The sequence below is a fragment of the Enterobacter cancerogenus genome, from assembly GCF_019047785.1.
GTDB classification, from domain to species: domain Bacteria; phylum Pseudomonadota; class Gammaproteobacteria; order Enterobacterales; family Enterobacteriaceae; genus Enterobacter; species Enterobacter cancerogenus.
In genome coordinates this window covers 2,516,656-2,629,138 of record NZ_CP077290.1, presented here as the reverse complement: position 1 = coordinate 2,629,138, position 112,483 = coordinate 2,516,656, and the positions used below count along the sequence as shown (strand labels likewise).

112 protein-coding genes and 1 tRNA gene (2 of these 113 running past the window's edge) are annotated in these 112,483 nt (G+C 55.3%); 45 read left to right on the top strand and 68 right to left on the bottom strand.

Features of this window, described 5'->3' with window-relative positions; translation table 11 throughout:
* The 4 genes from I6L58_RS12380 to I6L58_RS12365 all read right to left on the bottom strand — a co-directional run.
* A protein-coding gene (locus I6L58_RS12380; protein ID WP_088208954.1) for an efflux transporter outer membrane subunit crosses the window boundary here: on the bottom strand, positions 1-640 show its 5' portion. Its footprint begins 725 nt before the window's first position; 640 of the gene's 1,365 nt are visible here — the first part of the coding sequence; its start codon is at positions 638-640; its stop codon lies beyond the left edge, outside the window.
* Positions 640-3,750 carry an efflux RND transporter permease subunit gene (locus I6L58_RS12375; RefSeq protein ID WP_088208955.1) on the bottom strand — a complete coding sequence of 1,037 codons (3,111 nt, stop codon included), beginning with the start codon at positions 3,748-3,750 and terminating at the stop codon, positions 640-642. Before I6L58_RS12375 ends, I6L58_RS12380 begins: the two co-directional genes overlap by 1 nt.
* The gene (locus I6L58_RS12370; RefSeq protein WP_088208956.1) at positions 3,750-4,871 is read right to left on the bottom strand and encodes an efflux RND transporter periplasmic adaptor subunit; all 1,122 of its coding nucleotides are present in this window, start codon (positions 4,869-4,871) and stop codon (positions 3,750-3,752) included. The genes I6L58_RS12375 and I6L58_RS12370 overlap by 1 nt, the downstream gene beginning before the upstream one ends.
* A 147-nt stretch (positions 4,872-5,018) precedes the next feature.
* Entirely contained in the window at positions 5,019-5,588 is a 570-nt protein-coding gene (locus I6L58_RS12365) for a TetR/AcrR family transcriptional regulator (protein WP_088208957.1), read from the bottom strand.
* A gap of 182 nt (positions 5,589-5,770) precedes the next feature.
* Between I6L58_RS12365 and I6L58_RS12360 the strand changes: the two genes are divergently transcribed.
* Positions 5,771-6,190 (top strand): GNAT family N-acetyltransferase, encoded by a 420-nt coding sequence (locus I6L58_RS12360; protein ID WP_088208958.1) that lies wholly within the window; start codon positions 5,771-5,773, stop codon positions 6,188-6,190.
* Here the strand turns inward: I6L58_RS12360 and I6L58_RS12355 are convergent.
* Entirely contained in the window at positions 6,187-6,834 is a 648-nt protein-coding gene (locus I6L58_RS12355) for a TetR/AcrR family transcriptional regulator (RefSeq protein WP_088208959.1), read from the bottom strand. The two genes, I6L58_RS12360 and I6L58_RS12355, sit on opposite strands and share 4 nt — an antisense overlap.
* 93 nt (positions 6,835-6,927) lie before the next feature.
* Between I6L58_RS12355 and I6L58_RS12350 the strand changes: the two genes are divergently transcribed.
* The 4 genes from I6L58_RS12350 (at position 6,928) to nlpA (ending at position 10,129) form a co-directional block, all read left to right on the top strand.
* The gene (locus I6L58_RS12350) at positions 6,928-8,421 is read left to right on the top strand and encodes an MDR family MFS transporter (protein WP_088208960.1); all 1,494 of its coding nucleotides are present in this window, start codon (positions 6,928-6,930) and stop codon (positions 8,419-8,421) included.
* A 111-nt stretch (positions 8,422-8,532) separates the two neighbouring features.
* The gene (locus I6L58_RS12345; RefSeq protein WP_088208961.1) at positions 8,533-8,799 is read left to right on the top strand and encodes an antitoxin; all 267 of its coding nucleotides are present in this window, start codon (positions 8,533-8,535) and stop codon (positions 8,797-8,799) included.
* A complete protein-coding gene (locus I6L58_RS12340) occupies positions 8,796-9,194 on the top strand; it encodes a type II toxin-antitoxin system VapC family toxin (protein ID WP_006177650.1) in 399 nt (132 codons plus the stop codon). Before I6L58_RS12345 ends, I6L58_RS12340 begins: the two co-directional genes overlap by 4 nt.
* 134 nt (positions 9,195-9,328) lie before the next feature.
* Positions 9,329-10,129 (top strand): lipoprotein NlpA, encoded by an 801-nt coding sequence (gene nlpA, locus I6L58_RS12335; protein ID WP_088208962.1) that lies wholly within the window; start codon positions 9,329-9,331, stop codon positions 10,127-10,129.
* A 5-nt stretch (positions 10,130-10,134) separates the two neighbouring features.
* Here the strand turns inward: nlpA and I6L58_RS12330 are convergent, their stop codons facing one another.
* Together I6L58_RS12330 and I6L58_RS12325 are read right to left on the bottom strand one after the other, a co-directional pair.
* Positions 10,135-10,815 carry an EAL domain-containing protein gene (locus tag I6L58_RS12330; RefSeq protein ID WP_088208963.1) on the bottom strand — a complete coding sequence of 227 codons (681 nt, stop codon included), beginning with the start codon at positions 10,813-10,815 and terminating at the stop codon, positions 10,135-10,137.
* A 75-nt stretch (positions 10,816-10,890) separates the two neighbouring features.
* Entirely contained in the window at positions 10,891-11,511 is a 621-nt protein-coding gene (locus tag I6L58_RS12325) for a LuxR C-terminal-related transcriptional regulator (protein WP_042321296.1), read from the bottom strand.
* 662 nt (positions 11,512-12,173) lie between these two features.
* On the opposite strand from I6L58_RS12325, the gene I6L58_RS12320 reads away from it, so the two are divergent.
* Positions 12,174-12,719, top strand: coding sequence for a LuxR C-terminal-related transcriptional regulator (locus tag I6L58_RS12320; protein WP_241493789.1), 546 nt, complete (start codon positions 12,174-12,176; stop codon positions 12,717-12,719).
* 40 nt (positions 12,720-12,759) lie between these two features.
* Here the strand turns inward: I6L58_RS12320 and I6L58_RS12315 are convergent, their stop codons facing one another.
* Genes I6L58_RS12315 through I6L58_RS12300 form a run of 4 tightly spaced genes read right to left on the bottom strand, consistent with a single transcriptional unit; the run spans position 12,760 to position 17,678 of the window.
* Positions 12,760-13,824, bottom strand: coding sequence for a fimbrial protein (locus I6L58_RS12315; protein WP_006177656.1), 1,065 nt, complete (start codon positions 13,822-13,824; stop codon positions 12,760-12,762).
* 15 nt (positions 13,825-13,839) lie between these two features.
* The gene (locus tag I6L58_RS12310; RefSeq protein WP_006177657.1) at positions 13,840-16,332 is read right to left on the bottom strand and encodes a fimbria/pilus outer membrane usher protein; all 2,493 of its coding nucleotides are present in this window, start codon (positions 16,330-16,332) and stop codon (positions 13,840-13,842) included.
* A 15-nt stretch (positions 16,333-16,347) separates the two neighbouring features.
* A complete protein-coding gene (locus I6L58_RS12305; RefSeq protein WP_088208965.1) occupies positions 16,348-17,040 on the bottom strand; it encodes a fimbrial biogenesis chaperone in 693 nt (230 codons plus the stop codon).
* Positions 17,041-17,093: 53 nt separating this feature from the next.
* The gene (locus tag I6L58_RS12300) at positions 17,094-17,678 is read right to left on the bottom strand and encodes a fimbrial protein (protein ID WP_042321476.1); all 585 of its coding nucleotides are present in this window, start codon (positions 17,676-17,678) and stop codon (positions 17,094-17,096) included.
* Positions 17,679-18,050: 372 nt separating this feature from the next.
* On the opposite strand from I6L58_RS12300, the gene I6L58_RS12295 reads away from it, so the two are divergent.
* The 15 genes from I6L58_RS12295 (at position 18,051) to I6L58_RS12225 (ending at position 32,997) form a co-directional block, all read left to right on the top strand.
* Positions 18,051-18,863: a transcriptional regulator gene (locus tag I6L58_RS12295; RefSeq protein ID WP_088208966.1), complete on the top strand. Its 813-nt coding sequence runs from the start codon at positions 18,051-18,053 to the stop codon at positions 18,861-18,863.
* Between the two features lie 3 nt (positions 18,864-18,866).
* Positions 18,867-19,352, top strand: coding sequence for a hypothetical protein (locus tag I6L58_RS12290; protein ID WP_006177661.1), 486 nt, complete (start codon positions 18,867-18,869; stop codon positions 19,350-19,352).
* Between the two features lie 228 nt (positions 19,353-19,580).
* On the top strand, positions 19,581-20,204 hold the full coding sequence (locus I6L58_RS12285) for a common pilus major fimbrillin subunit EcpA (protein ID WP_006177662.1): 624 nt from the start codon (positions 19,581-19,583) through the stop codon (positions 20,202-20,204).
* 45 nt (positions 20,205-20,249) lie between these two features.
* Positions 20,250-20,927 (top strand): EcpB family pilus assembly chaperone, encoded by a 678-nt coding sequence (locus I6L58_RS12280; protein ID WP_006177663.1) that lies wholly within the window; start codon positions 20,250-20,252, stop codon positions 20,925-20,927.
* Positions 20,928-20,933: 6 nt separating this feature from the next.
* Positions 20,934-23,528, top strand: coding sequence for a CS1-pili formation C-terminal domain-containing protein (locus tag I6L58_RS12275; protein ID WP_006177664.1), 2,595 nt, complete (start codon positions 20,934-20,936; stop codon positions 23,526-23,528).
* Positions 23,506-25,104 (top strand): receptor, encoded by a 1,599-nt coding sequence (locus I6L58_RS12270; protein WP_088208967.1) that lies wholly within the window; start codon positions 23,506-23,508, stop codon positions 25,102-25,104. Before I6L58_RS12275 ends, I6L58_RS12270 begins: the two co-directional genes overlap by 23 nt.
* A 6-nt stretch (positions 25,105-25,110) precedes the next feature.
* Entirely contained in the window at positions 25,111-25,764 is a 654-nt protein-coding gene (locus I6L58_RS12265) for a hypothetical protein (protein WP_006177666.1), read from the top strand.
* A 73-nt stretch (positions 25,765-25,837) separates the two neighbouring features.
* Positions 25,838-26,032, top strand: a complete 195-nt coding sequence (locus I6L58_RS12260; RefSeq protein ID WP_006177667.1) for a hypothetical protein — start codon at positions 25,838-25,840, stop codon at positions 26,030-26,032.
* A 23-nt stretch (positions 26,033-26,055) separates the two neighbouring features.
* Positions 26,056-26,241, top strand: coding sequence for a hypothetical protein (locus I6L58_RS12255; protein ID WP_001196016.1), 186 nt, complete (start codon positions 26,056-26,058; stop codon positions 26,239-26,241).
* A 66-nt stretch (positions 26,242-26,307) separates the two neighbouring features.
* A complete protein-coding gene (locus I6L58_RS12250; RefSeq protein ID WP_058609933.1) occupies positions 26,308-28,404 on the top strand; it encodes a peptidase domain-containing ABC transporter in 2,097 nt (698 codons plus the stop codon).
* On the top strand, positions 28,401-29,150 hold the full coding sequence (locus I6L58_RS12245; protein ID WP_006177669.1) for a hypothetical protein: 750 nt from the start codon (positions 28,401-28,403) through the stop codon (positions 29,148-29,150). The genes I6L58_RS12250 and I6L58_RS12245 overlap by 4 nt, the downstream gene beginning before the upstream one ends.
* Before the next feature lie 6 nt (positions 29,151-29,156).
* Positions 29,157-30,407, top strand: coding sequence for an HlyD family secretion protein (locus I6L58_RS12240; protein ID WP_088208968.1), 1,251 nt, complete (start codon positions 29,157-29,159; stop codon positions 30,405-30,407).
* A gap of 419 nt (positions 30,408-30,826) precedes the next feature.
* Positions 30,827-31,099: a hypothetical protein gene (locus tag I6L58_RS12235; RefSeq protein ID WP_088208970.1), complete on the top strand. Its 273-nt coding sequence runs from the start codon at positions 30,827-30,829 to the stop codon at positions 31,097-31,099.
* Positions 31,100-31,238: 139 nt separating this feature from the next.
* Complete coding sequence (locus I6L58_RS12230) at positions 31,239-32,018, top strand: MBL fold metallo-hydrolase (RefSeq protein WP_088208971.1); 780 nt, start codon at positions 31,239-31,241, stop codon at positions 32,016-32,018.
* A 25-nt stretch (positions 32,019-32,043) separates the two neighbouring features.
* Positions 32,044-32,997 carry a GlxA family transcriptional regulator gene (locus I6L58_RS12225; RefSeq protein ID WP_088208972.1) on the top strand — a complete coding sequence of 318 codons (954 nt, stop codon included), beginning with the start codon at positions 32,044-32,046 and terminating at the stop codon, positions 32,995-32,997.
* 4 nt (positions 32,998-33,001) lie between these two features.
* On the opposite strand, the gene I6L58_RS12220 is transcribed toward I6L58_RS12225, so the two are convergent.
* From I6L58_RS12220 to I6L58_RS12205, 4 genes are all read right to left on the bottom strand, one after another.
* Positions 33,002-34,090 (bottom strand): AAA family ATPase, encoded by a 1,089-nt coding sequence (locus I6L58_RS12220; RefSeq protein ID WP_006177673.1) that lies wholly within the window; start codon positions 34,088-34,090, stop codon positions 33,002-33,004.
* A gap of 145 nt (positions 34,091-34,235) precedes the next feature.
* Positions 34,236-35,195, bottom strand: coding sequence for a YbgA family protein (locus I6L58_RS12215; protein ID WP_006177674.1), 960 nt, complete (start codon positions 35,193-35,195; stop codon positions 34,236-34,238).
* Between the two features lie 103 nt (positions 35,196-35,298).
* Positions 35,299-35,709 carry a hydroxyisourate hydrolase gene (gene uraH, locus I6L58_RS12210; RefSeq protein WP_088208973.1) on the bottom strand — a complete coding sequence of 137 codons (411 nt, stop codon included), beginning with the start codon at positions 35,707-35,709 and terminating at the stop codon, positions 35,299-35,301.
* Positions 35,710-35,810: 101 nt separating this feature from the next.
* Entirely contained in the window at positions 35,811-36,536 is a 726-nt protein-coding gene (locus I6L58_RS12205; RefSeq protein WP_006177676.1) for a MerR family transcriptional regulator, read from the bottom strand.
* Positions 36,537-36,654: 118 nt separating this feature from the next.
* On the opposite strand from I6L58_RS12205, the gene I6L58_RS12200 reads away from it, so the two are divergent.
* Positions 36,655-37,179 carry a lipocalin family protein gene (locus tag I6L58_RS12200; RefSeq protein WP_042321307.1) on the top strand — a complete coding sequence of 175 codons (525 nt, stop codon included), beginning with the start codon at positions 36,655-36,657 and terminating at the stop codon, positions 37,177-37,179.
* 3 nt (positions 37,180-37,182) lie between these two features.
* On the opposite strand, the gene I6L58_RS12195 is transcribed toward I6L58_RS12200, so the two are convergent.
* From I6L58_RS12195 to I6L58_RS12170, 6 genes are read right to left on the bottom strand one after another with little or no spacing between them, the layout of a single operon-like run.
* Positions 37,183-38,193, bottom strand: a complete 1,011-nt coding sequence (locus I6L58_RS12195) for a fimbrial protein (RefSeq protein ID WP_058609941.1) — start codon at positions 38,191-38,193, stop codon at positions 37,183-37,185.
* Complete coding sequence (locus I6L58_RS12190) at positions 38,193-38,711, bottom strand: fimbrial protein (protein ID WP_088208974.1); 519 nt, start codon at positions 38,709-38,711, stop codon at positions 38,193-38,195. The genes I6L58_RS12195 and I6L58_RS12190 overlap by 1 nt, the downstream gene beginning before the upstream one ends.
* Entirely contained in the window at positions 38,702-41,227 is a 2,526-nt protein-coding gene (locus I6L58_RS12185) for a fimbria/pilus outer membrane usher protein (RefSeq protein ID WP_088208975.1), read from the bottom strand. Before I6L58_RS12185 ends, I6L58_RS12190 begins: the two co-directional genes overlap by 10 nt.
* Positions 41,228-41,251: 24 nt before the next feature.
* A complete protein-coding gene (locus I6L58_RS12180; RefSeq protein ID WP_042321313.1) occupies positions 41,252-41,929 on the bottom strand; it encodes a fimbrial biogenesis chaperone in 678 nt (225 codons plus the stop codon).
* Between the two features lie 53 nt (positions 41,930-41,982).
* A complete protein-coding gene (locus tag I6L58_RS12175; RefSeq protein WP_088208976.1) occupies positions 41,983-42,567 on the bottom strand; it encodes a fimbrial protein in 585 nt (194 codons plus the stop codon).
* 53 nt (positions 42,568-42,620) lie between these two features.
* On the bottom strand, positions 42,621-43,223 hold the full coding sequence (locus tag I6L58_RS12170) for a LuxR C-terminal-related transcriptional regulator (RefSeq protein WP_088208977.1): 603 nt from the start codon (positions 43,221-43,223) through the stop codon (positions 42,621-42,623).
* An 845-nt stretch (positions 43,224-44,068) separates the two neighbouring features.
* On the opposite strand from I6L58_RS12170, the gene I6L58_RS12165 reads away from it, so the two are divergent.
* The 3 genes from I6L58_RS12165 to I6L58_RS12155 all read left to right on the top strand — a co-directional run bounded on the left by I6L58_RS12165 (position 44,069) and on the right by I6L58_RS12155 (position 46,491).
* Positions 44,069-44,878 (top strand): winged helix-turn-helix domain-containing protein, encoded by an 810-nt coding sequence (locus I6L58_RS12165; protein WP_058609945.1) that lies wholly within the window; start codon positions 44,069-44,071, stop codon positions 44,876-44,878.
* Position 44,879: 1 nt separating this feature from the next.
* Positions 44,880-45,359: a hypothetical protein gene (locus I6L58_RS12160; RefSeq protein ID WP_088208978.1), complete on the top strand. Its 480-nt coding sequence runs from the start codon at positions 44,880-44,882 to the stop codon at positions 45,357-45,359.
* A gap of 130 nt (positions 45,360-45,489) precedes the next feature.
* Positions 45,490-46,491 (top strand): GlxA family transcriptional regulator, encoded by a 1,002-nt coding sequence (locus I6L58_RS12155; protein WP_088208979.1) that lies wholly within the window; start codon positions 45,490-45,492, stop codon positions 46,489-46,491.
* Here the strand turns inward: I6L58_RS12155 and I6L58_RS12150 are convergent.
* A complete protein-coding gene (locus I6L58_RS12150) occupies positions 46,476-46,913 on the bottom strand; it encodes a hypothetical protein (RefSeq protein ID WP_088208980.1) in 438 nt (145 codons plus the stop codon). The two genes, I6L58_RS12155 and I6L58_RS12150, sit on opposite strands and share 16 nt — an antisense overlap.
* A 108-nt stretch (positions 46,914-47,021) precedes the next feature.
* Between I6L58_RS12150 and I6L58_RS12145 the strand changes: the two genes are divergently transcribed.
* Positions 47,022-47,465 carry a GNAT family N-acetyltransferase gene (locus tag I6L58_RS12145; protein WP_088208981.1) on the top strand — a complete coding sequence of 148 codons (444 nt, stop codon included), beginning with the start codon at positions 47,022-47,024 and terminating at the stop codon, positions 47,463-47,465.
* A 33-nt stretch (positions 47,466-47,498) separates the two neighbouring features.
* On the opposite strand, the gene I6L58_RS12140 is transcribed toward I6L58_RS12145, so the two are convergent.
* The 4 genes from I6L58_RS12140 to I6L58_RS12125 form a co-directional block, all read right to left on the bottom strand.
* Positions 47,499-48,074 carry a hypothetical protein gene (locus I6L58_RS12140; RefSeq protein WP_254082117.1) on the bottom strand — a complete coding sequence of 192 codons (576 nt, stop codon included), beginning with the start codon at positions 48,072-48,074 and terminating at the stop codon, positions 47,499-47,501.
* Entirely contained in the window at positions 48,071-48,340 is a 270-nt protein-coding gene (locus tag I6L58_RS22925) for a hypothetical protein (RefSeq protein ID WP_233500303.1), read from the bottom strand. Before I6L58_RS22925 ends, I6L58_RS12140 begins: the two co-directional genes overlap by 4 nt.
* Positions 48,341-48,602: 262 nt before the next feature.
* On the bottom strand, positions 48,603-49,640 hold the full coding sequence (locus I6L58_RS12130) for a virulence RhuM family protein (protein ID WP_088208982.1): 1,038 nt from the start codon (positions 49,638-49,640) through the stop codon (positions 48,603-48,605).
* Between the two features lie 60 nt (positions 49,641-49,700).
* Positions 49,701-50,042, bottom strand: coding sequence for a SymE family type I addiction module toxin (locus I6L58_RS12125; RefSeq protein WP_006177695.1), 342 nt, complete (start codon positions 50,040-50,042; stop codon positions 49,701-49,703).
* Positions 50,043-50,167: 125 nt separating this feature from the next.
* Here I6L58_RS12125 and I6L58_RS12120 point away from each other — a divergent pair, with 125 nt between their 5' ends.
* Positions 50,168-50,359, top strand: a complete 192-nt coding sequence (locus tag I6L58_RS12120; protein ID WP_088208983.1) for a toxin-antitoxin system HicB family antitoxin — start codon at positions 50,168-50,170, stop codon at positions 50,357-50,359.
* Between the two features lie 13 nt (positions 50,360-50,372).
* Here the strand turns inward: I6L58_RS12120 and I6L58_RS12115 are convergent, their stop codons facing one another.
* From I6L58_RS12115 to I6L58_RS12105, 3 genes are all read right to left on the bottom strand, one after another.
* The gene (locus tag I6L58_RS12115; RefSeq protein ID WP_088208984.1) at positions 50,373-51,209 is read right to left on the bottom strand and encodes a macro domain-containing protein; all 837 of its coding nucleotides are present in this window, start codon (positions 51,207-51,209) and stop codon (positions 50,373-50,375) included.
* A gap of 51 nt (positions 51,210-51,260) precedes the next feature.
* Positions 51,261-51,821 carry a TIR domain-containing protein gene (locus tag I6L58_RS12110; RefSeq protein WP_088208985.1) on the bottom strand — a complete coding sequence of 187 codons (561 nt, stop codon included), beginning with the start codon at positions 51,819-51,821 and terminating at the stop codon, positions 51,261-51,263.
* Positions 51,822-52,069: 248 nt separating this feature from the next.
* A tRNA-Sec gene (locus tag I6L58_RS12105) sits at positions 52,070-52,164 on the bottom strand.
* Positions 52,165-52,454: 290 nt separating this feature from the next.
* On the opposite strand from I6L58_RS12105, the gene I6L58_RS12100 reads away from it, so the two are divergent.
* Both I6L58_RS12100 and yicI read left to right on the top strand, forming a co-directional pair.
* Positions 52,455-53,846 (top strand): glycoside-pentoside-hexuronide family transporter, encoded by a 1,392-nt coding sequence (locus I6L58_RS12100; RefSeq protein ID WP_058610858.1) that lies wholly within the window; start codon positions 52,455-52,457, stop codon positions 53,844-53,846.
* A gap of 12 nt (positions 53,847-53,858) precedes the next feature.
* Positions 53,859-56,177, top strand: coding sequence for an alpha-xylosidase (gene yicI / locus I6L58_RS12095; protein WP_088208986.1), 2,319 nt, complete (start codon positions 53,859-53,861; stop codon positions 56,175-56,177).
* A 333-nt stretch (positions 56,178-56,510) separates the two neighbouring features.
* Here the strand turns inward: yicI and I6L58_RS12090 are convergent, their stop codons facing one another.
* The 7 genes from I6L58_RS12090 to gmk form a co-directional block, all read right to left on the bottom strand.
* Positions 56,511-58,199, bottom strand: a complete 1,689-nt coding sequence (locus tag I6L58_RS12090; RefSeq protein WP_088208987.1) for an AsmA family protein — start codon at positions 58,197-58,199, stop codon at positions 56,511-56,513.
* 119 nt (positions 58,200-58,318) lie between these two features.
* Positions 58,319-59,710: a nucleobase:cation symporter-2 family protein gene (locus tag I6L58_RS12085; protein WP_006177706.1), complete on the bottom strand. Its 1,392-nt coding sequence runs from the start codon at positions 59,708-59,710 to the stop codon at positions 58,319-58,321.
* Between the two features lie 103 nt (positions 59,711-59,813).
* The gene (gene recG / locus I6L58_RS12080) at positions 59,814-61,895 is read right to left on the bottom strand and encodes an ATP-dependent DNA helicase RecG (protein ID WP_088208988.1); all 2,082 of its coding nucleotides are present in this window, start codon (positions 61,893-61,895) and stop codon (positions 59,814-59,816) included.
* Positions 61,896-61,898: 3 nt separating this feature from the next.
* Positions 61,899-62,588: a tRNA (guanosine(18)-2'-O)-methyltransferase TrmH gene (gene trmH / locus I6L58_RS12075; RefSeq protein ID WP_058610855.1), complete on the bottom strand. Its 690-nt coding sequence runs from the start codon at positions 62,586-62,588 to the stop codon at positions 61,899-61,901.
* A 4-nt stretch (positions 62,589-62,592) separates the two neighbouring features.
* Positions 62,593-64,710 (bottom strand): bifunctional GTP diphosphokinase/guanosine-3',5'-bis pyrophosphate 3'-pyrophosphohydrolase, encoded by a 2,118-nt coding sequence (gene spoT, locus I6L58_RS12070; protein WP_006177709.1) that lies wholly within the window; start codon positions 64,708-64,710, stop codon positions 62,593-62,595.
* 19 nt (positions 64,711-64,729) lie between these two features.
* Positions 64,730-65,005 (bottom strand): DNA-directed RNA polymerase subunit omega, encoded by a 276-nt coding sequence (gene rpoZ / locus I6L58_RS12065; protein WP_000135058.1) that lies wholly within the window; start codon positions 65,003-65,005, stop codon positions 64,730-64,732.
* Between the two features lie 54 nt (positions 65,006-65,059).
* Positions 65,060-65,683 carry a guanylate kinase gene (gene gmk / locus I6L58_RS12060; RefSeq protein ID WP_006177710.1) on the bottom strand — a complete coding sequence of 208 codons (624 nt, stop codon included), beginning with the start codon at positions 65,681-65,683 and terminating at the stop codon, positions 65,060-65,062.
* A gap of 251 nt (positions 65,684-65,934) precedes the next feature.
* Between gmk and ligB the strand changes: the two genes are divergently transcribed.
* Positions 65,935-67,605, top strand: a complete 1,671-nt coding sequence (ligB, locus tag I6L58_RS12055; RefSeq protein WP_088208989.1) for an NAD-dependent DNA ligase LigB — start codon at positions 65,935-65,937, stop codon at positions 67,603-67,605.
* Between the two features lie 2 nt (positions 67,606-67,607).
* On the opposite strand, the gene I6L58_RS12050 is transcribed toward ligB, so the two are convergent.
* Together I6L58_RS12050 and I6L58_RS12045 are read right to left on the bottom strand one after the other, a co-directional pair.
* Positions 67,608-68,225, bottom strand: a complete 618-nt coding sequence (locus I6L58_RS12050; protein ID WP_058610853.1) for a trimeric intracellular cation channel family protein — start codon at positions 68,223-68,225, stop codon at positions 67,608-67,610.
* Between the two features lie 205 nt (positions 68,226-68,430).
* On the bottom strand, positions 68,431-69,294 hold the full coding sequence (locus I6L58_RS12045) for a YicC/YloC family endoribonuclease (RefSeq protein WP_042321337.1): 864 nt from the start codon (positions 69,292-69,294) through the stop codon (positions 68,431-68,433).
* Positions 69,295-69,419: 125 nt separating this feature from the next.
* Here I6L58_RS12045 and rph point away from each other — a divergent pair, with 125 nt between their 5' ends.
* Both rph and pyrE read left to right on the top strand, forming a co-directional pair.
* The gene (rph, locus tag I6L58_RS12040; RefSeq protein ID WP_006177715.1) at positions 69,420-70,136 is read left to right on the top strand and encodes a ribonuclease PH; all 717 of its coding nucleotides are present in this window, start codon (positions 69,420-69,422) and stop codon (positions 70,134-70,136) included.
* Between the two features lie 65 nt (positions 70,137-70,201).
* Positions 70,202-70,843, top strand: a complete 642-nt coding sequence (pyrE, locus tag I6L58_RS12035; RefSeq protein WP_006177716.1) for an orotate phosphoribosyltransferase — start codon at positions 70,202-70,204, stop codon at positions 70,841-70,843.
* Between the two features lie 58 nt (positions 70,844-70,901).
* Here the strand turns inward: pyrE and slmA are convergent, their stop codons facing one another.
* The 3 genes from slmA to coaBC form a co-directional block, all read right to left on the bottom strand.
* Positions 70,902-71,498: a nucleoid occlusion factor SlmA gene (gene slmA, locus I6L58_RS12030; protein WP_006177717.1), complete on the bottom strand. Its 597-nt coding sequence runs from the start codon at positions 71,496-71,498 to the stop codon at positions 70,902-70,904.
* Between the two features lie 120 nt (positions 71,499-71,618).
* Entirely contained in the window at positions 71,619-72,077 is a 459-nt protein-coding gene (gene dut, locus I6L58_RS12025) for a dUTP diphosphatase (RefSeq protein ID WP_006177718.1), read from the bottom strand.
* Positions 72,055-73,266, bottom strand: a complete 1,212-nt coding sequence (gene coaBC / locus I6L58_RS12020) for a bifunctional phosphopantothenoylcysteine decarboxylase/phosphopantothenate--cysteine ligase CoaBC (RefSeq protein WP_088209054.1) — start codon at positions 73,264-73,266, stop codon at positions 72,055-72,057. The genes dut and coaBC overlap by 23 nt, the downstream gene beginning before the upstream one ends.
* Before the next feature lie 173 nt (positions 73,267-73,439).
* Here coaBC and radC point away from each other — a divergent pair, with 173 nt between their 5' ends.
* The 4 genes from radC to mutM all read left to right on the top strand — a co-directional run bounded on the left by radC (position 73,440) and on the right by mutM (position 75,631).
* A complete protein-coding gene (gene radC / locus I6L58_RS12015) occupies positions 73,440-74,105 on the top strand; it encodes a RadC family protein (RefSeq protein ID WP_006177720.1) in 666 nt (221 codons plus the stop codon).
* Between the two features lie 218 nt (positions 74,106-74,323).
* On the top strand, positions 74,324-74,560 hold the full coding sequence (rpmB, locus tag I6L58_RS12010) for a 50S ribosomal protein L28 (protein WP_002436699.1): 237 nt from the start codon (positions 74,324-74,326) through the stop codon (positions 74,558-74,560).
* Positions 74,561-74,582: 22 nt separating this feature from the next.
* A complete protein-coding gene (gene rpmG, locus I6L58_RS12005) occupies positions 74,583-74,750 on the top strand; it encodes a 50S ribosomal protein L33 (RefSeq protein WP_003024094.1) in 168 nt (55 codons plus the stop codon).
* Positions 74,751-74,821: 71 nt separating this feature from the next.
* Positions 74,822-75,631 carry a bifunctional DNA-formamidopyrimidine glycosylase/DNA-(apurinic or apyrimidinic site) lyase gene (gene mutM / locus I6L58_RS12000; protein ID WP_088208991.1) on the top strand — a complete coding sequence of 270 codons (810 nt, stop codon included), beginning with the start codon at positions 74,822-74,824 and terminating at the stop codon, positions 75,629-75,631.
* A 42-nt stretch (positions 75,632-75,673) separates the two neighbouring features.
* On the opposite strand, the gene coaD is transcribed toward mutM, so the two are convergent.
* The 7 genes from coaD to rfaQ all read right to left on the bottom strand — a co-directional run bounded on the left by coaD (position 75,674) and on the right by rfaQ (position 82,566).
* Positions 75,674-76,153: a pantetheine-phosphate adenylyltransferase gene (gene coaD / locus I6L58_RS11995; protein ID WP_088208992.1), complete on the bottom strand. Its 480-nt coding sequence runs from the start codon at positions 76,151-76,153 to the stop codon at positions 75,674-75,676.
* A gap of 3 nt (positions 76,154-76,156) precedes the next feature.
* Complete coding sequence (locus I6L58_RS11990; RefSeq protein WP_088208993.1) at positions 76,157-76,927, bottom strand: glycosyltransferase family 2 protein; 771 nt, start codon at positions 76,925-76,927, stop codon at positions 76,157-76,159.
* Positions 76,927-78,201, bottom strand: a complete 1,275-nt coding sequence (waaA, locus tag I6L58_RS11985) for a lipid IV(A) 3-deoxy-D-manno-octulosonic acid transferase (RefSeq protein ID WP_088209055.1) — start codon at positions 78,199-78,201, stop codon at positions 76,927-76,929. Before waaA ends, I6L58_RS11990 begins: the two co-directional genes overlap by 1 nt.
* A 66-nt stretch (positions 78,202-78,267) precedes the next feature.
* Positions 78,268-79,257: a glycosyltransferase gene (locus tag I6L58_RS11980; RefSeq protein WP_088208994.1), complete on the bottom strand. Its 990-nt coding sequence runs from the start codon at positions 79,255-79,257 to the stop codon at positions 78,268-78,270.
* 14 nt (positions 79,258-79,271) lie between these two features.
* Positions 79,272-80,369, bottom strand: a complete 1,098-nt coding sequence (locus tag I6L58_RS11975) for a glycosyltransferase (protein ID WP_088208995.1) — start codon at positions 80,367-80,369, stop codon at positions 79,272-79,274.
* 2 nt (positions 80,370-80,371) lie between these two features.
* Positions 80,372-81,499 carry a glycosyltransferase family 4 protein gene (locus I6L58_RS11970; protein ID WP_088208996.1) on the bottom strand — a complete coding sequence of 376 codons (1,128 nt, stop codon included), beginning with the start codon at positions 81,497-81,499 and terminating at the stop codon, positions 80,372-80,374.
* On the bottom strand, positions 81,499-82,566 hold the full coding sequence (gene rfaQ, locus I6L58_RS11965) for a putative lipopolysaccharide heptosyltransferase III (RefSeq protein WP_088208997.1): 1,068 nt from the start codon (positions 82,564-82,566) through the stop codon (positions 81,499-81,501). Before rfaQ ends, I6L58_RS11970 begins: the two co-directional genes overlap by 1 nt.
* Positions 82,567-82,716: 150 nt before the next feature.
* Between rfaQ and I6L58_RS11960 the strand changes: the two genes are divergently transcribed.
* Positions 82,717-83,673: a polysaccharide deacetylase family protein gene (locus I6L58_RS11960; RefSeq protein ID WP_088208998.1), complete on the top strand. Its 957-nt coding sequence runs from the start codon at positions 82,717-82,719 to the stop codon at positions 83,671-83,673.
* A 23-nt stretch (positions 83,674-83,696) separates the two neighbouring features.
* Here the strand turns inward: I6L58_RS11960 and I6L58_RS11955 are convergent, their stop codons facing one another.
* From I6L58_RS11955 to rfaD, 6 genes are read right to left on the bottom strand one after another with little or no spacing between them, the layout of a single operon-like run.
* On the bottom strand, positions 83,697-84,908 hold the full coding sequence (locus I6L58_RS11955; protein WP_088208999.1) for an O-antigen ligase family protein: 1,212 nt from the start codon (positions 84,906-84,908) through the stop codon (positions 83,697-83,699).
* A complete protein-coding gene (locus tag I6L58_RS11950) occupies positions 84,896-85,804 on the bottom strand; it encodes a glycosyltransferase family 2 protein (RefSeq protein WP_088209000.1) in 909 nt (302 codons plus the stop codon). Before I6L58_RS11950 ends, I6L58_RS11955 begins: the two co-directional genes overlap by 13 nt.
* 5 nt (positions 85,805-85,809) lie before the next feature.
* On the bottom strand, positions 85,810-86,919 hold the full coding sequence (locus tag I6L58_RS11945; RefSeq protein WP_088209001.1) for a glycosyltransferase family 9 protein: 1,110 nt from the start codon (positions 86,917-86,919) through the stop codon (positions 85,810-85,812).
* Positions 86,920-86,922: 3 nt separating this feature from the next.
* Positions 86,923-87,906 (bottom strand): lipopolysaccharide heptosyltransferase RfaC, encoded by a 984-nt coding sequence (rfaC, locus tag I6L58_RS11940; RefSeq protein WP_088209002.1) that lies wholly within the window; start codon positions 87,904-87,906, stop codon positions 86,923-86,925.
* Between the two features lie 3 nt (positions 87,907-87,909).
* On the bottom strand, positions 87,910-88,956 hold the full coding sequence (gene rfaF / locus I6L58_RS11935; RefSeq protein WP_088209003.1) for an ADP-heptose--LPS heptosyltransferase RfaF: 1,047 nt from the start codon (positions 88,954-88,956) through the stop codon (positions 87,910-87,912).
* A gap of 9 nt (positions 88,957-88,965) precedes the next feature.
* Complete coding sequence (rfaD, locus tag I6L58_RS11930) at positions 88,966-89,898, bottom strand: ADP-glyceromanno-heptose 6-epimerase (RefSeq protein ID WP_006177736.1); 933 nt, start codon at positions 89,896-89,898, stop codon at positions 88,966-88,968.
* A 215-nt stretch (positions 89,899-90,113) separates the two neighbouring features.
* Here rfaD and kbl point away from each other — a divergent pair, with 215 nt between their 5' ends.
* Both kbl and tdh read left to right on the top strand, forming a co-directional pair.
* On the top strand, positions 90,114-91,310 hold the full coding sequence (gene kbl, locus I6L58_RS11925) for a glycine C-acetyltransferase (protein WP_058610498.1): 1,197 nt from the start codon (positions 90,114-90,116) through the stop codon (positions 91,308-91,310).
* Between the two features lie 9 nt (positions 91,311-91,319).
* Positions 91,320-92,348 carry an L-threonine 3-dehydrogenase gene (tdh, locus tag I6L58_RS11920; protein ID WP_006177738.1) on the top strand — a complete coding sequence of 343 codons (1,029 nt, stop codon included), beginning with the start codon at positions 91,320-91,322 and terminating at the stop codon, positions 92,346-92,348.
* Positions 92,349-92,374: 26 nt separating this feature from the next.
* On the opposite strand, the gene I6L58_RS11915 is transcribed toward tdh, so the two are convergent.
* The 5 genes from I6L58_RS11915 to gpmM are packed head-to-tail and all read right to left on the bottom strand — an operon-like array spanning position 92,375 to position 98,308.
* Positions 92,375-93,289, bottom strand: coding sequence for a hypothetical protein (locus I6L58_RS11915; protein ID WP_088209004.1), 915 nt, complete (start codon positions 93,287-93,289; stop codon positions 92,375-92,377).
* A 15-nt stretch (positions 93,290-93,304) separates the two neighbouring features.
* Positions 93,305-94,510, bottom strand: a complete 1,206-nt coding sequence (locus I6L58_RS11910) for a glycosyltransferase (protein WP_088209005.1) — start codon at positions 94,508-94,510, stop codon at positions 93,305-93,307.
* 9 nt (positions 94,511-94,519) lie between these two features.
* On the bottom strand, positions 94,520-95,467 hold the full coding sequence (locus I6L58_RS11905; RefSeq protein WP_088209006.1) for a divergent polysaccharide deacetylase family protein: 948 nt from the start codon (positions 95,465-95,467) through the stop codon (positions 94,520-94,522).
* A gap of 3 nt (positions 95,468-95,470) precedes the next feature.
* Entirely contained in the window at positions 95,471-96,730 is a 1,260-nt protein-coding gene (gene envC / locus I6L58_RS11900) for a murein hydrolase activator EnvC (RefSeq protein WP_233500347.1), read from the bottom strand.
* Between the two features lie 33 nt (positions 96,731-96,763).
* Positions 96,764-98,308 (bottom strand): 2,3-bisphosphoglycerate-independent phosphoglycerate mutase, encoded by a 1,545-nt coding sequence (gene gpmM, locus I6L58_RS11895; protein WP_088209007.1) that lies wholly within the window; start codon positions 98,306-98,308, stop codon positions 96,764-96,766.
* Positions 98,309-98,555: 247 nt separating this feature from the next.
* On the opposite strand from gpmM, the gene I6L58_RS11890 reads away from it, so the two are divergent.
* From I6L58_RS11890 to cysE, 5 genes are all read left to right on the top strand, one after another.
* A complete protein-coding gene (locus I6L58_RS11890; protein WP_006177745.1) occupies positions 98,556-98,987 on the top strand; it encodes a rhodanese-like domain-containing protein in 432 nt (143 codons plus the stop codon).
* 11 nt (positions 98,988-98,998) lie between these two features.
* Positions 98,999-99,250, top strand: a complete 252-nt coding sequence (gene grxC / locus I6L58_RS11885) for a glutaredoxin 3 (protein ID WP_058610502.1) — start codon at positions 98,999-99,001, stop codon at positions 99,248-99,250.
* Between the two features lie 32 nt (positions 99,251-99,282).
* Positions 99,283-99,750, top strand: a complete 468-nt coding sequence (gene secB / locus I6L58_RS11880; protein WP_088209008.1) for a protein-export chaperone SecB — start codon at positions 99,283-99,285, stop codon at positions 99,748-99,750.
* A complete protein-coding gene (gpsA, locus tag I6L58_RS11875) occupies positions 99,750-100,769 on the top strand; it encodes an NAD(P)H-dependent glycerol-3-phosphate dehydrogenase (RefSeq protein WP_006177748.1) in 1,020 nt (339 codons plus the stop codon). The genes secB and gpsA overlap by 1 nt, the downstream gene beginning before the upstream one ends.
* Positions 100,770-100,845: 76 nt before the next feature.
* Complete coding sequence (cysE, locus tag I6L58_RS11870; protein ID WP_006177749.1) at positions 100,846-101,667, top strand: serine O-acetyltransferase; 822 nt, start codon at positions 100,846-100,848, stop codon at positions 101,665-101,667.
* A 23-nt stretch (positions 101,668-101,690) separates the two neighbouring features.
* Here cysE and trmL read toward each other — a convergent pair whose 3' ends face one another.
* The 9 genes from trmL to I6L58_RS11825 all read right to left on the bottom strand — a co-directional run bounded on the left by trmL (position 101,691) and on the right by I6L58_RS11825 (position 111,844).
* A complete protein-coding gene (gene trmL, locus I6L58_RS11865; RefSeq protein ID WP_006177750.1) occupies positions 101,691-102,170 on the bottom strand; it encodes a tRNA (uridine(34)/cytosine(34)/5-carboxymethylaminomethyluridine(34)-2'-O)-methyltransferase TrmL in 480 nt (159 codons plus the stop codon).
* A gap of 45 nt (positions 102,171-102,215) precedes the next feature.
* The gene (locus I6L58_RS11860) at positions 102,216-103,556 is read right to left on the bottom strand and encodes an MFS transporter (protein WP_088209009.1); all 1,341 of its coding nucleotides are present in this window, start codon (positions 103,554-103,556) and stop codon (positions 102,216-102,218) included.
* Between the two features lie 178 nt (positions 103,557-103,734).
* Complete coding sequence (gene lldD, locus I6L58_RS11855) at positions 103,735-104,922, bottom strand: FMN-dependent L-lactate dehydrogenase LldD (protein WP_006177753.1); 1,188 nt, start codon at positions 104,920-104,922, stop codon at positions 103,735-103,737.
* On the bottom strand, positions 104,919-105,692 hold the full coding sequence (gene lldR / locus I6L58_RS11850) for a transcriptional regulator LldR (RefSeq protein ID WP_006177754.1): 774 nt from the start codon (positions 105,690-105,692) through the stop codon (positions 104,919-104,921). The genes lldD and lldR overlap by 4 nt, the downstream gene beginning before the upstream one ends.
* Positions 105,689-107,344, bottom strand: a complete 1,656-nt coding sequence (lldP, locus tag I6L58_RS11845; protein ID WP_088209010.1) for an L-lactate permease — start codon at positions 107,342-107,344, stop codon at positions 105,689-105,691. Before lldP ends, lldR begins: the two co-directional genes overlap by 4 nt.
* Positions 107,345-107,678: 334 nt before the next feature.
* Positions 107,679-108,041, bottom strand: coding sequence for a YibL family ribosome-associated protein (locus tag I6L58_RS11840; RefSeq protein ID WP_088209011.1), 363 nt, complete (start codon positions 108,039-108,041; stop codon positions 107,679-107,681).
* A gap of 57 nt (positions 108,042-108,098) precedes the next feature.
* Positions 108,099-108,689, bottom strand: coding sequence for a mannitol operon repressor MtlR (gene mtlR, locus I6L58_RS11835; RefSeq protein WP_006177759.1), 591 nt, complete (start codon positions 108,687-108,689; stop codon positions 108,099-108,101).
* A complete protein-coding gene (mtlD, locus tag I6L58_RS11830) occupies positions 108,686-109,834 on the bottom strand; it encodes a mannitol-1-phosphate 5-dehydrogenase (protein WP_042321357.1) in 1,149 nt (382 codons plus the stop codon). Before mtlD ends, mtlR begins: the two co-directional genes overlap by 4 nt.
* A gap of 102 nt (positions 109,835-109,936) precedes the next feature.
* Positions 109,937-111,844 (bottom strand): PTS mannitol transporter subunit IICBA, encoded by a 1,908-nt coding sequence (locus I6L58_RS11825; RefSeq protein WP_006177761.1) that lies wholly within the window; start codon positions 111,842-111,844, stop codon positions 109,937-109,939.
* 455 nt (positions 111,845-112,299) lie between these two features.
* On the opposite strand from I6L58_RS11825, the gene I6L58_RS11820 reads away from it, so the two are divergent.
* Positions 112,300-112,483 carry the 5' end (the start) of a glutathione S-transferase gene (locus tag I6L58_RS11820; protein WP_088209012.1) on the top strand. The gene runs 425 nt beyond the window's last position, so 184 of the gene's 609 nt are visible here — the first part of the coding sequence; its start codon is at positions 112,300-112,302; its stop codon lies off the right edge, out of view.

Genomic DNA, 112,483 nt, shown 5'->3' with positions numbered 1-112,483 from the left:
AAACCGCCATCGCTTCACTGACGTCCGTGGCCGCCGCGACGCCAACGTCCTGCTGGCGCTTCACAATCCGCAGCGAATTCGCAGCGCTTTCCAGGGTGGATTTCGCCAGGGCCAGATTGCTGTTATCCGCCGCCAGCGTCACCCAGGCCGTGGTCAGCTCGCTGACCATCGTCAGGCGCGTGTTCTGCGCGGTGAATTCACTGGCGAGCCAGGTTTCACGCGCGGCGCGGGAGAGACTCTGATTGCGGCCAAACAGGTCCAGTTCAAAGCTGGACACCGCGCCATTGGCTTCATCGCTTGTCGCGACGCCGCTTGCCAGCGTGCGGCTGCGGGTATGGCTCAGCTCTGCATCCACCGTTGGGAACAGGGACGCGCGCGTTTCGCCGTACAAGGCGCGGGCGGCGTCGATATCCGCAATCGCTTTTTGTACGTCGCGGTTGCTGTTGAGCGCCATCGTCACGACGCCTTTCAGGCGCGCATCGTTCATGACCTGCTGCCACTGACTCACCACGGCGTTAGCCTCGCCGTGCGCGCCGGGCAGCGTGGCCGGGACCGGAGCGTCCGGACGCTGATACGTTGGGTCTAACGACACACAGCCTGCGCTCATCAGGACTACGACTAAAAGAGAGAGACGAAACATTATGACCTCCGGTTTGCGTGCTTACCGGAGAACAGTCGTTTCACCAGTACGAAGAATAAGGGAACGAAGAAGATGGCCAGTAGCGTCGCGGCCAGCGTCCCGCCGATAATGCCGGTACCGATCGCCACGCGGCTGTTGGCACCTGCCCCGGTTGCCACGGCCAGCGGCGTCACGCCTGCGATGAATGCCAGCGAGGTCATGATGATCGGACGCAGACGCGTCTGGGCGGCACGCAGGGCGGCGCGTGTCAGGGAGTAGCCTTCGGCAACTTTAGCTTCGGCAAACTCCACAATCAGAATGGCATTCTTCGACGACAGACCGATGGTGGTCAGTAGCGCCACCTGGAAATAGACGTCGTTGTTCAGGCCGCGCAGGGAGGCGGCAACGGCCGCGCCCAGCACCCCAAGCGGGATCACGAGGATGACCGAAATCGGCACAGACCAGCTCTCGTACAGCGCCGCCAGACACAGGAAGACCACCAGGATGGAGAGGGCGTACAGGCTCATTGCCTGGCCGCTCGCCAGCTTTTCCTGCAACGACAAACCGCTCCACGCCCAGGTGCTGCCGGACGGCAGGCTGTTCGCCAGTTGCTCCATTTTGTTCATCGCCGTGCCTGAACTGGCGCCGCTGGCGTTTTCGCCCTGGATTTCATACGCCGCCGAGCCGTTGTAGCGCACCAGACTTTCCGGGCCATACTCCCAGCGGGTGGTGGCGAAGGCGGAGAACGGGGTCATGGTGCTGTCGCTGCCACGCACATACCACTTGTTGAGATCCGATGGCACGGCGCGATAGTCGCTGTCGCCCTGGATGTAGACCTTTTTCACGCGACCGCGATCGATAAAGTCGTTCACGTAGGTCCCGCCCCAGGCGCTGGAGAGGGTGTCGGTGACGTCGCTCAGGGACAGCCCCAGCGAGACGGCTTTGTTATTATCAATATCCACCTGAAGCTGCGGCATCTGCGGCAGATCGTTGGCGCGCACGGCGTGCAGCGAGCTGTCCTGGTTGGCTTGACCAATCAACTGGTTACGCATTTTCAGGAGCGCGTCGCGGTCGGTGCCGCCGCTGGCCATCAGCTCAAAGGTAAAGCCGTTGCTCTGGCCGAGGCCGTCAACCGCCGGGGGCGTCATGGCAAAGATGGTCGCATCGCGGATGGTGCTCAGCTCCTGCGTGGCGCGCAGGGCTATGGCCTGAGCGGTATTCTCATCGCCTTTACGCTCTGACCAGTTTTTCAGTGAGACGAACGCCATACCGGCATTCTGGCCGCTACCGCTAAAGCTGAAGCCTTCAATCGTAAAAATCACATCGGTATTGGCTTTTTCTTTGGTGAGGAACCACTCTCGTACCTGGCGGCTGATCTCTGCGGTACGCACCGCGGTTGCGCCTGCAGGCAAGGTGTACTGCACCATGATTTCACCCTGATCTTCGGTCGGCAGGAAGCTGCCAGGCAGTTTCAGCATGGCGAACCCCATCGCGCCGCAGAGCAGAGCGTAAACGGCCAGCATGCTGCCGGAGCGGCGCAGGGCGCGCAGGACCTTATTTTGATAGCCGTGTTCGGTTTTGCTGTAGAAGCGGTTGAACGCGCCGAAGAAGCCTTTTTTATGCGCAGCGGTGTGGCTCAGAATCGAGCCGCAGAGTGCCGGGGTCAACGTCAATGCCACTACCACGGAGAGGAACATCGCCGAAATGATGGTGACCGAGAACTGACGGTAAATTACGCCGGTGGAGCCGCCGAAGAAGGCCATCGGCAGAAATACCGCAGAGAGCACCAGCGCAATCGCGATTAACGCGCCGGAGATTTCTCCCATCGATTTTTCGGTGGCTTCCCGGGCGGGCAGCCCTTCGTCGCGCATAATACGTTCGACGTTTTCTACCACCACGATGGCGTCATCCACCAGCAGACCGATGGCCAGCACCATCGCAAACAGCGTCAGGGTGTTGATGGAGTAACCGAACAGCGCCAGCACGCCGAAGGTGCCCAGCAGAACGACCGGCACCGCCAGCGCCGGGATCAACGTGGCGCGGATGTTCTGCAGGAAGAGATACATCACGACTACCACGAGGATAATGGCTTCAAACAGGGTCTGAATAACGTCCTCAACGGAGATCTTAATGAACTCAGTGCTGTCTTTCGGGTAGGCCACGTCATAGCCTTCCGGCATCGACTTTTTGAACTCTGCGATTTTATCTTTCACCGCCGTGGCGGTGTTCAGCGCGTTCGCGCCCGGCGAGAGCATGACCGCCATACCCGCAGCCGGATGGCCGTTTAGCTTCGCGGTGGCGGTGTAATCTTCGCTACCCATCTCCACGCGGGCGACGTCGCTAATGTGCACCACCGCACCGTTAGACTGACTCTTCACGATGATCTTTTTAAACTGATCGACCGTCTGCAGACGCGACTGGGCACGAACGGTAGCGGTCAGCTGCTGAGCGTTCGACGAAGGCAGCGCACCAATTTTACCGGCGGAGACCTGTACGTTCTGGGCTTCAATCGCGCTCTGCACGTCGGACGGCATCAGCGAGTACGACGCCAGTTTCGCCGGGTCGAGCCAGATGCGCATCGCGTATTCGGCACCGAACACCTGCAGGCTACCGACGCCGTCCACGCGCGCCAGCGGATCCTGCATATTACTCACCAGCCAGTCGGCGATATCCGAGCTGCTGGCGGCGTCGGTTTTGTCGTATACGCCCATGATCAGCAGGAAGTTGCTCTGGGATTTTTCAACGGTGATCCCGGACTGCTGTACCTCGGTCGGCAGGCGCGATTCCGCCTGCTGGACTTTGTTCTGTACCTGCACCTGAGCGGTGTCAGGATCGGTTCCCTGCTCGAAAGTGACATTAATGCTTACCGACCCGTCCGAGCTGCTGGTGGAGGTGAAGTAGAGCAGGTTATCCAGCCCGGTCAGCTGTTGCTCTATCACCTGCGTCACGCTGTTTTCCAGCGTTTGCGCAGACGCACCGGTATAGGTAGCGGATATTTTAATCGACGGCGGGGCCACGTCCGGATACTGCGCCACCGGCAGCGTACGGATGGCGAGCATCCCGGCGAGCATGATGAGAATGGCGATAACCCAGGCAAAAACCGGGCGACGCACAAAGAAACGGGAAAACATCAGGCGTTTCCTCCGGTGGCTTTCATCTCTTCGGCTTTCACTTCCTGACCGGCGGTGACTTTGTCGGTGCCTTCCACAATCAGCTTGTCGCCAGCTTTCAGACCGCTCAGTACCAGCCATTTATCGCCGTAAGTGTCACCGGTTTCCAGTTGACGCTGTTCAACCTTGTTGCTTGCGTTCACCACCAGCGCGGTGGCGGTGCCTTTGGCGTCGCGGGTGACGCCCTGCTGTGGCGCGAGGATCGCATCGCTCATGATGCCTTCATCCACTCTGGCGCGGACAAACATCCCCGGCAGAAGCTGATGCTGCGGGTTCGGGAAGACGGCGCGCAGGGTGACTGAGCCGGTAGATTCATCCACTGCCACTTCGGTCAACGCAAGACGGCCTTTTTCGCTGTAGGTGCTGCCATCTTCAAGAATCAACGACACGCTCAGCGTATCGCGATTGGTGGTGAGGGTTTGCTTACGCAATCGCAGCAGATCGGCACTGGAGCGGGTCAAATCAACGTACATGCTATCCAGCCCGCGAATGGTGGCCAGCGCAGTATCCTGCTGGGCAGTCACCAGTGCGCCGGGGGTGACAGAAGAGATACCGATGCGTCCGGCAATCGGCGCGGTGATGGTGGTCCAGTTAAGGTTGATGCGGGCGCTCTCCTGCGCGGCCTTTTTTGACTCGACGCTCGCTTTGTCCTGCGCGCAGGTCGCTTTCGCGTCTTCCGCATCCTGACGCGACACACCATCGTCTTTTACCAGTTGCGCATAGCGTTGGGCTTTCTGACAGTCGGCCTGCACCAGGGCTTGCGCCTGCTTCAGCGCTGCGGCTGCTTCATCATAAGCCGCGCGGTAGCTGGAAGGATCGATCTGATACAGCGCCTGCCCGGCCTTTACTGTGTCACCTTCGATGAAGAGTCGTTTTTGAATAATGCCGCCCACCTGCGGGCGCACTTCGGCGCTCATCGCGGCGGTGGTGCGGCCAGTCAGTTCGCTGACAACGGAGACCGGTTGGCTCATGAGTGTCACAATTCCCACTTCCGGAAGAGGATGCTGGGGAGCAGATGTTTGCGCATTATCACACCCTGTCAGGAGGAGTAATGCCGCGATGGAGGTTGTTATGGTTTTCATAATCTTTTTCCAGGGTGAACGAAGCCTGCCCTGTAAATCGCTTAACAGGGAGGAGGGTTATTTAGAGCACAGCGATACCGCATCTCTGGCAGTGCCAGAAATGTAAAAATGGGGAATTACCTGTTCCCGCTAATTATTCACATGCGACTATTTCGCAGAGAAAAGCATATTTAAAATATTTTGATAAAGGGTCTCTAAATCTTCTGACGGTACTTTTAAGGGTGTGAGTCGACGGTAAATTGTTCCTTCGATCATCACGGCGGTAATCTCCACGCAGCAGCGAATATGCTCATCGCTCAGGTGGGGGAATTGCTTTTTCAGATGCTCACAGGCGTTAGCAAACATGCGGGCTTCGGCTTCGATCATCATGTTTGCCACCAGCGGATTGCGCGTGGCCTCTGCCGACATTTCGAGCATCAACGCGTCATCGTCTTCGTTAAGCGTCTGCCGCCAGGCAAGCGCCTGCGGCATCCCTTCAACCAGCGTTTTGCCCTGCATCTCCGCGATTCGTGAATCGATGATGCGACGGATCATCTCTTCAATAATCGCGTCTTTGTTACTGAAATAGCGGTAAATTTGCCCGACGCTGAGCTTCGCCTCGCTGGCGATCTGCGACATGCTGGCAGCATGAAATCCGCTGGCGCGAAAGCATCTGCGCGCGGCGGTGATGATCTCGTCCTGACGCAGTTTTTGTCGTTCTTCCAGCTTTGTACTCATCGTCGGCTACCTAAAAGTGAGAATGATCGTTCTCATTATACGATTTTGAAGTCTTCTGGGAAGACTTTTTTTATTTACATATTGAATGAATATTTCCTGGAATAAACAATGTAGAAAATAAGGAGTTTTTATGAAGGTTACGCTGTGAGATATTCAGACTGCGCGGAAAATAAGGAGAAACTATGCATCTGAGCATTAGAGATAACGTCACGGCCGAAGAAAAAGAAGAATTATTAACAGGGCTTCGCACCTATAACGGGCAATTTTTAGATCTCTCGACCTTTAGCGGCGATATTGGCGTTTATGTGCGAGACGACAAAGGCGTGATGCTGGGCGGCTTAATTGGCGTGCGCAAAGGCGACTGGCTGAACATTGAATACCTGTGGGTCAGCGACGCCGTGCGGGGCTCGGGCGTCGGCAGCCAGCTTATCAAAACGGCAGAGGACGAAGCCCGACGCAAAGGCTGCACCCACGCGCTGGTGGATACGGTCAGCTTCCAGGCGCGCCCGTTTTATGAAAAACAGGGTTATCAGCTGCAACTGTCTTTGCAGGATTATCCTTATCCGGGAATGCAGAGACACTATCTGACGAAAGCCCTTTAACCGCCGATCCCGCTACCCATCACGGCCAGCGCATGGCGCACAATACTCTCCGGCGAGAGGTCGCTTAGCCTCTCGTCGTTGCGCATTCTGGAGAAGGGCACCAGCACCAGGCTGAGCAGCGTGGTGAACAGCAGTTCAGGGGCCAGCGCCCGATTCAGTTTCCCTTCCGCCTGCCAGCGTTTAACGGTGGCGAGCGTCGCCTGATAATGCTCGTCGCCAAACCGCGCCTGCAGATGGGTGCGCAGTACCGGCATTTCGCCAATGACCTCCTGCATCCACAGTGGCGCAAACCAGCGATGCTGTTCCGCCAGTTCGGCGAGAACCTTGACCATCTCCGTGAGGGCGTTGACCGGTGAGTCTGCGTTTTCGACGAACAGCGCGCCGATCCTGCTGCGTAACGGCAGGAAACGCTCCTCTATCATCGCATCCAGTAACTGCTCCCTGGAGTTGAAGTAGTAGTGCAGCATCGCGGGTGTAACGCCGGCGTCTTTCGCAATCGCATTGAGCGAGGTGTTGGCAATCCCCTGCCGGGAAAACAGGTTCAGGGCGATATCCAGCAGCTGTTCGCGGCTGGCCGCTGCGCGTTTGCCGCCGCGCGGACGACCGGGGCGGCGCGGTTCGGAATTGTCCTTTTGTGCTGGCATGGTCTGAGGATCTCTTGATCTTATTCATCACTTACATGAATATTAATTATCTCATTAATTAATTTCAAGCGATCTCTTAGGGAGTCCGACGTAATGACTCAACCTGCGCAAAACGCGCCGTCGATAAAGCTGCTGTTCAGCGCGCTGCTGCTGGTGATGCTGCTTTCCGCGCTGGATCAGACCATCGTTTCCACGGCGCTGCCGACCATCGTTGGCGAACTGGGCGGGCTGGATAAGCTCTCCTGGGTGGTAACGGCCTATATTCTGAGCTCCACCATCGTGGTCCCGTTATACGGGAAATTTGGCGATCTGTTTGGCCGTAAAATCGTGCTGCAAATCGCGATCGTGCTGTTCCTTGCGGGGTCCGTACTCTGCGGGCTGGCGCAAAACATGACCCAGCTGGTGCTGATGCGTGCCCTGCAGGGGCTGGGCAGCGGCGGGCTGATGGTGATCAGCATGGCCGCCGTGGCGGACGTTATCCCGCCTGCGGAACGTGGCCGCTATCAGGGGCTGTTTGGCGGCGTGTTTGGCCTGGCGACGGTCATCGGGCCGCTGATCGGCGGGTTTATCGTCCAGCACGCGTCGTGGCGCTGGATTTTCTACATCAACCTGCCGCTCGGCCTGTTTGCGCTGCTGGTGATTGGCGCCGTTTTTCAGGGCAGCGCCAGGCGCAATAAGCACGAAATTGATTATCTGGGGGCGATTTACCTCAGCATGGCGCTGCTGTGCATCATCCTGTTCACCACCGAAGGCGGGACGATACGCCCGTGGAGCGATCCGCAGCTGTGGTGCATCCTGGCCTTTGGCCTGACGGGTATCGCCGGGTTTATCTATGAAGAACGTCTGGCGTGGGAGCCGATTATTCCGCTGTCGCTGTTCCGCGACCGCAGCTTCCTGCTCTGCAGCCTGATCGGCTTTATCATCGGGATGTCGCTGTTTGGCTCGGTCACCTTCCTGCCGCTCTACCTGCAGGTGGTGAAAGATGCCACCCCAACGCAGGCCGGGCTTCAGCTGATCCCGCTGATGGGCGGTCTGCTGCTGACCTCGATTATCAGCGGTCGCATCATCAGCCGCACCGGGAAATACCGGCTATTCCCGATCCTCGGCACGCTGCTGGGCGTGGTGGGGATGTGCCTGCTGACGCGCATTTCGATTCACTCTCCGACCTGGCAGCTGTACCTGTTTACCGGCGTGCTGGGTATGGGGCTTGGGCTGGTCATGCAGGTGCTGGTGCTGGCGGTGCAGAACAGTGTCTCTGTGGATCAATATGGCGTGGCAACCTCCGGGGTGACCCTGTTCCGCTCAATCGGCGGCGCGATAGGCGTTGCGCTGTTTGGCGCGGTGTTTACCCACGTTCTGCAGTCCGGCCTGGCAGAGCGTCTGCCGGAAGGGGCGGAGATGCCGCGCGAGCTTAACCCGACGGCGATCCATCATCTGCCGGATGCGCTCAGGCTGGGTTATCTTGATGCCTTCGGCTCCGCCATCCACGCGGTGTTCCTGCTGGCGGCCGCGATTATGGTGCTGGCGTTTGCGCTGTCGTGGTTTTTACGCGAGGCACCGCTACGACGCGGCCAGGCGCAAGGTTAAGGGTTCGGTTATTTATTGCGAGTCGCTTTCCTAATTTGACGCGTCACGCTTGTCTTGCCCTCTGGCGATGACGCATGCTTTGGCCTGGTCAATAAACCGACAGAGGTTGCCATGGAACGCAAAGCAAAACTGTTTAAAAGAGGGCGAAGCCAGGCGGTAATGCTGCCTGCTGAATTCACCTTTGATGCGGAGAGTGTTTATATCCGGCGGGATGACGACGGGAATGTGGTGCTGTCGGAGAAGTCCGCCAGCACCAGGAGCTGGGATAATTTTTTCAGACTGCTGGAAAACACATCTGTACCTGAAAACTTTTTGAGTAAGGAGGAGAGAAACCAGAGCATAACCAGAAGAGACCCGCTGGATGGAGTTCAGGGATGAGGCATATGCTGGATACGAATATTGTGAGTCATCTGTTTAAAAGGCACCCAGGCGTAATAAACAGAATGGCTTGCCTGACACCGGACGACGTTTGCATATCCAGTATTACAGAAGCAGAGCTGCTCTACGGTGCCGATAAAAAACAAAGCGAGAGGCTGAAAAAAACAATCCAGGCGTTTCTGAGCACCATCACCGTCTGCGACTGGGACAGCGAGGCCGCAGCCACCTACGGCGCGCTCCGTGCAGCGATGGAAAAGAGAGGCAACGTCATGGGCGATCTCGACCAGCTGATCGCTGCGCATGCCATCAGCCAGGGCACCACCATTGTCACGAACGATCGTGCTTTTCTGATGGTGCAGGAGTTAAGCGTGGAAGACTGGACGCACGCTGCCTGATGCTCTCCCCCTCTCCTGCAGGAGAGGGAAAATCCGCATATAACCTATCCTTCTTACTGATGCCTTTTCGTTTTTTAGCCAGCCGTCTCGTTGTCGATATAGTCACTGAAACGTTTATCAAAAGGATATGTCTGGTGAAACTTCGATTGGGTGCGCTGGTTCTGGCGGGGCTGCTGTTGGCAGGATGCGATCGGGAAGGCAGCGATGCCAAACACATTAAGGTCGGCGTGATTAACGGCGCCGAGCAGGACGTGGCGGAAGTCGCGAAAAAGGTGGCGAAAGAGAAGTACGGCCTCGACGTAGAGCTGGTGGGCTTTAGCGGCTCGCTGCTGCCAAACGATGCCACCAACAGCGGCGAACTGGATGCCAACGTCTTCCAGCATCGCCCGTTCCTCGCGGAAGATAACAAAGCGCACGGCTATAAGCTGGTCGCGGTTGCGAATACCTTCGTTTTCCCGATGGCCGGTTACTCCCGCAAAATAAAAGTGGTGGATGACCTTAAGGATGGCGCAACCATTGCCATTCCAAACGATCCAACCAACCTCGGTCGCGCACTGCTGTTGCTGCAAAAAGAGAAGCTGATTACGCTCAGGCCGGACGTTGGCCTGCTGCCGACGGCGCTGGATATCACCGCCAACCCGAAAAAGCTCAACATCATGGAGCTGGAAGGGGCGCAGCTCCCGCGCGTGCTGGACGATCCGAAAGTCGATGTCGCCATTATCAGCACCACCTACCTCCAGCAAACCGGGCTGTCACCGGTTCACGACAGCGTCTTTGTCGAAGATAAAAATTCGCCCTATGTGAACATTGTGGTGACGCGTGAAGACAACAAAGACGCAGAGAAGGTGAAGGAATTTATCCAGTCGTACCAGTCGCCTGAGGTGGCGAAGGCGGCGGAAAAAATCTTTAACGGCGGTGCTGTTCCGGGCTGGTAAGCCTCTTATACCGGCACGCGGGCATTAACGCGGCTCTCTGGCCAGAGAAAACCCTGGCCAAACTGCGCGCCCGTCGCACAGGCGCGCGCCAGATCCTGAGAGGTTTCAATGCCCTCAATAACGACCGCTTTTGCTATCCCGGCCCTGACGGACTGCACCAGGGCGGCAGGGCCCTCCTGCGCGTGGAGCGCGGAGCGATCGATTTTCACACCGTCCAACGGCAGCGCGAGGCGAACGTACTCCTCTGCCAGATCCCAGGTCAGGTCGTCCAGCCAGATTTTCCAGCCCGCCTGTTTGAGCTGGTTCAGCGCGTCATGGAAACGCCGTTGTTCAGCATCGTTCATCCGGGTAAGGGTGAAGGGGTCCTGAATCTCAATCGTCAGCCGCTGCTGATGGCGTAACCTCAGCAGTAGCCCAATCGCCCGCGCGTCCAGGAAATGTTCCGCCAGCAGGTTGAGCCAGTAGTGACCGGCCCCGGGCATCTGCAAAAGCGTGTTGGCCTGCCAGAAAAAAATCTGCAGCGCACAGCGGGAGGGCAAGGTGGCAAAGAATGCCTCCAGATTGACGTTCAGGATCTCCACGAGAACTTCATGCGCCACCACCTGACCAGAACGTAAGTCGACCAGCGGCTGAAACCGCAGCCCGGAGATGCGCTGAAACACGGGGGAGGGAAGAACGGTATACATGACGGCCCTTCAAAAGACGAAAAAAAAGTTCCCGCGGACACGGGAACAAAAGGCAAACGACACACGGTCAAATGCTTAATTCAGTATCCAGCGAATGCTTTGGTAGAACGACGGGCCACGCACGGCCTTAAGTTTGTGCATCGCATTGTTCTTGTAGAAGTAAACCAGCCTGACGTTACAGCCCAACTGGCGGGCGATTTGCTTGGTTTTAAGGTTGCAGGAATAGCCGCGCAGCACGCTGGCCTCTTCGCTGGAAAGCCTCGCCGGGGCGCGTTGCCGGGCAGTCATGCTCACGTTATACAGGCCGGAATCCGCCGGGGTCTGGCTCATCAGGATCTGCCACAGCGCTTTGATATCCCCCAGGGAGACCCTTTTACTGATCACGCCATCCACATGTTTATATTTTAAATAGCCGACGGACAGGGAATAAATATAGATTTTGGCCCCAGGTTGTTTCTCTTTCAGGCTTAAAATATCGTCATTGGTTGACACTTTGAAATCAAGCGTATTCAGCGGATCGTAAATAATAATGTCAAAGCGGCACTCGCTAAGCGCAAAATCGTCTATTTGGCTGAAGCCATGGAAAACGACCTCTTGCTGGGCATCCGGCTCGCGGTTTACCAGCCATTGCAGACCAATCAGGGTGAATTCACAGCTATCAATGACGGCCACATGAATTGTTTTTTTCTTTGGCATTGGCATTCTCCTTTTGCTGAAAGAATCAGTCCATATACAGAGAAGGTGACTGCTTCGCCGTATCGTAAAGAATAGCGAATCTCTTTTTAATATTTAAAGTCGATGGGGCTAAATGTAATTCACTGGAAATGACTGAGTAAAGAGAATGCTAATTATTAGGGGAAGATAAAATTGAAAAATCGTTTTAATGGGAAATATAATCTCTTTAATCTTTTATTAATCTGGTGCGCAGGTTTTTATCCTGTTAAATGCCGTTAAGCCAGGATTCGGTTGGTGTAAAGCAGTGCTAATCCACGGTTTTAATGGGGGTTTTAAGCGGTTTTCTTCAGAAAACCTCACGGGCGGAATACGGTTGTAAGGCGATTTTGTCTTAATGCTAAAAAGCCTGTTAAGGATAAAATAGAAGAAATTCTATTATTCTAATAAAGTTGTTCAGATTTTTAGCATTCTGAAGGATAAAATCCTGGCGCGTAAGAGGTTGTGAGCGAGGGGGGCATAAACTATCATCGGTTTTTTCTTCACCACAATAACTCTGAAATGACATGATAAATAGTGAAAACCCCGTCAGGGTGATAGTGTTCTATAAAATAAATATCTTTCAGGAAATAATATATTGTTCGCTTCAGAATATGCTTTCTGATTACTCGCTACATGTCACGCTCGTGGAAACTGCGGATAAGTTGCTGGAAGCGCTTGCTGAAAATGAAGTGGATCTTGTTTTTACTGAATTTAATTATCTGCTTAATCACAAGGAGTGGAGTACGGAAACCAGCAGCCGGTTAAATATGTTGTGCAAGACCCGAAACGTCAGGCGCGTTCTTTTTGTGCCGGAGCTGCACTATGGGCTGTTGAAGAAAGTGCTGGAAATGAAGTTTGAATTGACCATTAGCCTGCAGGATGACATGGCGGAGCTGAAAAAAGAATTACAGACGCTGATGCAAACCCAGGAGCAAAAACCGGTCGTCTCAACCTGGCTTAAGGGGGCCATGCGCGCCGGCGCGCGCTCGCGTTCGGTGCTGTCTGCCAGAGAATGGGAGGTGATCCACCTTATCGTCGAAGGCTATACGATCACCGAAATCGCCAGTTATCGAAATCGTTCCGTAAGCACTATTGCTACGCAGAAACATAACGCGATGAAAAAGCTCAACATTTCGAGCCACAGCGAACTGATTAAGTATCTGAACACCGTGGGGAAGATGGGAAGCTAACCTGGTGAGCCGGAACGCACATCATTCCGGCCAGGTCAGATCAGGGATAGATGATGTTCAACGTCGCGGAGGTGTTGATCTTGCCCTGCGTCACTTTCGCGGGAGCCCAGGCGTAGTAGTACGCCGCCATCGGTATCGTGAAACGTTCGCTCAGCGCCGCCCCTGCTGCCACATTGAAAATCAGGGTGGCATTTCCACGGCTGGTGGTGGATGTCGAGAAAGTCACGGGCGTCTGGGGCGTATCCTGCTTGATGAGCCGTAGCCCGATGCCCTGCGCAGCGCTACTGCTGCTGTCGACCAGCACCGAATTGTCCGTGGATGACAGCTGTGTGCTGGAGAAAAACATCTCAATTGCCCGGTCTGAATTGCCGTTCACGCCCACGTTCTGACAGCTCATGTTCAGCGTAAAAGGCGTCAGCCCCGGCTGGGCGGAGGCGCTGAGCTGGGGAATACCCAGCGTCGGCAGGTTTACGGTCAACCCGGCGTTATCAAAAGAGCAGGTTGTCAGCTTAGGCGCATATTTGATGGTCATCGGCTGGCCAAACATATCGCGGTTATCGTAGGGCCACTGAAAACCGTTGAACAGCCACTGCACGATTTTCACCATCTGATTGATCGGCCAGGTGATGATCTCCCAGAAGGACATGCCGCTCATATCGCTGACGAACATGACGTCGCTCATGTTGGCCGTGTCGCCCGTGAGGGTGGTGCCGCTTTGATTCACCAGCGTGAAGCGGACCGTAAAAGGGGTGTTCAGCTCGGCCGCGGTGTGGCTCCCGCCAGCCGCCAGCGTTTTATTGGCCTGGGTGCTGGTGATTTCCGCCCGCACCATGTACTTGTTATTGCTGAACCCCAGGATCGTGGCATATTTGCTGTCGGTAGAAAGAATCGGCGTATAGGAGAACTCGCTGTTGCCGGTTGTACAGTTAAAGGTACCGCTGTACTGCGTGGTAAAGCTCCCCGTCCAGGTTGGCGTCGCCGGGCTGAGCTTGTCCGATAAATCCACGCTGATCGGCGTGCCATAGACAATGCTGCCCCCGGAGCAGGTGGCGTAGCTGGCGGTACTCAGGCAGGCCAGCAGCAGAAAGGTGAAGAACCGTATCATAGTGATATTCCGTGATTAATGGCAAACAGAGGGCGGGCTGTTCAACCCCCACGCTGGCGAGGAAATTTCACACTTCCCGCCACGAAGATGAACGTTAAGCGTCTGCGGTGGCTGCTCGGCACGAATATAGAGAATGCTTGCCTGGCCGACGTATCCCACCGACTCACCGCGTTCATCCAGCACTTCGGTACCAAAAGGCAGCGGCTTGCCGTCCTGGCGCGTGGCCTGAAGTACCCAGGACTGACGTTTGTCGGTCTCAAAGCGGACGTAATTCACCGCGCCGTCATACGGGGCGACGTTTGCGATATTGCCGAGCACCTCTGCGCCCGTGCTGCCCGGCGTTTCGGACAAGGTGATAGAGTTTTTGCGATAAGGCGTGGCGTAGGGGACCAGCGCCACGCCGTCGTGGTTGGTCACGATACTTTCGTCGCCGTTGACCATCAGCCCTTCCGCCTGCGGCGCATCCACAATGGTCATGGTGGTGCCGGTTTCGTTGGAGGCAAGAACATGCCACGGGAACGCCACCAGGCTGCCGCGTCCGCTCAGCCCCGTTTGACGGTAGTCGGAAGATTCACTGTACGAGCCGCCGAGCGTCGCGAAGTTGGAGCGGTACGCCGTGTTAACGCTCGCGGTGTTATTTCCTCCCCGGGCGTTGCTGCCGGAAAGGGTGTAGCTCAGGCGGTTTGATTCCAGCGCGTTGCCGCTCATGCTGATGTTGCTCTGCTCATAGTGGGAATCGCTGGCCGTCACGCTGGAGGTGATCCACGCGTTATTGTCGAAGAGCGAGAACGGCAGGCTCAGGGAGAGGTAAAACCGCGTCTCCTCTTCGCTCTCACTGTTACGCACCCGGCTGGCCGACAGGGTATAGCTGGCGCGGCCAATGGCGTTGGAGTACCCCGCCTGATATTCGCGCGTGGTCTGCTGCGAGTTCCAGTAGTCGCGCTGTGTGCCGGAGATAAATACCGTGCCCCAGTTGTCAGCCAGGCGCTGGTTGAGGTTGAGCGTTAAGGTATTTTTAGGCTGGGCGGCGCGCAGGGCATCCCAGGTGCCCAGCGACATCTCCGGTGCAACGCCAAACTGGTCTTTGTAATCGTCGTACTGTTCTTTCAGACGTCGGTAGCCTTCGCGCGAATAGAGCGCATCGCTGAAGCTGTAATAGCCTTTGGTGGAGTAGCGGTAGGCCGCCAGCGTGAAGTTGGTGGCGGTGGTATCAATAAATTTGCTGTACGACACGCGAAAGCTCTGGCCGCTGTCGGTGCGATCCTGCAGCGTGGTTTTCGCGTGGGTGACATCAACGGAAACGGCGCCAAAGGGCAGGTTCCAGCCCGTGCCGATCAGCCCGGCCTGATAGTTATCGCTGAGTATCGTGCCGGTGTAGCCGGTAATAAGGTTATTAAAGCCGTAGCGCAGGGTCGCCTGCAGGAAAGCGGGTTCGGCATCAAGCGTATTTTGATGAACTTTACCCGCCACCACGCTGTACTGGCTCACTCCCTGTTTTAACATACCGGGCACGGCGGAAAACGGAACCGTGAAGGATTGCTGTGAGCCGTCGGCCTCACGCACCACAACCAGCAGATCCCCGGCTGAACCGGTGGGCTGGATGCTGTCGAGCGTGAACTGGCCGGGCGGGACGTTTTCCTGATAGATCACGTTACCGTTCTGGATCACCTTGACCAGCGCATTGGTGCGCGCCACGCCATGCACCACCGGTGAAAAGCCCTGCTGCGAGTTGGGCCGCATTTTCATGTCTGACGCCAGCGAAACGCCGCGCACACGAAGGGAATCAAACAGATCGCCGGGGATATAAAAGTCGCCCATCGTCAGGTTTGATTTGATCCCGGCAAGCGGGCGGCGCAGGTAGCGGGTGTTGTTTTGCCAGCTGCTGTCGCCGCTGGCTGCCCTGCGCCAGGTGCTGCTGTCGCGAAACTGCCAGCCGAGCAGGTTCGCACCGGAATCCAGCCCGGCATAAAAATCATCGTTGGTCTCTTTCGCCGACCCTTTTGCCCGGGTGTTGTACCAGGTGGTGTTCCACGAGAGCATCAGCGCCGGGATCCCTTCGTCCCAGAACTGCGGCGCAATGTACCCCTCTTCGGTGCGTAATATCGCCGCCTGCGGAACGGTAAGCGCCAGGCTCAGGGTACCGGGATCGGTTTTAACTTCACCGCCCTGCACCAGGTCGTGCAGCTGCACCTGACCCTGGGGGATGGCGGGCGCGGGCAGGGATTTTGTGTTAATCCCCAGCGTTTGGGCATCCTTCCAGGCAAGCCGGATGTCATCGCGCTGCTCACCGTAGGTCACGTTATAACGCCCCTTCCAGCTCCCGTTGACGTAGATATCCATCTCCTGCTTACCCGCGGGCATGGCGTTGTTTTCGTAAAAACGTGACAAATCAGACTCACCGGATGCGCCAGCAAGCAGGGAAGGGTCAAACGACACCGCACCTGATTTATGCGAAAGCAGAAGCGAGCAGACTGCCAGAAGATAGAGCCTGTTTTGTTTCAATGTCATGGTGAGTCTTTCCGGTCACTGGCTGGTGAAGGTCCGTGTTTTGTAGGCACCCAGATCGTCTACGTACATCAGCTGGACGCTCTGGCCGCGTTTAACCTCGTTTTTTGTCGCTACGGTCAGCTGCCCAAAAGGCGAAACCATCGGCGATTCCTCGAGAAGCTTATTTTTGCCCCGGGAAATATTGGCGACCGTAATAAAGAACGGGCTGTTATTGCTGATGCGGAATTCATGCCCGTTGGCGACCAGCGTCAATTTTCCCACGGCGTCATCAAGCGTGCCCGTCAGCGATGTCGGACGATAAAAAAGCTTGATACGGGACTTAATCGCCAGCTGAACGGTATTTTGGTTTTGCAGGTTTTCAGGTCTGGGTGGAATATCCAGAACGTTCAGGAAAAAGACCGATTCACGATCCGCAGGTAACGTTGCCGGCAGTTTTTTAATGCGAAGCTGTTGACCGTTATGTTCGTTGACCTTAATGACCGGCGGAGATAACAGGAAGGGAACCTTTGCCGTTTCCGGGGTTGAATTAATATCGCCGTCATCAATCCAGGATTGCACCAGGGAAGGCGCATCGCCGGTATTGATTAACTGAACAATCACCTCTTTATTCTTTTCAGGATAAATAATTCGGGTGCCGTTAATGACAATATTGGCCCATGAGTGACCCGTGCTCAACAGCAGCATTGCCAGCAAAATAGCCTTACGCATGATTAAAACCTTTACAACAGGCTCTGCCAGAACAGAGCCTGAATAATGTGATATTACAGATAGGAAATGGTGTAGGTAACGTTAGAGCTTAAATCACCAACCGTCGCCGCGGTGGCGTTGGTTTTATAGTAATAAACATCCAGGGTTAGGGTTTCTGAATCTGGTGCTTTGGCCGTTCCCATAATATCGGTAGTGTAAGGTTGGTTCAGTGAAATAGGGGTAGAAGAACCCGGTTCCACTAATGCAAAACCAACGTTACGGGCAACGCTGGCATCGCTTTCATTGACGCTGTTATTCAGCAGGTATTTTCCGTCGGTGGAGATATTATCCGCGCTTGAGAAGTACACTTTCAGCGGTGTACCGGTGGTGCCCGCCGCAGGTGAACAACCGGAGAAGGTCAGAGCGATGGATTTCTTATTTTTCGTAATCAGACCCACTGCGGTGCCAGCGTCTTTAACCGAAATTGGAGCGAGCGCAACGGTAAAATCAGCGCTTTTGCCGCCGTTAATGGTACAGGTGGTATCGGTAATGGCCCCGGTAAAGTTAATTACGCCACCCGCTGAGTTATCGGCGGCAACCGCGCTGGTAGAGGCAATGGCTGCGGCCAGCATTGAAACGGTCATGATCGATTTGAACATGATAAACTCCATAATGTTTGTTTTGTATAAGATGAATGTTATTTGCAGCGCAGCACGCGGTGACCGGGCCAGGCGCATAGCGACTTGAGATACAAGCCTTGACGAGATTATGTTGCATCAAAATGACACATAACAAAACATTATTCCGAAGAAACGGAGTAATCGAGATTATAATCTTGCTGTAAGGTTTTTTTTAAGATCATAACCCAAATGTTATCTTCCAAAGATTTTAATTAATGATTTAATAATCGTTAATTAATGAAGTTTTCTATATCCCCCCTCCAAATAATATTACATGACTTGACCCTACCCGCTTTAGACTTATTATTGCCAGGGAAATACAAAAACTTATAACAGTGGCGAAATAACATTATGAAGTATCTCATTGATCTTGCAATGCTTTATGAAGTGGACACCGGTATGATCATGGTTAATGGAGAAGAGGAATCTTCCATTAAGTTATCTAACCAGGCCGCACGTTTACTTTACGAACTTATCATCAATAATGGTAAAACTCTCGACAGAGATGACCTGATAAAAAAGGTCTGGGAGGAGCACGGCTTCTCGGGTTCTTCCGTCAGTCTTAATGTTGCCATAAGTGAAATTAGAAAAGCGTTTCGTATTTTGGGGCGCGATCCGATGCTGATTAAAACGATTCGTGGGAAAGGATTTAGCCTGGCGGCGCATATTGAACACCATACGGTAAGGCCGCCGGTGACGTCGCCCGTGCCCGAACTCCCTAAGGCTGAAGAGACGGATTTGCTTATTCCGCAGCGCGATCCCGATCCCCCTAAACGATTTCAACATTTCCACACCCTGTTTATAACGCTATGTGTGGTGATGCTGATCGTCATTGCCGGAATAGCGGGCTTTCTGATTTATCAAACCTCCTCCTCGGCGGACAGCCTGAAAGAATCTGACATTCATCTGCTCGGCAAAGTGGATCGCTGTACGGTATACCTGGTCGATAAGAACATGTTCGAGCCGCGACAATACTATTTTAACCGCGTGAAAGAGGTCATCGCGAGCCGGCACATCGACTGCGAGCATCAAACGGCTGATGCGTACTATTCAAATTTCAAAAAATCGCAGATGGAAAACTATTTCCTTGCGGTTTGTTACCAGCAGGATAGCGTCGATGACTATAAGAATTGCCTTTCTTACAGAAGCCTGACCGGGAGTTAAAATATGTCAAGGACCAAGCTTAGTGTGTTATTGGGCGTCGTACTGCTGCTGTCAATCATTGCTTTAGCGTTGTTTTACTTTATGAGACCTCAGGAGACGGGATTTGGCTGTCAGTCAGATACGGTTTCCTGGAAAACGTATTCTACGGGCGACTCTACCGATATGTCGTTAACCACGCTATTTATGTTCAACAGCACCGATGCGATAACAGTTATCCATAAAGGTGTGCTGAGAAAGGATGGCAAAAGTTATCTGATCGACAGAAATTACCTTCTCAGCGTCGAGAAAATTGACGGGAGTAATATCTACTATATTACCGATAAAAAGCTGAACAAATCTGAAGATGATGCGGCACCCGATGGTGTCGTCAACGAAATGTTGCTCGACAATATTAACTTCTTTTATATCACCAGTGTAAAAAGACACGCATGGCTAATTAAGGGGCTGGTTTTGCCTGTAATGATGTGTGTTGCTGTCCCCACGTCCTGATAATTTCTCATCAGATAAGAATCGATGAATATCTATTATCCACCCGGTGGAATATTTATTCATTATGTAACAACAAGATACCAGGGGTGTATTTTTATATTCATCTTTTCACGCAGGTGAGTGAATTTTTCTGTATTGCCTCGCTATTTTCGGGCTGACTATACTCCGCCTCGAAAAAGGGGCACCCCCTTTTTATACATGTGGATTCTTTTTTGAAGGACTAAATAAATGAACAAACTGAACGCTATCGTTCTGGGCTCACTGCTGTCTGTTTCTGCCCTGAGCGCGGTTAACGCTGCTGAAACCACGGCCTCTGCAACCTGGCAGGCCTCTGCGACGAAAGACAGCGAATCCGATCTGGTGGTTACCCCGACGCGTGCTCTGAACTTTGCCTACAGCGCAAATACCAAATCATTCAACACCGATACCGGTCTGTTTGATGTGGCCATTCGCGGCGATCACTCTTCTGCCACGACGTTCAAACTCGAAGCCATCCTCGACGATTCAAACAACACCCTGTACAGCGTTGGCGGTGAAGCGACCAAGCTGAAAGTGGGTGCTCGTTGGGGCGGAAACGACCTGGGCTCCGTAGGCGGTACCGTAGGGGCGAAATCTACCGCGTGGACCACGCTGGTTGATTCTTCTTCTAACACCGGCGTCTCTTCCGGCCTGTGGAACCTGACCACCAGCGCTGGCGCGGCGGCAGATACTGAAATCACCGGCCAGGACAAATTTGTCTTCTACGTTGATTCCGCTCAGGACAGCGCTGGTGCGAAGAAAGAGTTCAAAGACCTGACCAACAGCCTGTGGGAAGGTACCGTGTCCGTTGCGTTCCGCGCAACCTGGGGCTAAGGCCTGACAGATCCAGGGGCGCAAGCCCCTGTTTAGGGAAATATCATGTTTAGCCTCAAATCTGCCATTTTCTTCTTACTGTTCGTCTCCTCTTCCGCGCTGGCGATTAACGTCGGCAAAATCACCACCATTATTCCTGCCGACGCGGATTCCACGTCGAAGGAATTAAAAAACGAAGCGGACAGCGTACGTATTGTCTCCATTAGCGCGCAGCGTATCAGCAGCCCGATGGATGAAGGCGTGGTGATTAACCCCGAGAAAGTGGACGAGCTCTTGCTCACCCCCACGCGCATGGTGATGCCCGCTGGCACCAGCAATATCGTCAAATTTTACTACCACGGTAACGCCGACAATAAAGAGCGCTACTACCGCATCACCTTTGTCGATGAAGGGGTGAGCGAAGAGCTGGACAACGCTGCGCAAAAGAACGGTAAAGGGATGACCCGCGCCGTGGTGAGCACCATCCTCGTGGTTCAGCCCCGCGACAAAAAAGTCGATTTCGTATACGTGGCGGGAAAGATCACTAACAAGGGCAACACGTCGTTTCGCGTCAACGCAACGGGGACCTGCCTGAAGCCGAACCCGGAATCCCCGACCACGCCGTGTACTAAAAACTTCTACCTGATGCCCAATACCTCGCGTGCTATCGAGGATATCAACGTGACGGACAACCATTTTCATCTCGGAATTTGGGACCTGAAACAGTTCATTCCTGTTAAGTAAGGATGCATGGTGAAAAATAAATTAGTGTTGCCGGTGCTGATGGCTTGCGCATCCGGCACGCTGCCCGCGCTCGCGTCTGCCGCTCCAGGCTCCGTGGTTATCGCTAATTACCGTTTTCCCGACGCGCTTTATGGATTACTGGAGCAGGGGATCAAAATCCCCGTCTATTTAGTCAATACGCGATCAGAGGCAGCAACGCAGGGAAGCGACGGCAGCAATACGCATGAATACGTGCGCATCGGTGATGTGACCCTTTTCGCGAAAGATCTCAAGCTCGGGCTGCGTGACGTGCAGGTCCAGGAGTCTGATAACGGCATTCGTCTCTCGAAAGAGATGCGCAAACTGCTGAAAAGCATCAATAACAAGCAGTTTGACGACCAGATGCGGATCCCCGTCAGCGCGGGATCGTCGTTTACGCTCGATCAAAAGAAGATGCGCCTGCTGCTGAACCTGTCGAAGAACGACTATGGGGTGAATATTCGTCCACGCGAGGTGGATATCGACGCCCCCGAGTCGGACGACCTGAGCGGCACCTTCTCTTATAACCTCGGGGCTTACCACACCGAGAGCGGTTACGGCGACGGCTGGTCCTCAGGATATCTGAATGCGAAAAGCTGGATCTCGATGGGGGTCGATCACCTGCTCATCGACGGCTCAGGCTATGTGAACGAGAACAGCAGCGATACCCAGATGAATGCGGCCATGTGGGAGCGCGACTACCAGGGCATGCGCTACGCCGCAGGGATGCTCAACGGCTGGGCGATGCAGTCTCTCGCCAGCGTGAGCGGCATCGCCGGGGGGGAAGTGTACGGCGTGTCGGTGGGCAACCAGGCCAACTCGCGCAAGCGTGACAATACGCTCTCCCTGACGCCGGTGGTGGTGTACTTCCCCACGGCGGGTGAGGCGCGCATTCGCCGCGACGGCCAGCTGATCGGCATTCAGCGCTTTGACGTCGGCAACCATGAGATTGACACCAGCAGCCTGCCCTACGGAATCTACAACGTTGAGGTGGAAGTGGTCAGCGGCAGCCGCACCGTGTCGCGCAGCATGTACTCCATCAATAAACCCTTCTCCAGCAACGTGTCGGAAACGCTGCGCTGGCAGATGTGGGGCGGCCTCTACAGCCGCGATAAATCCGTCGTTAACTATAAAAAATACGCTAAGCGCAAAAACGAGCAGGACAACACCTGGTACTACGATTACAACACTAAACATAAAGACACCATGTCGCTGGTCGGGGCGTCGTTCAGCAAGCGCAGCGGGATGGTCGACTGGAATGCCTCGGCGTACATGATGCGCGAGCACGCGGTCAGCGAACTGTGGGCCTCGCTTAACCTGACGAACATGCTCTCGGTCAATACCCAGACGATGGCGGCCACCGATGGCACCTACCGTGCGAACTATGGCGTGAACCTCAGCCTGCCGTGGCAGATTGGTTCGGTCTGGTACTCCCACGAGCAGCTCTCCAGCGGCAAGTTCCTCGATATCTATGAAAGCAAGGGCAACACCTGGGGGGCGTCGTTGAGCTTGCCCTCCTTCGGATTACCTTCTGCGGGCAACCTGAGCGTGATGCGCCAGGAAGATAAAATGTATCGCTATAAACGCGATCAGCTGGATTATTCCCAGGGGCTGTATGCCGGGCGATACGGTACCGCGCGCCTGCGCGTCGGATTGTCGCGCAACAAATACGAAGGGTATTACGAAGAGAAAGATCGCTACGTGATGCTCGACTTCTCTATTCCTCTCGGAAATAGCGTGTCGGTGGGCGTTTCCCATAACCGCGACACCGGCACGGCGCTCAACGTGAGCGCCAGCCGCCAGTTCGACGGCGATTACCTGAAATCGGCCACCGCCAACGTCTCGAAGGCGTTTAACAGCACCTACGATCGCAGCGTGAGCGGCGGCGGCAGCGTGAACTTTGATACGCCGTGGAACAGCAACATCCTCAGCGTGCAGAGCGGCATGAGCAAAGGCTGGAACTCCACCCTGACCAGCGACGGCAGCGTGGGCTGGTCGAAAGAGGCCATCGCTGCCGGGAAAGGGACCGACAGCGCGGGGGTGATCGTCAGCACCGGTCTTAAATCCGACGAAGCGCTCACCCTGAAGCTCAATGGCCGGGCGGAGCGGATCAAAGGGGATAAAACCTGGCTGTCACTGCCTGCCTATCAGGCTTACGACCTCGAAGTGATGAACAGTGAAACCGGCACCGAAAGCTATGAGATTGGCGCGAACGCGCGTCGCCACATCACGGTTTACCCGGGTAACACGGTGGTGATGAAGCCGCAGGTGAAGAAAATCGTCACGCTGTTTGGCCGGCTGGTGGACGCCAACGGCTCCCCGATTGGTGAGACGCAAATCAAAAACCATGTCGGCCTGACCCGCACGGAAAACGACGGGCGCTTTGTGATTGATGTGGATAAAAACAATCCGATTCTGAGCATTGCCACGCCGGACGACAGCGTCTGTGAGGTGCGCCTGGACATCGAGTCCAACCGCGGCGCGCTGTGGCTGGGGGACATCTCCTGCGATAAGGGCAATTACGTCTGGCAGGAAGCAAAAGGAACACGGGAACGTGACGATGAAAAAGATATTCGCTCTTAATTTGCTCCTGATGAGCGCGGCGGCTCAGGCGCAGCAGTTGCCCTATTTCGCCATTAATAATCCCGACAACAACGGGACGGGTAATACCGCAGGGCTGTTTAGCCTGAACAGCACCTCGACCGCCTTTTTACACGGTTCGCGGGAGTGGCCTGCGTTGAGCGCAAAGGCCAACAACGGGGTCGCCACCTACATCCCGGATAACAGCTATAGCGGGCCTGCGGGCAGTGCGTTGACGATTAACTTTTCCGTCACCGGCTCCAGCGCCTCGCCGTTTTTTAAAGGGACGTCGTGCTCATCGAGCTGCGGTACCGCCGGCTACACCCCGACTACCAGCTACAGCGACACGTCGATGGTGGTGAAGCCGCCGGTGATGGAGCCGGGGACCTCCTATGGCCGCTGGGTGTTGGGCGATCCGTTCTTTAACGCGCTGCTCAACGCCGCGCCGGGTGACGAGGTGACCATTACCTCCACGCCGCAAACGTCGTCCATCAACAAAGTGACGACCACCAACACGCTGCACAAGGTGGGGACGATGACGATGACCAACTCCCGGGAGTTGGACCTGGGAATTGACCCGATCAGCGGCGAGGTCACGATTGTTGACGGGTCAACGGGGGCCGCCTGCACCAAATACACCCGAAATACAATATCGGGGGTGCTGTGCGACCTGATGGAATACACCTTTATCGGCGAGGATGTTACCGGCTACAGCCCCGGACTGGCGCTCACCTCATCACGCGTGAACAGCGTGCTGCAGTCGCACATGAGCGGCGGCACTGGCCTGGCCGCCGAGCTGACGTTTGATGAGAGCAACTGGTACAGCATCTCCGGCGGTATCCAGAGCGATACCCGCGTGCTGGCACAAACCTTCCTCGCAGCGCCGCAAAAAAACGGCGGCAAAGCCTACCTCAAAATCTTTTTGCCAAAGGCGCTGATTTTGAGCGTGGCGCAGGCGGGTGACGGCACCGGCATTGGCAATATCGTTAGCCTGTGCCTGACGCCGGGCAACAGCTCGCTGGCGGCGGACTTCTGCTTCCAGCCGGGCGGCGGCGTGGTGATCAACCCGATCGAGCCGGGGCTGGAGATTGTGCCGGATAACCCTGACTATACGCTCGACCCGAACGGTCTGGGCGGGTCCGGCACGGGGATCATTGGCGAAACGCCCATTGAGATCCCCTACACCATTACCTACAGCGGCGCACAAAGCGATGCTGCCGTGGCGGTAACGGTCAAAGTGACCGGGCCAACGCGGAGCCTGAACGGGGTGGATTACTGTGCCTTCAGCGGCAACGGTTTTACCGTCCCGATCCCGGGCAACGTGCTGGTGGGCAAAAGCCAGACGCTGCTGGCGCATAACTGCAAAGGCGAGGCCCTCCAGGTACCAGCACCTGCCACCCACGCGTCCGAGTGGGACAAAATGAGCTCCGGGGTCACGGACCTGTGGCTGTGGAAAACGCCGCTGGTACTGCAGTTTGTGATGGATAACCCTGTATCGAAAACAACCTATGACGGGAATGACTGGTTTGGCGAAGTAACCGCGCAAGGGAAAATAGACGTCAGTGCATCCTGGAATTAAACGAATATGACTGCAAAAATCCTGGCTATTTTCGCAATAAATTGCTTCATTTCTTTCGGGGCAAATGCTTTAATTATCGAAAGTCTGAATATTGATTTTTTGCCAGAAAAGGAAGTTGTTTTTCAGCCTATAAAAAACGATACCAGTGAAAGGCAGAATTATACTGTCTCACTTATCCAGGTAGACGTCCCTAAACAAAAAGGGAAAGAGACTGAAATAAAAGATGGCGAGCTGATGTTCTCGCCAAAACAATTGACGCTGGGGAGCGGCGAGCGCGCCGGGTTTAAGTTTTACTATACCGGCCCGCACGACGATAAAGAGCGTTATTATCGCGTAAAATTCACCGAGACGCCGCTACAGGCGCGGGTTGTAATGAGTAAAGGCCAACGCATTCAGTCGGATGTGGTGGTTTCGCTTGAGGCGATTTTGATTGTCCGTCCGTGGACAAGACATTTTGATTATGCGTTTAGCAACGGGGTGGTAAGTAATACGGGGAATACCTATTTTAAATATGTTTCCTCGGTCGGGTGCAGCACGCAATATAACAACTCAAAATATCTTCCACCGGGACAACGGCTGGAAATAGATAATGCCGGGCAGCCAGCAAGGCGGATGATTATTTATGGAAATAAAATCATTCCGCTTTCTACCTGCCCGTAGCAACCGCTTTCCTTCATAAAAGGAAATTAACCTTTGGTCTAAAGCCAAAGATCTCAATCAACAGGAGAATAAAATGAAAGCGATTTCATTCACAGAAGCGAAAGACATTATCGGTGGCGCGCTGAACCCGTTCGCGGGTCTGGTTAAAGGTGCACAGCTGGGTTACGACACTGGCGCAGGCATCATGGGTATGGTGGGCGGCGTTGTTGGCGGGATCCTGGGTGGCGCAATGGGCTTCCTTGGCGCGCTGGTTGGCAGCTACAACTAATTCACGATTACAGGAACAGAAACATGCAAGTTATCGATTTTAAGAAAGCACAGGCCATCATCGGTGGTTGGGATCCGTTTGCCGCTGCAATTCAGGGCGCAAGCGCGGGCTATAACGCAGGCAGCCAGATGTTAGGCGCGCTGGGCGGCACCATCGGCGGCGTGTTCGGTCTGGTGGGCGGCTTCATCGGCGGCTTCTTCAGCGCATAAGTTTTCGACCTATGCTCCTATGGCCCGCCTTGCCGGGCCATTTTTTTATTTCAGCCACGGATCATTATGTTTTCGCTTTTTCAGTATAAGAAGCAGGGTAAAACCCCTGTTATTCGTCAGCATGAATTTACCGAATGTGGTCTGGCCTGCCTGGCGATGGTGATGGGGCATTACGAGCACCATGTCTCTGTAAGCCAGCTACGCCGGGAGATCTCGGTGTCTGCCGACGCGGGCACCTCAATGGCGGAATTGATGACCCTTGCCAGCGATAAAAATATGACGGGCCGGGTGTTAAAAGGCGAAATCACTGAAATAGAAACCTCGGAGCTGCCGCTTATCGCCTTCTGGCGCGGGAACCATTTTGTGGTCATCGTGAAGGTCGACAGCCGCAGCGTTACCGTCCACGACCCTGCGAGCGGCGTACGTCGTTATCGCCTTAAGGAAGCGGAAAAACTCTTCTCCGGCTATGTGCTGGAGCTAAAACCCACCCCGCGTTTTGAAAAGAAAACGCCGGACGACACGCTGACCCTCGGGCGGCTGGCGAATAAATCCCCGAGCCTGTTCCAGCGCCAGCTGCTGCTGTTCGTGCTCTCTATTTTTACCCTTATCACCATGCTGGCCAGCCCCACCTACGTGCAGCTGATTATGGATGAGGCGATTGCCCGCAGCGACAGTGACCTGGTGATCCTGCTCACCGCCATCTTTGCGATCGTCTTTATTTTTGAAGTGATAGGCAAATTCCTCAAGCAGCTGCTTGAGATCCTGATGCGCAACATCGCCTATGACGACCTGAGCCAGTCCGTGCGCCACTACATGCTGCGCACCCAAACCAGCTGGTTCCGCTCGCGTCCGCCGGGCATCGTGCTGGCGATTGAGAAATCGCTCCACGCCTGCGCGGAGTTCATCAGCAATGGCTATGTACAAATCCTTTTTTCCTGCCTGATCGCCTTCACCAGCCTGCTGTTTATGCTGCTGTATAACGTGAAGATTGCGGTGCTGACCCTGCTGCTGATGGGCGTCTTCTTCCTGATCCGCTTTTCACTGATTGGCCCCTATCAGCGCGCCGTGGATGATTCCATTGAACGCACCGCGCAGTATGAATCCCTGCTGGTGGAGACCCAGAAAGGCATCATTACGCTTAAAGCAAACAATATGGAGCAGGCGCGGGATGCGGTGATGGATAAATCCCAGCGCGAGCATATCGCCGGCCTGATGCGCAAAGAGCGGCTGCTGGCCCGCTTTGACGTGGCCTCGCTGCTGGTGATCAATGCCGAACAGCTGCTGGTGGTCTGCTTTGGCGCGTGGCTGATTCTGGAAGGGCAGATGAGCATCGGGATGCTGTACGCCTACATCAGCTATAAACGCTATTTTTCCGACGCGATGGTGCAGGTGGCGCAAAAGCTGCTGGACAAAAACGCCCTTAAGGGGCCGCTGGATCGCGTGGGCGACCTGCTGTTTGCCCCCTCGGAAGCCAGCCAGTTCGGCAAACGCATCGTCACCTCGCCGGTGAGCCTGGCGTTTGAGGACGTTTCGTTTGCTTATCCAGGACGCGAGGCCACGCTTAAACACATCAACATGACCCTGAAGCAGGGCGAAGAGGCGGTGATTGTCGGCCAGAGCGGTTCCGGCAAAACCACACTGCTGCGGCTGATCTCCGGCATGCTGCTGGCGACGTCGGGTTCGTTGCGGATCAATGCGATCCCCATTCACGAGTGCGATCTCTCCTCGCTGCGCCAGCAGATCCGCATCGTCCATGCGGACGATATTCTCTTTACCGGATCGATTCTGGACAACATTGCCTGCTTTGACAGCGCCCCGGATAAAGAGCGGGTTATCGAGGCCTGCCGGCTGGCGGAAGTCGATAGCGTGGTGGCACGTCTGCCGCACGGCTATGAAACGCAGCTGCTGCCGGGGAATACCTTTTTCTCCGCGGGAGAGATGCAGCGTCTGGTACTGGCGCGCGCGCTGTACAGCCAGCCGAAGCTGCTGCTGTGCGATGAAGTGACCGCCAATCTCGATAAAACCACCGCGCAGAAGGTGCTGGCAAACCTGCGAAGCCTGGGGATCGGGCTGGTGTTTGTCACCCACTCGCCTGACGTGGTCGGCTGCGAGGGGCGGTGCTACACCATGGAAAACGGCACCCTGCGGGAGAGTGAGCCATGATGTTGCTTCCGCGGATCTACGCCCATCTTTGTGCCCGTCAGGTCGGGCGCACGCCGCTGGGAAGCCGGATTACGCAAAACTACAGCCAGTTTATGCGCTGCGCAGAGAGCGATGTCCCGGCCGAATTCCTGCGCGAGAACGCCCGCGAGCTGAGCGGATTCGGCTTCGTGGAGCAGGTTTTCCCGCCCGCGCTCTGGCGGCGTAACGTGCGCTTCGATCTGCATCCGCGCGTGGCGGCGTTTACCCGTGAGCAGGACTTCTACGCCTCACAACGCACGCTGCTGCTGGGGATGCGCTGGGCGGGGTTTGGGCTGGTGATGGACGCGCTGTTATCCACCGCGCCGGACGATGTGCGCTTTCAGTGCATCAGCCACTATCCCGCGCTGCACAAGCTGATGGCCGCGCATGAGGCGCGTCGCGCAGGGTCCTTCTTTGCCCGCCAGCGTCTGGTAACGGTGCTGATGATGGACGAGCGCCTGCCGGGCGCGCCGCTGTTTATGGCCCGGGCGGGCGATCAGGCTGCGTGGCTTACGGATGTCTCAACGCGGTTTCTGACGCGATACGGCTACAGCATTCGTACCTTGCTGCCCACGGGGTCGCTCCATTCCCCGGCGTTTGGACTGGAGAGCCAGCGCTATGCGCCAGCGGATTACCGCCAGGCCGCGACCGCCACGCTGAATGCGCTGCATAGCACCCCCACGCTCTGGAGTGCGTGGGACGATCTTTCAGTGATTTATCATGGATGACATGTTGTGAAATTAAAAAACCGTAGCCGACAGCGTCGGGCGCTGATCCCGAACCACTTTTCAAAGAGTTACCAGATTAACGCCCCCCGGCTAAAGGCCGTGCTGGCGCTGTTTATCTCCTTTTTTCTCTGCTTGCTGATTTTTTCCGTGGTGTTTAATTTTTCCGAAACCACGCTGGCGCGCGGGGTGCTGATCCCCGCGCAGGGCGATGTCGAAGTGCGGGCCAGAGAGTCCGGCACCATCGTCGATTTCGCGGTGCGTCCGGGCGATTACGTGAAGGAAAACGACCCGCTGTTTACGGTATCGCAGGACTATGGCGGCAAGCAGGGGTCGGTGGTGCAGTTCGACCGCCAGCAGATGGAGGCCGAGAAAAAGCGCAGCGAACAGCGTATTCAGGCCATTGATGACTCTATCGCCTCATACCGTAAGAATCTGGCGCAGCAGCTGAATATCACCGACCGGCAGATCGCCGTGTCGCGGGACAAGGTCAAGAAGCTGCGCGCGCTGCTGAAAAACAGCACGGATACCTACAACGCGTGGAAAGCCATCTCCGGGAAGGGGTATGTGTCGAAGGTTGACCTCGATAAAAGCCATAACGATGTGCTCAACGCCCAGCTGAACCTGACGCTGGAGGAGAGCACCATTCTCGATCTGGAGGCGCGGAAAACCAGCCTGTCGGACAGCACGCAGTCGCAAATCGACTCCCTGAGCGAAGAGCAGCTGTACGTGAAAAACCGCATCAGTGAAATTGACCGCAATCTCTCCAGCCGGGGCAGTTCGACCATGTCGATGCTGGCTCCCGCCGAGGGGTACGTTGTGGCCATCAATTTCCCGCCCGGACGCGCTATTACACAAAACAGCGAGGTGGTGGTGGTGATCCGCAAAAACACCACCGCGACGATGGAGGGGTATCTCTACGTCCCGGCTACGGGCGTTGGCCGGGTGGCGAAAGGGGACAAGGTCAAACTGCGCTTCGACTCCTGGCCGGTGGATAAATATGGCTCGGTTGACGCCACGCTGTCCGATTTCTATGAGGTCAATATCGACGCCCATTCGGCGCTGATCCCGCTCCAGGAAGGGCAGAACTACTATCTCGCGAAGGTGCGCGTTCCTTCGTGGTTTAGCGACCCGGACAAGAAAAAACGGCTGCTGATGGGCGGAATGACCGTGAACGCGGATATCGTTATCGACCGCAAGCCGCTTATTAATTTACTTATCGCCCCGCTTGAAAGGGTGAGGAAGCGGTTTATTGATTGACGTGTGAATGGCGTATAGCGTTGTGTTATACGCCTTAATAAATAAGCCATGTGAATTAAACGTAAGCGTAAAAACAAAAATAAATTTGCTAACTCTGTGCTAAAAAGTGATTGCGATAGATATTTTCATTTAAAGATTAACGGAAAGCATTTAACGCTTACGTGATCCAGATAAAGGAGTGTATGAAAGGGCCATAATCAACCTATTGAAAGGAAAGGCAAATGGCTGTTCCCGTTTACATCCTCCCCGGCCCGACGGTTCAGGCATCAGTGAGGGATGCATCACTTTTTTCCTGCCTCAGGATTTCTACAGAGTGCGTGCTGCGCTGTTAAAAGCACACCGCCATCGTATTTTACAGGGTGACCAGTTCTGGGCTTACGGTGAGATTACGGTGATTGGTCATACGCAGGAGGATTGCCGTGTCACGCCCGATTAAATGGACTTCTCGCGTCGTGGCGTTTTTAGCTATCGCATTTGTGCTGATGCTATTAGGCGTATTTGATCCGCTGGCTGAAAGCCTGAAATATACCCTCACTAACGCGTTGAACGCCCTTCCGACGGATAACCCAGAACCTTACCCCGACCGCGTAGAGAACAGCTATTTTACGGTGTACGTAGCGTTAAATATGCTCGCAGCCTCGGTTGCTGTTTTTGTCTGTGAGAAATTAATTGGGTTGGCTCGCAGCAGTTAACCCACTGATTTCCGGTGTTGAACGAGCCGCAATGGTCTCAGACAGATTGACCCGATTTCATCGATCATTGCCCCATAACCCACATCGTTACGCGCGGCATCTGGCTATCCTCCTTATCACACACACCGGAGGATAGCCCATGAACATTACCCACATTCGCAATGCCACCCAGATGATTACCTACGCCGGGAAACGCTTTTTAATCGATCCGATGCTGGCACCTAAAGGCGCTTACCCGGGCTTTCCGGGGACCGCCCGCGCGGAACTGCGCAACCCGATGGTAGAACTTCCCGTGGACGTGAAGACGCTGCTGGAGGCCGACGCGGTGATCGTGACCCATACGCATGACGATCACTGGGATCGGGAGGCTATTGCGCTGATCCCCAAAGATAAACCCATCTTTGTTCAGAACGAGCACGACGCCGCGCTGTTGCGCTCGCAGGGATTCACCCACCTGACGGTGATGACCGATGAGACGGCTTTTGGTGATATCCGCATCGCCAAAACCCACGGCGGCCAGCACGGTACCGATCGCGCTTACGCCGTGCCCGAGCTGGCTGAGCGGCTGGGAGAAGCCTGTGGCGTAGTGTTCCGCCATGCTGATGAAAAAACGCTTTATCTCGCCGGGGATACGATATGGCGCGAAGACGTGGCGGCGGATCTGCTGCACCATCAGCCGGATGTGGTGATACTTAACGCCGGGTATGCGCACGTGATTGGTTTTGGACCGATTATTATGGGCGAGCAGGATGTGCTGAACGTGCATTTCCTGCTCCCGCAGGCGAAGCTTATGGCAGTCCACATGGAAGCGGTTAATCACTGCCTGCTGACCCGCCGCGCGCTGCGGGAATATGCCGAAGCCAACCAGTTTAGCGATGCGCTGAGCATTCCACAGGACGGCGAAACCGTTATATTCTGAGCCTCACTGAGGATAGGAGAGACAGATGCCGCTTACACACGTCGCGATTGTTGCAGTGGACGGGTTTAGCCCGTTCCACTACGCCGTTCCCTGCATTCTGTTTGGCGATACGGTCTCGGGTGAAACGCGTTTTAAGGTCACGATATGCGCCGAAAAGCCGGGCTTATTGACCTCGAAGGACGGTTTCGCGCTGAATGCGACGCAGGATTTTTCAGCCATTGGGCAAGCCGATATCGTCGTTGTGCCCTACTGGCAGCATGTTCTGGAGCGCCCGCCTCAGGCCTTGCTCGATAGCCTGGTGCAGGCAAAAAAGAGGGGCGCGGCGATTGTCGGCCTGTGTCTGGGGGCATTTGTGCTGGGCTATGCTGGGATCCTCGACGGCAAACGCGCCGCCACGCACTGGGAATTTGAACGCCAGTTCCAGTCGTTATTCCCGAAGGTGCAGCTGGATATCAACGCGCTTTATGTTGATGACGACCGCATCATTACCTCGGCGGGTACCGCCGCGGCGCTGGACTGCTGCCTGTATATTATCCGCCAGCGCTTTGGCAGCGTGGTCGCTAACCAGATTGCGCGACGGATGATTGTGCCACCGCACCGCGAAGGCGGGCAGGCGCAATTTATTGCCCAGCCTGTGCCCAAAGATACCCGCGACGCGCGGATTAACTGCCTGATCGACTATCTTCAGCAGCACATCGCGCAACCGCATAATCTAGATTCTCTGGCGGCGATCGTCTCTATGAGCCGTCGCACCCTGACCCGCCATTTCACCCACGCAACGGGCATGAGCGTCGCCGACTGGCTCAGCGCCGAGCGCCTGCGGCGCAGCCAGATTTTACTGGAATCGGGCAATCTGCCGATTGAGAGCGTGGCTGCGGAGGTTGGGTTTGCGTCGGCGGTCACCTATCGCCAGCAGTTTAAGGCGCGCTTTGGCGTCAGCCCCATGGAGTGGCGCAAAACGTTCCGCACGCGTGCGTAACGCGCTATCCCAGCCGTTCCATCCTCGTTTCACCGTCCGCCATTGACAGCTGATACAGCGAAAACGAGCGCTGTTTTTCAATCAGGTTCGCCAGCTCCGGCGAGTGGCTGGTCAGCCAGATCTGCGAGTAGCGGCTGGCCTCGGCAATCAGGCTCGCCAGCGCGGGCAGCATCTGCGGATGCAGGCTGTTTTCCGGTTCGTTGAGAACGATAAATGCGGGCGGGCGCGGGCTTAACAGCGCCACGGCCAGACAGAGAAAACGCAGCGTGCCGTCGGAAAACTCGGTCGGCTCCAGCGGCCTGCTTAAGCCCTCACGCTGCATCATCATGCGGAAACGGCCATCCGTGTTATCGCTGTAAAACACGCAGCCGGGGAAGGCCTGATCGAGGATGCGCATCAGGAGCAGTTCATCGCCAATCTCCACGATGGTCTGGAACGCGGCGGCCAGGTTTGCCCCGTCGCTGGCCAGCACCGGCGAGCGGAAACCGACCTGCGGGGCGCGGATGGCCGAGCCGGACGAGACCGAAAATTCATGGTAAAAGCGCCAGTTGCGCAGGGATTCACGCATCTGTGACACTTCCGGGTACAGGTGCGGCTCACCGAGCTGGCCAAAGACCGATTCGTTCTCGTACAGCGTACCGCTGTGGGTCACTTTCTCGTGATGCACGTTGTTCAGAAACACCGTCTGGTTTTTGCGCTGCATCAGCCGCGCCGATGGGCGGCGATGCTGATCGCTCAGCCAGATTGTCTCTTCTTTGATAACCGGATCGAGCTGGAACTGCGAGGGGTAAGGCAGCCGCTCAACAAAACCGACCTGAAGTTCATACTCATAGGTTTCAGTTTCTACCGCCAGGTTCATCCGCCGCAGCTGGTCGGTGCGGGTTTTGCCCGCCCAGAACACCTTCAGAATGCCCCCTTCGTTCGCCAGCGCCTGCGAGAACTGCCCTTGCGCCGCGCTGTGCATCAGGTGGATCGCCTTATAGATGTTTGACTTGCCGGTGCCATTCGGCCCGAAAACGATGTTGAGCTGTTCAAGCTCCAGCGACATCCGGCGAATGGAGCGATAGTTTTCGATATGCAGCGTTTTGATCATCTGGCAGTCCCGATTTGCGGATAAAGACCTGTATATAATGCCAGTATTTTTACGTGAAATGCAAAAAAAGACGACAGTGAGGTGTCGTCTAAACGGGGTACTGCTTTGGGCCTCTATGGGTCAATTTGGGCCCTTGCATACTGCCTTAGGTCACGGCGAGACGGAGACCCAGATCGTCCGGATAGGGGTCAAAATAGTTTTGCGTTTGCAGATAGCGGTCCGGGTATTCCGCCATATAGTGCTTCAGCAGCGTAAGCGGGGCGAGGATAGGCAACAGCCCGTCGCGGTAGTGGAGGATCACGTCGCGTAACTCCCCGCGCTGGCGGCTGTTGAGCTGGTTGCGGAAATAGCCCTGAATATGCATCAGCACGTTGGTATGGTTTTTCCGCGAGGCCGGCTTCTTCAGAATGGCCATCAGCTTGCTGCGGTATTCGACGAAGAACGCCTCAAGATCGTCCCACTGATGCAGCGACGCCACGAACGGCCCGATTTCGCGATAGCCTGCCTGATGGTGCGCCAGCAGCTGGAGCTTATAGCGGCTGTGAAAATCAAGCAGCGCCCGGCGCGTCAGGCCGTTGGCCCGCAGGGTGTTCAGTTCGTGAAGGGCAAACAGGCGCTCGACAAAGTTTTCCCGCAGAACGGGATCGTGCAGGCGGCCATCTTCTTCGACCGGCAGCCACGGGTAGGTTTCAAGGAGGGCGGCGGTGAACAGCCCGACGCCCTCCTTGCGGCCCCGATTGCCGTTTTCATCATACAGGCGCACGCGCTCCATACCGCAGCTTGGCGATTTGGCGCAGACGATAAACCCGGCGAGATCGCCGATTTTTGGCAGATATTGTGCCGTAAAGTCGGCCATTTTCTGCGTAACATCTTCATGCGGTGCTTTACTGAAACGCATTTGCGTCTCGCCTGCGGGGGTTATCGTCAGGCGCAAGGCCGGGCGAGGCGTCGGCAGGCCGATGCCCATTTCAGGACATACCGGCCTGAAATTCACCCACTGGGCCAGCTCATCCATGACAAAGCCCATACGCTTATGCCCGCCGTCGAAACGCACGGCGGAACCGGTCAAGCATCCGCTAATTCCCAGTACAGGTTTTGTCGTCATGGTGTAAGCCTCCAGAATCTCTTCTTTAAAACTTACACAACATGACTGATTTGTCCAAGTATTGGCACGATTATTTTTACTAATCGTTGTAAATCAACGCGGTTTAGCTGCCCTTGTAAGTGGAGTAACCGTACTGGCTAAGCAACAGCGGGATGTGCAGCTTTTCGTTCGTGCGGGTCACGGTAAACAGCACCGGAATTTCCGGGAAGAAGGTGTCCAGCTTTTTGCCCTGGAAATAGTCCGCGGTTTTGAACGTCACTTTGTAGACGCCAGGCTGCATGTCCTGATCCTGCGGATAGAGTGATTTGATGCGGCCATCCTGGTCGGTTTTACCGCTGGCAAGCGGGGTCCATTTATCCTGCTGCTGTTTTTCGAGCGTGACGGTGACACCCGGCGGTGGGGTGCCGGTTTGCTGGTCGAGCACGTGCACGCTCAGGGTGCCCATCGGGGCGCTAAAGGCAACGGGCGCAAAGGCCAGCGAGGCGAGGATCAGCAGCGGGGTTGTTTTTTTCATCACGTTTTCCTGTTGTTGTGGTTAGGTCACAGGAAAACGTTAGCACTCCAGAGGCGGGAAAATATTCAACTTTTCGTGACAATTCCCACCGCAGAAAATGTTTAGAGGATAATCACCTCAAGGGAAACCTGCTGCTGCCACTGCTCAAGCTGCTTTTTGCGGGCAGCGTTGAGCTTTCCGCTGGTGACCAGAAGCCATTTGCGGTCCGGGAAAATCTCCGGCGCCAGCGCAGCAGGTGGAAAGGGCAGGACGTCGATGCGGTGGCCTTGCCCAGTGCGGGCTAAGGCTTCGAGCCAGACTTCGCACGGATCGTTGAGGTGCCAGCCGCTGAGCAGGAAATTATCGCCGGGCGCTTTTTTATCGCCCTCCAGGCAAAACGAGGTGTAGGCGATGATAATGCCGTCGAGGATTTCACGCAGGGTCATGGCCGCAGGCACGTTGGCCGACATCTGGCTGCGCAGCGGGCGTAAGACGTTGGCAACCAGGTCGGGCCGGGGATATTCCCGACCGGCGTCGTAAATCGCCTGGCGCAGGGATTCGATTTTTCCCGCTTTCAGGCGCTCCAGCAGGGTTTGCTGCAGCGTTTGCCAGTTGTTGGTACGACGTGGGGCGGGGCGCTCCAGCAGGGATTTCACCTGGCCGATAGGAACGCCTTTTTTGACCCAGTCGAGGATGATTAACGCCTGCCGGACATCGTCTTCGCTGTACAGGCGATGCCCGCCCTCGGTGCGCTGCGGCTTGAGTAAACCATAGCGGCGCTGCCACGCGCGAAGCGTAGTGGCGGTGATCCCGCTGAGTCTGGCGAATTCGCCGATGGAGTAAGCCATGTCCGTGCCCGCAGAGAAAGAATATTCCCAATATACTACGAATTCTTCCCGATGGGATGAAGCGCCCGAGCGGTGCACTACACTTTAACTTCCAACCGCGCAAATGAAAGGAATTCTCATGAAGCTATGGCCTGTTGTAACCGGTGTCGCCATTGCCCTGACTCTGGTTGCCTGTAAATCCCCAACGCCGCCGAAAGGCGTGCAGCCAATTTCCGGCTTTGATGCCAGCCGTTATCTGGGCAAGTGGTACGAAGTGGCCCGCCTGGAAAACCGCTTTGAGCGCGGGCTGGAGCAGGTAACTGCCACGTACGGCGAACGCAGCGACGGCGGCATTAGCGTGCTAAACCGCGGCTACGATCCGGTGAAGAAAAAATGGAATGAGAGCGAAGGTAAAGCCTACTTTACCGGCGAGCCGACCACGGCCGCGCTCAAGGTCTCGTTCTTCGGCCCGTTCTACGGCGGGTATAACGTCATCAAGCTGGACGACAAGTACCAGTACGCGCTGGTCAGCGGCCCGAACCGCGACTACCTGTGGCTCCTGTCCCGCACGCCAACCATTCCGGATGCGGTGAAACAGGATTACCTGAACACCGCACGTGGTCTGGGCTTTAACGTCGACCGGCTGGTCTGGGTGAAGCACTAACCGTTACTGGTACGAAAACGTGATGCTCGCCAGCGCATTTGCGGTGCCGGGCACCAGTTCGCCCGTGCGGATGTAGTGCGCCTGAAACGGCAGCGACAGCGTTTGTGCCGAGGTGAGCGTCTGGACAGCGAACTGGTTAGTGGTGCCCGCGCCGGAGCTGTCCGGCCCCATCATCAGCGGCCCGGTGCCGTTGTAGAAGAACTGCACGCCCACGCCTGAGGCCGTGGAGTCACCGGTTAAGGTGACAACGGACGAGGTGTTTGAGGGCGTGGTCTGATCGGTCATCACCGCGTGAACCGCCACGTTTGCATCGCAGGTCAGGCCAATGTTAAAGGTGCCTGACGGCGACGTGCTGCCTACGGTGGGCAGCGTGCGGATATCAATCGTCCCCAGATTGACGTTCGCGCTTTTGGTTTCTACCGTGCAGCCGCTGGCAGTAACTGTGATGGTGGTGGGGCTGATAATCACCTGCGCGGTTTTGGTTTCGTTGTTGTAGGCGGTCAGGACCGCGGCGTTGATGGTCGGGATTTGATATACGCCGGATTTCAGCGCCGTGCCGGTTTTGATAAAGGTGACTTTTGCCGACCAGCCTAAATCAGCGGCGTAGCCGTTGGTGCCATCTGCAGGATAGCTTTGGGTGATCCCGGTTTGCAGCGGGACGTAACTGGAGCCGTTAAAATCTTTCAGCCCGATGATATAGCCCACGCCGGGCACGCCGGTTTCGAAAATGGTGTAGTTCACCCCATCGACGTTGACCGTCATGCCGCTTGAGATGGCGCTGCTGCTTGGCTCCAGGGTGCCTTTCGAACAGGTAAATACCCACCCGCACCAGAAAACCTGCTGAACGTCTGCGGTCGCGCTCCAGGTTGAGCCGATAATATTCCCCGGTACCACCGAATCTGCGGGGCCGCTGTAGGTCATCGGCTGGGGAGAGAGCGTGATATCCGATTTCCATTCCATCGCGAGAACAGGGGTGCAGGTCAGTAACCAGCCGATCAGCACAAAAATACGCATTATTGATACTCCGTAGTCCAGGTCGCCACTGCCGACACCTCGCCGGCACTGACGGGCGCGCCGGTGGCCGCCAGCCGCGCATAAAAGGTCATGTTGACGCTGTCATCACCCGCCGCGCCGTAGGCGGTTGTTTGGGTGTTCAGCGGGATCAGGGCGCTCTCGTTATCGAGAATTTGTACCGCCACACCGGTAGCACCGCCCTGCGCAATTTTGATGAGCTGGGGGTCGTCATCGTCCGGCGTTCCGCTGAAGCGAATTTTCACCCCCGCAAAGGTAGGGCCGCACTCTTCAAGCGTCAGCGTGAAGGGTGCTTTGATATTGCTGACCGCGCCCGCTTTACTGAACTGCTTGATGCCAATAGTGCCCAGCGGCACGTTTTTCTCGAGTGAATCCGCCGCGACAACGCAGGTGTTGCCGATCAAATTCCCGGTGACGGAAACCAGCACGTCGTAACCGCGAACGGGAACCGTAAACGCCATCAGCAGGGCGAAGCTGGCAAGACGAAAGGCTACTGGCATACCACCTCCTGTGAATAAAGGCCGGTGCGCGCGTTGTAATTCTGCGCGTCTAACCGGTAATGGATGGTGCAACGCTGGCCGCTGCCGCGCCCCCATTCCGCCCGTAAGGTACCCTCTGGCGTCAGCCCGGAGAGATAAAGGCTGCCGCCATCCCCGACGATGCCGCTGACGTTTTCATCGTCCAGCGATACCAGCGTGCCGAAAGGCAGCACGTCATTGCGGTGGCGCACGATGAGCATCGCTTTTGCCCCCCGGCGGGTGGTGAGGGTTGCGCGCACCAGCGCGCCGTCGGTGGGGGTTTTATTGACGATGGCGTTTTCCAGCTCCACGTCATTGCCCACGGTGGTGACGTCCAGCGCCACCTGATTCACCCGATACGGCGTGGCGTAGGGGATCACCGCGTAGCCCCGGCTGTCGGTTTTGATGCCTTTGTGGTTAAGTACGGCGACATCGCTGGCACCGGGCGCTTTCACCAGAATGTTGGTGTTGCCCAGCGGCTGGCTTAGCGTCAGACCATCTTCATGCAACACTGCGCCACCGCTCATGCCGTAGCTGAGGTTGCGCGAATTTTTCGCGTAGGCGTAGCCGAGGTGGTAATCCCCCCGTTGGCCTTCGTACTGGAGCGCCGCATCGCCGCCGTATTTCTGCTGCGTGCCGTAGCGCTGGTTCACGCTGTAAAACAGGTTTTCCTGACCCGGCATATAACCGCTGACGCCCGTGCTGGTGGTGGTGCCGCCAGACCCCGCCTGCGTGGTGGTGACGCGGGCGCGGGTCGCCAGCGTCGGATTACCAAACGGCAGGGACAGGGACACCGCCATCAGCGTGTCTTTTTGATTGTCATACAGGCTGGTACTGCGCTGCAGGCTCACGCCGAGCGAGACGTTGCGAAACGTGGCGTTCCACGCCAGCTGCAGGCTCTGCGTCGTTTTCGGCGTGTTCCAGTACGTCTGCTGATCCCACGATAGCGACAGCGCGCCGTACTCTCCCATCGGCTGCGACAGCAGCAGCTGGTTCTTCGCTTTGCGTGACATATGCAGGTTGTAGACGGTGTCATAGTGGGTGGTTAGGGTGCCGTCATCTTCCACGACCTGCCGGGCAGTGCCGCCCGCCATACCTTTGTAGGTGGTATCGCTCAGGGTATAGAACCCCTGCGTCGAGTAGCGCAGCGAGAAGAAGTTGATGCGCGTGCCCATCTCATTCAGCAGCTTGCTGTAGCGCAGGCGCACCGAATCGCCGGTGTAGGTTTTGTTGTCAGCCAGCTGGCTGCGGGCATGCGTAATATCGGCGGACCAGGCCCCAAAACGGCCAAGGTTCTGCCCGGCCCCGAGCGCCAGGCCGGTGTAACGATCGGAAAACTGCGCGCCGCCGTAGAAGGTCAGCCCGTACTGCCAGCCGTAGAACAGCTCGCCCTGCGCAAAGGTCGGCGCATCCTGATTGCCGGTCGGGCGATATTTTCCCGCGCCGAAGGCATATTTCATCTGCCCGTTGCGCACCAGGTTTGGCACGCTGGCAAAGGGCAGGGTGTACTGCGTTATGCTCCCGTCGCTCTCCTGAACGGTGACCGCCAGATCGCCGCCCGACGAGGTGGGATAGAGGTCTTTCAGCACAAACGCTCCCGGCGTGACGGACGTTTGATAAATGATGTTGCCGTTCTGGCGCACCGTGACGGTGGCGTTGCTGCGGGCGATACCGCGCACTTCGGGCGCGTAGCCGCTCAGGCTGGCGGGCAGCATATTGTCGTCGGTTTTCAGGGCAATACCGCGAACGCCCACGGAATCAAACACCTGCGCCGACGTGTAGGTTTCGCCCGCATAAAACTGGGCGCGCAGGGCGGGAATATCCCGCTGCAGCCAGGTTTGTACGTGGGTCAGCTCGTTAGCGTCTTTGGTCCAGGTGGTGAAATCACGCAGCCGCCACGCGCCAAGGTTGACGCCGCTGTTGAGGCTGACGAAAAGCTGGCTGTCGCGTGTGCGCGTCTCGCCCTGATACTCATTGTTTGAGCCATTCAGCACGTAGTTCAGCCATGCGGCAGTGATCCCCGGCTCCCAGCTTTCCGGGCTGACGTAGCCGCGCGGCAGGTTGCGCATCATGCTCTGCGGTACGGTAAAGCTCAGGGTCAGCGTCTTCTGATCGTAGTCAACGTGGCTGCCCGGAAAAACGCTCTGCAAAACAATGCAGCGCTGGGCGAGCGGCAATGCGCCGCCCTTCGCCTGATGAGGATCGATACCCAGGGCATCAATTTGCTGCGGCGTGACGCAGGGCTGCGCATCGCCGGCCCCTTGTTCATCCGCACGGAAGGCCACGTCGCCGGTGAAGGCGTAGGCATTATTGATGTAGACGTTAAGGTTGTACTCCCCCGGCGGCAGCGCGCTCCCGGCGTTGACCCAGGCGAGATCGGCGCTGTTCGCGCTCTCGCCGTTGAGAAACGCGGGGTTAAATTGCAGCTCACTTTCGACAGCCATGGCTTGCCGAATGACCAGGGACATCGCCATGGCGCACAAGGTTTTTATTTTCACGTGGTCACGCCCTCGGGATGCTGATTAAGGGGATAACGACGAGCGGGTCACGGGCGTCCATGCTCCGTAATCGTTAATGGTCTGGTAGCTCACGCTGTTTGCATGGCTAAAGCTTTCCGCCAGCGTCACGCTCCCCTTCGGAGGCAGCATGACCGGCTTAACCGGCTTGCCGTCGACCTTCACGTTGATGGTGGTGAGGTAGTACGGCGTAGGGTTCGTCAGGGTGACCTGGCCCGCGCGGAAACTGCCGCGGAGGGATTTCCACGCTTCGCCCGCACCTTCCCTAAGCCCGTCCGGGCGGTAGAAAATTTTGATGCGGTTGGCCGAGGCAAACTGCAGGGAGTTGCCCGAGCTGTTTTTCATCTGCTGCGGGATCGCTTTTACCGTTATCCAGTAGAGCGTTTCGCGATCCTGAGGCAGGGATTTGCCGTTAAACATGATTTTCACCACGCTCTCGCTGGCCGGTTTTAACACGTACAGCGGTGGCGTAATGACGAAGTCATGGCTGCGTTCGCCGTTTTCACTTTCTATCCAGGACTGGATCAGGAAGGTGGCATCGGGATGGGTGTTTCTCACCTGCAGCATGGACTGTGTGGTGGAGCTGGAGTAGACCATTCGCGTTGCGCCAAGCCCGACGCCGCCTGCATAGGCGGCCGTTGCACATAACGAACCTGCCAGACAAATCCATGGTAATACGCGCATAGTGTTTCTCCTTAAAACGGTGTCAGGCCCGGCCCGCAGACCGGGCCTGATGATTACGAATAGGTCACGGTGTAGGTTGCCGTTGCGCTGGCATCGCCCGCGGTGGCATGACCTTCCGGGGAGATGTACTTCGCGCTGAAGTTCAGGACGTTAGGGCCGGCACGCAGGGGCACCGCGGCGGCTGCCTCACCCAGATGCACGATGTTGCCCTTTTCGTCATACAGACGGATCGCAACGTTCTGAGCCGAGTTAGCGCTGCCGTTTGACCCGACCGCCAGACTGTGGACATCGGCGCTGTCCGGCGTGCCGGTAAAGGTCACGGCGATGGTGGTTGCGGCAATCGGGTTCGTCTCCGTTGAAGCAGAGGTATCCGCGATTTCGCAATCTTCCAGGGTGATGGAGAAGGCTTTTGCCGTGCTGGCCTCGCTGCCCGCCGCCGCCAGGGTTGCGGTACGGACTTCACCCATGTCGACGTCAATGTTGGCGCTACCCGCGCTGATGGCGCAGGCGGAGGTCACGACGCTACCGTTAAAGTTAACCGTACCGCCGCTGGTGCCAGCGGCCAGGGCATTGCCCGCTGGCAGTAAGGCCATAGCAGCGATTGCCAGCACTGTTTTTTTTGTGAATTGAGCTTTCATTGTCTTGATTCCATTGTGTTGTTATTACGAGATTTGCTCTGAAGTTGGCAGGTCTAACTGGTTAAAAAGACCAGCAAATCTGTCTTGTTCCTGAGCCCAAGTTTTTTTATCGCTGAGCTTTTTAACGCGCTGACACGACGGTAAGAAAGCTTCTCCATTTCGGCGATGTAGCGCATATCCAGACCTTTACGCAGCTCCTTCAATACCCTCCATTCACCCGGCGTCAGCGATAACGCCGTTGATCTCTGTTTTGGCCGATAGCGGTTATCGACCAACCGCATTAAATTAGTTCGCCAGTGATAAAGCGGATCCTGAAGCGACATATAGGCGTCTATATCTCCTCTGACCCACAGCATGGAGTTCGCGGGGGCGGAATAAAGACAAATCACTGTTTCCGGATGCTCGGCTTTAATTCTTTTCAAATAGCGTAAGTAATCGTATCCCGTATGGTATTTATCAGCCCCGGACATAAAGAGAATATCTATGCGGGTTGTGGCTAACATCGCGTTAAGCTGCTGATAATCTTCCGTCGATATTTTTACCTGCACCTTTGGGTTAACCTTCATTAATAACGCGGTAATGCCCTGGCGTGCATAATGATCGCCACCCATCAACGCAATATGAATCGGTCTTTTTATATAGGGTTCATTCGCCATGTTATTCCCTCGATTTATAATTGTAATGAGGCGAACCAGTATGTTGATATCGGCCTGTACTTTCGAAGCAATCACGTTGTGCTGTGTAGGGCTAGTATAAGTCGGCCAAAAAAGAGGTAACCTGAATTAATCTAAATTTATATTAATCTTTAAGATTGATAATGGTAACGCCGTTTTCCTCTTGCTGGTTCTGTGCTGCGTGTTGTTTCAATTAATCATACCTGCGCTTTTTCATGCTACTTACGCTTTGATAAATGTTTTGTAAGCCTTTTGTTTACTAATGTAAGAGCAGGCGGCAACGTGCTGACAATGAATAACAAATGGCGGGAATTTATCCTGTTGTAGATGAATGCTCTGGCAGGGTGATTGCGATATTTATACTTCTAACTTATTGATATTGCGACTAGTTCACAAAATATCAGACGTGTCTCTGTTGAATGATTCAGACACGCATGTCCATTGCGTACAATTAGGTTGTTTGTCTATTTTTGTCAATGTCAAGATGGCGTGTTAACGCTATTTCAACGCGGCCGTGCTCGCCTGGCGAAAGGCGGTTTGTGAGAAGTTTCTGAGGCATTAACGCCACTTCACAAAAAATGAGAGAGAATCCATAAAGGCCCCGGGAAGCCCGTCAGCAGGCGCTTTAACGCAAATGGCGAACTTCTCTCGCTTCAGTGAAGTTAAAGAGAAAATAAGAAATTAAGAATTTTCGCTACTTGCTAAGATATACAGCGTTAATTTTATCAGTCACATTGATTTGGACGTGAAGGGAGACCTTTTTTCTTTATGTAAACAAGAAAACGATAACATCATGAGAGTGTTTCAGGAGGACCGTCGCTGACACTATGCATAAGCATTACATAATAAATAATATTGTTGAGTTTCATCCTGCAGCCAGCACGCTTCGCGATATCAACAATCCGGATCGTGTTGTCGTGCTGAATTCGCCTGCGGGCCGTTGTCTGTTGTTATTAATTGAAAGAGCGGGGTCGATTGTCACCCAGCAGGATTTTCTCGATATTGTGTGGCAACGCCGCGGTATGCTGGTTTCGCCGAATACCTATTACCAAAATATCTCGATTCTGCGCAAAGGGCTGAAAAAAATTGGTTTTGACGTCGATCCTATCGTCACCATCCCCCGCATCGGCTTAACGCTGGCAAGCGACACGCAGATTGTGATTAAAGAGCCGGCCACGCCCGCGCCTGAAATGGCGGTGCCGGAAACGGCGGTGCAGCAGGATACCGCCGACTTGCGCCTTAATGAGGAGCCTGGCGAGAACGCACTGCCCGAACGGGACAGCCGCCTTGCTCGTGCTCGCTGGCTGGCAGGGATGTTAATGATCCTGCTGGTTTTGCTGATGAGTGTGGGCATCATCGGCCACAGCAACGCGCGGGAAAACCGCTTCATCGAGGATTATCGTTTTGCCACCACCATAGGGGCCTGCCACGTGTGGCTGGCAAAGGGCATCCAGACGCAGAGTGAACGTGCCAAAGCGCTGGCCTATGTCGATCAGTTTAAAGCGGAATGTGCAGACTACCCGTGGATCTATATCAGCTGGTATGAATTGTTACCGCGCGCTTCCGTTATTCGCTGTGACAAGTCAATGAAAGAGCCTAACCGCTGCATCTCTGATTATTTTATTGAGGACCGCTAGCATGACCCGTCATCGTCAAATGCTCTCCCTGCTGGCACTCTTATTTATCGCCGCCGCCGTGGTGCTGGGCTATTTTTTGTGGCAGCGATATGCCATAAAACCCTTTTCCTGTCAGGCTAACCTGGTGCAGCACCATAAGGACGAGAAGGTGTCGCTCTGGCTGAATTACCGGTTTGACGGCAAAAGCGGCACGCTCAGCATGAACGGCAGACTGCAGAGCAAACCTGACTCGATTATCGACCGGAAAATATCCTTCCGCGTGGCGCGGAAAGACAATGTCTGGTTACTAACATCTGAAAATAATTTGACGTTCCCGGGAGATAACGTCGCGGATCGCCTGCTGGAGAAATACGAACCGCAATTTTTTGTTTATCCCGGGAAAAGTATTTATATCCGCATTAATGAACAACAGAATGATAACTATATTTTTACCTTAGGAACATTACCGACATATGTATGTCGAAATACCAAAAATGAATAATTTTGAAAAGATTATGCGATAAAATCCTTTATTCTCATTTATGCTTTATTTAGTATCTAAGAATTACCTTAGAAAAATAAAAACAACCGTTGTGTTGCAATAATGTAATTACTCTAAATTTGGCAAGTTAATGAAAATGATAATTGAACCGTCCGGGGGCAGTATCGCTGCGCCCACTACACGGCTGCATATCGGGTTGCTGCTGTGGCCCCGGTTTTCGCTGCTGGCGTTATCCGGGTTGATGGAGGCGCTGCGGAATGCGGCAAAGCGTGAGAAGACACGTGCTTTTGACATTACGCTCATCAGCGAGCACCCCGATATCCCGCTGTGCAGCAATGTGGGGGTGAGCATCAGACCCGATGCAGCACATGCCCCGCCTGAGCATTTTAATTATGTCGCGGTGATTGGAGGGGGCCTGAAGTATCTGGCGCAAGGATACCCGGGAGACAGAGAGTATCTTGCGCATGCGCATCACATGAACGTTCCGCTGATTGGCATCGGCACCGGCAGTTTTGTGCTGGCGCAGGAAGGGCTACTGAACGAGCGGCGAGCGTCCATTCATCCTTTCCACCTTGAGATATTCCAACACGCTTTTCCGCAGGTATATGCGGAGCAGGGTTATGATTTTATTAATGAAGGGGATGTCCTGACCTGCCCGGGCGGTATTTCGACCATTACCCTGGCCACTGAGCTGATTCGGCTTCATGCCGGTAATGACACGGCGAAGACCGCCGCTCAGCAGCTCTCCCTTGCCCCGCTTGAGAATGTCACTCCCCGACCAGCCAGCCTTGCCCTCATTCCTGATTCGCGTTTGCGTCGCGTGGTGCTGCTCATTGAACAGTATCTCACCCGGCCGCTCACCCCTGCGGGGCTTGCCAGCGAGGTGGCGCTTAGCGAGCGGCAGCTCAATCGCCTGTTTCATGCCGAGTTTGGTAAAACGACTCGAGAGTTCATCCGCAGTGCCCGTCTTCGTTATGCCTGCTGGCTGCTAAAAAATTCGCAGCAGAGCGTAACGGACATTGGCCTGCGGATGGGCTTTAGCGACTGCGCGCACTTTATCCGCCATTTTCAGACGGAGTATGGCTGCACGCCGGGCGTCTGGCGCACGTCGCAGGGTTATGAGCACATGTAGTTGAACGGACCTGGCGGGCAGGGACGCAGTACGCCGTCAACGGTGTCGTTTTTGAAGGTGTACATCCCGCCGAAGAACGGATCGACAATCAGCCAGCCGGGCACGCCCAGGAATATCACGTTCCCCAGGGTGTACCAGTGGCTCAGGCGGGTATCCAGCGGCACGATAAGCGAGTAGTAGCCGTCCTGTTTGAGCGTGAGCGTGTACTCGCGTTTGCCAAAGTAGCTGCCGTTCGACTTCGTAAGGGTGACGGTCTGCGGCGTGGTGCCGGTTTTGACTATCGCACCGCGTTGATCGGCGATGATAAAGAACGCGTTCGTCGGCTGGCTGTTGATGGTCACGGTTTCTTCGTTATCGCCGACAATGGCGGCACAGCCGCTCAGCAAAAGCGGGAGAAGCAGCAGCAGGGTAAGTTTTTTCATTGATATCGCTCCGGTGTCTTATCCGAGCAAAGCGACACCGTGCGGGTGAAAGTTAAACGCGTGAAGGATGCACTTGAAATAACGGGGCTATCCAAACAGAATCCCGTCATGAAAATAGAAACCGCCGTCCCTTCACAATTTGAACGTCTCACCGCGATCTGGGAATCCGCCGTTCGCGCCACTCACCATTTCTTACAGGAAAGCGATATTGCGGCACTGCGGCCGTTATTGCTCAACACCTATCTGCCTGGCCTGACGGTTGTCATCGCGCGTGATGACGCGGGCATAATTCACGGCTTTTTAGGCGTCGATGAAAACCGGATTGAAATGCTGTTTGTCGACGACGCCAGCCGGGGAAAAGGCGTGGGGAAATTATTGTTGAAATACGCCATCGCAGAATTTGGCGTAAACGAAGTGGACGTGAATGAGCAAAACCCGCAGGGCGTGGCGTTTTACCGGCATATGGGTTTTGAGCAGGTGGGGCGTTCAGAACTGGACGGGCAGGGCAATGCGTTTCCGTTGCTGCATATGCGGCTGGGTGCGCAGGCTTAACTCCCTCTCCCACGGGAGAAGGGAGTCTGCGAACTAATTACTGGTAATTTGCCCGATGATGACGCCACGCACTTTTTCGCCGTTAAAGTAGTAAGAGACAGTATTACTCTTGATGAAGCCTTCCTGTACAGGCGTCTCCTGATAGAAAAGCATCGCTTTCTTTTTGGCGATCTCTTTCATGCCGGACAATTTGACCAGATCCTCATGCGTTGCATTCAACAATGGAACATTAGCGACTGAAACGCTGACATGTTCCGTTGTTTTCGCACACTCTTTATGAATGCCATCCTGAGCTATGGCCAGAGCAGTGAGTAGACCTGCACCCATTTCGTTATCAGAAATGAACCAGTAATTAGTGCCACTGTCGTCATGAAGGCAAACCCAGCGCGCGGAATCGTCTTTGTTGACGGGTGTACTGGAGATGTCTGTCAGATGCGTAACCTCCATCTTCATGGTTTTCTTACCGACAGTGATGGTAGGGGTGAGGGGGAATTTGCTTGAAATTTCCGTCAGTGAGTCGTCTTCGTTGTAATACTGGGTCGCGAAGCCAGTCATTTCAGATGCTGAAACGTGCGAACTGATTGCAACAAGTAATAATAAGCGCTTCATTTGACAACCAATACCGCATCGTTGCTTTTCCAGATACTCCTTCTGGCACTCAGAGGAGCAATGATACAGCCCTCTGAAGAGTCGTCAGGGTGCAAACTGCTTTTACCATTAGCTGTGATTTTCTCAGGGAACTTATCTATAAATTGTTCGAACGAGTGCATAAATTCAATCACTTTTCTTGAGTCTTTTCGATCTTTTATATCATCAGGACCATTAATCCTCCGGCCTGAATCATCCTCAATCCTTAAGTATACAGGTATAGCCATCTCAACCCCCTTTTATAGACTGAGTGAAACTACTCTTCATTATTAGTTTAAATTGTGACTTACATTTCAAAATCGGAATGCTTAAAAACGTTGGCTAGTTAAATAGATGGCCATCGTGGTGAGATATATGTTGCGTGAATTGATCTCAAAGGATTATCAGATTTCTTTATGGCTGCTCTTCCATCGAAAGAGGAATGATGACTAAAAATAGCGTCACGTCTTGAAAAGATGAATGTCATTAAATCCCGAACCTGTAACGGGATTATCGCTTATCCTGCTTATCCCATTTTAATAATCCGACGATATCTTTCTCTCCTTCGGCTTCTTTCAGCAGGCGCTGCTTTTTTTCAAACTCAATGTATTCTGAGCACGCCTTTTCATCAGCCGCTTTCTTGCTGATTTTACCTGCTCCTTCCAATACGTCCCGATCGTTGAATTGCAGGAACTGATCGAGTTTGGTTTGCCAGTCTTGTAAAAATACCTGCTTGCGGCGTTTGGCCTGATCTTCGGCAAAATCCAACCACATATTCACGACGCGATTAAGTTCGCTCACCTCATCCTGAGACAGATAATTTTTTGCGGTGGTGACATCGCTTTTGCGGACGTCTTCGCCTTTATAGCTGGTCAGCCCCATATGCGGTTGGCTGGCATCTGCGCGGTGGTGAATCAACTCAGCTGCGGTGTAGCCCGTGCAGGCAAAATGCAGTTTATTCTGGATGGTCTGAAAGAATTGCGTGGTTTCTTTGAGCGACGGCTGATAGTCAGCGGCTAGCGCAAAAATCTCCCTTACGCGAAGATAGACCCGGCGTTCGCTGGCCCGTATATCGCGAATGCGTTCCAGCATTTCTTCGAAATAGTCAGGTACGGCGGATGATCCGACAGGCGGATTTTTCAGGCGCTCGTCGTCCATAACGAAGCCTTTAACCAGGTATTCCTGAAGCGTTTGGGTGGCCCACTGGCGGAACTGTGTACCTCGCGTGGAGCGGACGCGGTAACCGATTGCGAGGATGACGGGCAGGCTATAGTGAAGCGTGTTCCGATTGACCTTCCGCTGGCCTTCTTGCTGAACTTGTAAGTAAGCCTTACAAGTTGCTTTTTGTTCAAGCTCACCTTCTTCGTAAATAGCTTTAATATGCTGAGTAATGGCTTGAGGAGTGACTTGATAAAGAGCTGCTATGGCTGCTTGCGATAGCCAGAGCGTTTCATTCTCAAAGCGACATGTGATGCGAACCGTACCGTCCTCACTAGCAAACATAACAAATTCACCCGCCGGGGATTGGATTACGTTTTTATCTGCCATGTCGCTTCCTTCTTTTTTATCGATTAAGCCTACCCGCCAGTAGTATGCCAGAAACGACCGCTAAGCCAGGTGGTTTGTATTTGGTTTTGCGAGGTGCTTTCCAGGAAGCTGGGTTTGAATCGCAGCGAGCGCGTCCTCTATTTCACTGAGCTTCGCCTTCGTCCGTTTATAATCATCCTGCAACCTCTGCTCCTGCTCGTTATACGCCACCAGAACGATGCATCCCTTCATCACCTTGACCGTGACCTGCTGTCCGGTATCAAACCCCGCCGCGCGCAGCCATTTGCCGGAAAGAATGATTTTCGGCGTGGATTTGTCTAATACATTCGGGCGGTATCCCACAATTAGCGAGTGCTCGGTTCCGGATTGGTCGGTGTCTGGGGTAGAATGCGTATCAGCCATAATCAACTCCTTGATAGTTGGTGAGGTTAGACGCTCCGGTTGTGTTCCCGCACATCGGAGCGTTGCTAATGCAGGAGGTATAGGTGGCCTCCTATGTATGTCAGAGTAGATGAATAGGTGGCCTCATGTCAATCATATCGCGCGAAAAAAAGCCAAAAGGTGGTGGGCAATCTCCGCAGTTTAAAATGCGTATTGATCCGGCATTGAAGGAACAGTTGGATGCGGTGGCGGCTGAGGAAGGGGTGAGTCTCGCCAGCTGGTTGAAGGAACTGGCGAGACAAGCGCTAGTCGCCAGAGGTATCAAACCAAAGGGGTGATATTGAGCTGTGATTAAATTCCATTTCGTGCAGATTTGATATCTAATAAATTGATGGTTTTAATCTTTTCATGATTAATAATAATTGAAAGTTTTGCAGGATATTTGAATCTCATCTCACTTATTCTAAATGTCCAAAGCATAATCTTCAATAGTTCTTCATCGCTAATGTTTTTATGTTCTTTTATTCGCGTGATTCCTGAACCAAAGATAGGAACAGATACATTCCTTTGAGCATACACTTTATTTACTTTATCCCAAAAGGTTATTAAAAATGATAAATAATCTGGCATAGAAAGATATGCTTTATTGTTTTTGTCAAAATGACTAAAGGCAGTAAGCAAATAATCATCAATAACGCAAGTCGTTCCGAGAGAGTACTTTACCTTTTTTCCTGCTCTTCTTTCATCATTAACTTCTATTTTTTCTTCTTCTTCAAATTCATAATTAGCTATTATTTTGTCTAGTTCATTAACCGAGTTTGCAAACTTCTTATTAATATACTGACCATTTAAAGATGTTGATGATATGATTTTTTCGTCAACCTGAGTGTCAAAATACTCGTTAAATGCTATACATTTCAAACCAGTTTGTAAAAATAAGTCTCCAGTCTTAATCATTACTTTACTACCTTCAACATCTAATTCAATTTCTCGAAGGTTATTAAAGTGCCACCATATTTTGCAGTAAAGTAAAGAAAGACACACCAAAAAAACAGCAAATAAAATAATTTTTTTGTCTTCCGGTATATTAAAGAAAATTAATAAAACAGAGGCTACAGTACTTATTGTTGAGATATATTTAGAAAAATTGTCTCTCACTCTGCTATCGAAAAACTGTATTTTTTTCATGATAAAAATCCTAATGAACCGCATTACATAAATATATAATGCGGTAATTTATCAGCTATAGTAATATCCAATATTTTGAGCATTGCCCCCTAAATAGAAGTCTTTATCTTTTAACGCTAATTTGACAAGTTCTTTTTTTAAAGGCATATGCATTACTGGAACTTTATTTTTAGAATCACGAAAAATTGGAAGCAGATCCCAAAGATCAGTTATTTTCTTCGTGAAGCCATTGGCATTGTGTATATCCTCTTTATTTTCAAACTCTGGATATATTACAATCACGGGTAATGATAGAGTATTTATTGCGTAATCAACTTCTTCTCTTATCGCTCTTGAATTGATGGTGGATGAACTTAAAAATAGAATGATGTTTTTCGAATTTTTGAGTCTTTGATGCAATCTCGGTTTAAGAGTTTTTTCCCAATCACTTCCATCCCGAACACTATAAGTTGAGCTATGAGAATCAATAAATGGAAATGAGGGATCTGCGCCTTTCCATGATCTTAGTAAATTATAATATACAAAATCTTTAGTTGCATGTGCCCCTAATGAACTCTGATTAAAAGGTTCAGAAACATAAAAAGCACAATAATTTCCTTTTTCTTGATACATATTCCACCTAAATGTAAAAAATGTTATTAGATTGTTTTAGATACTACGGATACTGTTCAGTTGGCCGATCAAATATATTAATAATCCTTTATGAATAAAATTTCAAAGGTTATTTTATTTTGTATTCTGGTGTTAAAAAAAAGAGCACGAATCGTGCATTTTTAGAAAATATAGGAAATATTAAACTCAATTAAAATGAGAATAAAAATAGTACGAAATTAATAAATATAGAAAAGTAGCGGCATTTTTGGCGGAAGATCACAGGAGTCGAACCTGCCCGGGAACGCTGGCGTCCCCAACTGGATTTGAAGTCCAGCCACCTCACCGGAGATGACGATCTTCCGCGCCTCGATTGCTACATGGAGGCGGGGCGCATTATAGCTACTTTCAGGCATTTACCACATCCCCCCACACGCTTTTTTCACTGCTCTTTTGACCTTAACCCACCTGTTTCAGTTAATTCCTAAGAAAATCCTCAGGTTAGCTTTTCGTGCTCGTCAACTTTTATCGCGATCACAAAAAACAAGAAACATAACTTGCTAACCAGAAATCAGAATACCCGTCTTCGAAACAATGGTTTAAAAACACGGTAACCGGTCTCAGCGCCCCCTACAGCGTGAAGGATATAAAAATATGAGCGAAGTACTGTCTGTAAAAGAGAAGATTGGCTACGGCATGGGCGATGCCGCCAGCCATATCATTTTTGATAACGTTATGTTGTATATGATGTTTTTCTACACCGATATCTTTGGTATCCCCGCCGGGTTTGTCGGCACCATGTTCCTGCTGGCGCGCGCCCTGGATGCCATCTCCGACCCGTGCATGGGGCTGATCGCCGACCGCACCCGCAGCCGCTGGGGCAAGTTCCGTCCGTGGATACTGTTCGGCGCGATCCCGTTTGGCATCGTCTGCGTGCTGGCCTACACCACGCCAGACCTCAGCCTGAACGGCAAAATGATTTACGCCGCCGTTACCTATACTCTGCTGACCCTGCTCTATACCGTGGTGAATATTCCTTACTGCGCGCTGGGCGGGGTGATCACCAACGACCCGACGCAGCGTATCTCCCTGCAGTCCTGGCGCTTTGTGCTGGCGACGGCGGGAGGGATGCTCTCCACGGTGCTGATGATGCCGCTGGTGAAGTTGATTGGCGGGGAAGACAAGGCCTTTGGTTTCCAGGGCGGGATCGCCGTGCTGTCGGTGGTCGCGTTCCTGATGCTGGCGTTCTGCTTCTTCACCACCAAAGAGCGCATCCAGGTGCCGCCGAGCACCACCTCCATGCGTGAAGACCTGCGCGACATCTGGCACAACGACCAGTGGCGCATCGTGGGCGTGCTCACCATCCTCAACATTCTCGCCGTCTGCGTGCGCGGCGGCGCGATGATGTACTACTGCACCTGGATCATGGGCTCGCCAGAAGTGTTCGTCGCGTTCCTCACCACCTACTGCGTCGGCAACCTGATTGGCTCCGCACTGGCGAAACCGCTCACCGACTGGAAATGCAAGGTCAGCATCTTCTGGTGGACCAACGCCGCGCTGGCGGTGGTGAGCGTGGCGATGTTCTTCGTGCCGATGCATGCCACCGTCCTGATGTTCGCCTTCATCTTCGTCATTGGCGTGCTGCACCAGCTGGTGACGCCAATCCAGTGGGTGATGATGTCCGATACCGTCGACTACGGCGAATGGACTAACGGCAAACGCCTGACCGGCATCAGCTTCGCGGGTACCTTGTTCGTGCTCAAGCTTGGCCTGGCGCTGGGCGGGGCATTGATCGGCTGGATGCTGGCAGGCGGCGGGTATGACGCGGCGGCCAAAACCCAGAACAGCGCGACCATCAGCATCATTGTTGGCCTGTTTACCCTGGTTCCGGCCATCTGCTACGTGCTGAGCGCCATTATCGCCAAACGCTATTACACGCTGAAAACGCCGTTCCTGATCAAAATCATGGGCGAGCTGGCGCAGGGCGCGCGCCGCAATCAGCAGGAATTTGAGAACCTGCCGGTCAGCAAAGAATTACAGAACTAAGAGGACGAGAAGATGAAAATCAGTGATGGAAACTGGCTTATTCAACCGGGCCTGAACGTGACGTATCCGGTTCAGGTGTTCGATGTGGAGCAGCAGGGCAACGACCTGGTGGTGTACGTGGCACCGCGCGACGTGCGCGAACGCACCTGGCAACTCGATACATTGATGTTCACCGTTCGCCTGTTTGCCCCGCAGGAGGGGATTGTCGGGGTGCGCATCGAGCATTTCCAGGGCGCGCTGGATAACGGCCCGCACTATCCGCTGAACGTTCTCAACGACGTGAAGGTCGAGATTGAAAACAACGCGGAGTTTGCCGAGCTGAAAAGCGGCAGCATCAGCGTGCGCGTGACCAAAGGGGAATTCTGGGCGCTGGACTTCTTGCGCAACGGACAGCGGATTACCGGCAGCCAGCTGAAAAATAACGGCTACGTGCAGGACGGTAACACCGATCACAACTACATGTTCGAGCGCCTGGACCTGGGGGTAGGGGAAACGGTCTACGGCCTGGGCGAGCGTTTTACCGCGCTGGTGCGCAACGGCCAGACGGTAGAAACCTGGAACCGCGATGGCGGTACCAGCACCGAGCAATCCTACAAAAACATCCCGTTCTACCTCACCAACCGCGGCTACGGCGTGCTGGTGAACCATCCGGAAAACGTGTCGTTTGAGATCGGCTCAGAGAAAGTCTCTAAGGTGCAGTTCAGCGTTGAAGGCGAATATCTGGAATATTTCGTGATCGACGGCCCGACGCCGAAAGAGGTGCTCAACCGCTACACGCAGTTTACTGGCCGTCCGGCGCTGCCGCCCGCGTGGTCGTTTGGCCTGTGGCTGACCACCTCATTTACCACCAACTACGACGAAGCGACGGTTAACAGCTTTATCGACGGCATGGCCGAACGCGACCTGCCCCTGCACGTCTTCCACTTCGACTGTTTCTGGATGAAGGCCTTCCAGTGGTGTGATTTTGAGTGGGACCCGGTGACCTTCCCGGACCCGGAAGGGATGATCCGCCGCCTCAAGGAGAAGGGGCTGAAGGTCTGCGTGTGGATCAACCCCTATATCGGCCAGAAGTCGCCGGTGTTTAAAGAGCTGAAAGAGAAAGGCTATTTGCTCAAGCGCCCGGACGGTTCGCTGTGGCAGTGGGACAAATGGCAGCCGGGGCTGGCGATTTACGACTTTACCAACCCGGAAGCCTGCCGGTGGTATGCCGACAAGCTCAAGGGCCTGGTAGATATTGGCGTGGATTGCTTTAAAACCGACTTCGGCGAGCGCATCCCGACAGATGTGCAGTGGTTCGACGGGTCCGATCCGCAGAAGATGCATAACCACTACGCCTACATTTACAACGAACTGGTGTGGAACGTGCTAAAAGAGACAGTGGGCGAAGACGAGGCGGTGCTGTTTGCCCGCTCGGCGTCCGTCGGTGCGCAACAATTCCCGGTTCACTGGGGCGGCGACTGCTACGCCAACTATGAATCTATGGCAGAAAGCCTGCGCGGCGGGCTGTCGATTGGTCTGTCCGGCTTTGGTTTCTGGAGCCACGATATCGGCGGGTTCGAAAACACCGCTCCGGCGCACGTCTATAAACGCTGGTGTGCCTTCGGTCTGTTCTCCAGCCATAGCCGCCTGCACGGCAGCAAATCCTATCGTGTGCCGTGGGCGTACGATGACGAATCTTGCGACGTGGTGCGCCACTTCACCCAGCTAAAATGCCGGATGATGCCGTACCTGTATCGCCAGGCGGCGCTGGCCCGCGAGTTCGGGACGCCGATGCTGCGCGCAATGATGCTGGAGTTCCCGAACGATCCGGCGTGTGATTATCTTGACCGTCAGTACATGCTGGGGGATGCGGTGATGGTTGCGCCAGTGTTCTCCGAAGCGGGTGACGTGCAGTTTTATCTGCCGGAAGGGCGCTGGACGCACCTGTGGCATAACGATGAACTTCAGGGCAGCCGCTGGCATAAGCAGCAGCACGATTTCCTGAGCCTGCCGGTCTATGTGCGCGATAACACCCTGCTGGCGCTGGGCAACAACGATCGCAAGCCGGACTATGCGTGGAATGAGGGGACGGCCTTCCAGCTGTTTAACCTGAATGACGGTGCAACGGCGGTGAGCGACGTCCCTGCGGCGGACGGCTCATTGGCGTTTACCCTTAAGGCGTCACGTCAGGGCGACAGCATTACAATTACAGGGGCTGGCGAGGCGCGGAACTGGTCAGTCTGCTTGCGCAACGTGCAGAAGGTGAGCAGCGTGAAGGGCGGTTCACACGCAGGTAGCGAGTGGGGCGTGGTGGTGAAAGCCGAGGGAAATGAGGTGGTTGTTCACCTCTGAGCTGAAAAAATGCCCGGTGGCGCTTCGCTTACCGGGCCTACGATGCAGTATTTTTGTAGGCCGGGTAAGGCGCAGCCGCCACCCGGCTTATTTATTGCACAGGTGTTGATACCACTCCGCCTGTCATCGTCTGCTGCAGCAACGTGCAGAAGGTGGGCAGCGTGAAGGGCGGTTCACACGCAGGTAGCGAGTGGGGCGTGGTGGTGAAAGCCGAGGGAAATGAGGTGGTTGTTCACCTCTGAGCTGAAAAAATGCCCGGTGGCGCTTCGCTTACCGGGCCTACGATGCAGTATTTTTGTAGGCCGGGTAAGGCGCAGCCGCCACCCGGCTTGTTTATTGCACAGGTGTTGATACCACTCCGCCTGTCATCGTCTGCTGCACCTGCTGTTTATCCATATTCACCGCACTCAGCTTCCCGTTAACCGTTGGCTTCAGCGGCGCGTGGGCCTGGATGCTGCCGCTGGCGGTCAGCTGCATATTGCCGTCGCCCGCGATTGGCAATGCGGGCCATCCCCACTGGTTGATGATATTGAGCGGTACGCCGCGGCCATTCAGGCTGACGGTGGTTTGACGCTGCGCCAGCTGTGAAACCGTCGCCGTCGCTTCCAGAATGCCTTTTTCCGTGAAGGCGCTAAGCTCGGTAATGTTCACCGTCGCGGCGTTCGCATTCAGCGCCAGGGACGGACGCCGCACGTCAACACGGTTAAAGGTGGCCGCCGCGCCGTTGAGCGTTGCGCTGCCGCTCCACACGCCCCACTGGCGATCTTTAGCCAGCTGCAGGTTCGCGCCGTAACCGTCAAGCGAGGTTATCTGCCACGGGAAGGCCGGGTCGATATCAATGACCAGATTGCGACTCAGGCCAAATTTTTTCAGCGTCACGCTGTTCAGCCACTCCGGCAATGGCTCCATCCACAGCGTTTTCCAGTTTTCAGGCAGGGTGTACTCCAGCCCGGCGATGGCGGCATCGTCCAGGACCAGTGCTTTACCGTCGCGCAGCCAGTTGCCGGACGTGCGGACCATACCGCCTTCCCAGCGGGAGGTGAACTGACGCAGCGCGATGCCCTGCGGGGAGAACTCCGTATTCAGAATAGGATCGAACAGATGCAGCGAGCCGTAGATAAACTCGCTGGCGTTCATCGACAGACGCCCGTCCTGGCTCTGCCAGTCGCCTTTGGCGAGCGTCAGGTTGCGCAGGCTTAAATCAAGATCGGTCACCGCCCAGTCCGGCCCCTGAAGACGCGCGTCGGTCACCTCCAGCCGACCAATCTGCAGGGACGGAACGGTGGTGAGCGGCGCGAAAAAATCGGCGAGCGTTTTTTCGCTCTGCAGGCGGATATCATTCAGACGCAGGGTATCGATAACCCAGCCGCCATCGGCGTTGCGCTGGGCCGAGCCGGTGAGCGAGCCGCGCGCCATATCGGCACCGATGGTGTTAAGCACCACCTCCTTGCCGTTGAGTTTGCCCTCAATCAGCACGTTGGTCGCCGGGACGCCGTTCAGGGTGAGCGAACCCGCGCTCATCTGGATCTGCGCATTTTTGCCCAGCACGTTACCCGCCTCGGGCTGCCACGGGCTCACGCCGCCCGTCACTTTTTGCGCGCTCAAATCCCACTCGGTATTCGGGCTGTTAAAAGCCATGTTGTTCAGCTGCAGGCGGTCTGCCTGGAAAGGCAGCGGCGCGGTCTGCGGGGAGAGGTTCAACGTCCCGTCAAACAGGGTAATGGTGTCCATATGCAGCGGATCGGTGATTTGACGGCTGCTCAGACCAATATCGACCGTTTTGGCGACCAGCGTGGCGGGTTTGCCATCGCGCCCGAAGGTGACGTTTTTCAGAACGATGTGGGAAGGCGATGAAAAGCGGTGATCCATCTGGTCGAAATTGAGTTCGTAGGCGGTATTTTCCGTTACCCAACTGCTGGCCTGCGACGCGCCCCAGCGTGTCTGAAGCAGAAAATAGAATGCCAGCACTACAATAAGCAGGGCCACCAAAAGATAGATAAGGAGCTTTCCAATAAATTTCATGGTCTTCCATCCCGTGAAACGCACATAGAGGAGTTATGCACGATTTATGCGCAATCCTCAAGGCGGGAATGGTGTAAAGAGATGTCACGGCAGGCGTTGACAGCCTGCCGTGATGGCGATCAGTTCTTTTCAGGCGGGAACACAAGGTTCAGAACGATAGCGGTGATCCCCCCGGCGGCGATGCCGGAAGAGAGCAGGTTTTTCACCCAGTCAGGGGCAAACTGCAGGATCAGCGGCTGCTGAGAGACGCCAAGACCGACGGCCAGCGACAGGGCGATAATCATAATTGCGCGGCGGTTCAGCGGCTCGCGCGAGACGATACGCACGCCGGACGCCGCAATGGTGCCGAACATTACCAGCGTTGCGCCGCCAAGCACTGGCTCAGGGATGTGCTGCACAAAGCCGCTTACCGCCGGGAACAGACCGAGCACGATCAGCATCAGGGCGACCACAAAACCCACGTAGCGGCTGGCAACGCCGGTCAGCTGGATCACGCCGTTGTTCTGGCCGAAGCAGGAGTTCGGGAAGGTGTTGAACACCGCCGAGACGAACGAGTTCAGGCCGTTCGCCAGCACGCCGCCTTTAAGACGCTTCATGTACAGCGGGCCGGAGACCGGCTGCTCGGAGACGTCGGAGGTGGCCGTAATGTCGCCGATGGTTTCGAGCGAGGTGATCATAAAGACCAGCATCAGCGGCAGCAGCAGACCCCAGTCAATGCCCAGGCCGTAGTACAGCGGGGTAGGGACAGTAATGAGCGCCGCATTGGCAGGGGCGGTGTTCTCCGGCAGCATGCCCAACGCCCACGCCATCAGGTAGCCTGCCGCCATCGCAATCACCAGCGATGCCACGCGCAGATACGGGTTACGCTGACGGTTGAGCAGAATGATAATCGCCAGCACGATGCCTGCCAGCAGCAGGTTTTTCGGTGCGCCAAAGGTGTGGTCGTTCATCGCCGCATAGCCACCGCCGATGGACGTCAGGCCAACCTGAATCAGCGACAGGCCGATAATCATCACCACCACGCCGGAAACCAGCGGCGTGATCACCCGGCGCGCCAGGTGCAGCACGCGGGAGATGACCATCTCCGTGCAGCTTGCCAGCATCAGCGTGCCGAACAGCGCTGCCATCATCGTCGGGACGTCCGCACCGCCGGTTTTCAGTGCCGTACCGCCCATGATCAGCGGGGCCACAAAGTTAAAACTGGTGCCCTGAATCGACAGCAGCCCGGACCCCACCGGACCCCATGCTTTAATTTGAATAATGGAGGCCACACCGGAGGCGAACAGGGACATGCTGATGATGTGCTGAGTATCCTGAGCCGGTAAACCGAGCGCCTGGCAAATCAATAACGCAGGGGTGATCACCGCCACGAACATTGCCAGCAGGTGCTGACACGCGGCGAACAGCGTTTGAGGCAGCGGCGGGCGGTCCTCAAGGCGGTAGATCAGTTCACTGTTTTGCTTCTGCGCAATCGGTTGCGCATCAGGAGACTCTATGGTGTTAACGGACATCGGCGGCAATCCCACGGTGGAAAAGCGGGCATTTTATCTGACCAGTTGGTAAAAGCAAACGATTGCATTTAGAAATTTTTCTGAGGGGGATTCTGTGGCGTTTTCAGGCGTTGGAGTAGCGCTCGGTTTCAGGCATCCAGCGTTCGATAAGCGCTGCCGCCTGCTCGGGGTAGCGTTCATGAATATGGCGGGCGAGGCGCTGAACTTCGGGGATCATGGCCTGATCGCGCATTAAATCCGCCACCTTAAACTCGGCGTTGCCGGTCTGACGCGTGCCCAGCAATTCGCCCGGCCCGCGGATTTCCAGGTCTTTTTGCGCAATCACGAAACCATCGTTGCTGTCGCGTAAGACCTGCAGACGCATCTGCGCGGTTTTGGACAGCGGCGCTTTATAAAGCAGAACGCAGTGGGAGGCCACTGCACCGCGGCCAACGCGCCCGCGCAGCTGGTGGAGTTGCGCAAGACCCAGGCGTTCCGGGTTTTCAACAATCATCAGGCTGGCGTTTGGCACGTCCACACCCACTTCGATGACCGTTGTAGCAATCAGAAGATGCAGCTCGCCCTGTTTAAAGGCCTGCATGACCGCCTGCTTCTCGGCGGGCTTCATACGCCCGTGCACCAGGCCAACATTCAGCTCCGGTAGCGCCAGCTTAAGCTCTTCCCAGGTGGCTTCTGCGGCCTGCGCTTCAAGCAGGTCAGACTCTTCGATCAGCGTACACACCCAGTAGGCCTGACGCCCTTCCTGCATGCAGGCGTTGCGCACGCGGTCGATAATATCGCTGCGACGCGTGTCCGGGATGGCGACCGTCGTCACCGGCGTACGGCCCGGCGGCAGCTCGTCAATGGTAGAGGTATCGAGATCGGCGTAGGCGGTCATCGCCAGCGTGCGCGGGATAGGCGTGGCGGTCATGATCAGCTGATGCGGGTGGTAGCCCTGTTGCAGCCCCTTTTCCCACAGCGCCAGACGCTGATGCACGCCAAAGCGGTGCTGTTCATCGATGATCACCAGCGCCAGACCGTTAAACTGGACCTGTTCCTGGAAGATGGCGTGGGTGCCAACAATCATCTGTACCTGGCCGCTGGCAATCGCCTCCTGCTGCGCAAGACGGGCTTTGCCCTTTTGCTTGCCGGCCAGCCAGCCCACCTCAACCCCAAGCGGGGCGAACCAGGCGCGGAAGTTATTGGCGTGCTGTTCGGCCAGCAGTTCGGTCGGTGCCATCAGTGCCACCTGCTTGCCGTGGGCAATGGCGCGCAACGCGGCCAGCGCGGCAACCAGCGTTTTACCGGAACCGACGTCGCCCTGAACCAGACGCATCATCGGCACGTCGAGTGCCATATCGCGCTCAATTTCGGCGGTGACACGCGCCTGTGCGCCTGTCGGCTTAAACGGCAGCGAGGCCAGAAGCTTATCTTTGAGCTCATCACGCTGGCTTAACGGCTGGGCGTGGAAGCGCTGCGCTCCCGCACGCAGGGCCAGCATGCTCAGGTTGTGAGCCAGTAATTCCTCAAGGATAAGCCGCCGCTGGGCGGGATGCGTGCCGCTTTCTAAATCAATGAGCTGGAGCGTCGGTGGCGGACGGTGCAGGGTACGCAGCGCCTCCGGCAGGCTCATCATGCCCTGCGCCAGCTCCGGCGGCAGTAACTCGGCGATGGCACAGGTATCAAGCAGCTCAAGCGCCTGATCGGTCAGCTTGCGCAGCGTCGCTTGCTTGATGCCTTCGGTCGTCGGGTAGACCGGCGTGAGCGTCTCCTGCAGCTCCGGCATGCTGAGGTCGCCCTGTACGCGATACTCGGGGTGGATCATCTCTGCGCCGTATTTTCCGCGTTTGGCTTCGCCGTAAGCCAGCACCCGCCTTCCGGTAGCAAGGCTGTTTTTCATCGCCGCGTTGAAGTTGAAAAAGCGCATAGTGAGAATGCCGGTGCCGTCGCTGATTTGACAGGTCATCATTCGACGTCCGCCGAACGTGATGTTGCAGTTCAGCACTTCGCCCTCAACGGTGGCGTAAATTGCGGGCAGGAGATCGCCAATTTTGTACAGCTGGGTGCGGTCTTCATACCGCAGGGGGAGGTGAAGCAGGAGATCCTGCACGGTATGCAGGCCAATTTTTGCCAGCTTACCGCTTTGCGCCGCGCCCACGCCCGTCAGGCTGTTGAGCGGGATGGCATCCAGCAGGAGGCCTTTCATCGGTTATCCTGCGTACTGCATGGTAGACCACCACTCGGCATCGGCTTCAATTTCGCCCTGCGCGTTGACGTGGGGGTAAGGTAATTTTTTCTGTTTCGCCACGCGGGCCAGCACCGGATAGCCCCCTTCAAACAGCAGTCGCTGCTGTTCTTCTTCCGGCAGCATGCTGCTGCTGCGCGCGTACATTCCGGCGTTCTGACGCTGGCGCTGTGCTTCATACAGGATCAGCGCGGAGGCAACGGAGACGTTGAGGGACTGTACCATGCCGATCATCGGGATAATGATATCCCGATCCGCCAGATCCAGCGCTTCCTGGCTGATCCCGGTTTTCTCCTGACCCATCAAAATGCAGGTCGGGCGGGTGTAGTCGATCTCGCGAAAATCTACGGCTTTATCGGACAGGTTGGTCGCAAGCACCTGCATGCCACGGCCCTTAAGATGGGATACGGCATCGCCTATTGTCTGGTGAGATTTAACCGAGACCCAGCTATTACTGCCTGCGGCAGCCGAGACCATCGTACGCATACGCGCGCCCGGCCAGACGGCGTGGACTTCGTGCACGCCGACGGCGTCTGCTGTACGGACAATAGCGGAGACATTGTGAGGCTTATGGACCTGCTCCATGCAGACCGTCAGGTCAGGCTGGCGCCTGGCGAGCATTTCACAGATACGTGCATAACGTACTGAATTCATAAGCCTAGTTTCTGTTACGAGTGACTTTGATAACGTCTGGCATCACGCGGATTTTGCGCATAATGTTCGCCAGATGCACACGGTCGCGCGCGGTCAGGCGAATAAAGGCGCTATACACGCGGCCATCTTTCTCTTCCGTGTTCAGGCTTTGAATGTTGGAAGAGGCGGTGTTGATGGCAGCCGTCAGGTTTGCCAGAGCACCCTGGTGGTTGAACATATCCACCTTAATTTCGGTGATAAATTCCTGCGCCGTCTCTTTATCCCATTCGACGGCCATAAACTTCTCCGCTTCTTTCTGATAGCCGCGGATGTTACGGCAGGACTCGTGGTGGATCACCAGGCCTTTGCCCGGGCTGACGTGGGCAATGATCGGGTCGCCGGGGATAGGTCGACAGCATTTCGCGAAGGTAATGAGCACGCCGTCAGCGCCTTTAATCGGCAGATGACCGTGGCCTTGCGTCGTGGACTGCGGCACGGAGGCGGTGTCGCCCTGCTGCAGGTTCTTCGCTACCACCACGCTCATGGCGTTACCAAGGCCGATCTCGGCCAGCAGGTCGTCCAGCGAGGCGAGTTTCATGCGCTCCAGCTCATGCTGGATGTTCTCAGGCGGGATCTCCGCGAGCTTACGGCTGCCGCCCAACGCGTGGTTGAGCAGACGGCGACCCAGGCTTACGGAGTCATCGCGCTTGAGGTTTTTCAGCAGCTGACGAATTTTGGCGCGCGCCTTGGAGCTGACGACAAAGTTCAGCCAGGCCGCGTTCGGACGTGCGCCCGGCGCGGTAATAATTTCCACTGTTTGACCGCTGGCGAGCGGTTGCGACAGCGGGTAAGGCTGTCTGTCGACGCGCGCGCCCACGCAGGCATGACCGATATCGGTATGCACGGCGTAAGCAAAGTCGACCGGTGTGGCACCAGCAGGCAGCTCGACGATGCGCCCCTCTGGTGTGAAAACGTAAATCTCATCCGGGAAGAGATCGGATTTCACGCTCTCAATGAATTCAAATGAGCTACCCGCGCTCTGCTGCAATTCCAGCAGGCTTTGCATCCAGCGCTGGGCGCGGATCTGTGCGGTAGTGCTGCTTTCGCCACCGTGCTCTTTATAGGCCCAGTGTGCCGCGACACCCATTTCCGCCATCTGGTCCATATCTTCGGTGCGGATCTGCACTTCGACAGGCACACCGTGCGGCCCGATCATCGAGGTGTGCAAAGATTGATAGCCGTTCGCTTTTGGAATGGCGATGTAATCTTTCACGCGCCCCGGACGCGGTTTATACAGGCTGTGCATCTGCCCCAGCACGCGATAGCAGGTGTCCGAGTCCTGGACGATCACGCGGAACGCGTAGATATCCATGATCGAGTGAAAACGCTGCTCTTTAAGCACCATTTTGCAGTAGATGGAGTACAGGTGTTTTTCGCGACCGCTGACGCGGCAGGGGATCCCCGCTTCCTGTAAACGTCCTTCAATCTCAGAGAGGATTTTTTGGATCATCTCTTTACGGTTACCGCGCGCGGCTTTCACCACCTCTTTAATTACGCGATAGCGGTTCGGGTACAACGCTTCAAAACCCAGCTCTTCCAGCTCGGTTTTAATGTGATGAATACCTAAACGGTGCGCCAGTGGACTGTAAATTTCGAGGGTTTCACGGGCAATGCGGCGACGTTTGTCCGGGCGTAATGAGCCCAGCGTGCGCATGTTGTGCGTGCGGTCAGCGAGTTTGATGAGAATGACGCGGATATCCTGCACCATCGCCATAATCATCTTGCGGAAGTTTTCGGCTTGCGCCTCTTTCTTATCGCGGAAGTTCAGCTTATCAAGCTTAGAGACCCCTTCCACCAGTTCAGCAACGCTTTTGCCAAACAGCTGTTCCATATCCTGGTAAGTGGCAGGGGTATCTTCGATCACGTCATGCAGCAGCGCAGCCATCAGCGTTTCGTAGTCGAGTTTCATCTCGGCCAGAATACAGGCTACCGCAACCGGGTGCGTGATATAGGGTTCACCGCTTGAACGTGTCTGGCCCTCGTGAGCGTCACGTGCAACGAGATACGCCTGCTGAAGACGCTTAATCTGGTCTTCAGGCAGGTAGGTTTGAATCAGTTGATTCAGGCTTTCAAACAGATACAAGGGCGACCCGCAGGTTTAATTAACGACGACCTTCAGCAATGGCGGTTACGGCCTGCAGTTCTGCGGCTTCCTGCTCTTGCTGCTCCTGGCGCTCACGCACGTCGAGGATCTGGTTGTTGATCAGACCTTCTTCGATTTCGCGAAGTGCAATAACGGTGGTTTTATCGTTTTCTTCCGGTACCAGCGGATCTTTACCGCCTACCTGCATCTGACGAGCGCGACGCGCGGCGACCAGTACCAGGTCAAAACGGTTACCAATTTTCTCTACAGCGTCCTGAACAGTTACGCGTGCCATACTTAAAATGCTCCACAGGTGAAGAAATGACTGGGCATGATACTGAAAGTGGGTTCAGTCTGCCAACAGTTTGGTGATTAATGCGTCATGTCGCTGCTTCTGGCGGCTCATACGCAGACGTTCTGCACGAAGGATGGTCTTGAGATCGCTCAGCGCGGCGTCAAAATCATCATTCACAATAAGGTAATCATATTCCGCGTAATGGCTCATTTCTGCAACTGCCTGCGCCATACGCTTTGCAATCACCTCTTCGCTGTCCTGACCGCGACCGCGCAGACGGCGATCGAGTTCATCTTTCGACGGCGGCAGTATAAAGATGCTGCGCGAGTCCGGCATCTTCTTGCGGATCTGCTGCGCGCCCTGCCAGTCGATATCCAGGAACACATTGACGCCCGTTGCCAGCACCTGCTCAATGGTTTCACGCGAGGTGCCGTAGTAGTTACCGAAAACTTCAGCGTGCTCAAGAAACGCGTCTCTGCCAATCATCGCTCTGAATTCGTCGTGATTCACAAAGAAATAGTGCTCACCGTGCACCTCACCCGGACGCGGTGCTCGCGTGGTGTGAGAAACAGAAACCTGTGTGTCGTACAACGGTTGGGTTTTTAAAAGTGCCTGAATAAGGCTGGATTTACCCGCGCCACTAGGGGCAGAAACAATATAAAGCGTGCCTTGAGCCATGAGAGTCTTTTGTATGTGTTAGCGAAGAAGTCCTACATACGGGCTTATTATACACGTCGGCGCTGTGTGACGTAGCCTTTGTCACACTTTTTCCCATGGTTTATTAAATTTTGCGTGCCGTTTTCAGGTTTCATCTTTGGTTTTCAGCAACAAAAAGAAAGCCTGGATGACGCCTCGCAAAGTGAAAGGTTGCTAATCGCGTTGTTTTGCGCGCCGGGTTATACCACTCCCACTACAAAGGAGGGGTAGCAATGTGGCGATGGATAAGCAGTGTGATGCTGTTGTGGTGCGGTTGTAGCGTGGCGGTATGCCCCGTCTGGTCGCAGGGGAAGGCAGAGAAAGAGATTGCGGCGTTGAGCGCGCAGAAAACACGCTGGGATGAGGCCTACTGGAAAGAGGGGACAAGCGAGGTGAGTGATGAGATTTACGACCAGCTCACCGCCCGCCTGGCCCAGTGGCAGCGATGTTTTGGTAACGCACCCGCGGAGTCGTCCCTTCCCGTGCTGAAGGGAACGGTCAAACATCCCATCGCCCACACGGGCGTTCAGAAGGTTGCCAGTAAAGAGGCGCTTCGCCAGTGGATGTACGCCCGACGCGATCTCTGGGTGCAGCCGAAAGTGGACGGTGTGGCGGTAACGCTGGTGTACCGCAACGGGACATTAAGTCAGGCCGTCAGCCGTGGGGATGGCATAAAAGGTGAAGACTGGACCGCGCAGGTACACGCAATGCCATTGGTGCCTCAATCCACCGAAGGCGCGCTGGCGAACAGCGTTCTGCAGGGCGAGCTGTTTCTGCTGCGTGATAACCATATCCAGCAGCAAATGGGCGGAATGAACGCACGGGCTAAAGTTGCCGGGGCGATGATGCGACACGCGGATGCCTCGCTTCTGAAGCAGATCGGCGTGTTTATCTGGGCCTGGCCTGATGGACCCAAAGCCATGCAGCAGCACCTTACGCAGTTATCGCAGTCAGGCTTTGATTTAACGGCCCGCTATACCTTGCCAGTTCAGTCAGCAGACGAGGTCGAAAAACAGCGCGCGCACTGGCTTACCTCGCCTCTGCCCTTTGTCACGGACGGCGTTGTGGTGCGTTCGGCCGTTGAACCCGCCGGCGACCGCTGGCTACCCGGAGAGGGGAATTGGGTCATCGCGTGGAAATACACCCCGGTTTCGCAGGTAGCCGACGTGCGGGACATTCAGTTTGCTGTGGGCAGAACGGGAAAAATTTCCGTCGTCGCATTACTGGCGCCCGTGCAACTGGATGATAAACGCGTGCAGCGGGTGAGCCTGGGGTCGGTGGACCGATGGCAACGGCTGGATATTGCGCCGGGCGATCACATTCTGATTAGCCTGGCCGGGCAAGGCATCCCGCGGTTTGAAAAGGTGATCTGGCGTGGGGTTGAGCGGCAAAAACCACGCCCTCCGGCGTCGCAGTTTCATTCACTGACCTGTTTTTATGCCTCGCCAGAATGTATGGACCAGTTCTTTAGCCGGTTAACGTGGCTAAGCTCGACGCAGGGGCTGGACGTTAAGGGTCTGGGGGAGGCTGGCTGGCGTGCGCTTTACCAGGCGCATCATTTTGAGCATATCTTTTCGTGGTTGCGCTTAAACCAGGCGCAGATCCAGTCGACGCCGGGATTTTTCGCCGCACGCGGTGTAGCGCTTTGGCATCGTTTTAACCTGATTCGTGAACAACCTTTTATCCGCTGGATCACGGCGATGGGTATTCCGGTAACCAAAGCCACGCTGAATGCCGCCGGGGACACATCGTGGCAGGCAATGCGCAGCCGTCGCGCCGAAGAGTGGCAACGCCTGCCGGGGACCGGAAAAGAAAAAGCGCTGCAAATAGTCGAGTGGTTACACCATCCCCAGGTCGAGGCGCTGGCAGCATGGCTTGCCGAACAGCGCATCAACGGATTCTGAGATCAGTGCACGTTGTGTTTGTAGTGGAAAACGGGCAACCCCAGCTTCAGGCGCAGCGCCAGCATGCGTGCCGTAAAGCCAAAAAGCAGGGTGGAGATCACCACGACGTCATGGTTGGAGACGTAATGCTGCAGAGCGATATACAGTACGGCTGCCGCGAAGGAGATGCCGGCGTAAAGCTCCTTCTGGAAAACGAGCGGGATACGCTTGCAAAACATATCGCGCAGCACACCGCCAAACACGCCGGTCACGACGGCGGCAATGGTGGCGATAATCGGGCCTTCCCCCATATCCAGCGCAATTTGCGCCCCGATAATGGAAAAGACGATAAGCCCTATGGCATCCAGCACCAGGAACAGGCGGCGCAGGTGGGACATCACGGGAGCCACAATGGTCGTCAATACCGCGGCGGTGGCCACGATAACCACGTACTCCGGATGTTTTACCCAACCCAGTGGATAGTGGCCCAGCAAAATGTCACGTACCGAGCCGCCACCCAGCGCGGTGGCAGTGGCGATGATGATCACGCCGAAGGTGTCCATGCGCCGGCGCCCGGCTGCAAGCGCGCCCGTCATGGCCTCTGCGGTGATACCAATGAGATAAAGAATATGAAGCAGCATATAACCTCCGGTGTGAGCGCCCAGAGGTTAGCGAGTTGTGCGTAGGATCACGATTGAGATTTTCTAAGGTGATGTGCTTTGCCCTATAAAAACTAATCAGGTTTTGATGAAAATGGCATATATATGGCGATAGGCGGGAAAGGGGTAGAGAAAAACGGATTAGAATAAATAATGGGTGATATCGAACGATACCACCCGAAAGTCGTTACTCGATATTCTGGATCTGCTCGCGCATCTGCTCGATGAGTACCTTCAGCTCAATCGCGGAGTTGGTCACGTCAGCATTAATCGACTTAGAGGCCAGCGTGTTTGACTCACGGTTGAACTCCTGCATCATGAAGTCGAGGCGGCGACCCACAGCTTCTTTCTTCTTCAGAATGTTGTAGGTCTCTTTAACGTGCGCGCCAAGACGGTCCAGCTCTTCGGCAACGTCAACACGCTGCGCCATCAGGACAAGCTCCTGTTCCAGACGGGTGTTTTCAAGCTGAACTTCTGCTTCTTCAAGTTTCGCCACCAGACGCTCGCGCTGCCATTGCAGCACTTCAGGCATATGGCTGCGAACTTTAGCCACTTCGGCGCTTACGCCTTCAAGACGCTGCTCAATCATGGCTTTCAGCGCCTGGCCTTCTGTTTCGCGGGCAACGATAAAGTCGTCCAGCGTGCCGTCGAGGGCGGAGAGAATTTCAGCGGTAATGGCATCCAGATCCTGTTCACCGGCAGCCATCACGCCAGGCCAGCGCAGGATATCCACCGGGTTGATTTCGCCTTCGTCGCTCTGCATCTTGACCCAGTTGGCTGCGTTCACCAGCTGGCGAGCCAGTTTTTCGTTAAGGATCAGCTCACCCTGAGCGCTGGCATCGGGTTCAAAACGCAGGTTGCATTCCACTTTGCCGCGCGTCAGACGAGCACGAATACGCTCGCGCACGACTGGCTCCAGGCTGCGGAACTGCTCCGGCATACGGAAATACGTTTCCAGATAGCGCTGGTTTACCGAGCGCATTTCCCAGGTAGCGCTACCCCAGCTACCCTTGATTTCACGCCGGGCGTAGGCGGTCATACTGCGGATCATAGACATTCCCGTTTTTAAAAGAGAGATGGGGGGATTATAGCTTTCGGGGGCTTCTCAGGATAGGAATAAGCGCCCTTTATCCGTATAATGCGCAGCCACATTCGTTTCAAGCCGGAGAATTCATCATGCGTCCATCAGGCCGTAGCGCCAATCAGGTGCGTCCCGTCACCCTGACCCGTAACTATACAAAACACGCTGAAGGCTCCGTGCTGGTTGAGTTTGGTGACACCAAAGTGCTGTGCACCGCCTCTATTGAAGAAGGCGTTCCTCGCTTTCTGAAAGGCCAGGGCCAGGGCTGGATCACCGCCGAATACGGCATGCTGCCGCGTGCGACCCATACCCGTAACGCCCGTGAAGCGGCAAAGGGTAAACAGGGTGGACGTACCATGGAGATCCAGCGTCTGATCGCGCGTGCGCTGCGTGCAGCCGTTGATTTGAAAGTGCTGGGCGAATTCACCATCACGCTGGACTGCGATGTGATTCAGGCCGATGGCGGCACGCGTACGGCGTCTATTACCGGCGCCTGTGTTGCGCTGGCGGATGCGCTGAACAAGCTGGTTGCGGCCGGCAAACTGAAAACTAACCCTATGAAAGGGATGGTTGCGGCGGTTTCCGTAGGTATCGTTAACGGTGAAGCGCTGTGCGATCTGGAATACGTTGAAGATTCCGCGGCGGAAACTGACATGAACGTGGTGATGACCGAAGACGGACGCATCATTGAGGTGCAGGGCACCGCAGAAGGCGAGCCATTCACCCATGAAGAACTTCTCTCCTTGTTGGCGCTGGCCCGAGGGGGAATCGAATCTATTGTCACGACGCAGAAAGCGGCGTTAGAAAATTGATTTTAAAGGCGACCAATGAGTCGCCTTTTTTTTGCCTGTAAGACAGATAATAAAGGAGCGAATCCATGAAACCATATCAGCGCCAGTTTATTGAGTTTGCGCTTAACAAGCAGGTACTTAAGTTTGGCGAGTTCACGCTGAAATCCGGGCGGAAAAGCCCCTATTTCTTCAACGCCGGGCTGTTTAATACCGGGCGCGATCTGGCTCTGCTGGGCCGTTTCTATGCCGAGGCTCTGGTGGATTCAAAGATTGATTTTGACCTGCTGTTTGGCCCGGCCTACAAAGGCATTCCAATTGCGACCACCACGGCGGTTGCCCTGGCAGAACATCACGATCGCGACGTGCCGTACTGCTTTAACCGTAAAGAGGCGAAAACCCACGGTGAAGGCGGGAACCTGGTCGGCAGCACGCTGCAGGGCCGCGTGATGCTGGTGGATGATGTGATCACGGCAGGCACCGCGATCCGTGAATCGATGGAGATTATCCAGGCGAACGGCGCAACGCTTGCGGGCGTGCTGATCTCTCTGGACCGTCAGGAGCGCGGACGCGGCGAGATCTCGGCTATTCAGGAAGTGGAGCGTGATTACGGCTGTAAAGTGACGTCAATCATCACGCTGAAAGACCTGATTGCGTATCTGGAAGAGAAGCCAGAGATGGCGGACCATCTGGCGGCGGTGCGTGCCTATCGGGAAGCGTTTGGCGTGTGATTTTTTGCCCGGTGGCGCAAGCGCTTACCGGGCCCAGGGTTACGCAGGCCGGATATCGTTACTGCAACTGCGAAGCCACTAACGGCCAGCGGGCGTCAAAATCGTCCGTTGGGCGATATTTGAATTCACTGCGCACGAAGCGGGAGAGCATCCCTTCGCAAAACGCCAGGATCTGGCTTGCCAGCAGCGTCTCATCGGTGATGTACCCTTCGCCTTCACGCATCTTCTTCTCACGCAGGACCTGGCGCAGCTGCGCCTCTATGCGCTCAAAAAGCTGATTGATGCGGCCCTGCAGACGATCCTGCTCAAACATCAGGGCGTGTCCGGTCAGGATTCGGGTCAGGCCAGGATTACGTTCGCCAAAGCCCAGAATCAACTGCACAATCAGACGCAGACGCGCGCTGGTGTCTTTCTCATCTTTCAGAATCAGGTTGATACGCGTGATCAGGCTGTCTTCAATAAACTCAATCAGGCTGTCGAACATCCGGGTCTTGCTCGGGAAATGGCGATACAGCGCCGCTTCCGACACGCCCACGGAGGCCGCCAGTTTTGCTGTGGTAATGCGTTGACTGCCATCGCTGGATTCAAGCATCAGAGCCAGAGACTGAAGTATTTCTTCGCGACGATTCCTTTTCGCGGTTTGTTTTTCTGCCATGTTACAAAATACCCCTGAAAATAAGCACTTGCCAGGCTGGCATCCACACAGCGACCGCAAACTGACGTTTGCGGTTTGTTATTGCATTATGGCGCTGTGAGATGCGTGTCTAACGGGCGACTATTTACGCCCTGAATGGCCGAAGCCGCCTTCGCCACGGTCGGTGGCGTCAAAGTCAGCCACCAGGTTAAATTCGGCCTGCACAACAGGTACAAACACCATCTGCGCGATCCGCTCGCCGGGTTCAATGGTGAAGCTATCCTGGCCACGGTTCCAGACGGAGACCATCAGCTGGCCCTGATAGTCAGAGTCAATCAGGCCGACCAGGTTGCCCAGCACAATACCATGCTTGTGGCCCAAACCAGAGCGCGGCAGGATCACCGCCGCCAGCGACGGGTCAGCAATGTGAATCGCCAGACCGGTCGGGAGCAGGGTGGTCTCGCCCGGAGCCAGCGCTACGGCGTCATCGAGACAGGCGCGCAGGTCAAGACCGGCAGAGCCGGAGGTGGCATAGGTTGGCAGCGGAAATTGCTCGCCAACGCGCGGGTCCAGAATCTTAACGTCGATTTTTTTCATCATAACGGGTAACGATCTCGTCCAGTAATTGTTGGCCCAGGAGTTCCTTGCGCTCAAGCGGTAAGACTTTATCTCCATCCTGCCAGAAAAGGTGCAATGCGTTGCTGTCGCTGTTAAATCCTTGCGTGGACAGCGAGACATCATTCGCGCAAATCAAATCGAGGTTTTTGCGGGTACGCTTTTGCCGGGCATATTCTTCCACATTATTTGTTTCGGCGGCAAACCCAACAACGTAAGGACGATGGTTTTTCAGTGCGGCAACGCCGGCCACGATGTCCGGGTTTTTAACCATTTTTAGTGTTAATTCATCGCCTTGTTTCTTAATTTTGCAGTCTGCGATGGTCTCTGCACGATAGTCAGCGACGGCGGCACAGCCGATAAAAATCTGCTGATTCTGGGCGTGCGCCTGAACGGCAGCCTCCATTTCCAGGGCTGTGGTCACGTTAATGCGCTGCACGAAGGGGGGCGTCGGTAACGACACCGGGCCACTGACGAGCGTGACGTTCGCGCCGCGTTTTGCCGCAGCAGCAGCAATCGCAAAGCCCATCTTGCCGGAGCTGTGGTTGGTGATGTAGCGCACCGGGTCCAGCGGCTCGCGCGTTGGGCCCGCGGTAATCATGATGTTGAGATGTTGCAGATCGTTGACAGGCGAAAAATGAGCGGCAGCCATATCGACAATCGTCAGCGGATCGAGCATGCGCCCGGGGCCGATATCCCCACAGGCCTGGCTGCCGCTGTCCGGCCCCCAGATAAGCAGGCCGCGAGAGGCCAGCGTCTCGAGGTTATGCTGGGTGGCAGCGTTGCGGTACATCTGCTGATTCATCGCAGGCACGACGGCGACGGGAGACGGTGTGGCAAGGCAAATGGTGGAGACCAGATCGTTCGCCATACCGGCCGCGACGCGGGCGATTAAGTCAGCCGTCGCAGGGGCGAGGATAACCAGGTCTGCCCACTTGCCGAGCTCGATATGGCCCATCGCGGCTTCAGCCGCCGGATCGAGCAGGCTATCCGACACCGGGTATCCCGACACGGCCTGCAGGCTCAGGGGAGTAATAAAGGCTTTGCCGCCTTCGGTTATCGCGACCCGCACGTCGGCTCCGCGCTCGCGCAAACGGCGCACCAGCTCCGGCGCTTTATAGGCAGCAATGCCGCCGCTCACGCCAAGAACGATTTTTTTACCGGCCAGGCTCATCATGATTCTTTCCTGTTGGGTTTCACCAGAGAGCCGGCATTTTATCACAATCCCTAAAACGGGGTGATTTTGTCCGTTATCCACTTTGCGAGGCGCTACGCAGGAACGAAAAATGGGCGTCGAGCAGGGGGGAGAGCTGTGGCAGCATAGTGTTAAACCTAAGGAGACAGGGCATGGATGAGGTATTATCGCTGTTACCGCGTGAAAAAATGCTGCGCTATGGCATTACGTCGCTTACCGATGCGGAGCTGCTGGCGCTGTTCTTGCGAACCGGCACTCAGGGGAAGTCGGTCTATGTCCTGGCGCGCGAGTTGATCCACCACTTCGGTTCGCTGTATGGCCTGCTGACCGCCGACATGGCGGCGTTTAAAGAGGTTGATGGCATTGGCGTGGCGAAATTTGCCCAGTTAAGGGGGATTGCCGAACTTGCCCGACGTTTCTACATTGTGCGTATGCAGGAAGAAGACCCGCTCCTGACCCCTGAAATGACCCGCGAGTTTTTGCAAAGCCAGCTGGCAGACGCCGAGCGCGAGATCTTTATGGCGATCTTTCTTGATAACAAAAACCGGGTGCTGAAGCATTGCCACCTGTTTTCGGGTACATTAAGCCACGTTGAGGTCCATCCCCGAGAAATCGTGCGGGAAGCGATAAAAGTGAATGCAGCCGGCGTGATCCTCGCGCATAATCACCCCTCTGGCTGTGCAGAACCAAGCAGAGCTGACAAAGAAATCACCAAACGCATTATCAAGTGCTGTCAAATCATGGACATTCGTGTGCTGGACCATCTGATAATTGGCCGCGGAGAGTACCTCTCTTTTGCAGAACATGGTTGGATTTAGACCATTTTAAGCGATCCATTGGGATCTTTGTCTGCTCGGGACTTGAGCACACCGCCGAGTCAGCGTATACTACGCCACCTTTGAGAATCTCGGGTTTGGCATTTGGGCCTGGCAATCGAGAGTTCACTTAGAACTATGCGATGACCGGGCTGTAAAGCCTGACGAGGCGCCGATACCCCATACGAAGCTCGAGCTAATTTGATTTTTGGAGAATAGACATGTCCCGAGTCTGCCAAGTTACTGGCAAGCGTCCGGTGACCGGTAACAACCGTTCCCACGCACTGAACGCGACTAAACGCCGTTTCCTGCCTAACCTGCACTCTCACCGTTTCTGGGTTGAGAGCGAGAAGCGTTTTGTCACCCTGCGTGTATCTGCTAAAGGTATGCGTGTTATTGATAAGAAAGGCATCGATACAGTTCTGTCCGAACTGCGTGCCCGTGGCGAAAAGTACTAAGTACTTAAAGAGGAAATAAATCATGGCTAAAGGTATTCGTGAGAAAATCAAGCTGGTTTCTTCTGCTGGTACTGGTCACTTCTACACCACCACGAAGAACAAACGTACTAAGCCGGAAAAACTGGAACTGAAAAAATTCGATCCAGTTGTACGCCAGCACGTACTGTACAAAGAAGCTAAAATCAAATAATTTTAGATTCCTTGTATTGAAAAACCCCGCAACTGCGGGGTTTTTTGCATTCTGCATCCAACGGAGAAACCATGCCTGAATTACCTGAGGTAGAGACCAGCCGCCGCGGCATTGAACCACATCTGGTTGGTGCGACCATTCTTCATGCTGTTGTCCGCAATGGTCGTCTTCGCTGGCCGGTTTCCGATGAAATTCACGCGTTAAGCGATAAGCCCGTCATCAGCGTACAGCGCCGCGCGAAATACCTGCTGCTGGAGCTGCCTGACGGCTGGATCATCATCCACCTGGGGATGTCCGGCAGCCTGCGGATCCTCACCGAAGAGCTGCCTGCTGAAAAGCACGATCACGTTGACCTTGTCATGAGTAACGGCAAAGTGCTGCGCTACACCGACCCTCGCCGCTTTGGCGCATGGCTGTGGGCCAAAGAGCTGGAAGGCCATAGCGCGCTGGCGCATCTGGGGCCGGAGCCGCTCTCTGAGGCGTTTAACGCTGATTACCTGAGAGCAAAGTGTGCGAAGAAGAAAGCGCCGATTAAGCCCTGGCTAATGGATAACAAGCTGGTGGTGGGCGTGGGGAATATTTACGCCAGCGAATCGCTGTTTGCTGCCGGGATCCATCCCGATCGGCTGGCCTCGTCGCTCTCGGCGCAGGAGTGCGAGCTGCTGGTCAGGGTGATTAAGGCGGTGCTGCTGCGCTCCATTGAACAGGGGGGAACAACGCTGAAGGACTTCCTGCAGAGCGATGGTAAGCCTGGCTATTTCGCGCAGGAGTTGCAGGTTTATGGCCGCAAAGGCGAGCCGTGCAGAGTCTGTGGCACACCGATTATTGCAACGAAGCACGCCCAGCGCGCCACGTTCTATTGCCGTCAGTGTCAGAAATAAGCGTATATCAGGCCCGGTAAGCGCCGCGCCACCGGGCAACGGTTACTTCAGCTTTTCCATTAACGCCTGATGCACGTTTTCCGGCAGGAAGTGGGTCACATCGCCCTGATGACGCGCGACCTCCTTCACCAGCGAGGAGGAGATAAACGACCACTCCTTCGATGGCATCAGGAATACGCTTTCCAGCTCCGGCATCAGATGGCGGTTCATGTGCGCCAGCTGCATCTCATACTCAAAATCCGCCACCGCGCGCAATCCGCGGATCAGAATGTTGGCCTGCTGGGCGCGAGCAAAGTTGGCCATCAGGTCACTGAACCCTACGACTTCCACGTTCGGCAGATGAGAAATCGCATCGGTGGCAAGCGCAACGCGCTCGTTCAGATCGAACATCGGTTTTTTGCTGGGGCTGGCGGCAATGGCCAGAATCATCTTATCAAACATGCTTGCTGCGCGCGTGATGATATCAAGATGACCGTTGGTGATCGGATCGAAGGTACCCGGATAAATCGCTTTTGTGCTCATGGCTCACGTTTTCTCAGAGTAGCCGCGGCAGAGCGCCCACAGCTCGGTATATTTGTTGAAAGTATACTGGGCATTTACCACCGCGAGTAACCAACCCTGTTTGCCATCCAGCACGCCGCCACGCAGCAGCAGCGTTTTCAGAAACGCGCCCAGCGTGTGGGTGAAGATGCCCGTCAACGAGGCTGTCTTGCCGCGCTGGTGGCGCTCCTGCGCCCATGCGGTGGCGTAGCTCAGCTGCTTACGCTGGAAGCTGGCGAAATCGCGGCAGGTGAGGTGCAGCAGATCGCCCGTCAGCGGGATAACCTGGGCGTTCTCACAGGCCAGAGACTCATGCACCAGGTTGTCGTTGTACTGATAACGGGTGCGCTCGTAAAGACGCATAACGCGGTCAGGATACCAGCCGCTGTGGCGCATAAACCGCCCGAGGAAGTAGTTGCGACGCGCAATGCTGTAGACCGCGCCAGGCTGTGGGGCGGCCAGGATGGCCTGAATGCTCTGCTGAAGCGCCGGCGTAATGCGCTCATCGGTATCGATCATCAGCACGTAATCGCCGGTGGCGCAGGCCTGCGCGCGCTGGCGCTGGATACCGTAGCCCTGCCAGTCGGTGTCGACATAGACCTGTACGCCCGCCGCACGCGCCATTTCTACCGTGTTATCGGTGCTGCCGGAATCAAGCAAGATGATTTCATCCGCCCAAGAAACAGAGGCCAGGTAGTCCGGAAGCAGGTCGGCAGCGTTTTTGGCGATCGTGACGACCGACAGACGCGCAGACATCAGTGGCTCCGCTGAGGCAGGTAAGGTTGCAGAAGCTGCAGCAAACGGGTCAACGCGCCCTGATTCTGATGCAGTACCTCAACAGCATGGCGGCCGTACCACAGACGGTAGTCTTCGTCGGTGAGCAGGGTTGAAACCTCTTTCACCACCGAGTCCGCATCCGTCACGGTAATTAAACCATCGGCCTGCTGCAATTTCGCGCAGATATCTTTGAAGTTGAACGTGTGTGGCCCCATCAGTACCGGAATGGCGTGCGCCGCTGGCTCCAGAGGGTTATGGCCTCCGCGCTCAACCAGGCTGCCGCCGACAAACGCCAGATCGGCAATGCCGTACAGCAGCATAAGCTCGCCCATGGTATCGCCAATTACCACCTGGGTGCTGCCGGAAGGGATCTCACCGGTGCTGCGCAGGGTGAAGCTGAAACCGCCTTTCTGTACCATTTCGCTAGCATCTTTGAAACGCTCCGGATGGCGCGGCACCAGGATCAGCACTAGATCAGGGAAGGTCTCCAGCAGCTTGCGATGCGCCTGGAGGATAATCTCTTCTTCACCGTCGTGGGTGCTGGTAGCAATCCACACCTGACGACGGGGTGCCCACTGGCGACGCAGCGTCACCGCCCGTGCCGCCAGCTCCGGCGTAACGGAAATATCGAATTTCAGGCTGCCGGTCACGGCAAGCTGATTGCGTTTCAGACCAAGCGCCGTGAACCGTGCCGCGTCTTCATCGTTCTGTGCCGCAATCAGGGTAATTTTGCTGAGCAGGCGACGCATAAATTTACCCAGCTTGCCGTAACCCTTCGCGGAACGTTCAGACAAGCGCGCGTTGGCAATCACCAGCGGAATTTTACGGGCATGCAGGGCGGAAATCATATTCGGCCACAGTTCGGTTTCCATCACGATCACCAGCTTCGGGCGAACGGTATTGAGGAAACGGTTCATGGCGCACGGGAGATCGTAAGGCAGATAGACGTGATGCACATCTTTACCAAACGCGGACAGGGCGCGCTCGGAGCCGGTCGGCGTCATGGTGGTGACGGTGATCGGCAGGGAAGGGTAGCGGTGACGCAGGGCGCGAACCAGCGGGATCGCCGCCAGCGTTTCACCGACAGAAACGGAATGCAGCAAAATACCGTCCGGGGCCACTTTATTACGGCAATAGCCATAGCGTTCAGCCCAGCGTTTACGGTACGCAGGCGCTTTACGGCTACGAAGCAACAGTCGCAGCCACACCAGTGGCTGAATGATGTAGAGCAGGGCGGTATACAACAATTCCAAGCGATTATCCGTTTTTTCAGTTTCGGCGGGCAAATTCTAAGCATTTAAGCCAGGTAAAGCTATCTCTTATGCCACATACCGCTTCAAACGGAAGTAACGTCGGCCCAGGCGCCAGCGCAGTCGCGGACTTTTTGCACTTTTCCAGATGAGCTTCCAGATGCCTGTATCGAAGAATTCTTTAATAATCATAGACTTTTTCTTTTCATCCTTCATGTTATCGAAGGTATGAATAATCCCAAGCCCCTCTTTGGCAATTTGCCAGTGGCAGGCGGGGATATTTTTGATTTTGTCCGGATAGCGCTGATTAATGGCATCAAGCATCTGAAGGATTTTCATGTAATGGCGCGCGGAACGGATCAGCGTGTCGTCATTGTCTGGTGTGTGCGACACCGATGCGGAGTGGATGTAGTAGTCATAATAACGTTCACTGGTGTACTGAACCCGCTCAGCCGCGAGCAGCACTTCGGTGGTCCACGGAATATCCTGGTGGCGCAGGCCGGGTTCAAAACGAAAGCCGTTCTGGCGGATAAAGTCGTGGCGATAGATATTGAGCCAGGTGACATGCAAAAACTTGCGGGAATCGAGCGCTTTTTTCAGCCATGCCGCCCCGGTCATCACCCCCGTTGAGGCCAGTTTGTCTTCCGGGAAGATAGGACGCGAAGGCTTTTTATTATTTTCCCAGACGTAGTTCCCGTTACAGGTGGCGACATCCAGGTTCTGCGTGACGGCCATCTCAAGAAGGTGCTGGTACATGCCGGGCTTGAAGACATCATCAATATCAGGGAAGGAAAGATATTGCCCGGTGGCAATGGCCAGACCGGTGTTACGGGCGACAGAGACCCCCTGATTTGCCTGTTCAATCACCTGCATCTGCGGCAGTTTATCGCGCCACTTATTGACGATCTGCATCGAACCGTCGGTGGAACCATCGTTGACGATGATCACTTCCATATCGTCGATACGCTGATCCGTAAGGCAGGTAAAGAACTGATCCAGGAAAGCTTCACCGTTGTAAACGGCAACCACCACGCTTAATAATGGCACTGAATTTTGCATAAAAAACCTGATTATTATTGATTGTCGACCAAAGCAATATATTGCTGGCAAATGGCGTTGATGCCGAACGATGCTATCGTTTCGCGATCGACGGCCGGCGGCGTGGTGTAAATATCCGCCAGCGTTTTTGCCAGTGATTCGTCATTCATCTCTGTCAGCCCGCGCGCTAAAGTTCCCGTGAGAATTTCAGCGGGGCCGCCTGGGCAGTTAGTGCTCACGGGCGGCGTCTGGCAGATGATCGCTTCAACCAGCACATTACCAAAACCTTCGCAGTCGGAACTGAGCACTAACAGGCGTGCCCCATGGATCCAGGGATAGGGATTGGACTCGAACGGGCGGAACAGGACCTTGTTAGCAATGCCCAGTTCGCTGGCAAGCTGCTGCAGTTTTTGAATTTTCGCCTCGGAACCATTTCCCATCATCACCAGCGTGGTATCCAGGCCGCTCAGTGCGAACGCCCGCAACAGGCGATCGTGACGTTTGTGCTCATGGAAGCGGCCAACGTGGATGATGTAATCCTGCCCCTGCATCTCAAAGGGAGCGTCTGCCAGACGCTGAATTTCGGGAATATCGAACGGATTGTGAATGACCGCCTGGCGGCGAAGATCGATGGCCAGCGTCTGGGACAAATCCTTCAGTACGGCAGCCGAAACGGCGACAACGTTGCGGTTTTCATAGGTATGACGAATTTTAAAATGCTTGAACCAGCGTGACAGGCCGCTTCGATGGCGCAGGTAGGAGAAGGAGAACATGCCGTGAACGCAGAACCAGACCTTATCGCGCTCTAACGCACTGCAATGCGCCACGATTCGGTCAGTTTTGTGCAGATGGGAGAAAATCACATCAAATTTACCGCTGCGCTCGGCTCGCTCAACCGCCTGACCCAGCAGCCGTGAACGGCGTGGGATCTCCGTCAGCTTGCGCCAGGGTTTGGTGCACATATCCTGAATAACCTGAAAATCGATGCCCTCCGGAATGGCGTAGTCGCACACCTTCCGCAAAGAGAAAAGGGAGACCTGGTGCCCCATTTCTATCAGTCCGCTGGAGAGTGTGAGAACCGTTTTTTCGGCGCCTCCACCGGGTAAACCATCAATAATCATTAGGATGCGCATTATTAATCCAGTAATTTTTGATAAAGCGAAATAAGCTGGCTTGAAAGTTTTTCGGGAGTCGCCTCTTTCACGCGTTCACGCGCCGCAAGCCCCATGTTGTTATTGTTGTTCAGTGAAGGGGTGGCCGCTATCGCCTCCTTCAATGTGCTGATATCAAGTGCGTCACAGGAAAAGCCGTTCTGGCCTTGCTCAATAAATTCTGCCCCACCGCAGCTGGTCGACGTAATGACCGGTAAACCGCAGGCCATCGCTTCCAGTATGACGTTAGGAAAGGGATCATACAGCGTTGGCAACAGTAAACCATCGGATAGCTGGTAAAATGGCAGCGTCTCTTTTTGCATACCCAGAAAGCGAATTTGCCCTTCACAGCCTAATGACCGGGCAAGGTCGCGATAACGACGCTCTGCTTTATCCTGTCCAACCACAATCAGCCATGCCGCGGTTCCCGCAATAGCACGTATGGCGCTGGCTAACCCTTTTCGTTCAAACCCCGAGCCCACGAAGCAGAACACGGTCGCGTCAGCGGGCACCTCAAACTGCTGACGCAATGCCGCACGTTGTACCTCTTCTACTGGAACGAAGCGGCACGAATCAATTGAATTATAAATCACATGTATCTTTTTTGCGTCAATATCAAAGTCTTCGACGATTTCGCGCTTGATCATCTCCGCATTACAGATAACGGCTTTCAACTCGGGTGCCTGATACATTTCACGTTCGGCGTTCATCACATAGCGGTGATAGCGGTCATGCATGAGCATGTGTGCACGCCAGGCGGGCAGGATACGCGCGCGCTGCAGCAGCCAGCGCCGATGCACGCCATCGCCTGCGCGATAAATGTCACAGCCTGGAATGCGCTCATGGCTTTGAACAATATCAAACTGTTGCTGTTGCCAGAGCGCGCGCGCGGCGTGAGCAAATCCGCGTTCGCGGCTGATGCGGCCCCATTTGCGCGGGTCGCAGATGTGGATATGCCAGTCGTCCTGCTTCTCGCCCTGCCATTCGCGTGTGATGACGTTGAGTTCAAGGTTTTGGTTGCTTAACGCGGTAAGGGCTCTGGAGACGAAACGTTCCGCCCCGCCGTCCGGGCGATATTTTTGGCGAACAATCGCCAGACGATAGTGTTTCATTACAGGTATCTCCTTGCCGCGGAGACGACGGCTTCCACAGGAATGGCGTCGAGGTAGCGTTCTTTGGTGTTGGTATCAATGGCGTCCGGGTTGGGGAGCGGGCCGTAATCGCCTGCCCATATCACCTCCCCTTTTACCTGCCACGGCGACCAGAACGTCAGTTTGGACGGGCCAAAAAGCGCGACACACGGTGTTTGCAGCGCGGCGGCCATATGCATCGGCACGGAATCCACGCCAATAAATAATCGAGCATGATCGATGAGGGAGGCCAGCTGACGCAGCGTTAATTGGCCCGCCAGCGAGACGACGCCGGTTTTCGGCGAGGCGGCAAGAATGCGCTCAATCATCGCCATCTCTTTTTTATCCGGCCCGGCAGTCAGCACGACGGTGTGACCATCCTGCTGAAGCGCCGTAATGGTTTGCGCCATTTTGCCTTCGTCCCAGCATTTAAAGAACCAGCGCGACGTAGGCTGAATCACGATGTAGTCATCCCCCACACCCGTTTGCGCGAGCTTTTGACGTGCGTTCTCCCAGTCTTCTGAACGGTAAGCCATGGTGACGGCCGGCTGGGGAACCACCGGTAACGGTGAAAGTATGGAGAGATTTTGTTCGACGGTGTGTAACGCGTTGTGATTTGTGACGGGGGCTAATGCAGTATGGCAAAAGCGCCAGAAGGCAGTATTGCGTTTATTGAAGGCGAACCCGATACGAACAGGCGCGCCGGTAAAACGCGTTACAATCGCGCTGCGCCACTGATCGGCAAGGTTGATCACCAGATGATAATGTTGCGCTCTTAACGCGCAAAGTAGCTGCCACTCTTTTTGAAGATGCTTCAATGTTCCCAGCTGCTTCCACTTACGATCGATACCATAGATGGTACCGATGGCCGGATGCGCGGCGAGCATATCGCGGGTTTCTTCATAAAGCAGCACGTCAATCTGTGCCTGCGGCCATGCCTGGCGTAACGAATCAATGACGGGTGTGGTGAGTAACATGTCGCCATGATGGCGAAGTTTGATAAGTAAAATGCGCAAATCAGGCATGTCAGGTAAGTTATTCATCATCATCTTATCAGCGTTGTACTGTTGGCAATTCTAATAGACCTGGTAACGAGTTGCACTCTTTCTCCATAATGTCAGGAATTTCTTTGCAAGGGTTTACTCCAGCTTTGTGGCGTGCGTAACATAGCGCTAACTTATCTGTCTCACGGGTTCATTATGAAAAAACCAGCGTTTATCATCACGATTGATACTGAAGGCGATAATCTCTGGCAAAACCATCGGGTTATTAAAACGGAAAACGCACGCTACCTGGCTCGGTTCCAGTCGCTCTGCGAGCGTTTTGGCTTTAAGCCCGTCTGGTTGACGAACTATGAGATGGCGATTGAACCAGTTTTCATCGCGTTTGCTAAAGACGTTATCGCCCGCGGTGCGGGGGAGGTGGGTATGCACCTTCATGCGTGGAATAGCCCGCCGGAGCACGATCTCACCGGGGATGACTGGCGCTGGCAGCCGTATCTGATTGAATTCCCGGACGATGTCATGCGCGAAAAAGTGCTGTTCATGACTGAGCTGCTGGAAGAGACATTTCAGACCAAAATGCTCAGCCACCGTGCCGGGCGCTGGGCGTTCGATAGCCGTTACGCCCAATTGCTGATCGAGCTGGGTTATCAGGTGGATTGTTCCGTCACGCCGCGCGTGAACTGGCGCAATGCAAAAGGTGCCCCGCAAGGAAAGGGCGGAACGAACTATCATGCTTTTCCTGACCACGCCTACTTCATGGACGTCGAGAACGTTGCCCGGCCGGGTAACAGCCCATTACTCGAAGTCCCGATGAGCATTCAGTATAAACATCCCGCCTGGCTGAACACCGTTAAGCAGGGCTACGATCGCCTTCGCGGGAAATACCGCTCGCCTTCCGTCAACTGGCTGCGTCCTTCGGGTGGCAATGCCTCGCAGATGATTCAGGTTGCGCAGCAATGTTTGTCTCAGGGAAATGACTACGTGGAATTTATGCTTCACTCGTCTGAATTTATGCCGGGCGGAAGCCCAACGTTTAAAGACGATGCGGCGATCGAAGGTTTATATCAGGATTTAGAAACGCTCTTTACCTGGTTATCGGATAAGACCGTGGGGATGACGCTGGCTGAGTTTTACCAGCACAAAAAACAATAATGCCCGCCAGGCGGGCATGATGATTACGGGTGCTTTGGTTGCGAGAACGGCGTGCTTAACGCGAACAGCGTCATAAAGAAAATCAACGCTTCTGAACTCAGCAATATGACATCCGTCAGGCCATAAAGCAGTAACAGAAGCATGGTGGTTAACAGCAGGCCGTTTCTGTTTCTTAGCGCGTAAACCATAACAGAAACAAAGAAAAACAGCAGGATAGCCACGCCGGGAATGCCCTGTAGCGAGTATTTCTCGATAAATTCGTTGTGGAGGTGAATTCGCAAGTACCCGAGAGCAGCCGTTACATCTGAATGACCATCTTTGACATAACTTCGTGTCCACGATTCTCTGCTATCAATAGACTGGCCCAGCGGATGTGCAACGCCGTTAAAGAATCCAACTTTCCACATAGAGAAACGGGCTCCCAGGGACGTCGCATCATGCCCTTTCTGATAATTTGTTAACTCACTTTCTGTTTGTTCAATCTTTGGTGAAATTAAGGGCTTATAACTAACGATTATTATGCCTGCAACGATGCATAAGAAGATTAATAGCGGTTTTAGATGAATTTTTCTGAAATGGAGAAGCGTTAAAACGATAGCCAAAATGAGATAAAGACCCATGGCGGCACGCGTAGCAGTTAATAAAATCAGGACGTAGGAAATTAAGACAACCACTCCCGCCAGAACGTACATCTTTACATTTTTCAGAAGGTAAAGGCTATATACAAAGGCTAATGAAAGCACAGAATAGACATAGGCCGCGATGGTTGGTCGATTAATCGCCATCTCTACGCGATTGATTCCCTGTAAAGCCTGATAAAATCCATAACTTGTCGCGAGTACAAATCCTGTTGCGGTGGCGATCAGAAAATACTTCTGGAAACTTTCTTTTGTAACGTAAAGCTTAAAGCGATCCAGATAAAAAACTAAAATACTTCCAAGGATTAATTTTTTGCACGCACCAAGATAATCACTGTAAACATTGATACCAACATTATGATATTCGTATGCGAAATACCAAATAAGGTTAAGTAATCCCACCAGTAAAATAGGAAGCGCTATACTGAAAGGCCGCCATGTAATTTTTTTATATTCAAAGGCTAAGCCGATAATGCTGGCATAGACGGCTATATAAAAAAATTCTCTTTGTTTTCCTGAGCTAACCAGTACTAACGCCAAAGAGATAAGGCTCAGCATGAGCGTTAACTGATAAAGTCTTAACTTTATTTTTTCCATAATGCCTCAATAACCCTTTTTTTGTAACTGAAACGAACGTCGCTGGACAGGAAAAATGACAAGGAATAAAGTGATTTCACCCGCTGTTTCACAAGTTGTAATTGATGCTCTGACAATAATTTTCGATGGTTGCTGTAGATGTCAAACCAGTGACAATGAATAAGATGAATAAATTGCTGCGGAAACGTTTTTTCCATCTGCAGCGTGCATTCAACAAGCGTAGCGATTTTACTGGCGTTAAGTTGGCTCGATAAACTGTCACGACGCTTGATGTAATAATAGTGCCCCTGCCGCTGGTAAAATATTTTGTGCGATTGCATCAGCATGCCAGGAAATACGGCGAAATCTTCATAGCAGATCATCGCAGGAATGGGGTTGCTTTGGTATAGCCTGCGGTGAATGAACTGGCCGATGAGGTGGGCCTGGAAATCTTTATGCTGCAAAAAGCGTTTTATCGCATCCTGTTGAGACAAGGCGACAGGTGAAAACCCCTGCCAGTCGGCGGTGATTTTTCGTAAATCACGAACTTCCAGCAGGCGTGTCAGCACCATATCAGGACGCTGTGCTTTCAGGAACGCCACGGCATCGCTGATACTGCGAGGCTTAAGCTGGTCGTCGCTGTCGAGCATGGTAATGTATTCGCCGGATGATAGCGAGACAGCAGCGTTTCGAACACGGCCTACGTTGCGATACTCAACTTTCCGCGATATCGCATTCGGAAATTCTGGCAACCACTTCTCAATAATATCTTGCGTGGCATCGTCTGAATGGTCATTAAAGAGAATAACCTCTACCTCATCGCCCTCATCCGCAATTGCGTCCCGCAGGCTGTGTAGGGTGGCGTCCAGAGTATCTTCGGTATTATGCGCTGCAATAATGATGCTTAGAAAAGCCATAAAAATTAATTTCCTTGAGCATCAATGGCATGTTCGGTTGTGCGAGCAGTCTGCAGAGTCGAAATAAAGAGTTTGAGCTGGTGCAGGGATTCTTCGGTTACCGCAAACAACTCTTCTTTTGGCTGGCTGAAGTAGTAGCGTGTTTCAAAGACGTAGGAGTTGATATTGTCGTCGTTGCCAATCAGTAACACATTGCCCAGCGGACGCTGTTCATAGTGGCAGCAAGGTCCGAACAACACCACTACCGGCACGCCGACTGCATCTGCGATATAGATATTCCCGGAATCAGACGCGATGTAGCAATCCATTTTGGAGATTGCCCACGGCAGCTCTTCAAGGGAAATCTTGCCGATGAGGTTGATGAAGTTAGGGATTTCACCGTACGCACGCGTAATATCGTCCAGCCACTCTTGCTCACTGGGTGCACCAAACACATAAAACTCGCACGGCAGATCGGCGAGCTTATCAACAATACGCTTCCAGATGACCGGCGGGACCGTTTTCGCTTTATTGCCTGCGGCAATACTGATGCCTATACGAATGACGCCGGGTTTATCGAGGACTTCCGGATAAACGGCGGGCTTAAACAGAGGCTTTGTGGCGTGCTTCGGGGAAGCTTGCCACGTTAGCGAGCGGTCGGCCAGCTTCAGGTAGTTGGTGACCGACAACGTCTTTTTGCCGTGCTCAACGGTGCCGTCGGCAGTGGTATAGAAAATACCGTGGTACCACCGGCGGGTATAGGTGCTTAAGAATTGTTTATTTTTGGCATTACAGGCGGCGGCGAAAAAGAGATTCACGCTGTTGGGCTGCAGGAGATACACATTGTCATAGTCATTCATGATCCTGCAGGCAAAGCACAGCTTACGCCACAAATTACGCTTTTGTTGCTCGATAAAAAAAATCTGATCGATAGTGTCATCATGCTTCGCCAGCGCAGCCACGCTTCGGCTGATCAACACATCGCTTTTTTGCAGGTACGCCAGAAGAGGCGTGGCATTAACAAAGTCACCGATTTTGGCTGTCTGAATGACCAGGTTCTTACCCGTGTCTTTGCGAAACAGCTTCCGGATGAGTTTCACCGGGAAAAGTAAAATCAGCAGAAATACGTAACTCATGGGTTAAATATCCCTGTTGGAAAGCCGATGGCTGCTCTGTAAAAATGAAAAAATAGCATCTGCGGTAATGTCTCTCGTCTGCTGAGTAGGGCTGACCATCTGATGTTGGTTTTTACCGTAGCCGCCAATCAGCCCGGGATCGGTGGGGCCGAATAGCGTGATATTGGGGCGATCCAATGCTGCGGTTAAGTGGCTCAGTCCCGTATCAACGGACACGACAGCCTCTGCACCTGCCAGCTCTGCAGCAACCTTTGCCAGCGTGAGCTTAGGTAACACTTCTACGTGCGAAAAACCTGCCGCTAACCGCTCAGCACGTTGGCGCTCGTGTTCAGCACCCCAGGGCAGTTTAATATGGATGCCGGTAGGTTGCATTAATTCAATCAATCTTCGCCAGTGCGTTTCCGGCCAGTGTTTATCGTCCCGCGTTGTGGCATGGAGGAACACCACATAAGGCGTCGCACGGTTATCCGCGTCACGCTGGAAATGCTGCGATATCGCGTAATCGCCCTGCGTTTCGGGCTTGCTGTAGCCGAGGCTTTTAGCAAACAGCTCCCGGGTGCGTTCCACCGCGTGTTGTTGCTTCGGGATATGATGGCGATGGTTATAGAACAGGCTTGCCAGCGGCTCGCGGGCGGTTTGCCAGTCCATACCGTGCTTTACGCCGTGCGCCAGACGCGTGACCAGCGCGGCGCTTTTCACCAGCCCCTGCGCGTCAATAATGGCGTCGTAGCGCTGAGCCTGCACCGCGTCGCGAAAGGCGTTGCGCTCGGCCTTAACCGGCGCGGAGAACCACGCCTTGCGCCAGCGGCGAATGGCAACCGGGATCACCCGGTCAACCGCGTCATGCCAGGTCGGGATTTGCGCGAAACCCTCTTCCACCACCCAGTCAAAGCGGATGCCGGGAATGGCGCGCGCGGCGTCCGTCAGGGACGGCAGCGTGTGCAGCACGTCGCCCATTGATGAGGTTTTAACGATCAATACCCGCATCCGTTATCCTTCTTCGCTCAGCAGCAGGTCGTTAAGCTCTTCGAGGACGCGCGCGGGCGTGATGTCGATCAGGCTCTGATGATAGCCTTCTGCCGCATCGCCTTTACGCACTTTATGGTAGCCGTCGATCAGGCGAATGACCCGCGCTTTATGCGACAACGGCGGGGTAAAGTCCGGGCTGCTTGGGCCGTAAAGCGCCACCAGCGGGCGGCTCAGCGCGGCGGCGACGTGCATCAGGCCGGAGTCATTAGTGACCACGGCTTTACAGACGGCCAGCAGGATCACCGCTTGCTCCAGCTGCGTTTCACCGGCCAGGTTGCGACACCATGCCTGCTGTTCGGTACTGAGCGTGGCGAGAATGTCGTTGCCCGCCTCGTGGTCTTTCGCCGAACCAAACAGGACGATCTGAAAGCCTTCGTCGATCAGCTGTTTCGCCAGTTCCGCGTAGTGATAGTGCGGCCAGCGTTTAGCCGGGCCAAATTCTGCGCCGGGGCAAAAGCCGATCATCGGCCGTTCGGCAGAGAGGTTAAAGGCGTTACAGGTATGGGATTTCTCTCCCTCGCTGACCTGCAACTGCGGCCAGAGCAGCGGCTGCGGCAGGTCTTTCGCGCTGCGCATCACGCCCTTGTCGTAGGCCAGCGCCACATAGCGCTCAACCATCAGCGGCCAGGCTTCTTTATCCAGCACGCGCGCGTCGTTCAGCAGGCCGTAGCGCATTTCACCGCGCCAGCCGGTGCGGTGCGGAATGCCCGCAAAGAAAGGCACGAGGGCAGATTTGAAGGAGTTAGGCAGCACCCAGGCGCGGTCATAGCGCTTTTCGCGCAGGCTGTGGCCGAGCTTGCGGCGTTCGCCGATTTCCAGCGCCCCGTGGCCGAGCGGCATCGGGATCGCTTCATTCACTTCCGGCATACGCGACAACAGCGGACGGCACCACGCGGGTGCCATCACGTCGATTATCGCCTGGGGATAGCGCGCCTTGAGCGTGCGATAGAGACTTTGCGACATCATCATGTCGCCCACCCAGGACGGGCCGATCACCAGTATCTTCATGCTTACTTCTTACGCGTCGCGATTCAGCCAGGCCATATACTCCGTTACGCCTTCGGCAACGGTCTTGAACGGCTTATCGTAGCCCGCAGCACGCAGGTTGGTCAGATCGGCCTGGGTGAATGCCTGATAGCGGCCTTTCAGTTTTTCCGGGAACGGAATGTACTCCAGGGTGCCTTTCTTATGCCAGGCCAGCGCGGCGTCGGCCACGGCCTGGAAGGATTCGGCGCGGCCCGTGCCCAGGTTGAAGATGCCGGATACGCCGTTTTCCCAGAACCACAGGTTCACGGCCGCGACGTCGCCCACGTAGACGAAGTCACGCTTGAAGCCGTCGCTGCCTTCAAACAGTTTCGGGCTTTCGCCGTTGTTCAACTGGGTATTCAGGTGGAACGCGACGCTCGCCATACTGCCTTTGTGGCCTTCGCGCGGTCCGTAGACGTTAAAGTAGCGGAAGCCAACAATCTGGGAGTTCGCTTCTGGCAGGATCTGACGGACATATTCATCGAACAGGAACTTGGAGTAGCCGTAGACGTTCAGCGGCTGCTCATATTCACGGGATTCGATAAAGTCTGACGTGCGTCCGCCGTAGGTAGCCGCAGATGATGCGTACAGGAACGGGATTTCACGCTCCAGGCAGTAGTGCAGCAGCTCTTTGGAGTACTGATAGTTATTGTCCATCATATACTTGCCGTCCCACTCGGTGGTGGAGGAGCATGCGCCTTCGTGGAAGATGGCTTCGATGTCGCCTAACTCTTCGCCTGCCATAATCTGGATAAGGAAATCTTCTTTATCCATGTAGTCAGCAATGTTCAGATCCACCAGGTTCACAAACTTGGTGCCGTCTTTCAGGTTGTCCACCACCAGGATGTCGGTGATGCCTTTGTCATTGAGGGCCTTAATAATATTGCTGCCGATAAAGCCCGCGCCGCCGGTAACGATGATCATAACTGTAACCTTTGAAGTGTGGAGCCCGGGGACAATCCCGGACGCTAATGTTCTTATCATATCATCACAATGCCCTGTCTTCAGCCATTCACCGATGTGCAGCAGGGTTACGCGTGATTTATGCTGCAAAAACGACAAGAGATACTGCGTCATCTCGTCATCAAGTATAGGTTTGGGTAATATGTGCCGAAATTTGCCGAGTCTGGAGAATTGCAATGCGTGGTGATTTTTACAAACAGTTAAACAGCGACCTGGACACCGCACGTGCGGAAGGGTTGTTCAAAGAAGAACGTATTATCACGTCTGCGCAGCAGGCGGACATCACCGTTGCCGACGGCAGCCACGTGATCAACTTTTGCGCGAACAACTACTTAGGCCTGGCGAATCACCCGGAGCTGATTGCTGCTGCCAAAAATGGCATGGACACCCACGGTTTTGGGATGGCCTCCGTGCGCTTCATCTGCGGCACGCAGGACAGCCACAAGCAGCTTGAGAAAAAGCTGGCGAACTTCCTCGGAATGGAAGATGCGATCCTCTACTCCTCCTGCTTCGACGCCAACGGTGGCCTGTTCGAGACGCTGCTTGGCGCAGACGATGCGATTATCTCCGACGCCCTGAACCACGCCTCCATCATCGACGGTGTGCGCCTGTGTAAAGCGAAGCGCTTCCGCTACGCTAACAACGACATGGCCGAGCTGGAAGCGCGCCTGAAAGAGGCGCGTGAAGCCGGTGCCCGTCATGTGCTGATTGCCACCGACGGCGTGTTCTCTATGGACGGCGTGATTGCCAACCTGAAAGGCGTGTGCGACCTGGCAGACAAATACGACGCGCTGGTGATGGTCGATGATTCTCACGCCGTCGGCTTCGTGGGTGAGAATGGCCGTGGCTCGCACGAATACTGTGAGGTGATGGGTCGCGTGGACATCATCACCGGCACGCTGGGCAAAGCGCTCGGCGGCGCGTCCGGCGGCTATACCGCTGCGCGTAAAGAGGTGGTCGAGTGGCTGCGCCAGCGCTCCCGCCCGTATCTGTTCTCCAACTCCCTGGCCCCGGCGATTGTCGCCGCCTCCATTAAGGTGCTGGAGATGGTGGAATCCGGCGCTGAGCTGCGCGACCGTCTGTGGTCCAACGCCCGTCTGTTCCGTGAAAAAATGAGTGCGGCAGGTTTCACCCTGGCCGGTGCAGACCACGCGATCATCCCGGTGATGCTGGGCGATGCGGTTGTGGCGCAGAACTTTGCCCGCGAGCTGCAAAAAGAGGGGATTTACGTCACCGGGTTCTTCTTCCCGGTGGTGCCAAAAGGTCAGGCGCGTATCCGCACCCAGATGTCTGCGGCGCATTCACCTGAACAAATTGAGCGTGCGGTAGAAGCCTTTACCCGCATCGGTAAACAGCTGGGCGTAATTGCCTGAGGACGTGTGATGAAAGCGTTATCCAAACTGAAAGCGGAAGAAGGGATTTGGATGACCGACGTGCCGGAGCCGGAAGTCGGTCATAACGATCTGCTGATCAAAATTCGTAAAACCGCCATCTGCGGTACGGACGTTCACATCTACAACTGGGATCAGTGGTCGCAGAATACCATTCCTGTCCCGATGGTTGTCGGGCACGAATACGTTGGTGAAGTGGTCGGTATCGGCCAGGAAGTTAAAGGCTTCAAAATTGGCGATCGCGTCTCTGGCGAAGGTCATATCACCTGTGGTCACTGCCGTAACTGCCGCGGTGGACGCACGCACCTGTGCCGCAACACTGTGGGCGTGGGCGTCAACCGTCCCGGCTGTTTTGCAGAATACCTGGTGATCCCGGCGTTTAACGCGTTCAAAATCCCGGACAACATCTCTGACGATCTGGCCTCCATCTTCGATCCGTTCGGCAACGCGGTGCATACGGCGCTCTCGTTTGACCTGGTAGGTGAGGACGTGCTGGTATCCGGCGCTGGCCCGATCGGGATTATGGCGGCGGCGGTGGCAAAACACGTGGGTGCACGCAACGTTGTGATCACCGACGTGAATGAGTATCGCTTGTCGCTGGCGCGTAAAATGGGCGTCACCCGCGCGGTGGATGTCTCTAAGGAGAACCTGAACGACGTGATGGCCGAGCTGGGCATGACCGAAGGCTTTGACGTGGGTCTGGAGATGTCCGGTGCGCCACCGGCGTTTCGCACCATGCTCGATACCATGAACCACGGCGGGCGTATTGCGATGCTGGGTATTCCACCGTCGGATATGTCTATCGACTGGAACAAGGTCATCTTCAAGGGGCTGTTCATCAAAGGCATTTATGGCCGTGAGATGTTTGAAACCTGGTACAAGATGGCGGCGCTGATCCAGTCTGGACTGGATCTGACCCCGATTATCACCCATCACTTCTCTGTTGATGAGTTCCAGAAAGGCTTTGACGCGATGCGTTCCGGCCAGTCCGGTAAAGTCATCCTGAGCTGGGATAAGTAAGAGAAAAGGGGCCTCAGGCCCCTTTTTTACTGTTTCTTTTTCTCTTCGTCCGTCAGGTAGCGCACCTTGCGGGTGTAATCCTGGCCTTTGAACAGCAGTTTGTTATCCGGCGATTCAAGATACTTCTGCCATTCGGAGAGAGGGAAACCACCGTGCGCGCCAATCACCTCTTTTGGCACAACGGCTTCCTGCCCGCCGATCTTCTTGGAGACCGGCCAGTTCATCCAGTCACCCAGATTGACCGTTTTCACATCCAGCATGTCCAGCAGCGCGGCGAGCGGCAGCTGATCGGTCGGCGGCTGCGTATCATCCATCAGCTCCCAGGTATCCTGGAACAGCGTCAACCACAGCGGGCAGATGCGTCGCCAGGTCTTTTTGGTGGCGGCAAGGAAGGCGCCGTTAACGTGATCGACCAGATACGGGCGCACCGTCTCTTTGTAATACGCCGGTACTTTCTCCGCGGGTGCGCCGTTGAGTTTGGCGATCATCTTGCCCTGACGGAAGCTGGAGTAGATATGCATGTCGGCCATGCTGATCTCAGGCATCTTAAGCAGATTAAGATCGGAGTCGATCATTAACACGCCTTCACCGCGCGCCTGCAGCGGGGCGTTAAGCTTCACCAGACGGCTAAGATAGATTTGCTTGTAGCGATAATGCGCTTCGCGCACGGGAAGCGTGAGCGTAACAACGCGTGTTTTTGGCGGCAGTTCGCCAAAAGCGGACTCTGGCTGATCGCTAACGATAACGATCTCGCTAACGCCAGTGGCATAACGCTCGGCGAAGGTGGCCGACAGTAACGCCTCTTCAACAAAATCTGCGCCGGTGCAGGGGATCACGATGGAATCCACCGTAACATGACTGCTGCTGACAGGCAGGGAGGCGTAGGGAATGTTGTGTCGCCCGGTGATATGGCGGTAGCGAGCATTCAGGAATTTAAACATGTTCATCTCGTTGGGTTATTGCGCACCAAGGACGGCTTCGACACCGTTAACATAGCGTTCGATTGCATAGGCCTGGCAAACGTTCTCATGCGCAGCCGCAGCCAGCCGGGCGCGCAGGCCAGCATCGTGCCAGATATTGTCCAGATGTTCAGCAAGCAGCGAAACATCACTCCAGGGGAACAGCAAACCTGTCGACCCGTGGTCAATCAGTTCAGCCGTCCCCGTCACCTGCGAGCCAATCACCGGGATCTTGAGCAGCATGGCTTCAAGTACCACGCGCGGTAATCCTTCGCTCTTCGAGGCCAAAATAAAGGCGTCAAACGTGGCGAGGTAATCAAATGGCGTGTTCTGAAAACCGGTGAAAATCACGTTGCGTTCAATACCCAGTTCGCTGGCCTGTGCGGCAAGCGCGCGGCGCTCAGCGCCTTCGCCAACCAGCACCATCTTCCATTTCGCCTCAGGATGCTTGCGGCTAAAGGTCGCCAGCGCTTCCAGCGTATGGTGATTCGCTTTACGCGGGATCAGCGACCCTATGCTGCCAAACACAAAGGTGTCATCTTCCAGGTGCAGGCGATGGCGCATGGCAAGGCGGTCGGGCAAGGGCTGGTGGATATCGATCGCGTTATTGACGGTTGTACAAAGCTCAGGGCGAACGCCATGCTCCAGCAAAACGCGCTCGACGCCATGCGAGACGGCGATAATTTTATCGGCATGGGCATTCACCAGCTTAACCAGAGGCGGGGTCAGCACGGGTTCAATACGGCAGTGCTGAATGACGCGCGCCTGCAGTCTGGCGCCCGCCAGATATCCCTCTTCATTGGAGCCGGGCTGATTGTTCATGTACAGCGTATCAAACCCCCCTTCCCTGAAGAGAGCCTCAATGCGGCGAACGTTAGGCTGAATACGCCACAGCGTATCAATGCGGCGCGTAAACGCCACCCGGGCGCTGCGCGAGAAAAACAGCAGGCTACGGCCCAGCTCTTTCGCCACCTTCGCCCAGACGGGCTGTTTGTGCTGAGGGATGACGATCAGGGGAATATCGATACCCTTCAGTACCTGCCCAATCGTCTGGCCTTCGGCCCGGCTGTAGTCGCTGTAAAAACAACAGGTAATGTCGAACTTATCGCGATCGATACGCTTTAACAGTTCGAGCATACTGTTGGTGCCTCCGCCCCATTCTTTACCGGTATCAAGGAGCAGGATTTTATATTTTTGCGGCATCTTTCTACCTTAATTGCCTGTCACTGAAGTGTTACTACTCCAGCCCTGCCACTGGTGCTGAACATATTTCACCAGCGTGCTTTGGCTTACGCTTTCCCCGATGACCGCAAAGAAGCGGGTCGCATTGACCGGCTCAAGCGGTTTTTTCGGCGCACAGCTTTTCACGCCGCGGAACGGATTTCGCGGCGCAGGGGCGGTTTGTTGTCCGCCGTTAGGTGTGGACGTATCGACCTGCGGCTCATTGAGCAGATCGCTCGGGCGCACCAGGGTGATATCGGCAGGCAGCGTCGGCAACATTTGCTGCAAAACGCGCACCGTGGACGGATGCGGGTGGCCAATGGCGATTGCCGAGCCATTCCGGCGGGCCAGTTGCACCGCCCGGTTAAACTGTACGCGGATGTCCGCTTCGTTCTGGGTATCGTCCAGGAACACCTTGCGCTTAATCACCTTCACGCCCGTTCCCTGCGCGGCGCGCATGGCCTGACTGTTGCCAATGGTCATGCTGTCGAGGAAATAGAGATTGTAGCGCTCAAGCGACTGCATAACCTTCAGCATACCGTACAGGCTGGAGGTCATCGCGCTGCCCATATGGTTGTTCAGCCCCACCGCATACGGCACTTTGTTGTAGGCGTCGCGGATGATGCGATCGATCTCATCGCTGCTCATCTCGGGGCGTAAGGTGTCTTTTTCCAGCGGCTGCTTGCTGAGCGGGGCCATGGGCAGGTGGATCAACACCTGATGGCCGCTATTATGGGCTTTGGTTGCCATCTCCCGCGCGTGTGGCGCATTGGGGAGGACGGCAACAGAGATGGCTGACGGCATCGCCAGCACCTGGTTTTCGTAGTGTGGACGATAACCGAAGTCATCAATCACGATGGCGAGTTTGCCTGCATATACCGGTGCAGCCAGCGCCAGTGCGCTGGCGACGGAGAGAATCAATCGACGAAATTGAAGCAAAACTTATCTTCCCAACCACGGCTGTGGATTGACCGCCTGACCCTGGCGACGAATTTCGAAATAGAGTGACGGGCGGCCCTGACCGCCACTGCTGCCCACAAGGGCGATGGGTTGACCGGCGCGCACCTGAGTGCCGACGCTGACCAGCGCGCTCTGGTTGTAGCCGTACAGGCTCATGTCGCCTTTACCGTGCTCCACCACGACCACCAGCCCGTAACCCTGCAGCCAGTCGGCCAGGATCACGCGGCCATCGGCGATGGCTTTCACTTCGCTACCCTCAGACGCACCGATAACGATCCCTTTCCAACGTAGCTCACCCTGCAGCTGTTCGCCATAACGATGGAGGAGAGTCCCGCGTACCGGCCAGTAGGCCTGCCCGCGCGGGGAGCCAAGCCCACCGGTGCGAGACATCAGGGAGCGTTCGTTTTCAGTGGGTTTGTAGGTAGTGCCTTTACGCGAGGCTTCTTGCTGTTTGTTGCGCACGACCTGGGCTTCACGCGCCTCTTTCTCGGCGCGCGCTTTGGCGGCCGCTTCGGCGCGGGCGATGCTGTTGCGCAGTTTGGATTCGTTGGCACGCATTTCGCTCAGCTGGCTTTGGCCTTGCTGAATGGAGGACTCAAGCCCGGACAGGGTTTTCTTACGCTCGTTGCGCGCCTGCTCCAGCTTCGCCTGCTGGGCCTGCTGTTCGTAAAGCAGCGTCTGCTGCTGGCTTTGCTTCTCTTCCAGCTCGGCTTTCTGGCTGGTGACCTCTTCGCGCGTCTGCTTAAGCTGGGCGATGGTCTCCTGACGGGCCTGGTTTAAATAGCCGAAGTAAGCCTGTAAACGCTGGCCGCGCTGGCTCTCTTCACCGCTGAGGATCAGCTGAAGGCCGGTGTGTTCACCCTGACGGAAGGCCGCATCAAGCTGAGCCGCAAGCGTGCGCTCCTGCGCGTCGCGCTGGCGCTCCAGTCGCGCAATCGACGCGTTCATTTCGTCGATCTGCTTATTCAACTGGGCGAGCGTGTTCTGGGTTTCACGTAGCTTACGTGCGGCGGCGGAGATAGCCTCTTCCTGCTTCTTAAGCTGGGCAAGTAAAGCGGCGCGTTGCTGTTGCTGCTGGCGTACCGCGCGCTCTTTGGCGGCGATATCGGCCTGAATAGATTTGAGCTGGTCGCGGTCATCCGCGTGGGCGGACGTGGCGCACAGCAATACGCCAGCGCTGAGCGCGCTGGCGTAAAGCAGAGGTCTGACTGATAGCCGAAGCGGCTTCACGACCCATGTGATTGAAAAAATCGCCTTTCCCCTCATGGGGAGCGATTATTCCACGATGAACAGCGGCTTACCAGTCATCTCTTCAGGGATCGGCATGCCCATCAGCGTCAACATGGTTGGCGCGATGTCGGAAAGCTTACCGCCTTCCACTGCTTTCACTGATTTATCACCAACATAAATCAATGGAACCGGCAGGTTGGTGTGGGCAGTGTGCGCCTGGCCGGTCGCCGGATCGCGCATCTGCTCTGCGTTACCGTGGTCGGCGGTGATCAGCAGCTGGCCGCCAACGGATTCAACGGCTTTCGCCACCTGCTCAACGCAGTGGTCCAGCGCTTCAACCGCTTTAACCGCCGCGTCCATCACGCCGGTGTGACCCACCATATCGCCATTCGGGTAGTTACAGATGATGGTGTCGTACTTGCCGCTTTCGATGGCCGCTACCAGCTTTTCAGTCAGCTCGGCAGAGCTCATTTCTGGCTGCAGATCGTAGGTCGCGACTTTTGGTGAGTTAATCAGAATACGCTCTTCGCCTTTAAACGGCTCTTCGACACCGCCGTTAAAGAAGAAGGTGACGTGAGCATATTTCTCGGTTTCGGAGATACGCAGCTGCGTCTTGTCGTTTTTCGCCATCCATTCACCGAAGGTGTTCGCCAGCGATGCCGGTGGATAGGCGCAAGGAGCCTTGATGTCGGCAGCGTATTCGGTCAACTGGATGAAATCGAGAGTCACCACTTTCTTACGGGCGAAACCGTCGAAATCGCTATTCACAAACGCACGGGTGATTTCGCGCGCGCGGTCAGCACGGAAGTTCATGAAGATCAGCGCATCGCCGTCTTCCATGGCCGCATCGGCCTGGCCTTCAGCGCGGATCACGGTTGCTTTCACGAACTCGTCGTTTTCATCACGCGCGTAAGCCGCTTCCAGGCCTTCAACCGCGGTAGCGAACTGGAATTCACCTTTCGCCAGGGTCATCAGGTCATAGGCTTGCTCAACGCGATCCCAGCGGTTGTCGCGGTCCATGGCGTAGTAACGGCCAATAAGGGAAGCTACGCGGCCTTTACCCAGCGCAGCGAATTTCGCTTCAAACGCTTCCAGCGAGCCTTTCGCGCTGCGAGGCGGGGTGTCGCGGCCGTCGAGGAAAGCGTGCAGATAGATTTTTTCCGCGCCGCGCTCGGCTGCCAGTTCAACCATCGCCATGATGTGGTCTTCGTGGCTGTGAACGCCGCCCGCAGAGAGCAGACCCATGATGTGAACGGCTTTGCCTGACGCGACGGCTTTATCCACGGCACCCGTCAGCGTTGGGTTGGCAAAGAAGGTGCGTTCTTTGATTTCAACATCCAGGCGGGTCAGGTCCTGGTAAACGATACGGCCAGCGCCCAGGTTGACGTGTCCAACTTCGGAGTTACCCATCTGGCGATCCGGCAGACCCACTTCCAGGCCTGATGCATCAATCAGGGTATGGGGACGTTTTGCCCACAGCGCATCCATGACCGGGGTTTTGGCGTTGAAAATGGCGTTATCCTGGCTCTCCTCGCGATAGCCATAGCCATCCAGAATTACCAGTACCATAGGTTTTTTAGAAACCGACATTGCGACAACCTCATGCTCAAGAGACGAAAAATATGCGTAATTTTACTACAGCTGAATCGATCAAATAGCCGCAGAAGATCAAAGAAAGGAGAGGGGCAAGGCGCTTCTCGGGTCATTTTGAGGCTTTTTTTTCGTGGCATGCCGCAGAAAATCGATTAGCTTATTGTCGCTGGCTGTATTTGCCACAACGCACAGGTATACTCCTGTCCTGGTTTTTTTATCACTTAGTCGGGAGTTGTTACCCCCCATGCAAGAAATTATGCAATTTGTTAGCCGCCACCCGGTTCTGAGCATCGCGTGGATTGGCCTGCTGGCCGCCGTATTGTTCACGACCTTTAAGGGGCTAACGTCTAAAATTAAGGTGATCACCCGGGGTGAAGCCACGCGTCTGATTAACAAAGAAGATGCCGTGGTGGTCGATCTGCGTCAGCGTGATGATTTCCGCAAGGGCCACATCGCCGGTGCGATCAACCTGCTGCCCGCTGAAATCAAAGCCAACAACGTCGGTGAGCTTGATAAGCATAAAGCCCAGCCGATTATCGTTGTTGACGCGACCGGCATGCAGGCGCAGGAATCTGCCAGCCTGCTGCATAAAGCGGGCTTCGAAAACGTCTCTGTGCTGAAAGAAGGTATTTCCGGCTGGAGCGGGGAAAACCTTCCTTTGGTTCGCGGTAAATAAGGAGTTAAGTGATGGCCAATATCGAGATCTACACCAAAGCAACGTGTCCTTTCTGCCACCGTGCAAAAGCGCTGCTGAACAGCAAAGGCGTAACCTTCCAGGAACTGCCGATTGATGGTGACGCGATCAAACGCGAAGAGATGATTCAACGTAGTGGTCGCACGACGGTTCCGCAGATTTTTATTGATGCGCAGCACATTGGCGGCTGTGATGACTTGTATGCGCTCGACGCCAGCGGCGGACTCGATCCTCTGCTGCGCTAAGAGACTTTAGGACAATTAAAAAGGGTTTTTCCATGTCAGAACAAAACAACACCGAAATGAGTTTCCAGATCCAGCGTATCTATACCAAAGATGTCTCTTTCGAAGCGCCAAATGCGCCGCACGTTTTCCAGAAAGATTGGCAGCCAGAGGTTAAACTTGATCTTGATACCGCATCCACCCAGCTGGCGGATGACGTGTATGAAGTCGTACTGCGCGTGACTGTGACCGCTTCACTGGGCGAAGAAACTGCATTCCTGTGCGAAGTACAGCAGGGCGGCATCTTCTCCATCGACGGTATCGAAGGCAACCAGATGGCGCATTGCCTGGGTGCATACTGCCCGAACATCCTGTTCCCGTATGCCCGTGAATGCATCACCAGCCTGGTCTCTCGCGGTACGTTCCCGCAACTGAACCTTGCGCCAGTTAACTTTGATGCGCTGTTCATGAACTATCTGCAGCAGCAGTCTGGCGAAGGTGCCGAACAACATCAGGATGCCTGATGAGCACTGTTAATGCTTCAATGACTGTGATCGGTGCCGGCTCATACGGCACCGCTCTTGCTATCACCCTGGCAAGAAATGGTCACGACGTGGTCCTGTGGGGCCACGATCCCAAACATATCGCGACGTTGCAACACGACCGCTGCAATGTGGCGTTTCTTCCGGACGTTCCGTTCCCTGACTCCCTGCACCTCGAAAGCGACCTCGCGACCGCGCTGGCCGCCAGCCGCAACATTCTGATTGTGGTGCCAAGCCATGTCTTTGGCCAGGTGCTGCGTCAGGTTAAGCCGCTGATGCGCCCCGATGCGCGCGTGGTGTGGGCGACGAAAGGGCTCGAAGCAGAAACCGGACGCCTGTTGCAGGACGTTGCCCGCGAAGCGCTGGGCGATGCCATTCCGCTGGCGGTGATTTCCGGGCCGACGTTTGCCAAAGAGCTGGCCGCTGGCCTGCCGACGGCCATCTCGCTGGCCTCAACCGACCAGGCGTTCTCAGACGATCTCCAGCAACTGCTGCACTGCGGCAAGAGCTTCCGCGTGTACAGCAACCCGGATTTCATCGGCGTTCAACTGGGCGGCGCGGTAAAAAACGTGATTGCGATCGGTGCCGGAATGTCAGACGGCATTGGGTTTGGCGCAAACGCCCGTACGGCGCTGATCACCCGTGGCCTGACCGAGATGTCGCGTCTTGGCGCGGCGCTGGGTGCCGACCCGTCCACCTTTATGGGGATGGCCGGTCTGGGCGACCTGGTGCTGACCTGTACCGACAACCAGTCGCGTAACCGCCGCTTTGGCATGATGCTTGGGCAAGGCATGGATGTACAAGGCGCGCAGGAGAAGATTGGTCAGGTGGTGGAAGGTTACCGCAATACGAAAGAAGTCCGCGAGTTGGCACACCGTTTTGGTGTCGAAATGCCAATAACCGAGGAAATTTATCAGGTATTGTATTGCGGAAAAAATGCGCGCGAGGCAGCATTGACCCTGTTAGGTCGTTCGCGCAAGGACGAGCGCAGCAGCAACTAGCCGCAGGGAACCGTTGTCACCCAACGATACGGCCAGCAGAGACTGGCCGATCGTACTATTACGTCTGGAGCAAGCAATGCCGTGTGAAGAACTGGATATCGTCTGGAACAATATTAAAGCCGAAGCGCGAGCTTTAGCTGACTGCGAGCCCATGCTGGCCAGTTTCTACCACGCGACGCTGCTCAAGCACGAAAACCTCGGTAGCGCCCTGAGCTACATGCTCGCCAACAAGCTGGCCTCCTCAATCATGCCGGCTATTGCCATCCGTGAAGTGGTGGAAGAGGCCTATGCCGCCGACCCGGAGATGATCGCCTCTGCCGCCTGCGATATTCAGGCCGTGCGCACGCGCGATCCGGCTGTCGACAAATATTCTACGCCGCTGCTGTACCTTAAGGGCTTCCATGCGCTTCAGGCCTACCGCATCGGCCACTGGTTGTGGAACGAGGGCCGCCGCGCACTGGCTATCTTTCTGCAAAACCAGGTTTCCGTGACCTTCCAGGTGGATATTCACCCGGCGGCGAAAATTGGCCGTGGGATCATGCTCGATCATGCCACCGGCATCGTGGTGGGTGAAACGGCGGTGATCGAAGATGACGTCTCGATTCTGCAATCGGTGACCCTGGGCGGTACCGGAAAAACCAGCGGCGATCGCCATCCGAAGATCCGTGAAGGGGTGATGATTGGCGCGGGTGCCAAGATCCTCGGCAACATTGAAGTGGGGCGCGGCGCGAAAATCGGCGCGGGTTCCGTGGTGCTGCAGCCCGTTCCACCGCACACCACCGCCGCTGGCGTACCGGCGCGTATCGTCGGTAAGCCAGACAGCGAAAAACCGTCAATGGACATGGATCAGCACTTCAACGGCATTCACCACACCTTCGAGTATGGTGACGGCATCTGAGTCTCTGCCCGGTGGCGCTGCGCTTACCGGGCCTGCCTTAATATCGCGCCGGGATACCCAAGCTGGCGCCACGCTTCATACACCACTACCGACACCGCATTTGACAGGTTCATGCTGCGGCTGTCCGGCATCATCGGAATACGAATTTTTTGCTCGGCAGGCAGGGCGTCCAGAATTGTCGCCGGCAGGCCGCGTGTTTCCGGGCCAAACATCAGATAGTCACCGTCCTGATAGCTCACGGCGCTGTGCGCGGGCGTGCCTTTGGTCGTCAGGGCGAACATGCGCTGTGGTTTTTCCGCGTCCAGAAAGGCCGCGTAATCAGGATGGCGAACCACGGCGGTAAATTCATGGTAATCCAGCCCCGCGCGACGCAGGCGTTTGTCATCCCACGCAAAGCCCATCGGCTCAATGATATGCAGACGAAAGCCCGTGTTGGCACACAGGCGAATGATATTACCGGTATTTGGTGGAATTTCTGGTTCGAATAAAACGATGTTAAGCATGCTGCCCCCTTAATTGCGGGGGCAGAATAGCAGAAAGCAGCGGTCTTACGCGATGCCGGGATCCTGCGACCGGCAGCGCAGCATTTTAAAGACCGTAGCCGCGGCGGCCAGCAGCGCGGGCAGGCTCAGGAACATCAGGATGCTGTCCGCGTGCCACTGCAACGAGAGCAGCTGCGCGCTGGTCATCGTGCCCGCCACGCCGCCGAACCGGCCTATCCCCTGCATCCATGCGATGCCGGTTGCACGGCAATCGGTGGGATAAAACGTGGCGGCCAGCGTCTGCATCCCGGATTGCGCGCCGTTCATGGTGATCCCCATCAGGAAAATAAGCCCGCCAAACAGCACGATGTGGTTGTGCTCCAGCCCCAGCGTAAGAATTAACACCATGGTGATGAAGAACCCGCCCGCCACCACCTTGTGCGCTTCCCAGCGATCCATCATCCAGCCTGCCAGCAGGATCCCGGCGGTGCCGCCGAAGGTAAAGAGCGAGGTGAGCCAGGCGGATTCCGCCAGCGGGTAGCCCATGCCGAGCATCAGCGTCGGCATCCAGTTCAGCAGCACGTAATAAATTACCAGGCCCATGAAATAGGTGACCCACAGCATCAGCGTGCCGGGAAGCCAGGGCATTGAGAAGAGTTGCGCGACGCTGCCTTTTTTGCGCGTGGCGCGCTCCTCCGCCAGATAAAAACCCGTTACCGCGTCGAGCGGCGCGGCGGCGAAGCGAGCGGCAATGCGCTTGATCTGCATAACGTCTTTACCACGCTGCACCAGATACTTCACCGATTCCGGCAACAGCAGCGCCAGCAGCACGGTGAGCACCAGGGGGGCAATCGCCCCGGCCAACAGTACGCTTTGCCAGCCGTGGTTCGGGATTAGCCAGGACGAAATGGCTCCGCCGCCTGCCGCGCCCAGAGGAAACCCACAGTACATGGTATTAATGGCCCGGGAACGGCAGCGCTGCGGCGCAAACTCCGAAATCAGCGTAATGGCGTTCGGCATCGCCGCGCCCAGGCCAAGGCCGGTGAAAAACCGCCAGATCGTCAGCGAGTTAAGGCTCTGGGCGTAGGCCGTTGCCAGGCTCGAGAGGCCGAAAAAGAGGCAGGAGAAGACCAGCACGCGCTTGCGGCCAATGCGATCGGAAACCGGCCCGGCAATGAGTGCCCCCAGCGACAAACCCAGCAGGGCGGCACTCAGCACGGGGCCAAGATCCTGTTTAGCGATCCCCCACTCCGTCGAGAGCGTCGGGGCGATATAGCCCATCGCGGCGGTATCAAAGCCGTCTATTGCCAGGACCAGAAACCCCAGAACAATCAGCACCCAGTGGAGCCGGGAAAAGGGGCTGTCATCAATCACCTGCTGGATATCCACCTTGCCTGAATACGTCATACGCGACTCTCCGATGTGATGTTTTTTTATGCTGTTGTATTTGCTTGTCTATACAACTGCGATCGGCGCAGAGATGTCAAATTAACTTATCCAAAATGTTATGCAGGTGTTATTTTGCACAAAAAAAGCGTTCAGCCGGATACCGACTGAACGCGTGAAGTGGAAAGCGCGAAACAGATCAGGCCGCGTTTCCTTGCGACAGCGGAGCCAGCGCGGCGGGTAATTTACTCAGCTCCTGTACCAGCGAATCTTTGCTGATTTCGCTAATCGATTTCGCGCCGGTCAGCGTCATGGCGACTTTCATCTCTTTCTCGATCAGGTCCAGCAGGTTCGCCACGCCCGCCTGGCCGCTGGTGGCCAGGGCATACAGATAAGCCCGACCAAGCAGCACGCTGTCAGCGCCGAGGGCGATCATGCGCACCACGTCCAGCCCGTTGCGAATGCCGCTGTCGGCCAGAATAGCGATATCGCCTTTTACCGCATCGGCAATGGCGGGCAGGGCGCGCGCGGAAGAGAGCACTCCGTCGAGCTGACGCCCGCCGTGGTTTGAGACCACAATCCCGTCTGCGCCAAAGCGCACCGCGTCACGGGCATCTTCCGGATCGAGGATCCCCTTGATCACCATCGGGCCGTCCCAGAATTCGCGGATCCACTCCAGGTCTTTCCAGGAGATCGACGGATCGAAGTTATTCGCCAGCCAGCCGATGTAATCCTCCAGCCCGGTCGGTTTGCCCAGATACGCTGAGATGTTCCCCAGATCGTGCGGGCGGCCATTGACCCCCACATCCCACGCCCACTGCGGATGGGTCACCGCCTGCCAGTAACGGCGCATCGCAGCATTCGGGCCGCTCATGCCGGAGTGGGCATCGCGGTAGCGCGCGCCCGGCGTGGGCATATCGACGGTAAAGACCAGCGTGGAACAGCCCGCCGCTTTGGCGCGCTCCAGCGCGTTGCGCATAAAGCCGCGATCGCGCAGAACGTACAGCTGGAACCACATTGGGCGTTTGATAGTGGGGGCGACTTCTTCAATCGGACAAACGGAAACGGTGGAAAGCGTAAACGGAATGCCTTTGGCATCCGCCGCCGCTGCCGCCTGGACTTCACCGCGGCGGGCATACATGCCGCACAGGCCAACCGGGGCAAGCGCGACGGGCATGGAGAGCGTTTCGTTAAACAGCTTCGTCTCAAGGCTCAGATCGGACATATTCTTCAGCACGCGCTGGCGCAGAGCTACTTCAGACAGATCTTCCACGTTGCGGCGCAGGGTGTATTCGGCATACGCCCCGCCGTCGATATAGTGGAACAGGAACGGCGGCAAAATGCGCTGCGCCGCGGCGCGATAGTCACTGGCTGCTGAAATAATCATGCTTTGTTCTCCCTGGAAATATCGTTGTCGCCAGGCAGACGGGTAATACGCGCCTGTCGGGCCTGATCTTCATCGAAGCGTTTAATGGTGGTATGTACGAAGCTGAGATGCGCCATCATCGCCTTGCGTGCGGCCTCAGCGTCGCCGGCCAGAATGGCGTTAAGCACGGCGTCGTGCTGTTCGGTTAACTGAGCAAAAACGGGCGGGACCAGATACATGCGCTGGCGGCTCTGTTTAACGGAGGATTGCAGCAGGTCAAAGAAGCCGCGCATGGTTTGCAGAAGAACCACGTTGTGCGAGGCTTCGGCAATCGCCAGGTGAAAACGCACGTCCGCCTGGGAAGCGATATCCGGGTCACGGCTTTGTGTCGCCTCAAAGCAGATTTTGAGCTTCTCTTTATCGGCCTCAGTTGCGCGCATCGCGGCATGCCAGGCGGTGCTGGCTTCGATGGCGTGGCGGGCTTCAAGGATATCGAAGCTGTAGTCCGGGTCGTTCTCCATCAGCGTTTTCAGAGGCTGAACGATATTTTGTTCGGACCAGTCGTCATGCTGCCAGCGCACAAAGGTACCGCCGCCGCGACGGCTCAGCAGCACCCCTTCGCTGATCAGCGTCGCCAGCGCCTCGCGCAGTGAATTGCGCGACACACCAAGCTGGGCGGCAAGCTGGCGCTCGGCGGGCAATTTCATGCCCGCCTCCAGCTGCTGTTCTTCAATCAGCGCCCGCACGCGAGAGGCAATCTCGTCGGACAGGCGTCTGGGCATCACTATCATGGAATCATCCAGGTTAAGACATAGGCCTGCAGCGTGGTGATCACCCCCACCATGCAGGTAAATATCAGGCTGTGTTTTACGGTAAAGCGGAACAGATCCGACTCTTTCCCCACCAGTCCCACCGCGGCACAGGCAATGGCGATGGACTGCGGCGAAATCATCTTGCCGGTCACACCACCGGTGGTATTAGCTGCGACAAGCAGGACGTCGGAGACGCCAATCTGCTGTGCCGCCGTCGCCTGCAGGGCCGCAAACAGGGCGTTGGACGAGGTATCCGACCCGGTCAGGAACACCCCCAGCCAGCCGAGGAACGGCGAGAAGAAGGTAAAGGCGTGCCCGGTATGTGCCAGAGCCAGAGCCAGCGTCGACGACAGCCCGGAGTAGTTCGAGATAAACGCGAACGCCAGCACCATCCCGATGGAGTAGATCGGCAGCGCCAGCTCTTTCAGCGTGCTGGCAAACGTCTGCACCGCGGCGGCAGGCTTCATGCGCAGCCACACAATGGAAAGGATAGCGGCAAACAGGATGGCCGTACCGGTAGCGGAGAACCAGTCGAACTTGTAGACCGCCGCATACGGCGTGGCATCGTGAACCACCGGCGGCATGCGGGCGACCATCTTGTCGAGGAACGGTACAGAGATGTTAATCATCATGTCGTACAGCGCGCCGCCCGGGGCGAAGAGGGCTTTAAACGGCGGAATGCTCCACAGCGTTACGGTAGCGGTCAGGAACAGGAATGGCGACCACGCGCGAACAATCTGCCCTGGGGTATACCCCGTACGCGCCAGGGTTTGATCGACCTGGGACGCGCCCATATCGGCAAAGCGGAAAATACGCACCGGCTGCCAGCGTCTGAGGAACAGCGTCAGGCACACCAGCGACACCAGCGAAGAGATAATGTCCGGCAGCTCGGGGCCGAGGAAGTTAGAGCTAAGATACTGGGCGATAGCAAAAGAGCCGCCCGCGACCATCACCGCAGGCCAGGTCTCCTTCACGCCGCGCCAGCCGTCCATAATCGCCATGATCCAGAACAGCACGATGATGGTGAGGAACGGCAGCTGGCGGCCAACCATCTGGCCGATCTCGAAGCTGTCCAGCCCGGTGACCTGCCCGGCGACCAGAATCGGAATCCCCATCGCGCCAAACGCTACCGGCGCGGTGTTCACAATCAGGCACAGGCCAGCGGCATACAGCGGGTTAAAGCCCAGACCGACCAGCAGCGCGGCGGTAATCGCCACCGGCGCACCGAAGCCTGCCGCCCCTTCGAGGAACGCCCCGAACGAGAAACCGACAATCAGCATCTGCAGGCGCTGGTCAGGCGTGATGGAAAGAATCGACGAGCGGATAATGTCGAACTGCCCGGTTTTCACCGAGATTTTATAGACAAACACCGCCGCGATGATGATCCAGGCTATCGGCCACAGGCCGTAGAAAAAGCCATACACAACCGACGCCAGCGCGCGGTCGACCGGCATTTTGTAGAAGAGCAACGCCACCAGCAGGGCGATGGCCACGGTCCAGGTTGCGGCAAGGTAGCCCTTCAGCTTGAGCTTAATCAGCGCGAAGAAGAAGAACAGGATTGGAAGCGATGCGATCAGGCTAGACAGCCAGATATTCCCGGCCGGATCGTAGTTTTGTTGCCAGAGGCTCATGCAGGTCTCCTGAGGACCACACGATCGGTTCGGCGGTGAGTCTGTGCTCATCTCTGCGTCACAGTCAGTGTAAAAGTGGTCCTGCCAATAAGGTGATGTAGGGTTAATGACAACAAATGGTTAATCAAATGTTATGCGTGAGCAATGGTTTTGTGAGCGGTAATGGCAGAAGTGTGAACCAGTGGACAGTCAAAAGGGGGATTGGTTGGGCCAATTTTGGGCGGGGTAAGGCCTGATGCCCTCACCCCGGCCCTCTCCCACAGGGAGAGGGAGAAAACCGTTCAGATCCCTCGTCCCTTTGGGGAGGGGGAGGGTGAGGGTGAGGGGAAACTATTCAGAATGCCGTCTTACAAAAGCCCGTCATCTCTTTCAGGCCCATTTCACGGCCAAGTTCAGTCATCGGGTGAACCACCACCAGGCCACGGACGCTTTTCTTCAGCTTGCCCATGTCGGCCTGCTCTTTTTTGGTGATCGCGCGGCGGTGCGGCATATCCATCAGCTTCTGCGCTTCTTTGCTCAGCTTCTGGCCTTTAACTTCGCGCAGGCGCTCAATTTCTGCTTCCAGCTTAGCGACCTCTTTTTCCAGTTCAGCGTACTTCTCGGCGGAATCAACCAGCGAGAGGCCCGCCATCTGGTGACGGATCAGATCCAGACGGTCGCTCAGGCGTTTAATCTCGTTCTTTTCGACTTCTTTCATAACACATACTCTAAATTCGGGGGATTTACCGGGAAGGATACAACAAAGTGCGCAGGCTTACTTCTGAAACGCTTTTTTTAAGCTGATTCGTGAAATCAGCTCAGTCAGGGAAAGGACCATGGTAGAGCGAACAACTTGCTGATAACGCAGCTTTTGCATCGCATACAGCTCAGGATCGCTGTTATCGAAGTGGGGTGCCGGGGGCAGGGCGGTCACGCAGTGCAGCTCGCCGAACGGCCCGAGGATCTCATCATCGGTAAAGGCGTATTCATTACCGTCATGATTTAACTCTTCGCGCAACGCCATCAGCAGCTCGGCATCTTCATACTCGGGCCTGCTCAGCACGCCAAGACCGTAGATCAGCTTCAGGCGCACCGATAAATCGCCCAGCGGTCCGTCGCCGTCCAGTAACGGTTCTACAGCATATTTTACCGCGTAGTCGTCTTTGCGGAACACCTGAAGCACCAGAATGTTCACTGCCTCGGTCAGTAACTCGACGGCAGCAATCAGGAAGCTTCGTACGGTTTTGCCAGCATTCAGACGCTCAAGCACACGGTTTTCAAAGGCCTGGGTTTGTTCCATTATTGCCTGCATATCTGACAATCTGTAATTTGGGCGCAGGCTAACCTGCGCCGCATTCTGCATCATTTGGTTGCGTTATAAGCGTTAACCGCCTCCACAACCACGTTGCTGTTGGCGTCCAGACCAGAGATCTGCGCCAGCGCAGCCTGAGGGCCTTCATCGCCAATCAGTTGCGCCAGTTCCTGTGCCTGCGGGTCCTGCTCGCTGCGATAGTGCATTGCGGCGGCAATCCCTTTCACCAGGTTGGCATGCGGCAGACCGTATTCCAGCGTGCCCAGCAGCGGTTTAATCAGACGGTCGCCCGCGCTCAGTTTGCGCAGAGGCTGACGTCCCACGCGCTCGACGTCATCTTTCAGGTACGGATTCTCAAAACGTCCGAGGATTTTCTGAATGTAGGCTGCATGCTTATCGGCATCAAAACCGTAGCGTTTAATCAGCACCGCGCCGCTCTCTTCCATTGCGCCTTTCACCACCGCACGGATGTTCTCATCAAGGATTGCATCACGGATGGTCTGATGACCGGCCAATTTGCCGAGGTACGCGGTTATAGCATGCCCGGTGTTAAGCGTGAAGAGTTTACGTTCGACAAATGCCATCAGGTTGTCGGTTAATTCCATTCCCGGAATGGTCGGCAGCGCGCCTTTAAACTGGGTTTTATCAACGATCCACTCGCTGAAGGTTTCAACGGTGACTTCCAGCGGATCGTGGGTGGCCGATTCTGACGGCGGAACGATGCGGTCCACGGCGGAATCAACAAAACCGACGTGCGCCTCAACCCAGGCCTTGTCTTCGTCCGCCACGGCGGCCATAACGTGGGCTTTCAACTGCGTGGTGCCGCGCACCATGTTCTCACAGGCGATAATGTTCAGCGGCGTTTCAATGCCCTGTGCTTTACGTTTAGCCAGGCCTTTCGCCACGGCAGGGGCAATGCGCTCCAGCACAACCGGGCCGACGGCGGTGGTGACCAGGTCAACGTGGGCGATAAGGTCGATAACCTCGTCGCCAATGCTGCTCACCGCATCCACGCCAGACACCGTCTCAACCTGTTCGTTTTCGCCGACAACGTGGACCTGGTAGCTATGACGGGCATTCAGGGCGTCGAGCACCACCTGGTTCACATCGGCGAATGTCAGCGTAATGCCTGCGTCTGCCAGCAGTTTGCCGATAAAACCACGACCGATATTACCTGCGCCAAAATGTAATGCTTTCATAGAGTTAACCTTCATTAATGTTTTTACCCGAGAGGGCTGGGGTGAGGAACTTTTCCCCTCACCCTAGCCCTCTCCCCAACGGGGAGAGGGAAGAGAACGGACTTACTTGTTCAACAGCGCCAGCACTTCTTCTACGCTGGTGGTGTTGGCCAGACGCTCGATGACGGTGTCGTCATCCAGGGCGTTGGTCAGGCTGGTAATCACCTGGATGTGCTCGTTGTTGCGAGCGGCGATACCAATCACCAGACGGGCGATGTCATCTTCTTCTTCACCGAAGCGTACGCCCTGCGGATACTGGCAGAACACGACGCCGGTTTTCAGCACGCGGTCTTTCGCTTCAACCGTACCGTGTGGAACCGCAATGGATTCGCCGAGGTAGGTTGGCGTCAGTTTTTCACGTTCCAGCATCGCTTCAACGTATTCTGGCTGAACGTACCCGCCAGCAACCAGCTGCTCACCCGCGAAGCGAATGGCGTCTTCTTTCGTGGCAGCGGTACGGCCAAGGAAGATGTTTTCCGCGCCCAGTCTGAACAGGTGCGCATTGCTCTCGTCAAAGCTGTCCTGCAGGCTGGTACGCACTTTCACTTCATTATCTTCGTGACGCTGCGCAGCAACCAGACGTTCGGTCAGGCTGGCGTACAGGCCGCTGTCGAGGAAGTTGGTCAGCGAAATGTGCTGTGCCTGAGGCACCTGGCGCATCGCACGCTCGGTCAGATCGCGGTGCGTAATCACCAGGTCAACGTCCGGCGGCAGGCTGTTGATCGCGCTGTTGGTGACGGAGATATTGGTCAGGCCCGCATCCTGCACTTTCTTGCGCAGTACGCCTGCACCCATTGCGCTGGAACCCATACCGGCGTCGCAGGCAACGATGATTTTACGTACGTGGCTCAGGTCGTTAGAGACATCGCCAGCCGCCAGCGGTGTTGCGCCTTTGGATTCTGCTTTCATGTCATGCATACGACGGGTTGCCGCTTCGATATCGTCTTCTTCTTTCACCTTGCTGGTTTTCAGCAGGATAGCCGACACCACGAAGGAGACCGCCATCGCCGCACAGATAGCGGCGATGTTAGCGAAGTAAGCGCCTTTCGGGGTCATCGCCAGTACCGCCAGGATAGAGCCTGGAGAAGCTGGAGAAACCAGACCACCACCCAGCACGCTCAGCGTGAACACGCCAGTCATACCGCCGAGGATAACGGCCAGGATCAGACGTGGGTTCATCAGCACGTACGGGAAGTAAATTTCGTGGATACCGCCCAGGAAGTGGATGATTGCCGCGCCGCCCGCAGACTGTTTTGCACTGCCGCGACCAAAGAACATATACGCCAGCAGAACGCCCATACCCGGACCCGGGTTCGCTTCAATCAGGAAGAAGATGGACTTGCCAAGGTCATGCGACTGCTGGATACCCAGCGGGGAGAAGATACCGTGGTTAATGGCGTTGTTGAGGAACAGGATTTTCGCCGGTTCAACAAAGATAGACGCCAGCGGCAGCATGTCGTGCGCCACCATGAAGTTAACGCCTGCCGCCAGAATTTTGGACAGAACTTCAACCGCAGGGCCAATGCCGAGGAACGCCAGAATCGCGAGGATCATCCCGATGATGCCCGCAGAGAAGTTGTTCACCAGCATTTCGAAGCCGGATTTGATCTTACCATCCACCCAGACATCGAATTTCTTAATCGCCCAGCCGCCCAGAGGACCGGCAATCATCGCGCCGAGGAACATCGGCATATCCGCGCCGACGATCACGCCCATGGTCGTAATGGCACCCACTACGCCACCGCGATCTCCGCCGACCAGACGACCACCGGTATAACCGATGAGCAGCGGCAGCAGATAGGTAATCATTGGGCCAACAAGTTTCGCCAGCGTTTCGTTAGGCAACCACCCTGTCGGAATAAACAATGCGGTGATAATACCCCACGCGATAAACGCGCCGATATTTGGCATCACCATGTTGCTGAGAAAACGACCAAAGCTTTGAACTTTGATCTTGAAATCGGATGACATAAAACACCCCTTCTTATGTTTACGCTTAGGCTTACGGCCCGAGGTTTATCGTTAATGTGCGGCGGCAGAGGTAGCCGGGCCCTGTTCTGATGCTGTGAAATCTGGCATTGAATCGTTCAACTGTCCAGACAACGAAAATTTGTGTGATCTCAATCACGTAAATGTAGGGGGTATGCCATTTAATGAAGTGATCGCGATCACATAACCAATGCATAAAAAAAATACAACGAGCATAAAGTAAGCAAAATACCCGACGTTTTGTGATTCGCATCACATTTGCTCGCCGCGTGTTTGTTTCGATATTGTGATTGAATTCACAAAATATTTGCATGCAGATTTGTCCTGATGTCATTCGGGGTAACGCTGTGCAAGGAGGAAGGAATGCGATACGCATACCTGCCTTTTTCCATCGATTGTTCCATACTGACGTTTTTCGCGGCATCAAGGATCAGGCAATGAAACTCGTCGGCAGCTATACCAGTCCCTTCGTGCGTAAAATTTCAATTCTCCTGCTGGAGAAAGGGATTGCGTTTGAATTCGTAAATGAACAGCCTTACAACGCCGAAAACGGCGTGGCGCAGTACAATCCGCTGGGAAAAGTCCCGGCGCTGGTGACGGATGAGGGCGAATGCTGGTTTG

What these genes read in the sequence shown, in the direction of transcription:
- rpmB (WP_002436699.1), top strand. Translation starts at nt 74,324, where the DNA reads ATGTCCCGAGTCTGCCAAGTTACTGGCAAGCGTCCGGTGACCGGTAAC.
- I6L58_RS11975 (WP_088208995.1), bottom strand. Translation starts at nt 80,369, where the DNA reads ATGCGCATCCTAATGATTATTGATGGTTTACCCGGTGGAGGCGCCGAA.
- I6L58_RS12180 (WP_042321313.1), bottom strand. Translation starts at nt 41,929, where the DNA reads ATGCGCGTATTACCATGGATTTGTCTGGCAGGTTCGTTATGTGCAACG.
- I6L58_RS11980 (WP_088208994.1), bottom strand. Translation starts at nt 79,257, where the DNA reads ATGCAAAATTCAGTGCCATTATTAAGCGTGGTGGTTGCCGTTTACAAC.
- I6L58_RS12190 (WP_088208974.1), bottom strand. Translation starts at nt 38,711, where the DNA reads ATGCCAGTAGCCTTTCGTCTTGCCAGCTTCGCCCTGCTGATGGCGTTT.
- I6L58_RS12270 (WP_088208967.1), top strand. Translation starts at nt 23,506, where the DNA reads ATGAAAAAGATATTCGCTCTTAATTTGCTCCTGATGAGCGCGGCGGCT.
- I6L58_RS12250 (WP_058609933.1), top strand. Translation starts at nt 26,308, where the DNA reads ATGTTTTCGCTTTTTCAGTATAAGAAGCAGGGTAAAACCCCTGTTATT.
- I6L58_RS11840 (WP_088209011.1), bottom strand. Translation starts at nt 108,041, where the DNA reads ATGAAAGAAGTCGAAAAGAACGAGATTAAACGCCTGAGCGACCGTCTG.
- I6L58_RS12325 (WP_042321296.1), bottom strand. Translation starts at nt 11,511, where the DNA reads ATGCCAAAGAAAAAAACAATTCATGTGGCCGTCATTGATAGCTGTGAA.
- I6L58_RS12305 (WP_088208965.1), bottom strand. Translation starts at nt 17,040, where the DNA reads ATGCGTAAGGCTATTTTGCTGGCAATGCTGCTGTTGAGCACGGGTCAC.
- I6L58_RS12350 (WP_088208960.1), top strand. Translation starts at nt 6,928, where the DNA reads ATGACTCAACCTGCGCAAAACGCGCCGTCGATAAAGCTGCTGTTCAGC.
- I6L58_RS11945 (WP_088209001.1), bottom strand. Translation starts at nt 86,919, where the DNA reads ATGAGTTACGTATTTCTGCTGATTTTACTTTTCCCGGTGAAACTCATC.
- I6L58_RS22925 (WP_233500303.1), bottom strand. Translation starts at nt 48,340, where the DNA reads ATGGCTATACCTGTATACTTAAGGATTGAGGATGATTCAGGCCGGAGG.
- I6L58_RS12175 (WP_088208976.1), bottom strand. Translation starts at nt 42,567, where the DNA reads ATGAAAGCTCAATTCACAAAAAAAACAGTGCTGGCAATCGCTGCTATG.
- I6L58_RS12085 (WP_006177706.1), bottom strand. Translation starts at nt 59,710, where the DNA reads ATGTCCGTTAACACCATAGAGTCTCCTGATGCGCAACCGATTGCGCAG.
- I6L58_RS12230 (WP_088208971.1), top strand. Translation starts at nt 31,239, where the DNA reads ATGAACATTACCCACATTCGCAATGCCACCCAGATGATTACCTACGCC.
- lldR (WP_006177754.1), bottom strand. Translation starts at nt 105,692, where the DNA reads ATGATAGTGATGCCCAGACGCCTGTCCGACGAGATTGCCTCTCGCGTG.
- I6L58_RS12275 (WP_006177664.1), top strand. Translation starts at nt 20,934, where the DNA reads ATGGTGAAAAATAAATTAGTGTTGCCGGTGCTGATGGCTTGCGCATCC.
- I6L58_RS12365 (WP_088208957.1), bottom strand. Translation starts at nt 5,588, where the DNA reads ATGAGTACAAAGCTGGAAGAACGACAAAAACTGCGTCAGGACGAGATC.
- mtlD (WP_042321357.1), bottom strand. Translation starts at nt 109,834, where the DNA reads ATGAAAGCATTACATTTTGGCGCAGGTAATATCGGTCGTGGTTTTATC.
- ligB (WP_088208989.1), top strand. Translation starts at nt 65,935, where the DNA reads ATGTGGCGATGGATAAGCAGTGTGATGCTGTTGTGGTGCGGTTGTAGC.
- I6L58_RS12295 (WP_088208966.1), top strand. Translation starts at nt 18,051, where the DNA reads ATGAAGTATCTCATTGATCTTGCAATGCTTTATGAAGTGGACACCGGT.
- lldP (WP_088209010.1), bottom strand. Translation starts at nt 107,344, where the DNA reads ATGAGCCTCTGGCAACAAAACTACGATCCGGCCGGGAATATCTGGCTG.
- I6L58_RS12355 (WP_088208959.1), bottom strand. Translation starts at nt 6,834, where the DNA reads ATGCCAGCACAAAAGGACAATTCCGAACCGCGCCGCCCCGGTCGTCCG.
- I6L58_RS12165 (WP_058609945.1), top strand. Translation starts at nt 44,069, where the DNA reads ATGCATAAGCATTACATAATAAATAATATTGTTGAGTTTCATCCTGCA.
- I6L58_RS12310 (WP_006177657.1), bottom strand. Translation starts at nt 16,332, where the DNA reads ATGACATTGAAACAAAACAGGCTCTATCTTCTGGCAGTCTGCTCGCTT.
- gmk (WP_006177710.1), bottom strand. Translation starts at nt 65,683, where the DNA reads ATGGCTCAAGGCACGCTTTATATTGTTTCTGCCCCTAGTGGCGCGGGT.
- I6L58_RS11990 (WP_088208993.1), bottom strand. Translation starts at nt 76,927, where the DNA reads ATGTCTGCGCGTCTGTCGGTCGTCACGATCGCCAAAAACGCTGCCGAC.
- I6L58_RS12330 (WP_088208963.1), bottom strand. Translation starts at nt 10,815, where the DNA reads ATGTATACCGTTCTTCCCTCCCCCGTGTTTCAGCGCATCTCCGGGCTG.
- I6L58_RS11910 (WP_088209005.1), bottom strand. Translation starts at nt 94,510, where the DNA reads ATGCCGCAAAAATATAAAATCCTGCTCCTTGATACCGGTAAAGAATGG.
- slmA (WP_006177717.1), bottom strand. Translation starts at nt 71,498, where the DNA reads ATGGCAGAAAAACAAACCGCGAAAAGGAATCGTCGCGAAGAAATACTT.
- radC (WP_006177720.1), top strand. Translation starts at nt 73,440, where the DNA reads ATGGATGAGGTATTATCGCTGTTACCGCGTGAAAAAATGCTGCGCTAT.
- I6L58_RS12340 (WP_006177650.1), top strand. Translation starts at nt 8,796, where the DNA reads ATGAGGCATATGCTGGATACGAATATTGTGAGTCATCTGTTTAAAAGG.
- I6L58_RS12225 (WP_088208972.1), top strand. Translation starts at nt 32,044, where the DNA reads ATGCCGCTTACACACGTCGCGATTGTTGCAGTGGACGGGTTTAGCCCG.
- rfaC (WP_088209002.1), bottom strand. Translation starts at nt 87,906, where the DNA reads ATGCGGGTATTGATCGTTAAAACCTCATCAATGGGCGACGTGCTGCAC.
- kbl (WP_058610498.1), top strand. Translation starts at nt 90,114, where the DNA reads ATGCGTGGTGATTTTTACAAACAGTTAAACAGCGACCTGGACACCGCA.
- I6L58_RS12120 (WP_088208983.1), top strand. Translation starts at nt 50,168, where the DNA reads ATGTCAATCATATCGCGCGAAAAAAAGCCAAAAGGTGGTGGGCAATCT.
- I6L58_RS12360 (WP_088208958.1), top strand. Translation starts at nt 5,771, where the DNA reads ATGCATCTGAGCATTAGAGATAACGTCACGGCCGAAGAAAAAGAAGAA.
- rpmG (WP_003024094.1), top strand. Translation starts at nt 74,583, where the DNA reads ATGGCTAAAGGTATTCGTGAGAAAATCAAGCTGGTTTCTTCTGCTGGT.
- I6L58_RS11825 (WP_006177761.1), bottom strand. Translation starts at nt 111,844, where the DNA reads ATGTCATCCGATTTCAAGATCAAAGTTCAAAGCTTTGGTCGTTTTCTC.
- I6L58_RS12170 (WP_088208977.1), bottom strand. Translation starts at nt 43,223, where the DNA reads ATGGCGAATGAACCCTATATAAAAAGACCGATTCATATTGCGTTGATG.
- I6L58_RS12115 (WP_088208984.1), bottom strand. Translation starts at nt 51,209, where the DNA reads ATGAAAAAAATACAGTTTTTCGATAGCAGAGTGAGAGACAATTTTTCT.
- lldD (WP_006177753.1), bottom strand. Translation starts at nt 104,922, where the DNA reads ATGATTATTTCAGCAGCCAGTGACTATCGCGCCGCGGCGCAGCGCATT.
- I6L58_RS12375 (WP_088208955.1), bottom strand. Translation starts at nt 3,750, where the DNA reads ATGTTTTCCCGTTTCTTTGTGCGTCGCCCGGTTTTTGCCTGGGTTATC.
- I6L58_RS12195 (WP_058609941.1), bottom strand. Translation starts at nt 38,193, where the DNA reads ATGCGTATTTTTGTGCTGATCGGCTGGTTACTGACCTGCACCCCTGTT.
- I6L58_RS12160 (WP_088208978.1), top strand. Translation starts at nt 44,880, where the DNA reads ATGACCCGTCATCGTCAAATGCTCTCCCTGCTGGCACTCTTATTTATC.
- mutM (WP_088208991.1), top strand. Translation starts at nt 74,822, where the DNA reads ATGCCTGAATTACCTGAGGTAGAGACCAGCCGCCGCGGCATTGAACCA.
- coaD (WP_088208992.1), bottom strand. Translation starts at nt 76,153, where the DNA reads ATGAGCACAAAAGCGATTTATCCGGGTACCTTCGATCCGATCACCAAC.
- I6L58_RS12285 (WP_006177662.1), top strand. Translation starts at nt 19,581, where the DNA reads ATGAACAAACTGAACGCTATCGTTCTGGGCTCACTGCTGTCTGTTTCT.
- I6L58_RS12150 (WP_088208980.1), bottom strand. Translation starts at nt 46,913, where the DNA reads ATGAAAAAACTTACCCTGCTGCTGCTTCTCCCGCTTTTGCTGAGCGGC.
- I6L58_RS12205 (WP_006177676.1), bottom strand. Translation starts at nt 36,536, where the DNA reads ATGGCTTACTCCATCGGCGAATTCGCCAGACTCAGCGGGATCACCGCC.
- pyrE (WP_006177716.1), top strand. Translation starts at nt 70,202, where the DNA reads ATGAAACCATATCAGCGCCAGTTTATTGAGTTTGCGCTTAACAAGCAG.
- I6L58_RS12125 (WP_006177695.1), bottom strand. Translation starts at nt 50,042, where the DNA reads ATGGCTGATACGCATTCTACCCCAGACACCGACCAATCCGGAACCGAG.
- yicI (WP_088208986.1), top strand. Translation starts at nt 53,859, where the DNA reads ATGAAAATCAGTGATGGAAACTGGCTTATTCAACCGGGCCTGAACGTG.
- I6L58_RS11860 (WP_088209009.1), bottom strand. Translation starts at nt 103,556, where the DNA reads ATGACGTATTCAGGCAAGGTGGATATCCAGCAGGTGATTGATGACAGC.
- I6L58_RS12370 (WP_088208956.1), bottom strand. Translation starts at nt 4,871, where the DNA reads ATGAAAACCATAACAACCTCCATCGCGGCATTACTCCTCCTGACAGGG.
- I6L58_RS12315 (WP_006177656.1), bottom strand. Translation starts at nt 13,824, where the DNA reads ATGATACGGTTCTTCACCTTTCTGCTGCTGGCCTGCCTGAGTACCGCC.
- I6L58_RS12045 (WP_042321337.1), bottom strand. Translation starts at nt 69,294, where the DNA reads ATGATCCGCAGTATGACCGCCTACGCCCGGCGTGAAATCAAGGGTAGC.
- I6L58_RS12290 (WP_006177661.1), top strand. Translation starts at nt 18,867, where the DNA reads ATGTCAAGGACCAAGCTTAGTGTGTTATTGGGCGTCGTACTGCTGCTG.
- I6L58_RS11950 (WP_088209000.1), bottom strand. Translation starts at nt 85,804, where the DNA reads ATGGCTTTTCTAAGCATCATTATTGCAGCGCATAATACCGAAGATACT.
- I6L58_RS12050 (WP_058610853.1), bottom strand. Translation starts at nt 68,225, where the DNA reads ATGCTGCTTCATATTCTTTATCTCATTGGTATCACCGCAGAGGCCATG.
- rfaQ (WP_088208997.1), bottom strand. Translation starts at nt 82,566, where the DNA reads ATGATGATGAATAACTTACCTGACATGCCTGATTTGCGCATTTTACTT.
- rfaD (WP_006177736.1), bottom strand. Translation starts at nt 89,898, where the DNA reads ATGATCATCGTTACCGGCGGCGCGGGCTTTATCGGCAGCAATATTATT.
- I6L58_RS12265 (WP_006177666.1), top strand. Translation starts at nt 25,111, where the DNA reads ATGACTGCAAAAATCCTGGCTATTTTCGCAATAAATTGCTTCATTTCT.
- I6L58_RS11955 (WP_088208999.1), bottom strand. Translation starts at nt 84,908, where the DNA reads ATGGAAAAAATAAAGTTAAGACTTTATCAGTTAACGCTCATGCTGAGC.
- I6L58_RS11890 (WP_006177745.1), top strand. Translation starts at nt 98,556, where the DNA reads ATGCAAGAAATTATGCAATTTGTTAGCCGCCACCCGGTTCTGAGCATC.
- I6L58_RS12090 (WP_088208987.1), bottom strand. Translation starts at nt 58,199, where the DNA reads ATGAAATTTATTGGAAAGCTCCTTATCTATCTTTTGGTGGCCCTGCTT.
- trmL (WP_006177750.1), bottom strand. Translation starts at nt 102,170, where the DNA reads ATGCTTAACATCGTTTTATTCGAACCAGAAATTCCACCAAATACCGGT.
- I6L58_RS12300 (WP_042321476.1), bottom strand. Translation starts at nt 17,678, where the DNA reads ATGTTCAAATCGATCATGACCGTTTCAATGCTGGCCGCAGCCATTGCC.
- tdh (WP_006177738.1), top strand. Translation starts at nt 91,320, where the DNA reads ATGAAAGCGTTATCCAAACTGAAAGCGGAAGAAGGGATTTGGATGACC.
- I6L58_RS11970 (WP_088208996.1), bottom strand. Translation starts at nt 81,499, where the DNA reads ATGAAACACTATCGTCTGGCGATTGTTCGCCAAAAATATCGCCCGGAC.
- I6L58_RS12260 (WP_006177667.1), top strand. Translation starts at nt 25,838, where the DNA reads ATGAAAGCGATTTCATTCACAGAAGCGAAAGACATTATCGGTGGCGCG.
- uraH (WP_088208973.1), bottom strand. Translation starts at nt 35,709, where the DNA reads ATGAAAAAAACAACCCCGCTGCTGATCCTCGCCTCGCTGGCCTTTGCG.
- coaBC (WP_088209054.1), bottom strand. Translation starts at nt 73,266, where the DNA reads ATGAGCCTGGCCGGTAAAAAAATCGTTCTTGGCGTGAGCGGCGGCATT.
- gpsA (WP_006177748.1), top strand. Translation starts at nt 99,750, where the DNA reads ATGAGCACTGTTAATGCTTCAATGACTGTGATCGGTGCCGGCTCATAC.
- I6L58_RS12155 (WP_088208979.1), top strand. Translation starts at nt 45,490, where the DNA reads ATGAAAATGATAATTGAACCGTCCGGGGGCAGTATCGCTGCGCCCACT.
- I6L58_RS12200 (WP_042321307.1), top strand. Translation starts at nt 36,655, where the DNA reads ATGAAGCTATGGCCTGTTGTAACCGGTGTCGCCATTGCCCTGACTCTG.
- grxC (WP_058610502.1), top strand. Translation starts at nt 98,999, where the DNA reads ATGGCCAATATCGAGATCTACACCAAAGCAACGTGTCCTTTCTGCCAC.
- trmH (WP_058610855.1), bottom strand. Translation starts at nt 62,588, where the DNA reads ATGAATTCAGTACGTTATGCACGTATCTGTGAAATGCTCGCCAGGCGC.
- I6L58_RS12220 (WP_006177673.1), bottom strand. Translation starts at nt 34,090, where the DNA reads ATGATCAAAACGCTGCATATCGAAAACTATCGCTCCATTCGCCGGATG.
- I6L58_RS11960 (WP_088208998.1), top strand. Translation starts at nt 82,717, where the DNA reads ATGAAAAAACCAGCGTTTATCATCACGATTGATACTGAAGGCGATAAT.
- I6L58_RS12140 (WP_254082117.1), bottom strand. Translation starts at nt 48,074, where the DNA reads ATGAAGCGCTTATTATTACTTGTTGCAATCAGTTCGCACGTTTCAGCA.
- I6L58_RS12130 (WP_088208982.1), bottom strand. Translation starts at nt 49,640, where the DNA reads ATGGCAGATAAAAACGTAATCCAATCCCCGGCGGGTGAATTTGTTATG.
- I6L58_RS12245 (WP_006177669.1), top strand. Translation starts at nt 28,401, where the DNA reads ATGATGTTGCTTCCGCGGATCTACGCCCATCTTTGTGCCCGTCAGGTC.
- I6L58_RS12255 (WP_001196016.1), top strand. Translation starts at nt 26,056, where the DNA reads ATGCAAGTTATCGATTTTAAGAAAGCACAGGCCATCATCGGTGGTTGG.
- rpoZ (WP_000135058.1), bottom strand. Translation starts at nt 65,005, where the DNA reads ATGGCACGCGTAACTGTTCAGGACGCTGTAGAGAAAATTGGTAACCGT.
- I6L58_RS12110 (WP_088208985.1), bottom strand. Translation starts at nt 51,821, where the DNA reads ATGTATCAAGAAAAAGGAAATTATTGTGCTTTTTATGTTTCTGAACCT.
- I6L58_RS11915 (WP_088209004.1), bottom strand. Translation starts at nt 93,289, where the DNA reads ATGTTTAAATTCCTGAATGCTCGCTACCGCCATATCACCGGGCGACAC.
- rph (WP_006177715.1), top strand. Translation starts at nt 69,420, where the DNA reads ATGCGTCCATCAGGCCGTAGCGCCAATCAGGTGCGTCCCGTCACCCTG.
- rfaF (WP_088209003.1), bottom strand. Translation starts at nt 88,956, where the DNA reads ATGAAGATACTGGTGATCGGCCCGTCCTGGGTGGGCGACATGATGATG.
- I6L58_RS12280 (WP_006177663.1), top strand. Translation starts at nt 20,250, where the DNA reads ATGTTTAGCCTCAAATCTGCCATTTTCTTCTTACTGTTCGTCTCCTCT.
- secB (WP_088209008.1), top strand. Translation starts at nt 99,283, where the DNA reads ATGTCAGAACAAAACAACACCGAAATGAGTTTCCAGATCCAGCGTATC.
- I6L58_RS12100 (WP_058610858.1), top strand. Translation starts at nt 52,455, where the DNA reads ATGAGCGAAGTACTGTCTGTAAAAGAGAAGATTGGCTACGGCATGGGC.
- I6L58_RS12145 (WP_088208981.1), top strand. Translation starts at nt 47,022, where the DNA reads ATGAAAATAGAAACCGCCGTCCCTTCACAATTTGAACGTCTCACCGCG.
- cysE (WP_006177749.1), top strand. Translation starts at nt 100,846, where the DNA reads ATGCCGTGTGAAGAACTGGATATCGTCTGGAACAATATTAAAGCCGAA.
- dut (WP_006177718.1), bottom strand. Translation starts at nt 72,077, where the DNA reads ATGATGAAAAAAATCGACGTTAAGATTCTGGACCCGCGCGTTGGCGAG.
- I6L58_RS12215 (WP_006177674.1), bottom strand. Translation starts at nt 35,195, where the DNA reads ATGACGACAAAACCTGTACTGGGAATTAGCGGATGCTTGACCGGTTCC.
- I6L58_RS12345 (WP_088208961.1), top strand. Translation starts at nt 8,533, where the DNA reads ATGGAACGCAAAGCAAAACTGTTTAAAAGAGGGCGAAGCCAGGCGGTA.
- gpmM (WP_088209007.1), bottom strand. Translation starts at nt 98,308, where the DNA reads ATGTCGGTTTCTAAAAAACCTATGGTACTGGTAATTCTGGATGGCTAT.
- recG (WP_088208988.1), bottom strand. Translation starts at nt 61,895, where the DNA reads ATGAAAGGCCTCCTGCTGGATGCCATCCCGCTCAACAGCCTGACGGGC.
- mtlR (WP_006177759.1), bottom strand. Translation starts at nt 108,689, where the DNA reads ATGATGCAGAATGCGGCGCAGGTTAGCCTGCGCCCAAATTACAGATTG.